Consider the following 115343-nt stretch of genomic DNA (forward strand, 5'->3'; position numbering starts at 1 on the left):
GCAATGGCGATGTGCAATGCCTGAAAAAATCGATGAACGATCGTCTGGAAACGCTGGCGCACAGCCTGGATGGGATCTGAGTCGTTTCGTGTAAAAGGGATGGCGAACGGCCATCCCTGCTAAAAATAAAACCGTGTATGTATTGAATGCGCGTTACTGGCCTGGATGAAAGGGAAAATATGACAGGAAGTATCATTCGATTTACCCCGGCGCGCGTGAAATGGGTCGCGCTAGCGGGAATGAAAGCGGTGCAGCGCGACTGGCTTAAAAAACGCAATCAGTGCCAGGCCGACACCGCCTACTTAACAAAATCGATGCACGATCGGACCTTTGAATTGGTCAGTAAAATCCAGTAAAACAAGAGACTTATCCGGTGGCTGCGCCGGGTTCGCGAACGTCAACCTTCTTTTCGCTTGTCTTCAAACGCAGCCGTTTTAGCTAAAGCGGCACCGTTTGAGTGCACATAACTCCAGCAGGAATACGCGATGCGATTCACTATTATTACCAGTAAACCCGGTCATCAGCCGCCACAAAATAGCTGCGACTTTTATCCCCCGGGCGGCACCATTGGCCGCGGCACGGACAACAATCTGGTGCTGCCGGACAACGACCGTTCCATTTCACGTTTGCAGGCGATTGTTCATATCGCCGGAAATGGCGAATGCCGCGTCACCAACCGTGGCAACGTAACCCGCGTCGTACTGAATGACATCCCCCTGGAACGTGGTCGTCAGGTTGAACTGCAAGATGGCGATATTCTTGGCATCGATGAATACCGTATTGAAGTCACCGATCTGATTCAGGATACCCGTCCTGTCACCCGCATGGCTGAAGAGATGTACCCGAAGCCAGCGCAGCCGCAGGTGGCAAAAACGGCACCTGCTCCGGCGCAGAAAAACGCGGCAGAAGGCGCGCCGGCGTCCGTGCCGACAGAAATCTGGGACAGCCTGATGCAGGAGTTTTCCATCTCCGACAGCATCTCCAGCAGCCGCACGAAACCGCAGGAAGTGCAAAATCTTAACCCGTTCGCTGCGCCAAAAGGGCCGGAACGTAACCCGGAAGATCCGCTGTCGCTGCTTAATAACAACGAACCGCTGGTGACGCCGAAAGCGCTGGCTTCCGATCAATTGTTCAACGATGAGCAGTTGTTTAAAAACGACAGCATTTTCAATGATGCCACGCCATCAGCGCTGGTGCCGCCGGTTGAACCGACACAAAAACCGCACACGCCGGATAGCGATGAACTCGATCCATTGGCGCTGTTTGGCGGCAGTGGTAGCACACAGCAAACCCGCAGCGACGATCCGCTTGGCCTGCTGAGTGGTGCGGTGCCGCTGGCGCATGCCGACGAACTGGCTGCGCAGAAACCCGCTGAGCCACAGTCGATCATTACCGATCTGAACACGCCGGAACCGCCGCCAACTGCCCAGCCGATTATTACCGAGCTGCGCCCGGAAGATTTAAGCGCGACGCCGCTGTTTGCCGACGACGCGCCAGTTTCCGCGCCGGAAGAGGCGCAAGAGCCACGGGATTATGCCGGGATCACTTTGCCAACGCCGCAGACGGTACAACGCAGCGCTGCGCAAACACCGAAAGGGCGTCTGCGTATCGACCCGGTGCAAAGCAATGAGGCAAAAAGCGTGCCGTCTGCCAGCAGTGGTGACGGCAGCGATGTGCTGAAAGGCGAACTGCTCGACGCGCTGCTGGAAGGTATGGGGCTTGGCGACATGCAGCCGGTGCCGCAGTTTGATAAAGAAAATATGCGCCAGTTTGGTCAGATGCTGAGCATGTTCTCACAGGGCACCGTCGCGCTGTTATCGTCGCGTTCTATTCTTAAGCGCGGCGTAAAAGCGGACATGACGATGGTGCTGGACGATGCCAACAACCCGTTCAAACTGCTGCCGTCCGGTAAAACTGTGCTGATGCAGATGTTCGGTACGCGTATGCCAGGCTTTATGCCGCCGAAAAAATCGGTGCGCGATGCGCTGATCGATTTACAGGCGCACCAACTGGGGATGATCTCCGGGATTCGCGCCATTATCGCCGCCATGCTGCAGCAGTTTAACCCGGAGCAACTGGAAGATGACGCCAAACGCGACGGTGCGACGGCGCGGCTTGGTGTGCTCTCCAACCGTAAAGCCGCCTTGTGGGATTACTACGTCCGCACCTACGCCCAAACGGCCGGTGAGATTGACGATGACTTCCATACCCTGTTTGGCGAAGCGTTTCTCCACGCTTACGACATGGAAGTCAACCAGTACAAAGACTCACAAAGCGGATCGGAAGAATGAATATCAGCACGGCCTCTATTTCGCGACAGGGCGAACGTGCCAGTAATCAGGATCAGACCGGGGAAACCATCGGCGAACGCGCCGCCTGCTTTGTGGTCTGCGACGGGATCGCCGGTTTACCCGGCGGTGACGTGGCGGCGCAACTGGCGCGAAACGCCATTATCACCCGGTTCGACGGTGATGAGCACCTTAATGCCCAGTACATTCGTCAGTACGTGAATGGCGCGAATCGCGCCATTCGCGAAGAGCAAAAAGCGGTGCGGGATTATCACCGTATGGGCACCACCATGGTGAGCCTGTTTATCGACCGCGATTACCAGCTCGCCTACTGGGCGCACGCGGGTGACAGCCGTTTGTACCTGTTTCGTCGCGGCTGGCTTTATCACGTCACCACCGATCACAGCCTTGTCCAGCAGATGAAAGACGCCGGGCACCAGACTGAAGGTATCAACGGTAACTTGCTCTATTTCGCGTTGGGGTTGGGCGAGGATGAGCGTGAACCGAGCTACAGTGATGTGGTGCCGATTGAAGATGGCGATGCTTTTTTACTGTGCACGGACGGTTTCTGGCACGGCGTCACCGAGGAACAGATGCAACAGTCGCTGCACATGGTCAATACGCCGGATGAGTGGCTGACATTGATGAATCAAATCCTGCTGAAAAACGGTGTCGGGGCGCAGACCCAGCAGGACAACTATAGCGCCGTAGCGGTGTGGATGGGCACGCCTCAGGAGACGACGCTTTTGCATACGCTCTCTGAAGCCGCACAGTTTTTCCCTCTTCGTGATTGATACAGCTTACAAGGACTTTTATGAAACTTTGGCTACCGGGTTTGGCCCTGCTGGCAGTGTGTGGCAGCGTGCAGGCAGAAAACTACCGCATCGTGCAATCGCCTTCGCAAAAACTGGATGTCTGGATCGACAACATCGCCGATAACACGCCAAAAAGCTGGTGTGCGAAGACGCTGCCGCTACGCATTGTCGCCAGCGGCGATAAAAAACCCTCGGTACTGAACACCTTTTTACCGCGTCTTGGCGCGCTGCTGGAAAACCAGTGCGGCACGCTGACGCAGGTGCGCTGGAAACTGACTGACCCACAAGGCGCGACACTGGCTGAAGGCACCGCCGATAAAGCCAAAGAGTGGGATCCGGTAGTCACCTCAACCGGTGCGACTATCGCGCCAGCCGCGACCCCAACCTCCGGATTAATTGCGCCTACCGGGCGTGCTGAAGATCTCTCGCCGCCCGCCAGCCGTGCGCCGTGGCAGGAGTTCACTTTGCAGGATGGCTGCCATCTGCGCACGTTCTGGCAGGGCGGCGCCAGTACGCCCGCGCTGTTTATTCCCGCCAAAGAAGATGGCAAGTGTGAGAAGGGCGGCTGGCTGAACGGGCGCAGCGTGGTGACGCAACTCAGCAACGGCGTGGAAAAGAAAATCACCATGACCTTTGTACACGGTTTCCCGGTCAGTGGCCTGAATGCCAATGTGGATGCGGATCGCCTGTTGATCACTACCGTCAACAACGAACGGATGGTGGTCAGCGAAGGCACTCTGGCGCAGAGCTGGATGATCCTGCCGTATGTTGACGCCCTTAATGGCTGGCAGGCCAACGGCACCGTGGCGGTGGAAATCTCCCGCGATGTGGCTAATGACGAAGCGCGTTTACAGGCACGTATTGAAGAAGTACGCAAAGCGTGGACGCCGTGGTTTGAACCGGGCACTCACCTGAACATTTTGCTGATTGACTCGCTGCACCCGCAGTTGCGCAACCCGGCGGTTGGCACCTACAAAACCGTTAACTAAGGAGCGGCGATGAATACGTTGTTTCAACAACTGGCGGGCGAATCGTTGCAGGAAAGCCTGGCGCAGCTCGAAAGCCGTATCCGCACCCAGCCGGGCGACGCCGATCTGCGCGCCGCTTTCGCCCAACTGTTGTGCCTGGATGGCAACTGGTCGCGTGCGCGGGCGCAGTTAAAAAGCTGGCAGGCATTAAAACCGCAGGCACAGCCGACGGTGACGCTGCTGGAACAAGCCATTGAAGGCGAGCGTCAGCGAGTGGAAGTGATGGCCGGTCGCGCGCGGCCGGTCACGCCGGATCAACAATGGCCGTGGCTGGCGGCAATGGTCAGCGCGCTTGACCCGGAAGCGACGAATGCCGGTGCCCATCGCGAAGCCGCGCTGGAAATGGCCGATGCCAACCCCGGCCAGTTGACGACGCAAGACGGTCAAACCCTGCGCTTTGACTGGCTGATGGATGGCGATTGCCGCTTTGGCCCGGTCTGCGAAGCTATCGTCAATGGCCGCTATTTTTGGCTGCCGTTCAGCGCGATTGCCGCGATGCAGTTTCAATCCCCGGCCAGCGTGACTGATTTAGTGTGGCGTCACACGCTGGTGCGCTTGCAGGATGGCAGTGAACAGGTGTGCCAGATCCCGGCGCGCTACCCGCTGGATGTCAATGCCGATGACCGCTTTAAGCTGTGTCGCGTTACCGAGTGGCAGCAACTGCCTGGTGATGCGCCGCACTATATCGGGCAGGGGCAAAAAGTGTGGCTCAACGACAGCGCTGAATATTCGCTGCTCGATCTCGCGACAGTAAGTTTTAACGTGGAAGCCGCAGATGAGTAGCTCTGCGCATGATGAAGAGGGCGACCTGCTGCGTAGCGGTTGGCGCTCACGGCGCGGTAAAGAAACCGTTGGCGCGCGCGATAAAATGCAGCCTTCGCTGCTCGATCGCCTGACGGATGACGCGCCGGATAAAGCGCAGGAGCCGGTGAATAACACTCTGGTTTCGCACTCAGCGCTGCGCCGCCATGTGCTGCGCGATTTGCAGTGGCTTTTCAACACCATTAATAACGAAGCGCAGCAGGATCTGTCGGCTTTCGACCAGGTGCGGCGTTCGGTGGTGAACTTTGGCGTATCGCCGCTGGCGGGCAAGCGCATGTCGGATATCGAATGGCAGGATATCCAGCGCAAACTGACTGACGCGATTTTGCATTTTGAACCGCGCATTCTTCCGCAAGGATTGCAGGTGCGCTGCATCTCCGATACCCAGTCGCTGGATCTGCATAATGTCCTGTCGATTGAGATCAAAGGCCGCCTGTGGTGCGTGCCTTATCCGCTGGAGTTCCTGTTTCGTACCGATGTGGATCTGGAAAACGGGCATTTCGAGCTGAAAGACGCGGGGTAACGATGGACAGCAAATTACTCGAATATTACAACCGCGAACTGGCCTGGCTGCGCGAAATGGGTCAGGAGTTCGCCGGGCGCTACCCGAAAGTTGCCGGGCGTCTGGGCATGCGCGGCATGGACGTCTCCGACCCGTATGTCGAACGCCTGATGGAAGGTTTTGCCTTTCTGACCTCGCGCGTACAGTTAAAAATGGACGCCGAGTTCCCGCGTTTCTCTCAGCGCTTGCTGGAAATGGTCGCGCCGAATTACCTTGCGCCCACGCCATCAATGGCGATTGCCGAACTGCAACCTGACAGCGCGAAAGGCGATTTGAGCAACGGTTTTGTGGTGCCGCGCGGCACCATGATGGACAGCCAGGTGATGAAAAAGAATGGCGTCACCTGTAGCTACACCACCGCGCATGATGTCACGCTGCTGCCGCTGAAAATTAGCCAGGTGGAGCTGGGCGGCGTACCCGCCGATCTGCCGCTGGCGCAGGTCGGTTTAAGCCAGCGCGGGGCGCAAAGCGCACTGCGTATTCGCCTGAGCTGCGACGGCCCGGTAAACCTTAGCCATCTTGATTTCGATCGTCTGGAGTTCTTCTTAAGCGGCCCGGATATGCAGGCGCTGAAATTACTGGAACTGGTGATGGGCCACCAGGTGGGGATGCTATGCCAGGCGAACGGACAGAAAACCGCGCCGCTGGTGCTGGCAGACGATGCGCTGCGCCAGGAAGGGTTCAGCGCAGACCAGGCGCTGCTGCCGGACGATCTGCGCAACTTTGACGGCTATCGCTTGTTGCAGGAGTACTTCGCCTTTCCGTCACGTTTCCTGTTTATCAGCCTGCAGGGCTTGCGCCCGATGCTGGCGCAAAGCGGCGAAGCAAAGTCTTTCGATATCATCATTCTGCTCGACAAAGCCGATGCCCAGCTTGAACGGGTGGTGGATAAAAGCCACCTCGCGCTGCACTGCACGCCGGTGATTAACCTGTTCCCAAAAGTGGCGGAACGCCAGAAGCTGAGTGACAGCCTGCATGAGTACCATCTGGTGGTTGATAACATCCGCCCGCTGGATTACGAGATCTACGCCGTTACCAAAATTCACGCCAGCATTGATGGCCAGCGTGATGAGCAGACCTTTCGCCCGTTCTGGAGCAGCTGGAGCCAGGACGAAGGCAACTACGGGGCTTACTTTTCGCTGCGCCGCGAACAGCGGGCGTTATCGGAACATGCACAGCGCTACGGCACGCGTACCGGTTACATCGGTTCTGAAGTGTTCGCCTCGCTGGTGGATGAACAGCATGCGCCGTGGCGTGAAGAGTTACGCTATATCACCGCCGAAGTGCTGTGCACCAGCCGCGATCTGCCGCTGATGTTGCAGCAGGATATCGGCCAGTTTGTACTGCCGGATTCGCTGCCGGTCAAAACCTTACAACTGCGTAAAGGCCCGACACCGCCACGCCCGGCGCTGGCAGAAGGGCTGAGCACCTGGCGGCTGATCAGCCAGTTGCAGATGAACTACTTAAGCCTGATGGATGGTGAAGACGGCGAAGGCGCTGCGGCGCTGCGCCAGTTGCTGGGGCTTTATACCCGGCTGGCGGAAGCGCCGGTCGCACGGCAGATTGAAGGCGTGCGCCACTGCGTGCTCGAACCGGTACATCGCCGCGTGCCGGAACCGGGGCCGATTGTTTTCGCGCGCGGTATTGGCATTACACTGACGGTGGATGAGCAGGCGTTTTCCGGCTTCAGCCCGTATCTGTTTGGCAGCGTACTGGAGCGTGTTTTTGCGCGTCTGGTGGGCATGAACAGCTTTACCGAATTCACGCTTAAGAGCCAGCAGCGCGGGGAAGTGGGTTACTGGCCGCCGCGCATGGGCAAGAGGGCGCTGATATGACTGAGACGCTGAGCAGCGCGCCGGTCATTACGCGCGCCAGTGCGCTGCCGGAAGCGTTCTGGCAAAACGTAATGGCGACGCCGTGGCGCTACGATCTGTTTACGTTGCTGCGCCGCGTTGATGCGCGTGGCGGCGAACGTTACCCGCTGGGACGCGCGCCGCTACCGCGTTTCGAACCGCTGCGCATTGGTCAAAAACCCTCTCTTGGCTTTGCGCCGTCGACGCTATCGAGCGTTCGCCAACGCGAAAACTCGCCGCTGTATGACGTATCAATTCTGAGTTTTGGCCTGTTTGGCCCCAACGGCCCGCTACCGGTTCACCTGACTGAATATGCCAGCGAGCGAATTGCGCACCACCAGGATGACAGCCTGAGCGCCTTCGCCGATCTCTTTCATCACCGCCTGGCATTACTGTTTTATCGCGCCTGGGCCGATGCGCAGCCGACCGTTTCGCTGGATCGCCAGGATAACAAACGTTTTGAGCAGTACATCGCTTCGCTGGTCGGCATGGGGCAACCAGGGCAACTGGAAAAAGGCAGTTTAAGCCCGCACGCCCGCTTTGCCCTTGCCGGGCATCTGACCCGCAACGGGCGCGACCCGGAAGGGCTGGAGAAGATCCTGCGCAGCTATTTCAATGTGCCGGTCACCATTGTCGAAAACGTGCCGCAGTGGATGCCGCTCAGCGAACGTGAACGCGCGCGCTTACAGGGTGGGCGACACGCGCCGCGCCTCGGACAATCGGCATTTCTTGGCGAAGCTGTGCGCGATGTGTGCCATAAGTTTCGCATCGAAATTGGTCCGCTTCCCGTTGATACCTATCGGCGCTTTATGCCGGGTGAAAAATATGTCGCCGCGCTACGCGACTGGGTGCGCCAGTATCTGGGTATTGAGTACGAGTGGGCGGTGAAAGTGATTTTGCGCAGCGAAGATGTCACCGGTGCCACGCTTGGCGGCGCCGGGCGTCTGGGGTACAGCGCCTGGCTTGGCGCGCAGCCGACGCCACAAGCGCGAGGAGATTTAGTTTTCAGCCCGGAGGGGTAACCTCCGTGGTTAGTTTCCTGGTCTGACGTACGCACACATCCTGCATGTCGTATCGCACGACGAGCTGGCTTGCAAGGATGACTGCACACTAATTATGAAAAATGGATGAACTCATGTCAGAAATCAGCCGCGCCGTTCTGTTCGGCAAACTCGATACGCTGTTATTTACCTCGCTGGAAAGTGCCACCGCTTTTTGTAAGCTGCGTGGCAACCCGTATGTGGAGCTGGTTCACTGGCTGCATCAACTGATGCAACAGACGGACGGCGATCTGCAACAGGTTATTCGCCACTTTTCGCTGGATGAAGAGGCGCTGACGCGCGATATCGTCGCGGCGCTGGACAAACTGCCGCGCGGCGCAAGTTCGGTTTCCGACCTGTCAGAACACATTGATACCGCCGTTGAGCGCGCATGGGTTTACGGCTCGCTAAAATATGGCGTGACGCGCATTCGCGGCGGCCATCTGCTGGCCGGGATCCTGAAAACCTGGAGCCTGGCGAACGTGCTGAAAGGCATTTCGCCGCAGTTTGAGCGTATCAGCGCCGATGCGTTGCTGGATGGCTTCGACGCTATTTTCGCCAACAGCAAAGAGAGCCAGCAAGTCACCGTGGCGCTGAACGATGATGCTGGTGCGGGTATTCCGCAGCAGCAGGGCACGCTGGCGCAGTATGGCCAGGATCTGACTGCCCGGGCGCGCGACGGTAAAATTGACCCGGTAGTGGGGCGCGATGAAGAGATCCGCCAGATGGTGGATATTCTGATGCGGCGCCGCCAGAACAACCCGCTGCTGACCGGTGAAGCGGGCGTTGGTAAAACGGCGGTGGTGGAAGGGCTGGCGCTGCGCATAGCTATTGGTGATGTGCCGGAACCGCTGAAAGATGTGCAACTGTGGCTGCTGGATATCGGTATGTTGCAGGCGGGCGCGGGGATGAAAGGCGAATTTGAAGCGCGTTTACAGTCGCTGATTAATGAAGTGCAATCGAGCCCGACGCCGATCATTCTGTTTATCGACGAAATCCACACGTTGATTGGCGCAGGCGGTCAGCAGGGCACGGGCGATGCCGCCAACCTGCTGAAACCGGCACTGGCGCGTGGCCAGCTTCGCACCATCGGCGCGACCACCTGGGCGGAATACAAAAAATACATTGAGAAAGATCCGGCGTTGACCCGCCGTTTCCAGACCGTACAAGTTGCGGAGCCAGACGAAGAAAAAGCGGTGCTGATGCTGCGCAGCACCGTTTCGGCACTGGAAAAACACCACCGTGTGCTGCTGCTGGATGAAGCGGTCGTCGCGGCGGTGAAACTCTCGCACCGCTACATTCCCGCGCGCCAGTTGCCGGATAAAGCCGTTGCGCTGCTCGACACCGCCTGTGCGCGCGTCGCGGTAAGCCAAAGTTCTCCGCCGCCGCAGCTGGAAGATTGCCTGCACCGCATCGCCGCGCTGGACGTAGAAATTGAGATTGCCAACCGTGAAGCGAAAATGGCGACCGGTGAAAGCGATCGTGTGGAGAAATTGCAGGTCGAGCTGGAAAAACTGGCGCAACAACGCGACGAACTGACGGCGCGCTGGGAGCAGGAGCAGGCGCTGGTTGACGCGATTATTGCGTTGCGAGCGCAACTGCACACCTCGCCGGAAGAGGCGCTTGACGATTTACGCGCCACGCTGACACAGCAGCAGGCAGAACTGCGTGCATTACAGGGCGACGCGCCGCTGCTGTTTACCTCGGTGGATGCCAACGTGGTCGCCGCGGTGGTTTCCGACTGGACCGGCATCCCGCTGGGCCGGATGGTTAAAAACGAAATCGACGCAGTGTTAAAACTGGCCGATACCCTCAACGAACGCGTGATTGGACAGCGCCATGGCCTGGAACTGATTGCCAAACGTGTGCAGACTTCTCGCGCGCGTCTGGATGATCCGAACAAACCGGTGGGCGTCTTTATGTTGTGCGGCCCGTCCGGCGTGGGGAAAACCGAAACCGCGCTGGCGCTGGCGGAGTCGCTGTACGGCGGCGAGCAGAACGTTATCACCATCAACATGAGTGAGTTCCAGGAAGCGCATACGGTTTCGACGCTGAAAGGCGCGCCTCCGGGCTATGTCGGTTACGGCGAAGGCGGGGTGTTAACCGAAGCGGTGCGCCGCCGTCCTTACAGCGTGGTGCTGCTTGATGAGATCGAAAAAGCCCACCCGGACGTACACGAAATCTTCTTCCAGGTGTTTGATAAAGGCTGGATGGAAGATGGCGAAGGCCGGCATATCGATTTCCGCAACACCATTATTATTCTCACCTCCAACGTCGGGACTGAGCTGATTACCGGCATGTGTGCCGATCCGGAACTGATGCCGGAACCGGACGCCCTGCGCGACGCGCTGCGCCCGCCTCTGTTGCAAGTTTTCCCGCCAGCGCTGCTGGGGCGTTTGCTGGTGGTGCCGTACTACCCGCTCAGCGACGAAATGCTGGCGATGATTGTGCGCTTGCAGCTTAAACGCATTCAGCGCCGCCTGGCGGATAACCACGGGATTGTGTCGGAAGTGGACGACAGCGTGGTGGCGCAAATTGTTGCCCGCTGCACGGAAGTCGAATCAGGCGGCCGTATGGTGGACGCCATCCTTACCAATACACTGCTGCCGCTGATGAGCCAGCTATTACTCGACGCCAGCGCGCGCGACGAGCAATATAAGCGCTTACGGGTCACGTTTGAGCAGGGTGAGTTTCACTGTCAGTTTGCGGCGTAAAGCCATTATCAAGAGAGTTTTCCAATATGACGGATCACGATAACAACCGGAGTGTACCGAATGCACTGCCACCGGGATATCGCTTCAACGAGTTCGAAATTTTAGAAGTGATCGGCGGCGGTGGTTTTGGCATCGTCTATCGCGCCAAGGATCACCAGCTTGAGCGAACCATCGCGATTAAAGAGTTTATGCCGTCGTCGCTGGCGGTACGTAATGACGACATGACGCTGGTGCTGCGCAGTGAGCGCTTCAGTAAAGCGTTTACCGCCGGGCTGAACAGTTTTATTCAGGAAGCGCGTCTGCTGGCGCGCTTCAATCACCCGAACTTGCTGCATGTACTGCGCTTCTGGGTGCAGAACGACACCGCCTACATGGGGACGGTGTTTTACAGCGGTACCACGCTTTCCCGACTGCGTGAAAAGAACCCGACGCTGATTAATGAAGCGTGGATCCGCCGCATGCTGCCGATGCTGCTGGGCGCTATCAAAACCATTCATGACGAAGGCTACCTGCACCGTGATATCTCGCTGGATAACATCCAGATTCAGGATAACGGCCTGCCGGTGTTGCTCGATTTCGGCTCTGCGCGTCGCAGTATTGGCTCGGTTTCCGATGAAACCGAAACCATGTTGCGTCCCGGTTATGCGCCGATTGAACAATACACCGACGACAACGAAAGCGAGCAGGGGCCGTGGACTGATATTTATGCTCTTGGTGCGGTGTTGCACACGCTGATTATTGGCTCACCGCCGCCGGTAAGTGTGGTGCGCAGCATCCAGGACACCTATGTGCCGCTGACGCAGCGCGGATTGCCGGGTTACTCGCACACGCTGTTGCAGGCGGTGGATCGCGCGCTGGCGCTGAAAATGGAAGATCGCCCGCAAACGATAGATGAATTTGCCGCGCTGATTGAAATGCCGGTCGCCGGGATCGACGACGTGATGAGCGTAAAACAGCCTGGCACCATGCTGGTGCCGGTCGAAGAAATACCGGAAAAAACCGATGCGCTGAGTAGCGTTAAACGTTACAAAGTGCCGGGGCTGGTGGCCGCTGGCGTTATTGTTGGGGTGATTGCGGGTGCGGCGCTGTTTGGCGGGAGTTCCTCGCCGGACAATGCGGCGACGCAGAATACCAGCAACGCCGAGCAGCAACAAACCACGCCGCAAGCGTCTGAGCCGCCGCGCCAGACGGTGCAGGGGACAACCACCGCCCCTGCGGCGACGCCTGCGCAAACCACGCAGACGCAGGCACAAAACCAGACTACCTCACCTGCGGCGCAGGAGCCGGTTGCGCAGATTTTCGTTCGCATGAACGAGGGCGAAAAACTGACGTTGAACGGCGAAGCGCAGTCTGTTTCTCCTGCAACTAACGGTTTTGCTTCGCTGAAACTGCAACCGGGGCGTTATAACCTGGTGTTGCAGGGCAATGGCCAGACCCGCAGCCAGACCATTACCATTGGGCAGCCAGGCACCTGGCTTATTAACCCGCAAGCACAATAGTGATGGTTCCTCCGGGCTGACGCCCGGCAGCGCGTGGGAAGCCTTTCCCACGCGCGTCATTTTTCACATTGCATGATGTTGCAATGTCTCCTTATTGCAATAACAACGCTCGTCTCGCTCGTTATATTAAAAAGACAGAACTATGAATTTATTAACACACAGCAATCAGGGTGGCGGTGAATTTACGTTTGTCGTATCGCGAAGTAATGCAAAAGCCGATGATAAGGTTCACGCCCTCGCTGCCCGAAAAACGCGTGAGCTGGAGATGACGCTCATTGATTTTCACCTTGAATCGTCGGAAATGCTGGAAGTGGACGGTTATCCCGCTGTGGAACTCTTCTACCAGTTCAAAAATGACAACCACGTTATCTTCCAACGCCAAACGTTAATTTTGCTCGACGATCTCGCCGGAAAAAAAATGGTGAGCTACGTGGGCACCTGCCCTGGCGAATTCAGTGAAGAAAATCAAAAGCAATATCAACAAATCATCCAGAGTATTAAATTTCATCGTGCAAAATAGCGTGCAGGTTTTACCGTGCGCAGATTGCCGCTGACAGACACTGAGTAGGGATCTCTCGTTATGCAGAACAGAATCACGGCGACGTTACCCGTTGAGGGCTTACTTTTCTGGAAACTTACCGGGCGCGAAGCGCTGTCGGAGTCATTTACGCTGGCGTTGACGGTGCTGGGCACCGATGCGCGCGCAGACCGCAGCAAGCTGCTGGGTCAATCCGTAACGGTTAATATTCCGACCCAGGGAATGGGAACGCGTCATATCAATGGCAAAATCACCCGCGTGGCGGTGAGCGCCGTGGAGCTTTCGGGTACCCGTTACGCGGTGTATCAGCTCACTGTGGAGCCGGATCTGTGGCCGATGAAACGCGACCGCAACCTGCGTATCTTCCAGGGCCAGACTGCGCCGCAGATTGTGAAAACGCTGCTCGGCGAATATCAGGTGAACGTGGAAGATAAGCTGACCGGTAGCTACCGCACGTGGGATTACTGCGTGCAGTACCAGGAATCGAGCCTCGATTTCATCAGCCGCCTGATGGAACTTGAAGGTATCGCCTACCATTTCCGCCACGAAGCCGACCGCCATGTGCTGGTGCTGACCGACGCGGCGACCGAACATCAGCCCTTCAGCGGGTATGAAACCATTCCGTACCACCAGACGCCGTCGGGCGGCAGCACCGATGAAGAAGGCATCAGCCAGTGGGCACTGGAGGACAGCGTGACGCCGGGCATTTACAGCCTGGATGATTACGATTTTCGCAAACCCAACGCCTGGCTGTTCCAGGCGCGGCAGAACCCCGCATCACCGCAGCCGGGCAGCATCGATGTTTACGACTGGCCGGGGCGTTTTGTCGAGCACGGTCACGGTGAGTATTACGCGCGTATCCGCCAGGAGCGCTGGCAGGTGGAGCATCAGCAGATTCAGGGCACCGCCACGGCGATTGGCGTTGCGCCGGGGAACACCTTTGCGCTGTATAACGCACCGTTTTTCAGTGATAACGGCGAGTACCTGACCACCGAAGCGAACTACTTTTTCGAGGAAAACCGCTACGCCAGCGGTTCCGATGGTGAAACTATTCATCGCATCGATTTCACCGTCATTCCGTCGTCGGTGGTGTTCCGCCCGGCAGCGGTGACGGCGTGGCCGAAAACCTACGGCCCGCAGACGGCAAAAGTGGTCGGCCCACAGGGCGAGAGTATCTGGACGGATAAATATGGCCGGGTGAAGGTGAAATTCCACTGGGACCGGCTGGCAAAAGGCGATGACACCAGCTCCTGCTGGGTGCGTGTGTCGAGTGCCTGGGCGGGGCAGGGCTTCGGCGGGGTGCAAATCCCGCGCGTGGGCGACGAAGTGGTGATCGACTTTATCAACGGCGACCCGGACAGACCAATCGTCACCGGGCGCGTCTATAACGAATCCAGCATGCCGCCGTGGTCACTGCCGGATGACTCAACGCGCATGGGCTTTATGACCCGCAGTAAAGACGGCAGTAAAGACAACGCCAGCTACCTGTTTTTTGAGGATCGCGCCGGGAGCGAAGCTGTCGAGTTACATTCCGAAAAAGATATGAAAGTCTCGGTGGAAAATGACAAGACGGTCAACATTGATGGCAATCGCACGACGACCATTCTGAAAGAGCAGAAAGACGATGTCACCGGCGACGCCTCGTTCCACTATCGTGCGAAACGCACGACCACGGTAGATGAAGCGGAAACCACCACCTTCAACAACAGCCAGACGGAAACTATCAAGAATGGGCGTACGCTGAATATCACCAGCGGCGGTGATATTGTTAATATTAAAGGTGATCGTATTATCGATATTGACGGCACGAATTTGCATCATGTTACTAAACTAGTTACGGAGAAATTTGATCAGGGACAGGAAACAACCATTGTTGCGGGGGGGAAGAGGGAAACGATCAGCGGTGATGTTAACGTTAATATTAAAGGCGACTGGACTCAAATAATTGAGTCAGGGAAAACGTTTATATCAAGTCCAAACGAAATAACTATAAAAAGTGACAAGAAAATTAGCATAGAGTCTCCATCCAATTGGGTGAAAACCTCTGTACATTCTTTTTCAATTACAGGATTTAATGAAAGCATAACAGGTAATAATGTATCTTTAACTGGTAATTCAATAGGCACGACAGGCATGGGGTCATCGCTGACGGCAGTTAGTTATGGTAGTACTGCATTAAGTATGAGTCGAACATTAGTTAGCTATTCAGTAAAGACAATAGATAATAAAAGGTCGCTTACGAAAATTGAAAACTCTGTCCAAAATTTAGTTATTAGTGCAATTCATTTATTTATATGAAGGTGAATATGAGTGCTTTTACAGAAACTCCCTTAATAATCGGCGTTATCGTATCTATCCTGGGGATTATACTGGCCTTTTCAACATTAAAGCCGAATAAAGATGAAGTTACCACTCTGCGTGACTGGTCATCCAGAGAAAAGTGGAGTGGTCAAATTATTGAGACGTCACTTGAATCATGGCATCAAACAGATACCAAGTACGGCAATGATTTTTTATACGATTTTACTTTTACGGCTACTATTAATGACACAAGGAAAAAATATGTCGCAAAAGGTCTGGTTAGACCTAATGAGATACATAAGATTCAGAAAGGTTTAACTCTAATAATAAAATATAATGCTGATAATCCACCACGTATAGCTGTGATGGCTATCGATTATAAATAAAACCTATGCCGCTTTTTTCAAACGATGAATAAAGATAGTTTTGAATTGGTATCATATGCATATAATTTCCTTTGTTATTACATTTTAGCTAGTTGAAATTATTCATTTAAAGCCATCTTATCGATAAATATAAATCTTAAGAGGTCATAATGTTCACTGGCGATAATGTTGGCCTGATATTAAGCATTGTAACGCCATGCTTCCTTATTTATTTGGTATTCCATACAGGGATGGCTCATGATGATTTTAAAAAGAACGGTATAAGGACAGTTGCTAAGATAAATAATATCAAGCAAATATCCACTTCAGGTACTGGTTCGCCAAAATGTGTCTTTACGCTTTCTTTTACTACGCAAGATGGTCAAGATATAAGTCTGGAAAAAACACAAGTTGTTACTGTGTTAGATATGATGCCTCTCGAGCGAGAGCGCAAAGTGGATATTTACTACAAGAAAGAAAATCCTAAAAAAATATGGCTGATACTTGAATCAGAAAGTCGGATAAAGTAATTAAATATATGGCTTAATCTAGACGTTGTCATCGGCAACGTCTTACTCTTTTATCGTGCTTAGTGCACAGCTATGGTAGTTGAGGCAGAAACCAACACCGTCAAAAACAGCCAGATGAAAATCATTAAAAATGGATGTGCGCTGAATATTACCTACTGTGGTGTAACTATTTCTAAATTAAGAATTTAAATCCATATATTACAGTTCTTATATAAGGTTAATCGATGTCAGATTCATCAATGTGGTCTATTGTGATCATTGTATTGGTTATAGCCTGGCTTATTTATGGGATTATGAAATCCGGTTATGATGATGACAGGTTTAGAGCTAAGGGCATTAAAGTAGAGGCAAGGATTATTGATAAGAAAAATATCGGTGTGTCCGGTACGGGTAATGTTAAATTTAAAGTAAAAGTGGAATTTGAAACAACAGATGGTATCGTCAGTGCACAGGCTAAAAGGTATTTTACACCTGAGGACTTGATCAAGGTAATGAGGAAAAACACTGTGCTGCTATTTTATCTGCCAGAAAATCCTCAACAGATTTATTTGGTCCCTCAAGATATGGAATAACTATTATTGTAAATGGTGAATCGAATTGGTTAGTTGCAAAGATAATCCTGGTTGGCTTTTTTTGAAGGTCGGAGGCTGTAAAAATAACGGTTTTTCAGTAAGTGCAATCGTTTTTGACTGTGAAAAATATAAATTATATTCTTTTAATTATTTAAATCATGGCAGCTATCGTGTTTGACTCTCCTGTTTTTACCATCTCAATTATTTTTATTGTCTGCATTGGCATCCTTTTATTCTGTTACCATACAGGTGTTGTTCACGATAAATTTAAAAAAGAAGGAGTTAGAACAGAAGCGAAAATTTTAAGTAAGGAGAAAATTGGCGCATCGGGCACGGGAAATACTCGATTTCGCATGGTTGTCGAGTTTACAACTAAAAATGAAACTGTAACCGTTACAACTAAAAGATTTTTTACGCCTGAGGATTTAATAAAAATCATGAGGAACAACACTGTTGTGCTTTACTATCTCCCTCAGGATCCTCAACAAGTACTTCTTATGCCGGGCGAAATGGAATAAGTTAACTGGCTTTTTTTGAGCGGTGCGTGACTGGTTATACTATCGGGTTGCATTTCAAAAAAAATTCAAAGCGTTAATAACAACTATACGGCATGATAAAAAGGTCCAAATGGCAATTTCTTATTTTGTTACTTATCCCTTGCTGGTTGTCTTTTTTGGTATGTTTGTTTTCTTCGTCTATAACATCATCATGGCTGGTAGAGGGTCGGTTAAAATTGACCCGACTGATGCGGGGCAGGCGCAGGGCGAGATTGTTAACATTCGTAGTTCCAGTGGCGAGAATTCCGCTTTTATCAATGTGAACATTCAGGTGCGGTTTATTACCGCTGATCATAAAATCGTTAACACTGAAGGGAAGGCGGTTATTGATGCGGTTAAGGTTACAGAATATCAAAAAGGAACAAAGGTGCCTCTGACTTACTCAAAGAAAGAACCTAAGAAAATAAAGATTAATATCCCATCCTCACTGGATAAATAATTCTCTATAAATAAAGATGACTATTTCTGATAAGCCTTGAATTTTAAGCAATTAACTTTTCATTACGCATTTTTAAAACCGCCAACAAAAAAATAATGAGCATCTCTTACTCTTCCGGTCCCATTAATGGTTTTCGATATGGATATTTTGCATAATGAGGTAATTCCCGTGGAGGCTCTTCTTGTTATCGCACTTGTTGGTGGGTTCGTTTTATATATAGGCAGGCAATGTTATTTAGCGTATCAGACAGATCAGCACGGCAGGCTGCTTAATGCGAAGATTTTGAGCATGCGCGCTACCGGTTCGAATAACGGCAGCAGCACCAACGTTGTCTATGAACTGGCGGTGGATTTCGACGGTGTCCAGCGAATAATCAAAGGTACGGATGCCGTTAATACTTTCTGCTCTTATCAGTTAGAGCCCGGCAAAGAAATACAAATAAAGTATCTCGACGATAAAAATATCTTATTTCAGTACCGAAAATAGTGCATCAGGAATACCGTAATGGAGCTTGAATATTACTCGAAATATTTTATGTATGGCGGTATTGCAGTGTCCGTCATAGCCACTCTGTTTTTTTATTTTCTGTCCAGAATGGAGAGTAAGAAAAAAGCAGATATTGGTATCTTTCTGACTTGCCATCTTTGGCCGGGAGATATTGCCGAAAGCAAAATTATTTCCTGCAAAATCACAGACGATCGGTTTGGTAATGACTTCTTTTATGATATTCGCTTTCACCTGCCGGGTGATAATAAACTCTACACTGCTAAAACACTGGTGAATATTTCTCAGATGCCATTGATTCGTCCAGGACTGCGGATGAAAGTGAAGAAAGGAAACGAGGGCCGTTTAGCGGTCATTAAAATCGAGTTCTAGCGAAATAAGGCACTGCCAGTAATGATGGAATTAATTGCTAAATACTCAACGCTCTTTTCATGGTGTGTATTGGCCCTTTTTCTTTATCTCACCGTTAAAGGCCTGCGCGAACCAACCGGCAACGCAAAACTCATTAAAGATTGTGCTACGCAGCGTGACTGGTATAGCCCGGAAAAAGAGGCCGTACTTGAATCATGGTCACCGCTGAAATCCACCCGCAAAGGGGAATATTTTGTTTTCCATTTCACCATAGTTATCGACCGGCAAACACAACATAAAAAAGCAGCGGCGCTGGTGAAAACAAAAGAGATTGATCGATTAAAACAAGGCCTCAAGCTGCGGGTGAAATATCAGGGGTTAGCGGCGAAAAGAATTGCAGTCGCTGACATGATTTTCGATGAAGTTATAAATCAATCACCAGATGTGTCTGGCGCTTCTGTCTAATATATTGTCAGTGTTTATTCCACACATAATTTTATTCATCGTAAGGCGGTCTTTCCTGACGTTAAAAAAACGCCGACGATACGCTTAATCTTCCAAAGGATGTTATATGAAGATTATTAAACCGCTGCGGCTGAGCGTGCTTAATCGCCCATTTCGCCTGCAGGGGCAAAATCACCTGGGTGTTTCTGTACTCGCGCTGCTGGATATGAGCGCACAACCAAAATTACGTCCTGAAGTCGAGTTGTGGCAACTGGCCGCCAGCGAGTTGCAAACCAGCGGCGGCGTGCTGGATATGGCAATGCCGAAAGCGCGCGCCGAATTCCTCGCTACCGGCTTCGCTTACTCGCACCATCATCAGGATAAAACCGCTTGTGCGGTACGCATTGAAATCGGCGAACTCAGTAAAACGCTGGCCGTCACTGGTGATCGCTACTGGGCCGGTTCACGCCCGACCGCCGCCAAACCTTTTGAACAGATGCGTCTCGACTGGAGCCGCGCTTTCGGTGGTGAAGGTTTTGAGGAAAACCCGCACGGTATCGGTGCGGTAGAAGAAAACCATAACGGCACCCGGTTCCGTCGCCTGCCAAATATTGAACTCTTAAATCAGCGTGTCACGTCTCCGCGCGCAAAACCTGAACCAGCCTGTTTCGGCCCGCTGGATCTTCTCTGGCCTCGCCGCTTTCGCCGGATGGGCAAAAACTACGATGCTCGCTGGTTACAGCATGATTTCCCCGGCTTCGCGCCCGATATCGACTGGCGGGTATTTAACGCCGCCAGTCCCGATCAGTGGTGGGAAGATCGAGATGCGCTACCGCCGCAGGCCGCATGGCGCATCTGGAATATGCACCCGGAGCAGCATTTGCAGGAAGGAACACTGCCGCCGTGGCAGGCGCGATGCTTTATGCAGCGCCAGCGCGGCGATGAGATCCTGTTTGAAGAGATAGCGCTGCGCGCCACCACGGTGTGGTTTTTTCCGCACCTTGAGCAGATGGTGCTTATCTGGCAGGGTAATCAGCGTATTAATGAAGACGATGCCGCAGACGTTTTGCAACTGATGCCCGCGCTGGAAAAAATCGGTGCTGCCCGCTCGGTCAACCACTATCGCAAAGTGCTCCATCAGCGGCTGGATAAAGAGAAAGGTGCGCTGTTTGCGTTCCGTGAAAAAGATCTGCTACCTGAAGATGTTATTGGCCCGTGGATCGACAGCGAGGTGCAGGAAAACCACAGCCCGATGCGCGATAACCAGCAAAACCGCGCCATGCAGCTGCGTGAGCAGCATCGCGCGCGGCTGGAAGCACAGGGCGCGGACACCGCCGATCTGCTCCAGGAGATGGAGGAACCCGCGCTTCCAAAACTGGAGGATTTGCCTGAGTTTATCGAAGAGATGGAGCGCAAAGCCCAACACATGCAGGCGCAGGCCGAAACACGCAAAGCAGAGATGGAGGCGCGTTTCCCGCAGATGAATGCGCAGGAAAATCAGCCGCGCGGGCCTGAGTCGATGATGCGCATCCAGGATTTACTGGAGCGCAACGCCGACAGCATGAGTGAGAAAAAGCTAAAGCAGAGCCGGGAAGCGCTGCACAAACTCTATCTGATGTCTGCCGCCGAACAACCGCCTGCCATCAAACTGACTGGCGATATCGCGCTGATTATTCGCCAGCGTGCCGAAAGGACGATGGCGCAGGGCGGGGATTTCAGCGGGCTGGATTTGACTGGCGCGGATTTCTCCGGCATGGATTTGCGCGGAGCCAATTTCCGTAATGCGCTACTTGAGTGTGCCAACCTCAGTCAGTGCCAGCTTGATGGCGCTGATTTCAGCCACGCGATGCTGGCACGTACGGATTTACAGGGCGCTTCGTTTCGTGAATGCAACTTCACCGAAGCAAGCCTCGCGCTGGCGCAATGCCGTCAGACGAATTTCACCGGCGCGCAGTTTAAAGAATCTGAAATGACCGATGCGTTGTTTGACGCGTGTGATTTCAGCTATGCGCGGCTGGAAAACCTGCTGCTGCGTAAAACCGGCTTTAGCCAGTGCATATTCCGTCACGCGACGCTGGATAATTGTGTGTTTATGGAACTTACGCTGCCGCAACCTGACTTCAGCGCGGCAAAAATGAATAAAAGCAGTTTTATCCAGTGTGAACTGCAAAGCGCCTCTTTTGCCGGAGCGTACCTGGACGGCTGTTCCTGGGTAGAGAGTCGGCTGGAGCGAGCCCTGTTTCGTGACGCCACGCTTATCACCTGTGCGGTGGCATCCGGAGGCACGTTGGGCGGTGCAGATTTCAGCGGCGCGCAGCTTAAGCAGAGTAATTTACGCCAGGCGGTACTGACGGACGCTCATTTCGTTCGTGCGAAGCTGGATAACAGTGATCTCAGCGAGGCGCAATGCGAAGGGGCGGATTTTAGCGGCGCGACGCTAACCGGCAGCCTGTTTATGCGTACCGATTTTCGGCGTGTGCGTTTTACCTACGCCAATTTAATGGGTGCGATGATGCAAAAATGCCGTCTCGAAGGCGCCGATCTCAGTTTCAGTAATCTATTCCGCGCCGATCTTTCCCAGTCGATAGCGGACAGCGCCACGAAATTTGAGGGTGCCTATAGCAAACGCGTGAAAACCCTGCCGAAGCGCGACGGGGAGGTGATATGAGTCAGTTAAGTGCCGCCGAGCTGCAACACAAAGTGAAAAGCGGCGAGGCCATTATGGAACTCAACCTTGATGGCTGCGATCTGCGCGGATGTGATTTATCCGGCGGGATTTTTCAGGAGGTCTCTTTCGAAGGGGCCAACCTGCAAGGTTGCAATCTGCAGGAGAGCGTCTTTACCGAATGTCAGCTCGCAGGCGCCGTACTTGCTGCGGCACACCTCGAAGAGACCGTGTTTAACCAGTGCGATTTAGCCACGGCGAACTTCAGCAATTCATCGCTGCTGCGTTGCGTATTCAACGAATGTACATTGACCGGCTGCGACTTCTCGCAGTCAGCTTTTGACAGCACACAGTTCATGCGCAGCCCACTGAATAAAAGTCTTTTTACCGGTGCGCGTTTAGAACGTTCGACCCTGTTTGAGTGCCCGCTTGAAGGGGCGAAACTCAACCATTGCCATAACCTGCTGACCACATACTTCGGTATTGATCTGCGCGAAGCGGATCTCGGCGGGAGCCAGTTTGAACGGGCGGTGTTTTTTAACTGCGACCAGCGCGGCAAAAACTATGCGCAACATCAGTTCACCGGCTGCCAGTTTACCGACAACCAGCTTGATGGCGCTGATTTCACCGGGGCGCAACTCACCCAATGTAATTTTAAAGGCGCATCGCTCAAACAAGCGCGACTGAACAACGTTAACGCCTCGCAGGCGCTATTTATGCAGGCCGATTTGAGCGGCGCGCATGCCCACGGCAGCCTGTTCGATCAGGCGATTTTTGTCGGCGCGACATTACAGGAGGCCAGTTTTAAACAGAGCCGCTTTTTTCAGAGCATCCTGCAACACGTTGCGGCCCGGCAGGCCGATTTCACCCTGTGTGATTTTACCTATGCCGATTTCAGCGGCGCAGAGGTGTGCGAAGCCGATTTTCGCGGCGCGACTTTCTCACGCAGCCGTTTTCATCGCGCGCGGCAAGAGGGCGCGTGTTTTGCCGATCGCAAAGGCATTCTTGAGTACGACGAAGAGTTACTGGCGGCGGAGGCCTGGACCGCCGAACGCCACAGCCGAATTTACGGAGACCTGCAATGAACAACCTCAATCAACCTTTGGCTCTCGCCACGCTGCCCGGCGGGCAGTTTTCCGCACGTGTCACCCACTGTTTTGACGATGGCAGCCTGATGGTCGAATGTGACGGGCGCGGCTGGCACTGTCGCCGGGCAGTAAGCTGTGTGATTGCGCCGCAGGCGGGCGATACGGTGCTGATAAGCGCGGTCGATAACCAGATGTGGCTACTCGCGGTGCTGGAACGCGGTAACGCGGACGCCACCGAACTTAGCGTGCCGGGCGATTTGCGTATCACAAGCCAGGGCGCGTTAACCCTGAGCAGCGATGCGCTCAACGTCAGTGCGGCGAAAGGCGATTGCCATATCAGCGAGATGAACTACAGCGGCGACAAGATTTCCGCGTGGGTTACGCTTTCGCGCATTGTTGGCAAACGTGCGGAATCCGTCTGGCAGACAGTCACGCAGATGAGCCAGCACCTGTTTCGCACCACCCGCCAGACCGAGCATGTGCGCGCCGGGCAACTGGATATGAAAGTGGATGATTATCTGCGCATGCACGCACAAAACACGGTGCTCACCTCGAAAGCGATCACCAAAGTCGATTCTGAACAGATCCACATGGGGTAATTCGATGTTTGCAAACTGCCAGTTAATGGGTGTTGATCTCGCATTTCCGGATGTCTGCCTGACGCCGATGCCCGCACCAACGCCGATTCCGTACCCGGATATCGCGCTTGGGCCAACTGCGATACCGAACGCACTCAATATTCTGTTTATGGGCATGCCCGCGCACAATATGGCGACCATCACGCCACTGACCAATGGCGATAACCCTGGCGTGGCGACCGGCGTGGCTTCCGGCACGGTGATGGGGCCATCGCGTCACCTGACCGGCGCATTCACTGTGCTGCTAAAAGGCACACCGGCAACGCGCTTAACCAGCGTCAGTCTGCAAAACTCCACCAATGCCATCGGCATGCGCATTGTGCCAAGCCAGTTCAAAGTGTTAATGCTGGCACCGTAACGCACGCTCAGCTTTGAAGACAACGTAGGGGAGGGGCCGGTGTGGGTCCTGGCGGAGCGCAGCCAAACCTGTCCACTGCCGTTGGCGGGGATAATGCTTTTAGTAACGAGAAGAGCAAAAAATTTATGCCGTTTAGTGAAGGCGTGGTGGGGAAAAAGAGTTCGCCAAATGAGAAAATGTACAATGCCTATATATAAGGTAAGACGCCTGATTAAAATGCTTGTCATTACCCTGGCTTTATTCCCCTCGGTTGACTCATTTGCAGAAGGAAATAATATTAACGTTGAATCGTTATGGCGCTTCGCAACACAGCTTAAAAACACTGTCGGACAGGATGTAAATACACTTGATGCAATAATTCCTGAGCCGCTTGTTCGTGAAGATCCACATATTGCTGAACGATTAAAAGTTGCACCTTTCACTATTGCAGGTGGAGTACAAATCAGGAATATGAGAGTTCGCCTTGATCTGAATAATCCGGGTAAGATTTCTATTATTTCTTACAATCTGGCGAATGCCAATATTTCGTTAGAAGACGTCAGGAAAACCTACCCGCAATTAAAGCTAATTGACGTTCCGCATGGGCATTCTGATGAGGAAACTTTTTCCTGGATCACACCCATTGATGAAAAAGGGAACGGTATTGGGTTTGGTTTCCCCTATGCGCAACCCTCTTATTTAAAAAATATGACCCTCCGGAATTTTCAGGATTAACCTGTGCAATACACCCCAGGAAGGTTTCTTTTCGTTTTTTTGCCCGCAGGCAGGACACCAGTATGACCATCGCTTCGCGATGATGTGCTTTAGCATGTGTACCTTTATTATTTTATAGAATTATCAGGGGGAACCATGTCTGATGTTAATGTTATTCATAAAGAAAAAGGCGATTTCTTTATTTTGCAAAGCGACGGTAAATACCTCATTTGCATGATTTGGCCTTATAATAGTATGTGGGATGTGCAGAAGTGTTTTGTTTTGGATAACGATGAGATGAGTAAGTACGCGAACTTTCATGAAATGGTCTCATTAGCAAAAAATATGAGAGACAATTATGATAAATACAAACATCGTGAAATACCTGTTCCTGAATTTAAAGTGCGTTAAACAGGATGTGAAGTAAATTTATGCGAAATATTTTTTCTGGCAATGTGCGTTTGTCGATCTTTTTTGTTTGCGTGTTCTCTTTTTTCTCCTTTGGCGCTTCTGCGGTTATTAATATTAACCGTTTTGACAAGCTCGAAACCGTCGAAAATATCACCATGGATAAGCAGGTGCAGGCGTCGTTAAAAAATGTATTGGGAGCAGATTATGATGCGTTTATGGGGAATTTCGATGTGTATGGCGAACCGCGACACACTGCGGATGGCGGGTTTTTCGTTGAAGGCTGGCTGAAAGATCTCTATCTGGAAAATGCGTCTGCATTTGTAATTTACCCGGATGGCAGGCTTTCTGCCGCATGGGTGGTGCCAGAGGCATCGGTTGCACATTCTAAAAGCAATACGGGGGAAAAACGCATTCCTGAGGTTCTGCAACAATGGGTTAGCCGTTTTCAGAACGTGTCGTTTAACACGCCAGCGGTTAGTCAAACGGCTGAGACATTCGTTGATTTTTTTGAAACCGATAAATTCAAGATAAAGCTTGTTACGGCGTGTGGTAATGGCGTGAATTGTAACGAAGCGACGTATTACGGCGTGCGTAAAAAAGATCGTGCCGAAGTCACTCTGAAAGGTAGTGTGGTGCGTCAATACTGCGAGCAGGCAATCTGTCCGATTATCACCTACACCTTTAAAAATGACACCACGACGTATAGGTTGAGTAAAATTAATAACAGCTTAACCGTGATACAAAACAGTAAAATTCTCCTCGATGAAAAAGGTATCTGGAAAGAGCATCAGTAGATTCGCATTTCAGTGCCATCGTGCATTTCAAAGGTGTAAGTGATATTGCTGCGAAACAGAGAAGCATTGATGGCGTTATTTAGCGGAAGAAATGCAACCATCACGTTTTCGCTGTTGAATTAATACAATGAGACAATGCTCATGAATCTCTTAACCCGTGAAGAGGGCGAAGCGCTACTGTTTAAATTCCTTAGCAGAGCGCTCAAAAATCCGTCGGATATTGAAATGCTAATGGCAATGGCAAGGGAACATCCGACGACGATTCCCATGAAAGGAATTATCTACCAGTACGACATGATGGAAAAAAATGTGTTATCGAAAGCGGATCTCGACGACCTCTCGATACTGATGTTCTTTTACGGGCCTTAAGAATCAACTGATTTTCTGTAATGCTGATAAGGAACAGACGCACGTTATGCACAGTATTAATCCAACTCACCAGGGGCTTTATTTTGTCGTCGCGAGCTTTTTGTTCTCTTGTTGCGCCAGCGCTGCTTCGGCAACTGATTTTTCCGGGCAGTGGCACGGCAGTGAACGCAACGAATCCACATTAACGCTGAAATTATCCCAACTGAATAACAAGCTTACTGGATCGTATTGCTTTATTACTCAGCGCGGCAATCGCATCGATTGCCCGGATGAACAGCAGGATAACCTGCGCGGCGACGTTAAAAATAATACCGCCACCATTACGTTTGACTCGAGCTTTGGCGGTAAAAACGGCAAAGCCACACTGGTTGTTAATGGCGACAAACTGGCGTGGCATTTAACGCAGCCGCCTGAACACGGTGACTATTACGCCCCGGAAAATTACGCGCTGGTTAAAGAGGTTATTCACAATGGCGCGACCACGAAAATTATCCGCACTGATAGCTTTATGATTGCGATCCGCAATAATTGCGGCGCGTTCACCACACCTTGCGATGACCTGCTTTATACCGGTGCGCGAAACCGTGACCGCCAGCAGATTAGCCTGCGCGGAAAAACGCGCGTGGATGCTGCAAACTGCGTGGTTGGCGCAGAATTCCATAATGGCGATGTGCTTTACTTGGTCGATTACAACCCGCCGAAACTGGTGGTGACTCAGGCGGGTAAAACGCTTGTCAATCAGGCGGGTAGCTGGCTTAAATAACGGTTCTTTTGATGGGCTATGGAAAGGTTAATGCGACGAATATTCCCTCTTTTTGCGCTGCTGTTTGGTTTTTCTGCCCAGGCCGCGCAAGCGCCGCTGACGGAAAACGACTTCACCGTGAAAATCAATAAACAGGCTATCACCCTGGGGCAGGACTGGGATCGCAATCTGATGACGGCGCTGGGGAAACAAGCCAGTGAAGATTTTGTCGGAGAAGTGCCGTTTGGCGATGAAAACTATAAATTTTACCGCCACATTTTTGCGGGCTTTGATATCTACAGCGCCAATATCGACTGGCAGCAACGCGGCAAAAGTGTCGACAGTTACGTCATCGGGCAGATAACGCTGCATTCTTCCACATTGCATACCGCGCGTGGTGTAGCGCCCGGCGATGCGAAACAGCGTGTGATTGAACAGTATGGCGCGGGTGAAACCGATAACAGCGATGGCGAAGAGTGGATTATGTATTCACTGGCGCACAAAAATATCGCTTTCGATGTCACCGGCGGCAAAGTGCAGGTCATTAATATCAGCGTTGGGAATGACTGAACAGTCGATCTGAATGATCAACTTTCCGGCCAGGGTGACGACAATGAAAATCGACAAGCTCATTAAGAAACGCGTGATGCTGCACGATGGCGTGGAAACGCGATTTTTTAATCAACCTGTCGAGTTGCTTTGTCCGCGATGCCAGCAGCCAATTGTGCCGGATCTCTACCAGAGCGGGGATTTTGCCCGGCTGCCTGAGCACATTCAGGCCGCTGTGGCGGCAAGAATCAAAGCCATTACGTTCAATCCTGAGGCTTATACGCGTTACTCTGCGCCAGAGGGTTCGCTTCTTTGCTCTGCACATAGCTGTGAAGACGGGCAGGGGAAAACGCTGGTTGTCTTCAGTTATAAAGAGCAGCAGCCTGCCCGCTACATCGCCACACTTTATGCGCTGCTGGTGGTTAGCGACTTTCAATAAAGCGTGGCGCGAGGAGTTGCAGGAACTGAAGCGCGATAGTTCTGCCTTTCAGTTTCATGACGTCGAGTGGGGCATTATTCGCCTTAAGTTGCTTTACCGGGGCGAGTTTCTTTTCTTTCAGCTTAATGAACAGGCACTGATTTGCGAGGTTTCTGCGCGCTACGCCACGCTGGATAAAAAGAGCCTTAAACGCTGGGATGACGGCAGTGTCATTGGGGCTTGCGAACGTGAAGCGCTCGCGAAGATTATTGCGCGCTATTATCAGCTCTGCTGGAAAGATGATTTACGCATCAACTAACCAGGCGCTGATTTTTGGACAATAAAAAACCCCCGGTCGGACACTCCGCCGGGGGTTTTTCACATCTTACTTAACGCTGGTTACAACCGGCGCACTGTTTGTTCTGGATCTGCTGGAAGAAGTCGTTACCTTTGTCATCCACCAGAATGAACGCCGGGAAGTTCTCCACTTCAATTTTCCAGATCGCTTCCATACCCAGTTCCGGGTAAGCCACGCATTCGAGGCTCTTAATGCTCTGCTGCGCCAGGACGGCAGCCGGGCCACCGATACTCCCCAGATAGAAACCGCCGTGTTTGGCACAGGCATCGGTCACTTGCTGGCTGCGGTTGCCTTTTGCCAGCATGATCATGCTCGCGCCGTGCGATTGCAGCAGGTCAACGTAGGAGTCCATACGCCCTGCGGTGGTTGGGCCAAGCGAACCGGAAGCATAACCTTCAGGTGTTTTTGCCGGGCCGGCGTAGTAGATCGGGTGATCTTTCACGTACTGCGGCAACGCTTCGCCGTTATCAATCAGCTCTTTCAGCTTCGCGTGGGCAATATCGCGCGCCACAATAATCGTGCCGTTCAGCGAAACGCGGGTCGATACCGGGAACGCGGAAAGCTGCGCGAGGATCGCTTTCATCGGCTGGTTGAGGTCGATTTTCGCCACATCGCCTTCACCCTGCTGGCGCAGTTCTTCCGGAATATACTGCCCCGGATTGTGCTCCATTTTCTCGATCCAGATCCCTTCGCGGTTGATCTTCGCTTTGATGTTACGGTCGGCAGAGCAGGAGACGCCCATGCCGATAGGGCAGGAGGCACCGTGGCGCGGCAGGCGGATCACGCGGATATCGTGAGCAAAATATTTACCACCGAACTGTGCGCCGAGGCCGAGATCCTGCGCTTCCTGCATCAGTTCCTGTTCCAGTTGTACATCACGGAACGCCTGGCCATGCTCGTTACCTTCGGTCGGCAGACCATCGTAGTAGCGGGTTGATGCCAGTTTCACCGTTTTAAGCGTTGATTCAGCGGACGTACCGCCAATCACAAATGCGATATGGTATGGCGGGCAGGCTGCCGTGCCGAGGGTACGCATTTTCTCAACCAGATAGTTTTTCAACTTCGCTGGTGTAATCAGCGCTTTGGTTTCCTGATAGAGATAGGTTTTGTTGGCTGAACCGCCGCCTTTGGCGATGCACAGGAATTTATACTCGTCGCCGTCCACGCTATAGAGGTCGATCTGCGCGGGCAGGTTAGTACCGGTGTTGACCTCTTTATACATATCCAGCGGTGCATTCTGCGAATAACGCAGGTTGTCTTCGATGTAGGTGTTGTACACACCACGCGCCAGCGCGGCTTCGTCGCCACCGCCGGTCCACACGCGCTGACCTTTTTTACCCATAATGATTGCCGTGCCAGTGTCCTGACAGGTCGGTAACACGCCTTTGGCGGCGATTTCGGAGTTACGCAGGAATTGCAGAGCAACGTATTTGTCGTTTTCGCTCGCTTGCGGGTCATGCAGAATGGCGGCAACTTGCTGCTGGTGGGAAGGGCGCAGCATAAATGAGGCGTCATGGAACGCGCGTTGCGCCAGCAGCGTGAGTGCTTCCGGCTCGACTTTCAGTACTTGCTGGCCGTCGAAGTCGGCAACAGAGACATATTCACGGCTCAGTAGGTAATATTCCGTATTGTCTTTCGCCAGCGGGAACGGGTCCTGATAAACAAAGGGTTTGTTCGACATAGCTCTTTACTCCATAAAAATAAAACCGCCGGGAAAACCCGGCGGTTACGAATCAGAACATCATGGTGATCCACGGATAACCAATCAACAGCAGGGCGGCCAGGAAGATAGCACCGAAGATGGTGCCCAGACGCCAGTAATCTTTGGTCGGCAGGTAGCCGCTACCGTAGTAAATCGGGCTTGGGCCAGTACCGTACGGGGTGATGATGCCCATCACGCCGAGCGAGGTACACAGAACCAGAACCACCACTTCCATATTGATGCCAGGAATTGTCGCGGCGATGGTCAGCATCGCAGGCAGCAGCGCCGTGGTGTGCGCGGTGGTGCTGGCGAACAAATAGTGCAGCAGGTAGAACGCCAGCAGCAGGGCGATGGTCGCCATCCCCGGAGAGATACCGCTCATCAGCAGGCCGCCTTCTTTACCCAACCAGGCAATAAAGCCAGTGGTGGAGAGACCATCTGCGAGGGCAACTAACGTGGCGAACCAGACGAAGGTGTTCCAGGCCGGTTTGTTGCTGGTAATGTCGTTCCAGGTTAACACGCCGGTCCACAGCATCAGCACGACCACCAGCAGAGCAGCAAGTGCAGGCTCAATAAAGTCGGCGGCGAAGATCCACATCAGCAGCGCACAGCAGACAAACACCAGCAGCAGGATTTCATTGCGCGACATTCTGCCCAGTTTTTCCAGCTCACGGCTTGCCCACAGCGGCACTTCGTCATTGATTTTGACTTCTGGCGGGTAGAACCAGTAAGCCAGCAGCGGCATGGTCAGAATCAACAGCACGCCGAGCGGCAGGAAGGCGATAAACCAACTGCCCCACGAGATGTTAATGCCAACGGTGCTTTTCACCAGCGCCAGCGCCAGCAGGTTCGGTGCCAGTGCGGAAAGGAACATTGAACTGGTGATACAGGCTGCGGTAATCGCCACCCACATCAGGTAAGAACCGATGCGGCGCGCGCTGGGATCGTTCGGTTTAGAACCGTACAGCGGCGGCAGGTTAGCGATAATCGGGTAGATTGTCCCGCCGCTGCGCGCGGTGTTTGACGGTGTAAACGGTGCCAGCAACAGATCGGCGAAGGTAATGGCGTAGCCGAGCGTCAGGCTGCGGCGGCCAAGATATTTCACCAGAATCAGCGCCAGGCGGCGACCAAATTGTGTTTTATCGTAACCGGCGGCAAACATAAACGCGCCGAAGATAAGCCACACTGTCGAGTTACCGAAACCGCTCACCGCCCATTTAAAGGACTGGCCAGCCAGCTTGAATTTCGGGTCGGCGAGTTGTTCAGGGCTGAACAGCAGCCACTGGCTACACAGCGCGATAACCACCACGCCAGTCAGACCGATAACCGCACCCGGTAGGGGTTCGAAGATCAGTCCGACAATCACGCCAACGAAAATGGCGAAGTAGTGCCAGGCAAACGGCGGTAAACCTTCCGGCACTGGGACAAACAGCAGAAGCACTGCCACGATAATCGGCAACGCCATCATTAACAGGCGGTTTTTCTTTCCGGCTTTTGCACTGGCTGCAGGAGCAGACGGTGGGGTTGTTGTTTTCTCTGTCATAGTGAGCATCTACAAGTAGTTAAAAATTCGGTCATGCGCGGAAAGTGAATCTCTGATTATTTTAGTTTCAAAAGTTACTTTAATTTTTTATTGAGACTTTTCACATTCAGGCATGTGCTGTTTAACGCAAATTTAATCGCATTAAATAAAAATCTGAGCGTGTTTATATATTGCTCCTCCATTGGCAAATACACTTGATTGAGATCAAGAAAACGAAACGAACGACACTTTTTTTAATAAAATGAATACCCACAGAGTATTATGTGGTTAATTTCACAAAATTGCCGTAAATGTTAATAAATGGTGCTGATAATTACTCTCATTAAGAGGTGTTTTTCTTTCAACTATATGAAATTTATGATTTTTAATATTTACATAAAGCTGGAAAGGAAAAGTGTGAAGTAATCGCAATGTTACCGGTAATTAATGTCATGTGAACGCGATATATAAAAAATATAATACGCTGGAGGTAGCTCTGTTATTAGGGTGGTTAAATAGTTTTATAACTAACGTAATTAATTTGGTAATTAAAATTCACGGTATATTAAATACACGACAGCAGGATTAAAAAACATAACGAAAAATAAATCCGTCACCGAATTCAAAGTTTTTAATTTTTAGATTTGGAGTTTAATTATGACCAGCAACGAACGCATCCTCAGCCCGTTTACCTTGCCAAATGGCGCAGAACTGAAAAACCGTTTGTTAATGGCGCCAATGACCACCTGCACAGGTTATTTTGACGGCACTGTCAGCAGTGAACTGGTGGAATATTATCGCGCCCGCGCCGGAAGTATCGGCACTATTATTGTTGAATGCTGTTTTGTCGATGATCTTGGCCTGGCATTCCCTGGTGCTATTGGTATTGATAACGATGAGAAAATCGCTGGCCTGGCGAAAATTGCCGCAGCGATTAAAGCCGAAGGCTCAAAAGCGATTTTGCAGATTTACCACGGCGGCCGCATGGTCGAACCGAAGTTGATTGGCGGCCGTACTCCGGTTGGCCCGAGTGCTATTGCCGCACCGCGTGATGGTGCGGCAACCCCGGTTGCCCTGACCACGGCAGAAGTGGAAGGGATGATTGGTAAATTTGGTGAAGCTGTGCGCCGCGCGATTCAGGCCGGGTTTGACGGTGTCGAAATTCACGGGGCCAATACCTATCTTATTCAGCAATTTTTCTCGCCAAACTCCAACCAGCGCGATGATGAGTGGGGCGGCAGCCGCGACAACCGCGCGAAGTTCCCGCTGGCCGTACTGGACATCACCCATAAAATGGCGCGTCAGTACGCCGACGATGCCTTTATTATCGGCTACCGTTTCTCGCCGGAAGAGCTGGAAGTGCCCGGCATCCGTTTCGACGACACCATGTTCCTGCTGGAAAAACTGGCGGCACGCGGTGTTGATTATCTGCACTTCTCTGTCGGTGCGGCACTGCGTTCTTCCATTAATGACACCAGCGACCCGACGCCGCTGATTGATAAATATTGCGCCATGCGTTCTGCAACGCTGGCGCAGATCCCGGTGATGGGTGTTGGCGGTATCGTTAACGCCGCCGACGCGGAGCAGGGCCTGGATCACGGTTATGATCTGATGGCAGTAGGCCGCGCGTGCATCGCGTATCCGGACTGGACAGCGCGTATTGCTAACGGCGAAAACCTGGAGCTGTTTATCGACAGCACCCAGCGTGAAGCGCTGAATATCCCGGAACCGCTGTGGCGTTTCTCGCTGGTCGAGGCGATGATCCGCGACATGAGCATGGGCGCATCGAAATTTAAGCCAGGTCTTTTTGCTGAAACGGTTCAGGACGATGCAAACGAACTGGTTATCAACGTCAGCCTCGACACCGATCGCATCGTCGATATTGAACTCGCCTCAAGTGCCGTTGATAGCGTTGAATTCACCAGCAGCTTTGAAGAGATCCGTGGCCGCATCCTGACGGCGAACAGCCCGCACGTTGACGCGATTTCTGGCGCAACCAGCCAGAGCGAAGCGGTGAAAAAAGCGGTATCGAAGGCGCTGGTGAAATCCAGCAAAGCGCTGGCGGCAGAAGAGGGCAATGATGCCCAGGAGCCAAAACGCTATGACGTGGTGGTTGTCGGTAGCGGCGGCGCAGGTCTGGCGGCGGCAATTCAGGCGCACGACGAAGGCGCGAGCGTACTGATTGTCGAAAAAATGCCGACTCTCGGCGGTAACACCATTAAAGCCTCTGCGGGCATGAACGCGGCAGAAACCCGCTTCCAGCGCGTGAAAGGCATTCAGGACAGCAAAGAGCTGTTCTACGCAGAAACCCTGAAAGGCGGCGGTAACAAAAACAACCCGGCGCTGCTGCGCCGCTTTGTGGAAAATGCGCCAGAAGCCATCGAATGGCTGGCACGTCGCGGCATTATGCTTAACGACATCACCACTACAGGCGGGATGAGCATTGACCGTACGCACCGTCCGCGCGACGGATCGGCAGTCGGTGGCTACCTGATTAGCGGCCTGGTGCGTAACGTTACCAAACGCGGCATTGATGTGATGCTGGATACTTCAGTCGACGACATTCTGTTCGAGCAAGGTGAAGTGCGCGGTGTGCGCCTGCTGACCGAAGAGCAGGAGAGCGTGATGGTTGAAGCGAAAAGCGTGATTGTGGCGACCGGTGGTTTCAGCGCCAACAGTGCCATGGTAGTGAAATACCGCCCGGATCTGGACGGTTTTGTCACCACCAACCATAAAGGCGCGACCGGCGGCGGTATTGCACTGCTGGAACGTATTGGCGCAGGCACTGTGGATATGGGTGAAATTCAGATTCACCCGACCGTTGAGCAGAATACGTCGTACCTGATTTCAGAATCGATTCGCGGCGGCGGTGCTATTCTCGTCAGCCAGCAGGGGAAACGCTTCTTTAACGAAATGTCGACCCGCGATAAAGTCTCGGCGGCAATCATCGCCCTGCCGGAACATTACGCTTACATCGTGTTTGATGAGCATGTCAGAGCGAAAAACAAAGCGGCAGACGAGTATATCGCGCGTGGTCTGGTCACCAGCGCCAGCTCGCCGCGCGAACTGGCGGATAAACTGGGTATCGATTACCACGCTTTCCTGGCGACACTTGAGCGCTACAACGGCTTTGTGGAAAAACAGCACGATGAAGACTTTGGTCGCACCACCGCGCTGCGTGCGCCGATCAACGAAGGTCCGTTCCACGCGATTCAGATTGCGCCGGGCGTGCACCACACCATGGGCGGGGTGACTATTAACACCGAAACCGAAGTGTTGAACACGGAAAACCAGGTGATTGCGGGTGCCTACGCTGCCGGTGAAGTGGTTGGCGGCCTGCATGGCGGCAACCGTATCGGCGGGAACGCCGTTGCCGATATCATTATCTTCGGCTCACTGGCGGGACACCAGGCGGCGATGCGCGCCAAACGCGGCTAACCGCGTGCTACACTTCAGGCCTGCCTCTGTGCAGGCCTGTTCAATTCAGCCCATAAGGAGAGTGCGATGTCCGATAACCGTGTCTGGAGCTACTCTGCAACCCTTATGGGCTCTCCCATTCTGCTGAAACTCTTTGCTAATAACGAAGCGCTCGCCGCCCGCGTTTTTGGCCTTATCAAACGTTACGAAGACCTTTTGACGGTCAACCGCGCCCATTCACAAGTGATGGATATTAATCATGCGGCGGGGCAGCATCCGGTGGCGGTCAGCCGCCCGGTGTATGAACTGATTAAATGCGCGAAAGCCGCCAGCATGGTGCAGGATAGCGCCTTTAACCTGGCGATTGGCCCGCTGGTGAAACTGTGGCGTATCGGTTTTAAAGGCGACCGCGTACCGCCAGCCGACGAGATAACCGCGCGGCTGCGCATTACCCATCCGCAGGATGTGGTGCTGAATGATACCGACGGCAGCGTGTTTCTCACCCAACCGGGGATGGAGATCGATCTTGGCGCGATTGCCAAAGGTTTTATCGCCGATCGGGTGCGCGATTACCTGCATCAGCAGGATGTACGCGACGGGTTGATTAACCTGGGGGGGAATGTTCAAACCCTGGGCACACCGCAAGGTAGCTGGTCAATCGGGCTGAAAAAGCCTTTCTCGTCCAGCGATGCGCTGGTGGGTTCGATTGACGTGGTGAACAAATCGGTGGTGACATCCGGCACCTACGAGCGCTATTTCGAACAGGATGGTAAACGCTGGCACCATATCCTTGATCCGCGCAGCGGTTACCCGCTGGATAACGAACTCGACAGCGTGACCATTATTTCCCGCGATTCACTCGATGGCGATATCTGGACCACGCTTATCTTCGGTCTCGGTGTGGAGAAAGGCTGTGCATTACTGAAACAGCGCGAGGATATTGAAGCGATTTTCGTCACCAAAAACCGCGACATTATCCTCTCATCACAGCGTCAATTCCGTTTTACGCCGTGCGATGACAGTTACCGGATTACTGACTGTACTGCTTAAGTAAGCTGTATTGATCGGCAATCAACTGGTAGCGATACACCGGGCGACCGGTTGCACCGTAGTGAATGGTGGTGTAGAGAATATTGATTTGGGCAAGCCAAATCAGATACTTACGGCACGACACGCGCGAAATATTCACGGCATTTGCCAGCTCATCGGTGGAAAACTCAATGCCCGGATGGGCGTCAATCCACTGGCAAATGGTGCGCAATGTCTGCGCGGTTAACCCTTTTGGCAGACGGCGCGTGTCTGCGGCTTCCGGCGCGCCACCGTGTAACAGGCGATCGACATCAGACTGCTCATAATAAGGGTGCGCACTCATCAGCTTGCGTTTTTCGCGCCACGACGTCAGGGCCTCTTCAAAGCGCGGGAACTGGAAAGGCTTGATCAGATAATCCACCACCCCATAGTGCAGCGAGGTCTGAATGGTCGCCGCATCGGCGGAGGAGGTGATCATAATGACATCAATCGCCCGACCGCTGGCGCGAATGGTCGGCAGCAGATCCAGCCCGCTGTCCTGCTGCATATAGACATCCAGCAGCACCAGATCGATATCCCGCTGCGGATCGTTAATCATCTCCTCGGCCTGGCGCAGCGTCGACGCCGTGCCGCAGCACTGAAAGCCGGCGATCTGCGCCACATACATGCGGTTCAGCTCGGCGACCATGGCATCATCGTCAACAATTAATACATTTATCACGCGTTCTTCCTTTCACTATCCCAGGGGAGATGGACAAAAAATTGGGTAAAGACACCGGGTTCAGACTCGACCGTGATCGTGCCGCCAAGTTCGGTGAGCTGCTGGCTGGCAAGAAACAGCCCAACGCCCCGGTTATCACCTTTCGTTGAGAATCCTTTACGGAAAATGGCATCGATATTGTCCGGCGCAATGCCCGGACCATCGTCGCTCACTTCACCTGTCAGCCAGCCATCCTGATAATGCAGCAGGATACCCACTTCGCCTTCCGGCTGACTACTCATGGCATCAAGCGCGTTTTCGATGAGATTCCCCAGCACCGTCACCAGCACGGTCACTTGCTTCTCATTGGGGTTATCCGGCACCAGGCTCTCATCCGCCAGCGTCAGCGTAAAACCGCGCTCTTTCGCCCGATTGATTTTGCCTAACAGAAAACCCGCCACCACCGGGGATTTAACCCGGTGCTGAATCGCGCCAATGTCGGTCTGATAATTCTGCGCGGTTTGCAGCACATACTCTTCAAGCTTGTCATAACTTTTCATGTTTAACAGGCCGAGAATAACATGCAACTTGTTCATAAATTCGTGGGAGGTGGTGCGCAACGCATCAACATAATTCACCATCCCGTCCAGCCGCTGAAGCAACTGGCTCACTTCGGTTTTATCGCGAAAGGTGCTAATTGCACCAATCACCACACCCTGGCTGCGTACCGGCACCGTGTTGCTGAGCAGCAGCAGACCGTTGCAACCAAGTTCACGGTCATGGGTTGGTTCCCCTGTTTCCAGCACTTCGAGCAGGTCGGCGAGCAGTGGTCCGTGCCCGGCTGAACCGTCCGGCGCATTGGTCAGCAACATCTGCCGTGCGGCATGGTTAAGCAACGTTACGCGCCCGTCAGCATCAACGGCAATTACGCCCTCTTTGAGCGACTGCAACATCGCCTGGCGCTGCTTGAATTGCGCTGAAATCTCGTGCGGTTCAAGGCCAAGTAAAATGCGTTTCAGCACACGCACCAGTTGCCAGGTGCCGAGCGAACCGACCAGCGCGCTAAACAGCAATGTCCACATCACCGCCCAGCGGCTGCGGCTGACTTGCTGATCGACTTTGCTCAGCGAGATACCAACGACAACCACACCAATTTGCTGGTTGTCTTCGTCATAGACCGGCGTAAAAACGCGTAATGCCGGCGCCAGCACGCCGCGGTTCACCGCGACATTCTCTTTGCCTTTCAGCGCCGGGTTAAGATCTTCGCCAATAAAGTGCTGCCCGATGATCCCGGCGTTCGGGTGCGAATAACGGATGCCCTGCATATTGGTGACAATGGCATACAGCAGATCGTTGCGTGCAGCGACCGCCTCCGTCAGCGGCTGGATCAGGTTGCTATCGGGCGGCAACAATAAGCCGTGCTTGATCTCCGGTGAATCAGCCAGCGTGCGCGCAACGGCTAACGCCGTCTCTTTTACGCCATCGCGCGTGGCATTACTGATTTGCCAGAACCACAGGGCAAAGGCCAGCAGCAGGACCGAACCGATGACGCTGCAGATCATTAGCGTGACGGTAGTACTGAGTTTCATAGGGCGTTTGCGTGGTTTTACCCGCTGCGCTAACTCTTTCATGCCAAACCCAATTATTCACAACCAGATATTTATTATCACCGAAGGCGTAAAAATCTTAAAGCGCCGTTAAGCGCACATAATGTGTTGCGTAGCCGGGAAGCGTGACCCCATTCGCAGGTAAGACGGACAAATAACCTTATAGTGAGTGTGGAACCATTCAGAAGGAGCAGGGTATGAGCAGTAAGCCAAACGGTTCAATAGTGGAACGTCGCAACCGCCGTACGACCGACATCGACCGGCTCGCCACGCTGGATATGCTGACACTCATCAATGAGGAAGATAAACATGTTGCTGAGGCGGTAAGTGCCTGTTTGCCAGATATCGCCCGGCTGGTGGATAACGCCAGTGCGACGCTGAATCGCGCTGGCAGAGTGGTAATAATTGGTGCGGGCGCTTCCGGGGTGGCGGCGGTGAACACCGCGCAAGATTTTGCCCCGGATTCGCGTCACGGCGTTATCGGCTTGATGGCGGGTGGCGTCCAGGCCAATGCGCAAGCGAGTGACGCGGCGGCGGCAAATTATGAACGCGGTGTCGCCGATTTACAGGCCATCAACTTCAGCCATGACGATATGCTGGTGGCACTGTCGGTGAGTGGGAAAACGCCGTGGACATGGGGCGCGCTGCGCCATGCCTGGTCGCTCGGCGCACGTATCGCACTGGTTTGTCGGGGCCACGATAGCGAAGCCGCGCAGTTAGCGGATATTGTGCTGGCACCGGACAGCGGCGCGGAAGTGGTGAGTGGCTTCAGCGAACCGAAAGCGCGCCTTGCCCAGCAGCAAATCCTCAATATGCTGGCAACCAGTCTTGCTATTCGCACCGGACGTGTTTACAGCAACCTGCGGGTGGATGTGCAGGCCAGCAATGTTCACTGGGCAGAGCGGCAAATCACATTAGTGATGGCGGCCACACAGTGCTCACGCGAGCAAGCGAAAAGTGCGCTGGAAAGCTGCGACCACCATTGCCGCACGGCGATTTTAATGTTGCTGACCGGCCTGGATGCCTGGCGTGCGCGCGATCTGTTGGCAGACAATCATGACCATTTGCGAATCGCCTTACAGGAGGCGAAAACGCATCTTGCTGATGTCTGAATAACAAAAAAAGCCCGTCAGCACTCGCTTGATGGGCTTTTTACTTTTTTTTATTAGTTTCCCAGGAGGCGTTTGATATTTCTCTGCTTTAAAATAAATTCCGCTGGGATTAATTCCACACAAAATATGTCACTGCTTTTTTTAATTTAAAAAAGCAGGTAAATAATATTTCCGCCGTTTAGCTAATTTGTGAATGATATTTTAAATTAACGTAAAAGTGCGTTAATATCTGTTTTCACAAATCACACCTGCTATGTAACCTTATAATTATGCCTGCAATGAAAAAGACAATTATCTCACTCAGCGCCGTTGCGTTGCTCGTGGGTTCAGTGACCAGCGCGTATGCACAAGAGACGCAAAAAACGGACTTCCTGTTGATTGGCGGCGGTATCATGAGCGCCTCTCTGGGCACCTGGCTGCAAGAGCTGCAGCCGGAGTGGAAACAAGTGATGGTGGAAAAACTCGATGGTGTGGCGCTTGAGTCTTCTAACGGCTGGAATAATGCCGGCACCGGTCACTCGGCAAATATGGAGCTGAACTACACACCGCAACGTCCGGACGGTTCTATTGATGTCAGCAAAGCGCTGGAAATTAATGAGCAGTTTATGATTTCCCGCCAGTTCTGGTCGGCACAGGTGAAGCGCGGTATTTTGAATAACCCGCACGCCTTTATTAATTCCACGCCGCACATGAGTTTCGTCTGGGGCGATAATGTTGATTATCTGGCAAAACGTTATGCCGCATTGCAGCAAACGACCTTATTCCAGGGAATGAAATTCTCTACCGACCATCAGCAAATTAAGCAGTGGGCGCCGCTGGTCATGGAAGGGCGCGACCCGAACCAAAAAGTCGCCGCCACCTGGACGCCGGTCGGTACCGATGTTAACTACGGTGAAATTACCCGTCAGTTGGTTGGTAGCCTGAAAAAAAGCAGTAACTTCTCCCTGCAAACGTCTTCAGAAGTGACCGATTTCAAACGCAATGCTGATAACTCCTGGCATGTCACCATCAAAGACGTGAACAGCGGTAATGAGCACGCCATTGATGCGAAATATGTCTTTATCGGTGCCGGTGGCGGCGCGCTCAAGTTGCTGCAAAAAACCGGCATCCCGGAAGCAGACAATTATGCGGGCTTCCCGGTCGGCGGTTCCTTCCTGATGACGGAAAACCCGGCGATCACCAGCCAGCATCAGCAAAAAGTGTATGGCCAGGCTTCCGTTGGCGCGCCGCCGATGTCGGTGCCGCATATTGATGCCCGTTTCATTGATGGCAAACGCGTAGTGCTGTTTGGACCGTTCGCGACCTTCTCTACTAAGTTCCTGAAAAACGGCTCCTTCTTCGACCTGCTGAGTACCACCACCACCAGCAACTTTATGCCGATGACCCACGTAGGGCTCGACAACTTCGACCTGGTGAAATACCTGATTGGCCAGGTCATGCTGAGCGATGAAGACCGCTTTGACGCGCTGAAAGAGTACTACCCGCAGGCGCGTAAAGAGGACTGGAAACTGATCCAGGCCGGCCAGCGCGTGCAGATCATCAAAAAAGATGAAGACAAAGGTGGCGTGCTGAAACTCGGCACCGAAGTGGTGGTCGATCAGCAGAAAACCATCTCTGCACTGCTTGGCGCATCGCCGGGCGCGTCTACCGCCGCACCAATCACCCTGAATGTACTGAAGAAGATGTTCCCGGAGCAGTTCAATTCGCCGCAGTGGCAGAGCAAAATCCGTGACATCGTGCCGAGCTACGGCCAGGAGATGAACGGTAATGTGGCGCTGACCCAGAAAGTGTGGGACGACACAGCCGCCACACTGCAACTGACGAAACCGCCAGTGATTCAGATGAACGATCAGAGTAACGCGCCTGCCGACAAACCGGCAGAGGCGAAAAGTGAAACTTCCCCGCAGCACGATATGGCGCTGTAAGAAAAAAGGGCGCACTGCGGTGCGCCTTTATTTTTCCTGTTCTTACTGCGCTTTCTTCAGTTCGATACGTTTGATCGGGCCAACAATCACCACAAAGCTGAAAATGGCAAGCAGCGCATGCAGCGCGACGAACACTAGCGCCCACTCAAAATGGCCGGTGGTTTTGACGATATAACCAATCACTACCGGTGAGATAATGCCGGCAACGTTGCCGCACAGGTTGAAGAACCCCCCGGCGACACCCGCCATCTCTTTCGGCGCGGTATCGGACATGACCGCCCAGCCCAGTGCGCCAATGCCTTTGCCAAGAAATGCCAGCGACATAAATAAAACGACCAGGTAAATCGAATCGACGTAGTTGCAGAACACCATCACCATCGACAGCAACATACCGAGCACGATCGGGGTTTTACGGGCAATCGACAGCGATTGGCTGATGCGCAAAATGCGATCGGAAATCACGCCGCCCAGTAACCCGCCGACAAATCCACAAATCGCCGGGATAGCGGCAATAAAACCGACGGTTTTAATATCCAGCCCTTTTTCCATCGCCAGATACAGCGGAAACCAGGTAATGAAAAAGAAGGTTAAAACGTTGATGCAATACTGACCAAGATAAACACCGAGTAGCATACGATTGGTGATTAACTGCTTAAATGCGGCAAAATCAAATGCCGGACCCGTGCGCACTTTACGTTGATCCATATCCACCAGCGCGCCACCGTTGCGAATATACTCAATTTCTTCGCTGTTAACGTGCGGATGATTTAACGGGTTGTGTACAATTCTTGCCGCAACAAAGGTAATAATGACTCCCAGCGTTCCCATAAAAATAAAAATGGATTGCCAGCCGTAATTAAGCGTTAACCAACCCATTATTGGCGCGAAAATAGCCGTGGCAAAATATTGCGCTGAATTAAAAATCGCGGCGGCGGTCGCGCGCTCTTTTGACGGAAACCACGCGGCGACAAAACGGCTATTGCCGGGCATCACCGGTGCTTCAAACAGACCTACCAGAAACAACAAAATGGTAAAGCAAATAATTGCGCCGAAACCGTGGAAGATCTCCACGCAGCCTTGCAGCAGTGTAAAGACTGACCACATGCACAAGCCGCACAGGTAGACTTTTTTCGACCCGAAACGGTCAAGTAACCAGCCGCCGGGAATTTGCGCCAGGCAGTAGGCCCAGGCGAAGGCGGAGAACACCCAACCCATTTGCCCAGGGTTGATACCGAGCGCGGTCGACATGTCTTTACCGGCAATCGCCAGTGTCGATCGATCGCCGACGCTCACCGCCGTAATTACAAAGAGGATAATAACGATATGCCATCTGACATTTGTTTTTTTCGCCTGCGCGGCGCCCTCAAGACTATTCACTTGACTCATGCGAAACCACCTTAAATTTGCAATAAAATCGAAATGTAAATAATGAATACATTCCTGTTCGGTGCTTCCGGAGTGAATTGATTATTAACATGAACGCCGCGTATTTATTTGCCTTTAGGAATCTGTATGTCGATGCATTAATTTCCCTGCTCATTATTCAATAAGCAAAAGATAGGATTATCCCCATAGCCAGGCAATGTGCATTTGCATAACAAAACGGACTTATTTTTCCGCGCTTTAGGTTGTCGTGGTTTTTGTTTGAAGCCGATCACAAAATTCAACAACACCGACGTCAATATTTCTGCGGAAAGGGCTTTTAATTTTTGCCAGGGAGAGGAATAACGAGGCGAGAGCGTGACGAGTCAGGGCAACTCGTCACGGATGTCGATTAAAGGTAGGTAGTAAACCACGCTATTTCAGCATGGCTGACGCGCGCAAAATGTTCGCCAGTGTAAACATCATAGTGGCGCGCGTTGCTTTCTTCGTATAACGCTTTGTTCTCAGCCGCGACGGCGGCGAACAGCGCCCGGCCATGCTCCGGCGGGTTGACGTTGTCCTGCCCGGCGACGACCACCAGCGAAGGGCAGGTGACCTCGCGCGCAAAGTGCGCCGGTTTGTAATTCAGCGTTTCCCGTACGGTAAGGAAGGGGATTTTGATATCCATTTCCGGGAATCGTGCGCGGTTTTCCTCAAAAAAGGCTTTCGACTCGCTGTCGCTGACCACGCGAGTAATGGCGACAAACATCTCTTTCCCGGTGGTGCGCTGTTTTTCCGCCATTTTATCCAGTGTGGCAATAAATGCGCTTTTCTCATCCGCGTCCATCTTGCCGGTAACCATCGCTTCTCCATCGGCAAACGCCAGTTGGCTGACGAGGCATTTAATGCCGCTATCCTGCGCCGCGGCGGCAAAAACATGACACCCGCCGAATGAGGTGCCCCAAAGTCCGACTCTGTTAGGATCAAGCCTTGGTTGCTGGCGCGCCCAGTCGACGACCGAGAGAATATCGGCAACTTGCATCGCGGGAACCAGCCGGCCACGTTCGCCGCCGCTGGCACCAAAGCCCCGATAATCGAAAGTGATCGTTGCAAAGCCCGCCTGGTTAAACGCGTCGGCGAAAACGGGCAGTAGGATTTTTTGGATGCCGCAGAAGCCGTGACACAAAATGACCACCGGCTGGTCTTTATTCGCTGCCTGCATGTGCAGCGTAACGGCGATGCCATTGGCGAGTTTATGCGTTGAAATATCCATATTATGTATATATCCCTTTGTGTTATTTGTTTGTAAAATCAATTCGTTAAGAATGGCGAGTTATCTTACTCGCTGGCTTGCCGTTTCTCCAGCCGCCGGTAAAGCGTGCTACGCGATATTCCCAGTTTTTTCGCGGCCAGGCTCATATTGCCTTGCGCTTCTTTAATCGCGCTCTGCTCATCCTTCGGCATTACCACAGTCACAGGCTGGCGCGGGGTTACTATCTCTGCCGGTAAATCCGCAAGCGTAATGCAATCGCCGTCTTCCGCCAGCGCCATCAATACCCGCAGTTGACTCAGTAACTGGCGCACATTTCCCGGCCACGGGCGACCCGCCAGCGTGGCGACCACCTCGTCACTCAGGGTGAGTCCACGGCTTGCCGCGCCCAGCTCCTGCCACAGTTTCTGGATAAACCCATCAACATTCTGCCATTCGCGCAACGGGGGAATGCGCAGATGAAACTCCTGAATTCGGTACAGCAGATCTTCGCGGAAGGTCCCGGCCTGCACTCGCATAGCCAGATCCTGATGGGTGGCACAAATCAGCGTGAAATTGACGTCATACACGCTGTTTGCGCCAAGCGGTGTCACTTTTTTCTCCTGCAACACGCGCAGCAGGCGGGTTTGCAGCGCCAGTGGCATATCACCAATTTCATCGAGAAATAACACACCGCCGTGGGCTTCCCGGCACTTACCGATATAGCCTTTCGGGCTTGCGCCCGTAAACGCGCCGGGGACATAGCCAAACAGTTCGGACTCAATCAAATGCTCCGGGAGCGCCGCACAGTTAATGGCGACGAAATTTCCCGTACGCCACTGGCTGCGGGCATATAACTCGCGTGCCAGATACTCTTTCCCGCTGCCGGTTTCGCCCGTCACACACAAGGCAATCCCGGCATTAACGATGCGCAGTGCTTTCTCTTTTTCCGCCGCCAGTTGATCCCGCGCAAATGCTGCACCGCGCCCGATATAGCGCCGTGCAGGCAGTGTCTGACGCGCGTAATAGCGCCGTGTATTGCTGGAGGCGAGGGTGGTTTCGCCCACTTGTAAACTGGCCTCGGGGAAGAGCGCTTGCAAAGAGAGCTCACCAAAGTGATGCGGGGTCAGCGAGAACTCGTCCATTGCCAGTTTGTTTGCGCCCAGCAGGGTTTGATCGGCGAAAATTAGCAACAATTCTTGTGCGCTGCCGAGCACCGACGGGTCATGATGCAGACTTAGCAGCCAGCGGTCGGCACCGAGCGCGCTGGTGGCCCATTCATGTTCTATTTGGCACACCGCGCGACGGATCAGCGCAGCGGCATCACGGCGCGGCGCCTGGGCGGGTGTCGAGAGATCTAACACGCCGGCAATTTGTCCGTCCGGTCGAAACACGGGAGCGGCGGAGCAAAATAATCCGGCATTACGGCTTAAGTAATGTTCGCCGCCGGAGACTTCACAATGGCGCTGCAGTGCCAGCGCGGTACCAATCGCGTTGGTGCCGCGCGCATGTTCGCCCCACAGGTTGCCGGGAGCCAGCGCATAGCGCTGCGCTTTTTGCAGAAAGTCACGGTTGCCGTGCGTTTCCAGCACCAGACCGGTGGCATCGGAAAGCACCATTATCGACGGATGACTGGCAAGCTCCGGGCGCAGCCGCGCCAGTAGCGGGGCGGCCAGATGATTGACCCAACCATTTTCCGCGCGGGCGTCTTTCAGCATGGATGTCGCAACCCAGGGCTGGGCATCATCATCTCGGGTCAACCCGTAGCTGAGGCTACGCTGCCAGGAATTTTCAAGCTGGCAGGGTAATCCGTCAGGAGCATGGGACAAAGCACGTGGCGGCATGTGACTCTCCGTTAAATGAGATGTTACAGTTGTGTAGCATAACGGTGTCCCGCATGTAGCGATGTGCGACACACTTCCCATACCGTACATGGCGCTTTTTTGTTTCATTTCATTCCAGTAAGCGTCTGCTTTTTAATTACCTCTTTGTTTTATCAGCATAAACATATCTGTACCGGGAAACCGTCCTCAATCTGGCATAAGAACTGCTTATGTCCTTATGTCCGCCACGGTGCGCGACGCCTCACCTGTACCGATAATAAAAGAGGAACATCTTATGAAATATGTCCACCCTGGCCTTGCTGGCGCGAAAGTCTCTTTTAAACAGCGTTATGGCAACTATATTGGCGGTGAATTTGTTGACCCGGTGGAAGGCCGTTGGTTTACCAACACCTCGCCGGTCACCGGACAGGTGATTGCCGAATTCCCGCGCTCAGACGCGGCGGATATTGAGAAGGCGCTGGACGCCGCGCATGCTGCGGCCGACGCCTGGGGAAAAACCAGCGTACAGGATCGCGCCAATGTGCTGCTGGCGATTGCCGACCGCATTGAAGCCAATCTGGAAGTGCTGGCATTAACAGAAACTTGGGATAACGGAAAACCGATCCGCGAAACGATGGGCGCGGACTTGCCGCTGGCCGTTGATCACTTCCGCTATTTCGCCGGCTGTATCCGCGCGCAGGAGGGCACTGCGGCAGAGATCGACAGCAATACGGTTGCCTACCATATCTATGAACCGTTGGGTGTGGTCGGGCAGATCATCCCGTGGAACTTCCCACTTCTGATGGCGGCATGGAAACTGGCACCGGCGCTGGCGGCGGGCAATTGCGTGGTGCTGAAACCGGCTGAACAGACGCCGCTTGGCATCTGTGTGTTGATGGAACTGATTGGCGATTTGCTGCCAAAAGGCGTGCTGAATGTGGTGCACGGTTTCGGCACTGAAGCCGGTGAACCGCTGGCGCGCAGCAAACGCATCGAAAAAATCGCCTTTACCGGCTCCACGCCGATTGGCCGCCACATCCTTTCCTGCGCAGCGGAAAACATCATTCCCAGCACCGTCGAACTGGGCGGGAAATCACCGAATATCTACTTTGAAGATGTGATGAACGGTGATGAAGGCTTTATTGATAAAGCGATAGAAGGCGTGGTGCTTGGGTTCTTCAACCAGGGCGAAGTCTGTACCTGCCCGTCGCGCGTGCTGGTGCAGGAGTCAATCTATCCGCAGTTCGTCGAAAAGGTCATTGCCCGCATGGAAAACATCCGTAAAGGCGACCCGTTTGACACCGACACCATGATCGGCGCGCAGGCCTCACAAGAGCAGTACGACAAAATCCTTTCATACATCTCGATTGCCCGCGACGAAGGCGGCGAAATCATTACCGGTGGTGCCCATGTTGAGCACGGCGACGGGTTGCAAAACGGTTTCTATATCCAGCCGACGTTGATTAAAGGCCATAACGGCATGCGCTGCTTCCAGGAAGAGATTTTTGGGCCGGTGCTGGGTATTACCACGTTTAAAGATGAAGCCGAAGCGCTGCGTATCGCCAACGACACCGAATTTGGCCTTGGCGCCGGGGTGTGGACACTGGATATCAACCGCGCATGGCGCATGGGGCGCGCCATTAAAGCGGGCCGCGTGTGGACAAACTGTTACCACCTCTATCCGGCACACGCGGCGTTTGGTGGTTACAAAAACTCGGGCGTCGGGCGTGAAACCCACAAACTGGCGCTGAGCCACTATCAGCAGATCAAAAACCTGCTGGTGAGTTACAGCGGTTCACCGCTGGGGCTGTATTAATTATCTACATCAGGATGAGGCGATAAGATGCAACTGAAAACCATGAAAGCCGCAGTGGTGAAGGCCTTTGGTCAACCGCTGGTGATTGAAGAGGTGATGGTGCCCGCCGTTGAACCGGGCAAAATCCTCGTCAAAATTGAAGCGACCGGCGTGTGCCACACAGATTTACACGCCGCCGATGGCGACTGGCCGATTAAACCGAACCCGCCGTTTATTCCTGGTCATGAAGGTGTCGGCCATGTGGTGGCGGTCGGACCGGGCGTGAAACACGTGAAAGAGGGCGATCGCGTCGGTGTGCCGTGGCTCTACTCGACGTGTGGTCACTGTGAACACTGCCTTGGCGGCTGGGAAACGCTGTGCCATTCGCAGCAAAACTCCGGTTATTCGGTGAATGGTACGTTTGCCGAATATTGCCTGGCCGATGCCAGCTATGTCGGGATTTTGCCGGACAACGTCGATTTTCACAGTATCGCGCCGATTCTCTGCGCCGGGGTGACAGTCTATAAAGGGCTGAAGATGACCGAAGCGCGCGCCGGAGAGTGGGTGGTGGTGTCGGGTATCGGCGGTCTGGGACACCTGGCGATTCAGTATGCGGTGGCGATGGGCATGAACGTGGCGGCGGTCGATATTGATGATGATAAGCTGGCGTTCGCCCGCCGCCTCGGGGCTTCGGTGGTGGTCAATGCGCGACAGGAAGATCCGGGTACGCGTTTCCATACCGAGTTTGGCGGTGCGCACGGTGTGCTGGTGACAGCGGTATCGCCAAAAGCATTCGAGCAGGCAACAACCATGATGCGCCGCGGCGGCACGATGGTGCTCAACGGCTTGCCGCCGGGGAAATTCGATCTGTCGATTTTTGACATGGTATTGGATGGCACCACGGTGCGCGGTTCGATTGTCGGTACGCGTAAAGATCTGCAGGAAGCGCTCGATTTCGCCGGGCGCAACAAAGTGCATGCGGAAATTGCTGTGGAGCCACTGGAGAACATCAACAGTATCTTTGAGCGGATGCGCGCCGGGAAAATTACCGGCAGGATCGTCGTCGATATGTCGAAGTAACGCAGTAAAACGGGGCAGCGATGCCCCGTTTTGTGTTTCAGGGCAGAGAATCCGCAAAATCTGCCAGTTGCTGGTTAAAACGGGCGGGCTCTTCAAGGAACGGGGCATGCCCCGAATGGTCAAACCATACCGCGCTAATCCGGGGATTCACGCTTCTGGCACGCGCCAGCGACGCCTGCGGATTCACCAGTTGGTCATGCTTGCCGTAGATAAAGCGTACCGGGATTGTCGCTTTTCCCAGCCCTTGCTCAAGCGCAACCTGCATTGACGGCACGGCGCGTTGCATCTCCCAGGAGGCCATCGCCGCATTGGCTTGCAGGCGCGCGAAGGTTACCTCGTCAGGCTGCTGGTAAAAACAGAGCCGCAGAAACTCGCGCTCGCCATCCAGGTGGGTGGTTAAATCCGCCGAGGTCATCGCCTTATACACGTGTGGATGCGCCGGAATCTGATCTGGCGTTAACTCCACCACGGCATCGACATACAGCGCGCCGGAAAGGGCCTTATCACCGATGTTTGCCAGATAATGACTGATCACCGCACCGCCGAGCGACCAGCCGACCAGCAGCGGTTTTTTTGCATGGCTTGCGTCAATGACGGCGGCGACATCCTCCGCCCAGCGGCTTCCCTCGCGGTAGGCCTCTGCCTGCGTCGGTTTTGCCGACAGACCATGGCCGCGCAAATCAAAACTGATTAACCGAAAACGTTGTAAGGCCGGGTCCTGACGCTGTTTTTCCCAATTAAGGTGACTGCCTAATAACCCGTGAATAAAGATAATTGGTTTACCTTGCGGCGAGCCGGACTCTTGCACCGCCAGTACCACTCCGTCCGCCGAGGTCACGGTGTACTGCTTGTCGCTGGCAAACAGCGAGGCGGAAAAGCTGAACAACAAAATGGCCAGGTAACGGCCAGGGGATAACAGCATAAAATGTTCCTCCAGATGAATGTACACAGCTATCCTCAACCCTGACACTGGTGTCAGAGTCAAGCCATTTACCGGGAGGAAGAGGATGTTGACAATTGGCGAGCTTGCCCGACAGACGGGCATCAGCGTGCGTTCAATCCGCCATTATGATCGCCACGGTCTGCTGTGCAGCACGCGTGCCTGCAACGGTTATCGCTACTTTCCCCCGCAGGCGCTCGGGCAGGTGAGGCAAATCCAACAGTTAATCGCGACGGGTTTTAGCATTGCTGAAATTGCCGCCTTTCCTGCCTGTATGCGCAATGAAGAAGGGGCGACAATGTGCCCGCAAACGCGCGCGTTGCAGCGTAAACGGCTGGCGACGATTGAGGCGCAAATCGCTACCCTTGAACACCGCCGCGCACAACTGGTTACCGCTTTGGCTAATACAGAACAAAAAACGACGCCTTAGGCGTCGTCGTATTGCGAAGGGTGGCGCGGCAGCTGTTACAAACCGCGTTTGGCCATCAGGCTCGCCAGTTCAACCTCAAAACCTCAACCGCACATGGCGTATGGAGCGCGGCATTAAAGCGGGTCGTGCGTGTGCGGACACACTGTTAATATAATACCTCAACCGGGCACATGCGCATTTGGCTGTTACCAAAACTCGGGCTTCTGGCGTGAAACCTAAAAACTGGCCCTGAGACACTATCAGCAGTTCAAAAACCGGCAGGTGAGTTATAGCGTTTCGTCGCAGGGTCTGTATTAATTATCAACACCAGGAAGAGGCCATATCGGTATTCTGATATGGCCTTATTACCGCTTTATATATGTTGAATAAGGCTTGCTACAAAAGGTTCCAGAGTGAAATTTTTCGCCGGAATCTTCCAGTTAATTCGACCACGAATGATCAAAACCAGTTACGACAAATTGCCCCATTCGTTGGATGGAAACGCGTTTTTCATTTAACAATTGTAACTCATTGATGGTTAATCGTTGTTTTTTATTCTTAAATATATTCTGTTTGATTTTATCCCAGTTATTCATAAATCCAGGCAACAATAAGGGAATATGCTCATAGAGGGCTTTGGTAAAGACATCAGGTCCAGCAAGTTTTAATACATTCGTTTCTCCGCTTTGGTAATTTTCAACAGCAAGTTCAAGCGTCTTATTTATAACAGGATGCATTGCTGTTACTGCTATTGGGGTATTCGGCACGGCACTCTCTTTTGAACCATTTTTGGACGCAATATACTCATGTTTAGTACCGATCCCTGCCGGAAAAGAAAGTTTTCCATAAGGATCCCGTTGTGTATCATCAATATCCTTATAAATGCCTCCTTCATGTTTAAGCAAGAATAGACGTAACAGATCGCTCGCCTGCGCATATTTTTTTTGCGAGACCGTATTCTCATAATGTTTGAATGCTGGATGTTCGCTTATTTTTTGAAATGACGGGAGAGAGTGTAAATCGGTTATTGTAATGTTGCTGCCAGAGAGTGCGTTAATTAAATGGTCTCTTGCCGATTCATATCCTTTAATTCCACTATCATAAATCACCCTTGTTTCATAATCCGGATTTTTACTGGCAGTTTCGCGGGTTAAATTAATATTTTCATCGGAGATGTTTTTTGTTCCAATCCATATCATATGAATAATTTGTGGTATATCGGCGGATTTTAATCCTGCAAGGTGCTCCTGGAGCATATTTTCAAAACGTTGTTTGGCGGAGGGGCCAAAACAGGAAAGCGTGGGGAGCTTACCGCTCTCATCATGATACGATGTCGGGTTATTCCGGTTCATCCTGAACAGGTTGAGTCCATCCACCGCACCTGCCGGGTCAGCACTCAACCACCGCCCCGCCCACGGCTGGTAATAGCGATATCCATAATAATAAAGCCCCGTCGCGTCCTGTTCTTTTCCGGAATAACGGAGGATTTTGTAATCCGCTTCCAGCTGGCTGCGCGCGGCAAACAGCGCTGTGCCACCATACGGGTAATACTCCTCCTGGCTGATAAGTTCGCCACTACCGTCCACTTCCAGCGCGCTGCTGCCGGTGAGGTTGTCGTAGCTGTAACGAATCGGGTCATTAGCAATTCCGGCAGGCTGACCGCTTTCCCAGTGCAGGACCCGCACCTGCGCGCGACCGGCTTCTCCGACGGTTATCACCTGGAGAGTTTCCGCGCTGCTGCTGCGCAGTTCCAGACCCGGCAGGTAAATCACCCGTTTTGTCTGCGTGCTGTTGCCGGTCAGTTGTGAGGTGATTTTCAGTATGCGCTGGCTGGTGGCATCGTAGCGGTAGCGTTCGCTGTCGTCGGGTTCGCCATCGCGCATCACTGGAGTGACTTTCTGCAGTTCCTGGCGCGCCGTCCATACCAGTGACTGCCCCGGCAGCAGCTGTTTCTGCTGACCGCCGGCGGTGAACAGCGCCTCCACATCCACCGGGTTTTCGGTGAGCGTACTGAGCACCGCGCGGTTGCTGCGGTCGGAGACGGTGATGCTGGTGGTGTAGTTATTACCGGACGCGGGTGCGCTGTGCTGAATTTTCGTCAGATTACCGGCGTTGTCGTAGGTATAAGTGCGGGAGTAGTTCGTGTAAGTGGCGTTATCGAAGGAGGTGAAATCAGGCCGGCTGCTGTTCTGCTGCACCGCATTGGCCATTTCGCGCCCGGTGGCGCTGACCAGCTGGTACAGGCTGTCGTAGGCGTAGGTGTTTTCGGGAACCACTTGCTGATTGCGCCAGAAACGCGTCTCCTCGGCATCGTTGGTGATAACCAGCACGTTGCCCACCGGGTCGTACTCGTAGCGCAAATCCTGCAGCACTTTTGTCGTTGTCGCGCGTTCGGTTTTAATACCCACCAGCCGCTGGGTTTCGGCTTCATATGAATACGTGGTCACCACGCCGTTACCGTGCTCCTCGCGCAGTTTCTGCCCGGCGGCGGAATACGTCAGGGATTTGACTATGACCTGCTCTGAACCGCCCTTCACCGTAAGCCAACTACCCTTCAGCAGACCCGCCACGTCATACGCGACGCGCTGGGTATTGCCTTTCGCATCAAGCGTGATCAGGACATTTCCGGCAGCGTCCACTGTGCTCAGCGTGGTGTAAGTTTCACCCGCCAGCAGGTCATTCCACGCCGAGGCGTCCGCGCCCTGCCAGTCGGCCAGTACATCATCCGGCAGCAACTGGCGGGTGACAGAAAGTGGTACGCCGCTCAGCGAAACGCTGCCCGTCGAAAGCAGTCCTGCCGGGTCGTAATGGCTGACCAGTTGACCGGCGAGATTGTGGCTCTGTTCATCCGCCGACGCGCTGCCCCAGATAAACCGCTCGGTGATGCGCGCGCTGTCGCCGGCAACCTGTTCGGTAATACCGAGCAGCCGCCCCGGCAGCCCTGCCTCTTCATACTGAAAAGTGCGGGTGACTGTGGCGCTGCGGTCATTACCGGTGCCGATATTGCTGACCTGCAAAAAAGCCCGCCCTGACGCGTCATTCAGGGCAACGGATGTGCCGGCATCGGCACTCTGTGTGCGCAGCGGCGTACCGTTCAGGTCGTGGAGGTAACTGAAATTTGCCAGCCCGGCGGCATACAGACGCGGGTCGGCGCTTTGAGACGGCAAACCACGCGCGTCGAACCGATGGCGAGTGATGCGCTCGTCGGTGGTGTCCGGGAAGTCGGGGTGGCGGTGCCAGGCGATATTGCGTATAACGCGTCCCCGGTTGTCAAAAGCGGTGACCGAAGGGGTCTTGCTGAACAACGATGTGCCCATGATGATCTCCTGTAAAGGTAATTGGCTATACCAACCAATAGATCATATAGCCTGCATGAGAAAGCTGCCTGGCAGGAGAATAAACACAGCGTTGTTCAGTCGTGAAATGTGGAAGGTTGAGAACGAAGCTCTCCATCTCGCCGCGCAAAGCGCAATAAAAAGGCACCGCATTGCGATGCCTTTCGGTAATGGAATGAGGTAATTACAAACCGCGTTTGGCCATCAGGCTCGCCAGTTCAACCAGGCGATTAGAGAACCCCCACTCGTTGTCATACCAGGCGAGGATTTTTACCAGATTGCCGCCAATTACCAGTGTTGATAATCCATCGATAATGGATGAGCGCGGGTCGCCCTGATAATCACTGGAAACCAGCGGTTCGTCACTGTACCCGAGAATGCCTTTCAGCGGGCCTGCTGTTGCGGCTTCACGGAACGCGGCATTCACCTCTTCAACCGTCACATCACGTTTCAGCGTGACCGTCAGGTCAACAATCGACACCACCGGAACCGGTACGCGCAGAGAGTAACCTGTCAGCCGCCCGTCGAGTTCCGGGATCACTTTGCCGAGTGCTTTCGCTGCGCCACTGGAGTACGGCACAATCGACAACGCCGCGGCACGCGCGCCGCGCAGATCTTTTTCCGGCTGATCGTGCAGCGCCTGGCTATTGGTATAGGCGTGGGTCGTGTTCATCAGGCCATGTTCGATCCCGAAGCGTTGATGCAACACCTGTGCGGCGGGTGCCAGGCCGTTGGTGGTGCAACTGCCATTGCTGACCACAAAATGGCGCTGCGGATCGTATTGTTGGTCATTGACGCCGAGTACGATGGTTAAATCATCATTTTTACCCGGAGCGGAGATGATCACGCGTTTCGCACCGCCACGGCTGATATGCACTTCGGCTTTGTCGCGTTCGGTGAAGAAACCGGTGGCCTCAATCACCACTTCCACGCCAACATCGCGCCACGGAATGTTGCCCGGATCGCGTTCGCTGAAGACACGCACCGCTTTGCCATCAACGAACAACTGGCCTTCACCCGCTTCTACCGGGACGGGCAGGGTGCCGAGCAGAGAATCATGTTTCAGCAGGTGGGCGAGCGTTTTGCTGTCCGTTAGATCGTTAATTGCCACAATCTGAATCTCTGTGTTGCCCAGCGCCGCGCGTAACACGTTGCGTCCAATTCTGCCAAAACCATTAATGCCGACCTTAACCATAATTGACTCCTTCCTGTACGGTAACTCACTGCAGTCACTGTAGGCCGGTCACGGTTTGGCGTAAACGACAAATAAGGATCACTTTACGCCAATTTACGGCAGTGGAAGCGCTGGCGGTAATCACCTGGGGTGAGGTGTAACTGGCGTTCGAAAATGCGCCGCAGATTGATGCTGCTACCAAAGCCGGTCGCCGCGGCGATCTGTTCCAGGGTTTCACTGGTTTGTTCCAGCCGGCTGCGTGCGGCGGCGAGGCGCGCTTCGGCCACATAGCGCGCGGGAGGAACGCCACTTTCGCGGGTAAAGACGCGGGTGAAGTTGCGCGGGCTCATCGCCACCTGTTCCGCCAGCCGCTCAACGGATAAATCCTTAGCCAGGTTGGCCAGGATCCAGTTTTGCAGCTCGCTAATCGGCCCGACGCCGCTGGCCTGCTGTAATTGATAGCGGCTGAACTGCAACTGCCCGCCGGGGCGGCGCAGGTACATCACCATGTTCTGCGCGATATCCAGCGCGAGAGAGAAGCCGTAATCATCTTCGACCAGCGCCAGCGTGAGATCGAAGCCGGAACTGACGCCACCGGATGTCCAGACGGGGCCGTCCTGAATATAGAGCGGGCCGCCTTCAACGGTCACATTGGGGTATTCTTTCTGCATGGTTTCCAGTAGCCGCCAGTGGGTGGTTGCGCGCCGCCCGTTGAGCAACCCGCTTTGTGCCAGCAGCATCGCGCCACCGCAAATAGAAACGACCCGGCGCGCGTGCGGCGCGGCAAGGCGAAGCCAGTCCACCACGGCCGTGCCTTCCTCGGCATCAGTACCGCGACCGGTTATCATGATGGTGTCCCACGGCTGGCGCGGATCGATTTCCGGCAGGCGGTGATCTGCCAGCAGGTTCAGCCCGGACTGGCCGTGGATCACCTGGTGAGGTTGGGTGGTGGCAACGGCGACGCGATAGCGCGGCTGCGCACTGTCATTCGGGTGCAGTTGGTTAGCCTGCATCAGAATGTCGGCAATACCGGCGGCTTCGAACAGCATGCCGCCATCAGGCACAATAATCAGGAATGTTTTCATGTCCTGAAACGTACGCCAATTACATTTTAAGTCAAGGGCGGGCTGAAGATAGCGGATGAAGAGAAATAAAAAACCCGAAGCTTGCGCTCCGGGCAAATTTAACAAGACACAAAGGGTTATGACGTAACGCAGTCTGCCTGCGTTATTCGCTGGCCTGCTTACGGTTGGCCATCGTTGTCACCAGGTACTCTTGCAGTGGTTCGAGAGAAAGATCGGGCTCCGGCAGTTCAGCCTCGTCATGATTGCTGGCAGGTTGCCCGGCAACAAACGGTTTTTGTTGGCGCGCGCGTTCGAACTCACTTAACACCTGCCAGCCGAGATCGTCGCTGGCACGGTTGTTCATTAACACATTCCTTACGCGTTTCAGCTTTGGCAGCATCGTCGTCTCTCCATTAACGTGGGTTATTTTTTCGCCTCAACGCCAGGCGCGCTGGAACGGGCAAGGAACTCAGTCGTAACTTCCGGAACGTGCTGGAGCATCCACTCCGCCATTTCAATTTCTTGCGCCAGAATTTTTTGCAGCACCTGCACGCCGTTTACGTCACCTAATTCTTCAGCCGTTCTAATCAATGAGGTGTAGCAAGCAATTTCAAATTGCTCAAAGACATAGCCACCTATCGCGCCTTTAACCACCTCGTCGGAATTAAAGACACCACCGACGGCCTGACCCATCGCCGCCATTTTACCCATGGTATCTTTAAGGACCGATCGCGATATTCCGCATTGATCAATAAGCCCTTCAAGTAACACTATTTGTTCGCGGGTTTCGGCTAAATGACTTTCAATTTTATTTTGCAGCACAGGATAATTATCGATGCGTTTAGCCATCGCTTCCAGCATCGACTCTGCCTGTTTTTCCATCCCATGTGCGTCACGTAGCCAGTCGTGATAATTCTCTTCGCGTGTCATACGTTTACCTCAGGTGGAATTAACTCAAGGACGTTTATTCTACTTCCGCTTTGGAATTAATTTTGCTGGTCGCAATTTTAGTCAGCAGATTGTCGGTGGTTTTTTCTTCTTCCAGCGTTTGCGCGAGAAGCGTTTTGGCCTTTTTATAACCTAATTGATCGGCGAGGGTGCAGAGAGTACCGTAAGAGGCAATTTCATAATGTTCAACTTTTTGCGCCGCGGCAATTAATGCAGCGTCACGAACGCTGCCTTTTTCGGTGCTTTCAATCACTTCGTTGGCTTCGTCTACCAGACCTTCCATCGCATGGCACTTCATGCGTTTTAGCTTCAGGTTGCTTTCGGCTTCAAGCAGCTGATCAATACGTTCTATCTGGCCTTGCGTCTCTTCCATGTGTTGTTTGAACGCTTGTACCAGCTCGGGTGTAGAGGCTTCGCGTGCCAGTTTGGCTAACGCACGGGCAAGTTGTTTTTCCGCACTGTAAATGTCCGACAAACCATGGATAAATAAATCGTTGAGCGTCGTAATCTGCATAATTAAAAGCCTTAAATTCCTGGGTTAAAAATAGCGAGCCGTTGCCGACTCGCCAGTGATGATAAAATATATTGGTGAGGTAAAAAAATTAAATAAGAAATTATTCCCCTGATTTACGGCCGCCGCTGTGGCTATTCTGGCCGCCTTTTTTACCTGCTTCAGAAGCGCGCTGTGGATCATTTTTGAAATTACCACCGCTATGTTGACTGCCTTTGCGGCCCGCTTCGGACGCTTTATCACGATCTTCGGCGAAATTACCTGAGCCGCCACGATGTTCAGCCATAATATTTCTCCTGTTTCGTTGTCAAATATATGAACATGATATTCAAAACCATGTTCACCGCGTTCAGGGATTAAAGTTAGTCGCTGTGGTGAAATAGTCAAACGTGAAAATTCCTACGTTAATAAATACCCCGTTAGATGTAGTTGCTTGTTATTTAAACAAAGCGGCATTGAGGATGTATCTTTAAAATAAGTCACTTAGCAAAAAGTAGATAGAAAAGTAATATTACCGTCCGTTATTACATGCTTCTTTTAACGCGTTTATTGGCATAAAAATGGCATTTGCTGACATAAATTTACATTTCACCTTCGTAAATCATCACGGCTGCTAATGGTTTTAAGAGAAGTCTTAAACAAGGATGCAGAATGCCCCTTGCCGTTTGGCTCGTCGCTAACACGGCAACTACTTTTAAACTTCATAACCGATACGTCACCCTGAACAGGAACGACTTTTTGCCTGTCTGCTGAACTGTCGAACCGGGGAGTGCGCGTACAGCGTTTTTTGGTGAGGAAGCAAGATGAGCCTGCAAAAATGTACCGTCCTGTACGACGGTAGGGCGCTGGTTGGCCCGGAAAATGTCCCGCTGATCGATTTTCTTGAAAGCTGCAATATCACGCTACCCCATGTTTGCTACCATCCGGCGCTCGATCCGTTACAGACTTGCGATGTGTGCTGGGTCGAACAAGACGGGAAGCTGGTGCGCGGTTGTACGCTGCGAAGCCGTGAAGGGTTGGTGATTAACGCGCTGGATACACAAGCGCGCGCAGCGCGCGAAGAGGGCATGGATCGCCTGCTGGCTAAACATGAACTTTATTGTACCGTGTGCGAACACAACACCGGCGACTGTACATTGCATAACACCATGGTGGATATGCATATTCCCATCCAGCGCTACCCGTACACGCGCAAGCCTTATGTTAAAGATCACTCTAACCCGTTTTACACCTACGATCCGGATCAATGCATTCTGTGCGGGCGCTGCGTGGACGCCTGCCAGAACGTGGAAGTCAACGAAACGCTGAGTATTGATTACACCATGGAGCACCCGCGTGTGTTGTGGGACGGCGGGAATCAGATTGCCGGTTCGAGCTGCGTCAGTTGTGGCCATTGCGTGACGGTCTGCCCGTGTAATGCGCTGCTGGAAAAAAGCATGCAGCCGGATGCCGGGCCATTTACCGCTATGCGCCAGTCATTAAAACGCCCGCTGATTGATGTGATTAAAACGTTGGAAAACGCCACCGGCGCTGAGATTATCTCCGGTATTTCTGTGATAGATACTGCGTTACGCCAGCAGGAGATCAAGCGTACCAAAACTGTCTGCACCTATTGCGGCGTGGGGTGCAGCTTTGAAATGTGGACCCGCGATCGCCAGCTTCTGAAAGTGCAGCCAGTGGTTGATGCGCCGGTGAATGGCATCTCCACGTGTGTAAAGGGCAAGTTCGCGTGGGATTTTATTAATAGCCCGCAGCGCCTGACCACGCCATTGATTCGCGAAAATGATCGTTTTCGCCCGGCAAGCTGGGAGGAAGCGCTAACACTTGTTGCCAGCCGCTTATTACAGACCCGTGATCAGTATGGCCCGGACAGTATTGGCTTTATTGGTTCCAGCAAAGGCAGTAATGAAGAAGCTTATCTGACGCAGAAAATAGCTCGCGCGATTATTGGCACCAACAGTGTGGATAACTCATCGCGCTATTGTCAGAACCCCGCCACGGAAGGGCTGTTTCGCACGGTAGGCTATGGCGGCGATGCCGGGACAATTGCCGATCTACAACAGGCCGAACTGGTGATCATCGTCGGCAGCAACACGGCGGAAAACCATCCGGTGATCGCCTCCCGTCTGAAAGCGGCAAAAAAACACCACCGGCAAAAATGGCTGGTGGTCGATCCCAGACGGCATGAAATGGCGGAGCGCGCCGACCTGCATTTACGCATTCATCCCGGCACCGATCTGGTGTGGGCGTCGGCCATGGCGCGCTACATGTTTGACCACGGTTATGACGATGCGGCATTCCTGAGCGATCGTGTTAACCAGGTTGAAGCCTATCGCCAGTCGCTTACCCCTTTTACGCTCGATTACGCCGCGCAAATCACCGGTATACAGGAAGAGACACTGCGCGAAGCGGCAGAGTTGATCGGCAAGGCGGGCAGCGTGTGCATTATGTGGGCGATGGGCATCACGCAGCACAGCCACGGCGCAGACACCAGCACCGCGTTATCCAACCTGTTGCTGGTGACCGGCAACTATGGCAGACCCGGCACCGGCGGTTACCCGATGCGCGGGCATAACAATGTACAGGGTGCCAGTGACTTCGGCTGTCTGAAAAACTTCTATCCTGGCTACGAATCTGTCAGCGATCCGCACATCCGCGAAAAATGGGCCAAAGCCTGGGGCGTACCGGCTGAGCGCCTGTCGCTTAAGGTCGGGCAGGATAACTCTATGATGGTCGAACTGGCGCGCAGTGATGTGATCCGCGCGATGTACGTCATTGGTGAAGAAACCGCTTTTTCCGATGCGGATGCGGAAAATGTTCATCAGGGTTTTACCAATCTCGATTTTCTGGTAGTGCAGGATCTGTTTCTTAGCCGTACGGCGCAGTTTGCCGATGTGGTGTTGCCCGGCTGCCCGAGCGTGGAAAAAGAGGGTTCGTTCGTGAACACTGAGCGGCGAATTCAACGCTTCTACCCGGTTATGGAGCCACTTGGCGACAGCCGTCCGGACTGGTGGATCCTTACGCAACTGGCGGCCCGCATGGGCCATGACTGGGGCTATCAACATCCGCAAGAGATCATGGCGGAAGTGGCGGGCATCGCCGAAAGTTTTGCCGGGGTCAGTTATTCACGTCTGGAGGGCTGGAAATCACAAGTCTGGCCGGTCAACGCCGATGGCAGCAGCACGCCGCTGCTGTATACCGAACGCTTTAAATCCCCCGATGGGCGCGCCACGCTTTATCCGCTTAGCTGGCAATCGCCTGCCGAAGAGGCGGATGCGCAATACGATTTGCTGCTCAACAATGGCCGGATGCTGGAGCATTTCCAGTCCACCAATCAAACCGGGCAGGGCGGGCGCACAACCAGCCTTTCGCCTGACTGGTTTGTGGAAATCAGCCCGCAACTGGCGAATGCGCGCAGCTTGCAGGAAGGCGACTGGGTAAAACTTATCTCCCGGCGCGGTGAAGTTGAAGTGCCAGTGGTGGTGACCGATCGTGTCGAGGGTAAGGTGCTATTTATCTCCATTCACCAGGGCAAAGAGGGCATTAACAAACTCACTGGCGAACACCATGATCCTGCGGTTAATACACCGGCCTATAAAGAGCTGGCTGTACGCCTGGAAAGGTTGGATCGCCCGCCGTTGCCCGACCCGCTACCGAAACACAATTTCCGCCACGGTAAACGCACCCCGATTGACAAGGTGCCAGTAGACGAGAAATGGCAGCGCGCCGATTATCGCGAACCGCCAGCAACCGAACCCCACCCGGAGAAATTCTGATGGCAAAAGCAATTGATTATCAGCCGGAACCGGCAAAAATTGGCCCGGATGCCCATGAAGAACTGGCGCGACTGCTGGAATCGTTGCATCAACACGGCGTGCTGCGGCTGGCAAACGATTTGGTCGGCGCTAATCAGGATATCGCGCAGGTGCTGGTTAAAGGCTTGCAGCGCGAAGGCACGCTTAATGCGATGCAGAATATCTCGGTGTTGCTGCTCGCGCTCTCCAGCATTCCGCCGGAGAAAATGTACAAGCTGGCCTTTGGTCTGCGCGATATGGCCGATGCGCTAAGCCAGCCTGCCGGGGCGGGCGAGCATAATGCCCCTGGTCTGCAGGGGGCGTGGAAGATGCTGCAGGATGAGGATCTGTGGCATGCCCTGCAACCTCTGCTCGGTGGGATGAAAGCCTTTGCGCGGCGCATGGAGGAACCGGTTGATAAGCCGATCGCCGCGTGGACCGGTAAACCCAGCGACGCATGATGAACGAGGAAACCGCGCTGTTGCTGGCTCGCAGCCAGTTCGCCTTTACCATCGGCTTTCATATTGTGCTGGCGGCCTTTTCTATTGGCCTCGCGCATTTTCTGATGTTCCTTGAGGCGATGTGGCTTTGGTGCAAGCAGCCGCTCTGGCTGTCGCTGTGGCGCTACTGGAGCAAAATTTTTGCCCTCAATGTCGCGGTGGGCGTAGTCACTGGCGTGGTGATGGAGTTTGCTTTCGGCACTAACTGGAGCGGGCTTGCCAGCCGCGCGGGGGCGGTGCTCGGCCCGATGATGTACATGGAAGTGCTGGTCGCTTTCTTTCTTGAAGCGGGTTTTATGGGCGTGGTGCTTTTCGGCATGGGCAAAGTCCGACCATGGGTGCATTTTATGGCGACCTGCATTGTGGCGCTTGGCTCGCTGTTCAGCGCGTTTTGGATCCTTGCGGCTAATTCATGGATGCAAACACCGGATGGTTTCGCCGTGGCGGCCGATGGGCGTTTTGTACCGGTCGACTGGTGGGCGGCGATTATTAATCCGTCATTTCCCTGGCGGATGGCGCATATGGTGGTGGCAGCAATGTTAGGTACGGCGTGTCTGGTGGCGGCTTGCGGGGCGTGGCATCTGCTGCGCGAGGCGCGACACCCGGCGGCACGCCAGATGTTTTCGTTAGGCCTGTGGATGCTAGTGGTGATGGCACCACTACAGATCGTGCTTGGCGATTTGCATGGCGAAAACACGCGCGACCATCAGCCAATAAAACTGGCGGCGATGGAAGGCGCGTGGGAGCCACCACCGCCGGGTGAAGGCGAGCCGCTGCGGGTGTTTGCGCTGCCGGACATGCAGCAGCGCCGTAATCTGTATGAAGTCGCCATTCCCACTATCGGTTCACTCTATTTACGCCACAATCTTGAAGGGCGCATTCATACGCTCAATCAGTACCCGGCGGAAGATTTGCCGTGGGTGCCGGTGGTGTTCTGGTCATTTCGTGTGATGGTCGGGCTTGGCATCGCGATGGCGGTCGCGGGCATTGCCGGGCTGGTAGTGCGCCTGCGCGGTAGATTGTGGCAGGCGCGTTGGTTGCAGAAAGTGATGGTATTGCTGGCACCGGCCGGGTTTTGCGCCATGCTCGCGGGCTGGCTGGTGACGGAAGCGGGGCGTCAGCCCTGGACGGTCTACGGCTTGCTGCGCACATCACACAGCGTTGCACCGGTTTCACCCGGGCTGGTGCTGGGCTCGTTGTTGGTGACGGTGGTGGTTTATATCGCGCTCTTTGCTCTGGGGCTGTGGTTTTTGCTTAAGCTGATGTCGCGCCTACCCAATAAGCATGAAGAGGGGGCGATGCCCGATGTCGCCGAACGCACCGGGAAGGGGACGTGATATGCCAGATATTTTAGGCTTGCCGTGGCTTGATGCGCTTTCTGCCGCTGCACTGGCGGTCAGTTTGCTGGTCTATGTTCTGCTTGATGGGACGGATTTGGGTACCGGCATTCTGTGTGCATTTCAGCGCAGCCCGGAGTCGCGGCACGTTATCAATCTCTCTTTGCTGCCGGTCTGGGATGGCAACGAAACCTGGCTGGTGCTCACCGCGGGCGGCCTGTTGGGGCTTTTCCCGCTGGCATACAGCATTATCCTCAGCGCGCTCTATATCCCGGTGTTTATGATGTTGCTGGCGCTGGTGGTGCGCGGCATGGCAATTGAGTATCGCCACTATGCGCCACGGCTGTTTGACCTGATGCTGGTGGTTGGTTCGCTACTGGCAGCGCTTGCGCAAGGGATTATTGTGGGTTCGCTGTTGCAGGGGATTTCCACCGATGGGCGGCAATTTACCGGCGGCGGTTTCGAGTGGCTGCGTCCTTTTCCGCTCTATTGCGGCCTTGCGCTGGTGTGCGGATATAGCCTGATGGGCGCCGGGTGGATAATCTGGCGCTGCACTGGCGAGCTGGAAACGTGGGGGCGGCGAGTGATGTCGTGGCTCGCCATCGTCACCGGGTTGCTGCTGGCGGGATTGCTGGCGTGGACCACGCAACTGCATGAAACCTGGCGTCAGCATCTGTTCAATATTTGGCTTTGGTTGCCGCTGTTACTGGTGGGCGTACTGGCGGTGGCGTTGTCTGAGGTTGGTCTGATTTTGCGTCGACCTTTTTTACCCCTTGCCGGCGTGTTAGTGATGGTCAGTTGTGCTTTTTGTGCGCTGGTGTTTACGCTCTTCCCGTGGATTGTGCCGCCTGTTCTCAGCATTACGCAGACCGCCGCGCCACCAGCCACGCAACAATTTCTGCTGCTGACGTTTGCCTTGCTGGTGCCCGTAACGCTGCTTTATAACAGCTGGGTTTTTCGCATCTTCAGTGGAAAAATTGCAGGTTAGTTCGGCAAAACAGGCTATAAAGTAAAGGCGAGATTTACAGTAAGCAACAGCATGCGCGGAGACTTATCCATGGCTATAGCAAAAGCTTATAATTTAAAGCAGGCATATCAAATGATTAGCTCAGGAAAACACCAGGAAGTTGAGTTGGCATTTGATGTCGATGCGGATACATTTTTTATGCTCTCGGCAAACTACGGCAACAGCGGGGCGAAGATTGCCCGTCACGATAATCATTTTGTGCTCAGACTGGAGAAAGAAGCCGCTTCAGGTTGAACATACTCGGGTAGCATTCTTCACCAGTGGCACGGGAGTGCATGCGACGGGCGTATTTTTCGCAACCGAAGCAGTGTCATCTCTGCGTTATATTTATCCCTTTTAATAGCCGCGAGCCCTGCCACTGACTCTGCTCCATCCGGCTTGCGGCTTCATTTGTTGTTACCCTGATTTCGCGGCGGCGCACTTTGCCGCCACGCTAAAACTCGTTATCTACCAAATTATTCCCGGCATTACGCCGGGTTTTTTTTCTCTGCGCGCAGCCCATTTGCCAGCAAGATAAACGCGTCAATCACTTTGGGTAAGGTCTGTTGCGGGTTATCACTGGCGGCAACCCATAACGCGGCATTCAACGCTGCGCCGTTGAGCAAGCGCGCGGCGGATTCCACATCCACCGCTTTCATCTCGCCGTTTGCCACCATGTTGGCCACAGCAACACGAGTGGCTTGCAGGCAAGCATTCTGACTTTGCCAGCGCGAAGGATCCCCAAGAAACGCCGGACCATCGAGCAACACAATGCGCTGAATTTCCGGATCGAGCGCCATTTCGATATAGGCGACACCTTCAGCCAACAGCGCATCCCAGGCAGTGCTGGTGGCTTGCGCCTGCATTTTTGCGCGCTGCGCCATTTCGCTATCGACCTGCGCCACCACGGCGGCGAGCAAGCCCTGTTTGTCGCCAAAGTTGTGGTACAGCGCACCGCGCGTTAAGCCCACACTTGCGGTCAATTCATCCATTGATGCCGCTGCAAACCCTTTTTCGGCAAATGCCTTGCGTGCAGCAGCGATAAGTTTGGCGCGGTTCTCTTCCATGGTTTGCGCGCGACGCTTTACGGCCATAGTGGCTCCATTTGAAATACATCGCGTATGTGAATTGACATACGCAGTGTATGTGGATTAACTTCATATACGAAGTGTATCTTAAATTAACCGGCAAAAGGTAACCCTATGATCCCTCGCGAACCCGTTTTTCCTGCTCATCGCCATGCGTTGTATGAACAACATGGTTATTCCGCCGCGATACGTTCCGGCGATTTGCTGTTTGTTTCCGGCCAGGTTGGCAGCCGTGCCGATGGTAGCCCGGAGCCCGATTTCGCTGCGCAAGTTCGCGTCGCGTTCGATAATTTACAGGCCACGCTCGCGGCGGCGGGGTGTGGCTTCGATGACCTGATTGATGTCACCACATTTCATACGGACCCGGAAAACCAATTTGCCACCATTATGGAAGTCAAACAGGCAATTTTCCCGCAACCGCCATATCCGAACTGGACAGCCGTGGGCGTCAACTGGCTGGCGGGTTTTGATTTCGAAATTAAGGTGATTGCGCGCATTCCTGAACGCGCGGCATAAAAAAGCCTGCGACAGGTCGCAGGCTTGAGGATAAAGAGTGAGATTACAGCAGGTCGAAGCGGTCGAGATTCATCACTTTTGTCCAGGCAGCAACAAAGTCGGTGACGAATTTCTGTTTGCCGTCGGCGCTGGCGTAAACCTCAGCCAGCGCACGCAGCACCGAGTTGGAGCCAAACACCAGGTCGGCGCGCGTGGCGGTGTATTTCACTTCACCGCTTTTGCGATCGCGACCTTCAAACAGCTCTGATTTCTCATCGGCGGCTTTCCATGCAGTGCGCATATCCAGCAAATTGACGAAGAAATCGGTGCTCAGCACGCCAGGCTGGTCGGTAAAGACGCCGTGCTTGCTGCCGTCATAGTTCGCGCCCAGTACACGCAGACCGCCAACCAGCGCGGTCATTTCCGGGGCGGTGAGCGTCAGTTGCTGCGCTTTATCAATTAACAGCGTTTCCGTGCTGATCCCATCCCACACGCGGCGATAGTTACGGAAACCATCGGCCAGCGGCTCCATCAGTGCAAAGGAGTCCACATCCGTTTGATCCTGACGCGCATCAACACGTCCCGGCGTAAACGGCACGTTCACTTGCACACCGGCCGCTGCCGCAGCTTTCTCGACGCCAATCACGCCCGCCAGCACAATCACATCCGCCAGCGAGGCTTTCGCCAGCGTTTTCTGAATGCTTTGCAACGCGGGCAGTGCTTTCGCGGCGATGGCGTTCACTTCCCAGCCGTTCTGCGGCGCTAACGCCAGACGCGCGCCGTTCGCACCGCCACGTTTATCGCCGCCACGGAAGGTGGAGGCAGAAGCCCAGGCGACCGAAATCAGTTCGCTCACCGACAAGCCGGATTCAGCAATGGCGGCTTTCAGGTTAGCGATGTCCGCACCGTTTGGCTGATGAACCGCCGCTGGCAGCGGATCCTGCCAAATCAGATCTTCTTGTGGTACTTCCGGACCGATGTAACGAGATTTTGGCCCCATATCGCGGTGAGTCAGTTTGAACCATGCGCGGGCGAAGGCTTCATTAAATGCTTGCGGGTCATTGAGGAAACGGCGCGAAATCTTCTCAAATTCCGGGTCGAAACGCAGCGTCAGGTCGGTCACCAGCATGGTGGGTTTGCGTTTTTTCTCCGGGTCGAACGGATCCGGGATAATTTCCGGAGCGTCTTTCGCTTCAAACTGGATAGCACCCGCCGGGCTACGGGTTTGCACCCACTCATATTTGAACAAGTTTTCGAAGAAGTAGTTGCTCCACTGGGTTGGCGTTTGTGTCCATGCCACTTCCAGACCGGAAGTGATGGCATCTGCGCCTGCGCCGCTGCCGTAACTGCTCATCCAGCCCAGACCCTGCGCTTCCAGCGGAGCGGCTTCTGGCTCTGGTCCAACATGGTTATCCGGCGTGGATGCACCGTGGGTTTTGCCCAGTGTATGACCACCGGCGATCAGCGCGACGGTTTCTTCGTCGTTCATGCCCATGTTGCCGAAGGTGGCTCGAATGGCAGAGGCGGCGGAAACCGGCTCGCCGCTGGCGTTCGGGCCTTCCGGGTTAACGTAAATCAGCCCCATTTCGGTTGCGCCGATGGCAGCCTGCGCCAGGCTTTCCGGGTGACGATGGCTTAACCACTCTTTTTCATTACCCCAGTCGACATCCATATCCGGTTCCCAGATATCTTCACGCCCGGCACCAAAACCGAACGTACGGAAGCCGGCATTTTCCAGCGCCACATTGCCCGCCAGAATAATCAGGTCGCCCCAGGAGATTTGTTGACCATATTTTTGTTTCACCGGCCACAACAGACGTCGCGCTTTATCAAGGCTGACGTTATCCGGCCACGAGTTGAGCGGCGCGAAGCGCTGCTGGCCACGACCAGAACCTCCACGGCCATCGACGGTGCGATACGTGCCCGCGCTGTGCCAGGCCATGCGAATAAACAGGCCGATATAGCTGCCCCAGTCTGCTGGCCACCACTCCTGGGAGTCGGTCAGCACACCGCGAATGTCGGCTTTGAGCGCGGAGTAATCCAGCTTTTTGAACTCTTCACGGTAGTTAAAGTGTTCACCCAGCGGGTTGGAACGGTTGGAGTGTTGGTTTAGCAAATCTACGCGCAACTGGTTAGGCCACCAGTCGCGGTTACCGGTTACAGGGCCTGCACTTTTTTCGCTGCTTTTGTTATGAAAGGGGCATTTCTCGACGGATGACGAGAGGGATTGATCGTCTGACGTGCTCATATCGGGCTCCATTTGCTTGTGTTCTGTCGTTACGATATACACTGCTTCCTGATAAAGGTATTTGAATGAATCTACAGATTTGATAGCTAATACCTTTCTATAAAATGGTAAAAACTTGACGCAAATCGCTTAACTGCGCTACCCACTCCTAAACCTTAGCAATTCCACCACTACCGTTACGGTTTTTTTCAGGGCGTAGCGCATTTTTTGTGACGACGTAACCCCGGTACAGCAGGCGCTGCCTGTAACGGCATACAACAAAGGTGTGTATTTCTTGCGTTGAAATTAAACGCTGAGGTTTTATTGAAATATATCCATAACTTCACCAGGAATAATTCGCTGATGTTTTATCTGCGCAGTGGTAATTTAAACGACCGAAACGGAGTGGCTGATAAAATGCTATATCGCAAAAACATTTTGCTGGATATCTTCAAAAAGAAATGGATTAAGGTAACACTATTTTTACCATTATCGGGCCGGACTTGCGGATAATCTTATCCACAATATGATATTTTTTACCGTTTCGCTAATAACGACGTGGACAGACATCATTACGATATAACTGGCTGAATACGTAGCATGCGCTACCCTGATTATTCCCCCTGACTTTAAGGAAAAAGATCAATGCGTCTGGCTTTACATCTTCTTATTCCCCTGATGCTTGTTGGCTGCGGTGCCAATAATAGCGCGCCGCAAACGGCTATACCTGGAGAGAAAACCTCCGGGAAAATGAAAACCCTCGAAACAGGCGCCGCGCTAATACAATCTCGCCCGCCGATTGAGGCAATAAGTACGTACCTGGATGGCTTTCATTTTTATAACGGCGATCGGAAAGGGCAAATGGAAGCCCACCACTATGTCACTGTGCTAAATAATGATGTTATGCAGGCGGTGATCTATGACGGTAATACCACGAATGCACGACTAATGGGCGTGGAATACATCATCAGTGAACGGCTTTTCAAAACGCTCCCGCCCGAGGAGAAAAAACTCTGGCATAGCCACCGCTATGAAGTGAAATCCGGCTCGCTTATTGCGCCGGGTTTGCCTGCTGTTGCCGAAAAAGCGCTGATGGGCAATATCGTGAATACCTACGGCAAGACCTGGCATACCTGGCACACGGAGCGTGACCAGACGCTGCCGCTGGGCGTGCCCGCGTTAATGATGGGATTTACACAAGATGGGCAACTCAATCCGGCGCTGCTTGCCGATCGCGACCGTCGTTTCGGCGTGAACACGTCGGCTATCAAGCAACAGCGCACAGATCTTCCTGCGCATCCTGTCGCACAGGGTGCGGATGCCTGTGAACAGGGGCAGGTGATTCAAATCAGGCCCGTTAATCTTTCCGAAGACACTCAACATTCACATTGATAATGCACGACGCGGCCAAATGCGAATGTTCATCGCAGGCGCAGGGCTGGCTATTGCGCGGCGGTAAGCATGGTTTTAGCAGTGAAATTGGGCTGCCGGAGCGACAGTGCATGGCGGGGCTGCGTTTTTATCAATGGATGATAGAGATGGAGAACTCTGCCAGAAGGGTTAACCAGCAATGTCTGCGTGAACTGGCGCTAATGCAGGTAAGGACGTCCGGCTGTTTTGCAGCCACGATGCGCAGGCGTTGCGCGCCTTACAAAATAGATAAAAAAGCATCTGCGAGGCAGATGCTTTTGGGGAGAGCTTATTTTGGTTGGGGTTCACCGTTGCCAAGTTCGGCACCGGTAAGCGGATCAACACGCGGATCGGATTTAGTGCGTTCCGCCATCGCTTTTACCAGCGCCAGTTGTTGCGGGCTGAGCGTGGTGGTAGCGGAGCCGTCACCACCGTCGACAGCCGGTTGTGGATCGGCGACATACTCAAAGTTCTCATCGCTGTTCCAACTGCCGCGCGGATCGTCACCTTCCGACATGTTGTAATAGACGTTGGTGTACTGTTCGATTGGCGGTAATTTTCCTGGCGGGAAATTATTGCGAATCGAGTAGAGCGCCTTTTCAAAAGAGAGCATATGCGCGGCTTCACGCGTCATCAGGAAACCTAACGCGTCTTTTACCCCCGGATCGTCGGTCACATTGATTAAGCGCTCATGAATAATTTTCGCGCGCGCTTCCGCGGCGATATTCGAACGCAAATCGGCGGTCACTTCACCAATGGTATCAACATAGGCTGCCGTCCACGGGACGCCTGCGGAGTTGGTCAGCGCGGGGCCACCGCCGTACAGCAGCGACGTAATATGGCTGTCATTACCGTTTTCGGTTAACGAGCGGTAGAGTTCTGCTTCATTTTCGGTGCCTTCCGCCAGCTCACCTTTTGCGCCTTTATTGAGCATGCCCACCAGCGAACCGATAATTTCCAGATGGCTGAGTTCTTCTGTCGCGATGTCCATCAACATCTCTTTGCGACCGGCGTCTTCATCTCCCAACCCCTGGGTGAAATAGCGGCATGCCGCAGCCAGTTCGCCTTGCGGGCCGCCAAACTGTTCGAGCAGCAGGTTGGCCAGCCCTGGGTTCGGTTCACTGACGCGCACGGTGTATTGCAGTTGCTTAACATGACGAAACATTGCTTGCCTCCTGAAATGTAAAAATAATTATTTTTTAGCTTCCACGCCTTCCGCTGCACTTCGCAGCAAAAATTGTTCTGTCACATCCGGAATATGATTTAGCGCCCATTCGGCCATCGCTTTTTCTTCTGCCAGGATCTGTTTGAATATATCAATGTTGGCGCTATCACCGGCTTTTTCAGCCGCGGAAATAAGCGAGGTATAACAGGCGATTTCAAATTGCTCGAAGACATAGCTACTGATTGCACCTTTTACAATTTCATCCGGTGCAAACATGCCGCCAAATGATTGACCCATCGCCGCCATTTTGCTGGTGGCATCTTTCATTAATGAACGGTTAATATCATTACGATCCATCACCGCTTCCAGTAATTTTATTTGCCCTTGCGTTTCCGTTAAGTGTTGCTCAATTCTCGCACGCAAATCGGGGTAATTATCGATGCGACTGCTCATGGCATTTAGCATGGATTCAGCTTGTTTTTCCATTGCGTGTGCGTCGCGTAACCAGTCGTGATAATTTTCTTGAGGCGTCATATTTAATCCTTTCATGGTTGAGTGGATAAGAAAAAGAGGGTGCTATTACTGTAATTAATAGCTATACGATAAATACAGAATATCAGGGGAAATTGTGCGGCGTTTATTAACGCGGGGTAGATGAAAATATGTGAATATTAATCCTGATATCCTCTTTCTTTATATTTTCATGCTTGCGTATGTCGTTTGATATTAAATTTAGACACTCGCCTCATTTAGTCAAATCGAGGCGCAAATAGGTGTGGTTGAATATATTTTCACTACACCGCTTCGCTTGCGATTATTATTTTAAAAATAAATTTTGCTAAAAATTAATAAGTTAGCGAAATGCGCTTTCGTTTTCATTAATCACACGCGTCACTATCACTTATTTTTGGCAGGGGATGCTGACTTTTAAGTGGTCTTTTTTGACATTTCTTTACGTTTAGCAAGCGGCTAATAGCGTTATATCCAGCCAGTTTAAGAACTATCTCAGCCCTGTAACACGCCCGGCAAGGGCATTGCCACCAGATTGCGCAGTTGAGCCACTCTATTTCCCGCGTTATAAAAGCAGGGTGTTGCTATTCCATATGAGAATTATTGCTAACCAGAATGATGTTCAGGGCGCGGATGGCTCGTTACCCTGATAGCCCACGAGGAGAACATCATGAAACAACTGGAAAATGCCCATGCCGCGACTTTCCGCTCAGTGCGTTTTGTCCTGACGGACATGGACGAAACCCTGACATACAAAGGAAAACTGGCTGCTGCCACATACCTGGCGCTGGAGCAATTACAACGCGCGGGGATCCACGTTATGCCTGTTACCGCTGCACCCGCTGGATGGTGCGATCAAATGGCGCGAATGTGGCCGGTAGCGGGGGTTATTGGCGAAAATGGCGGGCTTTTTTATCACCGTTCACAGGAGAGGATTGCACGTCATTACTGGCACGACGTGCAGGCGAAACTGACCCAACAATTAGCGCATATTATTGATGACGTAAAACACCAGATACCCACGGCCACGCTGGCAGATGACCAGCCCTTCAGATTGACCAGTATTGCCTTTTCCCGCACGGCGGATAACGAACAAAACGCCGCCATCATCAACTGTATGCGCAATGCCGGAGCCAGTGTCACGGTCAATAATCTCTGGTTACTCGGCTGGCTGGGCGGTTACGACAAACTGGTCATGGCGCGAAAAGTGCTGCGTGAACACTACAATCTCGACATTGATACCAATCCTGACTCGGTGCTTTATACCGGTGATTCACTTAATGATGCACCGATGTTTGCTTTTTTCCGCCATTCGGTGGGGGTCAGTACCGTGCGGGAGTGTCTTGACTCGCTGCCTCAGGCACCCGCCTGGATCACCCGTGGGCCAGGTGGCGTGGGGTTTGTCGAAGCAGCGAATGCGGTACTGGCCTCACGCATTTAAGACTTTACATTACAGCAGGTTAGATCATCTTTTTCTTTGTGCGATGTAGCCGCGTACTGACAAAATGTGCGCTTATCTTGACAATTCATTGACAGTTAACTGCCTGGTCAGTAATTTCAATTGTAATTATTGACCAGGCAAATATCATGACGAACGCTGCGGATATTCCCAACCCTAAACTCCATCTCGGTTTGTTGATTCATCTGGCAAACCAGTTTAAAGACCAGCTTATTAGCCAGTACTTTTCCTCTGCGGATATCACTGCCGCACAGTTCAAGGTATTGATAAGTATCTACAAAGGCTTCAATAGCCCGGTTGAAGTGAGCAAAAACCTGCTGATGGACGCCGGCGCGATGAGTCGCATGCTTGAGCGTATGGTCAAGCGCGATCTCATTGTGCGCACCACTAACCCGGAAGATAAACGGCAGGTCATTCTCGAACTGACCGACAAAGGGCGAGTGATTTGCGACCGATTTCAGAATGAGGCGCTGGCCTCGATTCTCAGTACGCTGACTAACCGCCTGACCCCCGATGAGTCGCGGTTGTTGGTTGAACTCCTAATAAAAATGTTGCCGGACGAGGCAACTCGTCCACATCGCTAAGTTGTCCCGAAAAGGTATCAAGATGCAAACTTCATCTGCACAACCCGAACGTGCGCCGAGCAAACGTAATCGCAACTTTGCTATCCTGTTCGTTGCTTTGCTGCTTATCGCCGCAGGCTGTCTGGCCTGGTATCTGTTATATGCCCGTTATTACGAAACCACCGACGATGCGTATGTCAACGCAAACCTGGTGACCTTAACGCCGCAAATCGGCGGGACGGTGACGCAGGTTTCCGTTGATGAAGGCGATTACGTCGAAAAAGGGCAGCCGTTGGTGTTGCTGGATCCGAGTGACACCGAAATCGCCCTGCAGCAGGCAGAAGCGAACCTGGCCAGCACCGTGCGCCAGGTGCGCGGCTTGTACAGCACGGTCGATAATTACCGTGCGCAGGTTGCGGCGAAACAAACCGCGCTGCAAACCGCGCAGAATGACTATGCACGTCGGCAAAAAATCGCCACCAGCGGCGCGATTTCCGTTGAGGATTTAGCGCACTACCGTGACGCGGTTGCCACCGCGAAAAGCGATTTGGCCGCGGCGCAACAAGCGTTAAGCACCAACCTTGCGATGACCGATGACACGGTTATCGACAGCCACCCGGAAATCAAAAGCGCCATTGCCACCTTGCGCCAGCGTTACCTCGACAACGCGCGCAGCACCATTGTTGCGCCGGTAAGCGGGTTTGTCGCGAAACGTGCGGTGCAGTTGGGTATGCGCGTTGATTCTGGCACCACGTTGATGTCAATTGTGCCGCTGGATCAGGTGTGGGTGGATGCCAACTTTAAAGAGAGTCAGATGAACACCATGCGTCTGGGGCAGAAAGTGACGCTGACCGCCGATCTCTACGGTGATGATGTTGAATACCACGGCACCATTGAGAGCCTGGGCATCGGCACCGGCAGTGCGTTTTCGCTGCTGCCGGCGCAAAACGCCAGCGGGAACTGGATCAAGATCATCCAGCGTTTGCCGGTGCGCATCACACTTGACCCGCATGACATGCAAAAGCATCCGTTGCGCGTGGGGCTGTCGATGTTCGCTCGCGTGGATATTCGTAACGTTGATGGCGATCTGCTGCCGCCCAAAACGGTTGCCGCACCGCGCTTCACCACCGACGTTTACCAGAACGCACTGGAAAACGCCGATCAGATGGTGGCGAAAATTCTTCATGACAACAGCCAGGCGGTAGCGTCCAACGCCCGCTAAGAGAGACGTTATGCAAGATAAGTCGGCGTTTACGCCACCCAGCCTGTTGCTGGCGACGATTGCGCTGTCGCTGGCGACGTTTATGCAGGTGCTGGATACCACCATCGCGAACGTTGCGCTGCCGACCATCGCCGGTAACCTTGGCGTTAGTTCAGACCAGGGCACTTGGGTTATTACTTCGTTCGCGGTGTGTAATGCCATCGCGCTGCCGCTGACCGGCTGGTTTACGCGTCGGTTTGGTCAGCTTAAGCTGTTTGTCGGTTCGGTGGCGCTGTTTACCCTGACATCGTTTCTGTGTGGGTTTGCCCACAGCATGACGGAGCTGATTATTTTTCGTGCGTTGCAGGGCTTTTTCGCCGGGCCGATGTTCCCGATGTGTCAGACACTGTTGTTGGTGATTTTCCCGACCAGCAAACGCAGCATGGCGCTGGCATTACTGTCGATGGTGACCGTGGTCGCGCCGATTGTCGGGCCGATTACCGGCGGCTGGATCACCGACAATTACTCGTGGCCGTGGATCTTCTATATCAACGTACCGATCGGGATTTTCGCCGCCATCGTGGTCTGGACGCAGTTGCGCGAGCGCGAAGAAACCACGTCCCACTCGCCGATTGATTACATCGGCATTGCGCTGCTGGTGCTCGGGGTGGGCTTGTTGCAGGTGGTGCTGGATAAAGGCAACGACATGGACTGGTTCAACGCCACAGAAATCATTGTGATGTCGGTGCTTTCCGCCATTGCGCTGGTGTCGTTTGTCATCTGGGAACTGGGGGAGCAACACCCGATTGTCAATTTGCGGCTGTTTAAAGAGCGCAATTTCGCCATCGGCACGGCGGCGCTGACGCTTGGCTATGCGGCCTTTTTCGCCATCAACATTATTCTGCCGCAGTGGTTGCAAACTCAGATGGGGTATACCGCCATCTGGGCCGGGCTTGCCGCCGCGCCGATGGGCTTTTTGCCACTGTTGTTAACGCCGTTTATCGGTCGTTATGCTCATAAAGTGGATCTGCGCTTGCTGGCGTCGTTATCGTTTCTGACGATGGGCGCATCTTGCCTGATTCGCGCGCAGTTTAATACCAGTGTCGATTTCCGCACCGTGGCGGAAGTGCAGATGTTTATGGGGATCGGCGTGGCGTTTTTCTTTATGCCAATAACCACCATTGTGCTGTCGAATCTGCACGGTGCTGAAGTGGCAGAAGGCTCCGGGCTGGCGACCTTTTTCCGTGTATTGGGCGGCTCGTTTGCTTCGTCGCTCACTACCTGGATTTGGTCGCGCCGCGAGGTTTACCACCACGCTAACCTGACGGAAAGCGTCTCGGTTTATAACCCGGCCGCTACCGACTATCTGCATAAAATGGGCGGCGTGACGCAGCAGCATCTGGCGGCGGTGGATAAAACCATTGAACAACAGGCATATATGCTGTCGACCATCGACTATTTCTGGCTGTTGGGCTGGGGTTTTATGGCGCTAATTGTGGTGATTTGGTTTGCCCGCCCGCCGTTTGTGCGTTCCGGTGCGCCGGGCGCGCCATCGGCAGGACACTAATAACAGAGATGGAATAACGTATGGCTCCGGTGTTACCAGGCAGTGATGGTCGTTTATTGCAACATCGTTCGTTTGTCGCCTTCTGGCTGGCGCGAACCAGCTCCAGCTTCGGTTTTCAGATGTTATCCATCATCGTCGGCTGGCAGATTTACTCCCAGACACAGAGCGCGTTCTGGCTGGGGATGATTGGTTTGGTGCAGTTTGTTCCCTCGGTGACGCTGGCGCTGCCTGCCGGGCATATCGCCGACCAGTTTGACCGCCGTCGCGTGGTGCTGCTGGCGCAGGTTTTCGAGTGGCTGGCTATCGCCGCGCTGGCGTGGCTAACGTGGCACGGCGATGCCAGTGTGTGGGTGATTTTGTCGCTTATCTTTGTGATTTCTTGCGCCAAAACCATTGAGTCGCCGTCGATGATTTCGATGTTACCGGCGCTGGTGCCGCTCTCCATTTTACCGCGCGCGACCGCTGCGAATGCGGTTTCCGGCCAGGCCGCGCAGATTGTCGGCCCGGCGCTGGGCGGTTTTCTCTATGCGGCGGGGGCCGATGTGGTGTACAGCGTTACCGCCGGGCTTTATCTGGTATCGCTGCTGCTGGTGATGACGCTGCGTTATGAACAGGCGCAGCCGCCGCGCGCACCGGCGACGTTATCCTCGCTGTTTGCGGGCGTTGGGTTTATCCGCAATCGCCCGGATGTGCTGGGGGTGATTTCGCTCGACCTGTTTGCTGTGCTGCTCGGCGGCGCGACCGCGCTACTGCCCATTTTCGCCCATGATGTGTTGCATACCGGGCCGCTTGGTCTGGGCTTGCTGCGCAGTGCTCCAGCCGTAGGCGCGCTGCTGGTGGGTTTCTGGTTAAGCCACCGCGCGCTGACGCGCAATGTCGGCATGATCATGTTTATGTGTGTGGCGGGTTTTGGCGTGGCGACCCTGGTGTTCGCCTTTTCAAGCTGGATGTGGCTGTCGTTGCTGGCGCTGTTCGCGCTCGGCGGTTTCGACATGGTGAGCATGGTGATTCGCGGTTCACTGGTGCAACTCGATACGCCAGACGAGATGCGCGGGCGTGTGAACGCGGTTAACTCCATTTTTATCAATACCTCTAACCAGCTCGGTGAGTTTGAATCCGGCATGCTGGCGGCGTGGCTCGGCGCGGTGCCTGCGGCGGCGATTGGCGGCGTCGGTACATTGATTGTGGTAGCCCTTTGGATGAAATGGTTCCCCGGCTTACGTCACCGTCAGAGGCTGGAAAGTGATATGGGGTAGCTAATCAGCCCGGTTTACGCCGGGCTCAGTTCAAGGAAAATATTGCCGGGCAAAATTGTTAACCCTGAGCAGCAGCGGGTTCGCTCCCTTCGACAGTGGCGGACGGAAGATTCAGAAACGCCATTATCTTAGCGATTTCATCTTCAGTCAGTGAGTGCGTTGCGCGTGACAACGCCCCTATAAATTCTGCGGAACCATTTGAAATATATATTTTCTCCGCCAGTGCACGCGCTGAATTATATTCCTCAAAATCGAAAAACTTATGAATGGTGTCCAGAACTTTATCAGGGGCATTTAATTCTGCCAGGTTAGTGCTTATATTCCCGGAAATGACAGCCAGCCGTGCGGCAAGCGAAATAATTTCCTGGCGAACAGATGAGGAGAGTTGTCGTGTGTTGCTGAGTGATTTTTGGACGTTATCAAGTTGAAATTGGGCTTTTGCAAGATTAACTTCAAGCGCCTGTGTTTTTCTGAACGTCTTTGCTCTACCTGCGTTGATACGATCCAGAATCCATTGCCATGCGGTATTTGCGATACGATCTGACCAGTTGACACCAATGCGTACAAACGAGGAGAGTAAATTAACAATAAAATCCAGAACCGGCATGGCTATCGACATTCCAAAACCCACCACCAGTGGCCAGTAAAAATAGTTATGTGAAAAATGGTAAGTGCTGGTGATATTTTTAAGCAGGATTTCAATTTTCTCATCCGACATGGCGATGAGTAATATGTGCTTCCAGTTAAACGCGACCAATGAGCACAATAAATAGATATACACTGGCCCTTTTAATCGGCTTGAAATAACGTGACTGGCAAAATCCGTTATCTGTTCTTTCAAACCTGAATCTGATGCTTTATCCGTCACAACGCTTCCCCTCATTAACATTATTTTCCTGCGCTCACTGGCGAGGCGATTATAACCAGTGCTGATGATCCGCGCGATCATCAGGAGTAGTGGGGGGCAAAACGATTTTCAGCAAACTGTCAGCGCCAGAGAAACAGGACTGAATTGAATGCCAGTCTTAGACGCTTTCTGCGTTGCTGCTATGGTGAGCGATAGCAAAACCCTGTTCGCGCCAGTGGGCGAGCTGCTGCGACTGGCTGCGCGTGAGCGGTTTGCCGGTCCAGACAAACAGATGCTGGCCAGGAAAAAATTCCGGGTGAGGGGAGTCGAGCGGTTCGGCGAGGACATCAATGCGCCAGCCCTGCTGTGCAAGGCGCCATGCTTCGAGCCATAAATGGGTGCGGTCGTCATTTTCCCATGCGATCAGCAGCGCCATTTTTGCTGCTTGTTCACGTGCGGCAGCAATACCTGAAGTGGCAAACTCCACTAACACGCCATCCAGCAAGCTTAATACCACGCGCGCGGTGTTTTTATCGCGGCTGAGCCGCTGGCGTACCGGCACCAGAATATCGTCAATTAGTACATCCGCCGCATGTGTTTGACTCAACGCGTGAATGGTTGCGCGAAGCCGGGAGGGATTCACTTGTCGCAGCATGGACATCAACTCTTCCTGGAGTGGTGCCCAGCTTGTTTGGCCGGCGAATTTGTTGTCGTCGAGCAAGGCCTTAACTTTGCTTACGGCAATGCCCTTATCGATCCAGCGCTTTATTTCCACAATGCGCTGAATGTCAGACTCATCGAATTGACGATGGCCGCCTTCACTGCGCTGCGGTTTTAACAGCCCATAGCGACGCTGCCATGCGCGAAGTGTGACCGGATTGATTCCGCAGCGTTCGGCAACCTCGCCGATACTATAAAAAGCCATAGCTCCCTCATACTCTTTAACGCCAGTGTGCTCATTTCATAGACTAAGTTAACTTCGCAAAGTTGTACAAATCCTTTTTTGTACAACTCATGTTGCATAGCTTATACCATCTCATCTCTCTTTTCTGGCCAGGCCACGGCCGGAATGCCGTTTAAATCCGGGCGCGCAAAAAGGTGTCCCTGAAACTGAGATATACCCGCCGATTCAAGCCACATCCACTCTTCCGCTTTCTCGACGCCGACGGCGGAAATGGCAATTTCCAGCGAGGTACAGCATTTGATAATCGCCTGAATAATGGCCTGGCGGGAACCACTTTTATGCACATCCGCAATCAGGGCGCGGTTAATTTTGATTCTGTCCGGCTGGAATTGCGTCAGCAAAACCAGACCACCAAACCCGGCACCGAAGTGATCAATCGCCACGCGAATACCGGCGCCTTTTAGCATTTTCACCGCCTGCGTAAACGCATCAATGCATGAAAACACGGCACTTTCGTTAAATTCAACGATGACCTGTTCAGGAACCAGACCGTTCTCTTTAATCGCCTGCACAATAAATTCAGCAGCATCTGGAACTTTTACCAGCGTCATGGGAAGCAGATTAACGGAGAGGGTTTGCGCGCCCAGCTTTAATGCGGCGGCCATCGCAAAAGCGACGCGCTTGCTCTGTAAATCGGCGGTGTAAATATCATCTCCGGCCATATCGTCGAACCAGTCCTGCGGCGAGCCACCTACGCGGGTGCGCAGCAGGGCTTCGACAGAGACAATCTGGCGGGCAAAGGGGTCGACAATGGGCTGGAAAGCAAAATGGCAGTCGGCACGGCTATCCGGGACGCCTGGCGGCAGGGTTATGGCGTTGCCATCGGCAATAAACTCCCATACATCACCGGGGGGAATTTCGTAGTAAAACTCTTTCTCGCTGTCTTCAACAAAGGTCTGAAAGAACTGCAACGCGCGATCGCCATATGTCAGCTGATATCGCGTTGTGCCTTTATCGAATACCGTCTGCAACACCGCCTCACGGTCATGACCGCGCAAGTCGAACAGCTCCATCCCCGTCTTCCCGAAGCGCCTTGACGGTGCGTAGTCCCTGAGTAATTCAACCAGATTGTAATGCCGGTCATCGGCACAGATGTCCTGATAAATAGCCGTCACACTTTCTTCAGGCCCTTCAAGCAGTTGAAAAAAATGTGTGCCATTGAACAGGAGGATCCCCGTCACGCTGGCCTGACCGTTTTTGATATTGGCGGCTGCAACCATCTCTTCAAGCAGCGTAAACGAGACATGGTCATGCAGATGGCTGCGATAAATGATGGTGGTGAGCATACGCGTTCCGGCGGGAGATTTAGGAATATTTACCTTAGCAGAGGATACCCAAGCCGTCTTGCCGTTATCCCATTTGTTTTCAATTAGTTCGCGCACAGCAGCAGACAATTATGCAGATATGTTAAGGAAAAAACTGGCGTCGATACTGATAATTTGTACAAAATCGGCGCGGTTAAAGGATTCGTTTTTTTATTTAATTTGTTGATTAATAATGATTAATATACTGTTTCTATAGGCGACTAATTATTTTGTACAATTTTTATGTACATATTAGCAATATTTGTATAACTTTAGTTATACTTTACTGACTCATGGACTTTAGAGGAGTGACAGATGCAACAGAACGGTTTCCTTCCGAACACAGCGAACGGCGTTACTCGCTATTTTGAGAAAGCCACGCTGCCGACACAACAAGAAACATTAGGACGCATCGCTGTCGAGATCCTTACCGAAGGCCGAAATCTGAACCGTAAGGCTATTTGTAGCAAGTTATTGTCACGGCTCGAAAAAGCATCTGGCCCGGAAGAGGAGAGCCACTATCACACGCTGATTGGTTTGTTGTTTGATCGTTAAGATGGAAAGACCAATCGCGATAAATCACCTGGTAATTTAAGTCAATTCTCACGGCGCGCCAGGCACTTTGGCAGAACGTTACCACGTGAGAATGGGCTTCATGCCGCAATTGCACTTCGGCAACGGGCGGCAACCCGAGATGCAGTTATGAACAGTAGTGAAATAGAGCAACTGACAGATGAACTTATCGGAGTGGCCGTGTTGTCCCTCCTGAAAGACAACTCTCCTATCAGCACGCCGGCTCTGATAGCACGGCTACGGTCGATGGAGAGCAGTGAGCCAGACAGCCAACGGCGCAAGATGCTGGGGCGCATTATTGTCGAAATTGGCAATAACACGCTGGGCGAAATGCGGCGTGGCGCAGATGCAGTAGGCATGGAATGGAATGAGGATCGCAGGGATAACATTTATCCACTGTTTGGCAACAAGCAGCCGGGCAGTAGTAAAAAACACTGAATTAAGTGCTGATAAGAATGAACTCAACACGGGGTAATGAAATGAGCCAGGCGATGCTTGAAAGTTCTGATGGGTACGACAATCTTTCTGATCTTTCTCTCATGGAATATTTTCGCAGCGGCGGTGAAAAACTTGCAGAGGAATCCGCCATTCTTGGTATCGCCATCAGACGCATAGTCGCAGCCGATGAACGTATAACCCATAAAGCGTTGATTCTTGAGCTAATCCGAATGATCGAAAGCACGGATGATGTGGTACGAAGCGACATTATCCGCAATACGCTGGAAATTGTTGTACACCATACGACGGATGATATCTGACCTCAGGAACGAGGGATTATGGCCACCGTCCGTGAAACCAGACGGTGGCCATAATCTGCCAATATCGGTTTTTTGCCTTCCCTTTATTGGCTTCTACTGGCTCCATTTGTTGTAACCATCTTTTTGCCAACACCTGCCACACCAGGGTTTTTTTATGCTTGCCTGCTGAGGTCGGGATTTGCCGCGACCTGAGAAGTGGCACTATCCTCTGTGCACTGTTTCGTAACGGCATCGCCGCACTTTGTGGCGATAAAGGGCACTAATGTTAGGTTTTAAGCTCATCCCACTTGCCAAAAAGTTTGCCGTTGGGCTGCTTGTCCTCGGCATCGTTTTTTTTATTGGCCGTGTGTATCAGTCGGAAAAAGGCCCTTCTTTGCAGCCATGGCACCGCTGGTCTGCTGATGAAATGCGTGCTGAAGAGATTGACCGCGCCAGTTTCGCCGACTATCTGGCGCGCGAAGACAGCATTTTCCGCGACATGAAAACGCAGCTTACGGATGCGCTCAGCGACGATGAGAAAACGCCGCTCAACCGCTTTTACGCGCAAAGCCGGGTTTACCCCGCACGTTTTCAACCCGACTGGAACCGCTCGCAGGTGTTGATGCCGCAAGGCAACATTCGCGGCGCGGCGGTATTGCTGCATGGGCTGACGGATTCACCCTATAGCATGCGCTATCTGGCGCAGGCCTGGCAGCAGCAGGGGTTTGTGGTGGTGGTACCGCGCTTGCCGGGTCACGGCACGGCACCAGGCGCGCTGGCGAAAGTGAATCGCGAACAATGGCTGGCGACAACGCGCCTGGCTGTGCGGGAAGCCACGAGGATCACGGGATCATCTGTACCTCTCCATCTCGTCGGCTATTCGAACGGTGGCGCGCTGGCCATGCAGTATGCGCTGGAGAGCCTCAGCAACACCGCGCTGCGCCGCCCGCAACAAATCATTCTGTTATCGCCGATGATCGGCGTCCCGTCCTATGCACGTTTTGCCGGGCTCGCTGGTTGGCCGGCGGCGTTTCCGGCGTTTGCTAAAGCGGCGTGGCTTAATGTGGTGCCCGAATTCAACCCGTATAAATATAATTCGTTTCCGGTTAACGCCGCCCGGCAATCATGGTTGTTAACGCAGGCGTTGCAGCTCCAGCTCCAGCAGGCCGCGCGCAGCGGGCTGATAAAGGGTTTGCCGCCGGTGCTGACGTTCCAGTCGGTGATGGATTCCACGGTCGGTGCCCGCGCGGTGGTCGACGCGCTGTACCGTTACTTGCCGCAAAACGGCAGCGAGTTGGTGTTGTTTGATATTAACCAGGCGGCCAATGCCGGTGCGCTGTTTCGTCCCTCATCCTGGCAGGCGGTGAACACACTGCTACCCGCGCCGCCACGTCATTACACGACAACCGTCATTGCCAATGTCGCCGCCGACAGTTTTGACACGGTTGCCCGCACGACGCCCGCGCAATCGGTGCAGGAGAAGCAAGACGCCTTGCACATTGCCTGGCCGCCGGGGATGTTCTCACTGTCACACATTGCGCTGCCGTTTCCACTGAATGACCCCCTATACGGCCTTTATCCGGCGCAGAACAACCAATACGGAATAAGCCTGGGCACCATTTCGCTACGCGGTGAAACCAATACGCTGACGGTGAGTCTTGATACGCTGATGCGCGCCACCGCCAACCCGTTTTTCCCGTGGATGATGGCGCAGATAAATCAGCGCATTGCGTGTAGCGATAAGCGTGATATCGCGGCGTGCATGAATGCTTTTCGTCACCCGCCAACTGTCAGGGGCGCAGAATAATGCGGCCCAATACGCGGTTTTCCTCTGCGTAGCCGTGGGCTTGTACCACCTCTTGCAAGGGAAATTCTCTGTCAATGATCACGCTGAATTTTTTATCTCTTGCATCCACCAACAGCGTGTCGATGGAATCTCTTGCCTGCTGGTGGGCAAGTTCGCGTCCCCAGAAAAGCCCGCTAATCGTTTGATTGGCTTGCTGTAATGCCGCCAGATCGGCGCGGGCATGTCCCCCGGCGTTACCGGCCAGCACCACGGTTCCCCATTCACGCAGACAGGCGATCGATTGCTCCAGTGTCGAACCGACCAGATCAAGTACGCCGTCCACGCCGGCTGCGTTTGTTAGCCGTTTTACCTCAGCGACAATATCCTGCTGGCGATAGTCCAGCGCGACATCAAGCCCGAGTTTTGTCAGTTGGCTCACGCGGGCATCGCCGGAAAGCGTGGCGAGTACGCGCGCGCCCTGCATCTTTGCAAGCTGAATGGCGGCAACCCCAACGCCGCCAGCGCCACCCTGAATAAGCACGCTATCGCCTGCTTTGATCTTTAAGCGTGAAAAGAGCGCCCAGGCAGCCGTGCCAAAACTTACCGGGATAACGGATGCCGAAACAACATCCAGCCCTTCGGGAATGACCCATGACCATTGCGCGGGTGTAACGCGGTACTGCGCATGAGAACCCTCCAGCGCGAGCGTGGCTACGCGTTGCCCAGGGTGGCGATCTTTTACCCGCGCACCGACTTCAATAATCGTGCCCGCTGCGGAATAACCGGGAATGCTACCTTGCGCGCCGGGGAAGGCCGTGGCGCGATTAATCACATCGCCGCCCTCAAGAGCAATGGCTTCTACGCGGATCAGCACATCGTCAGGACCACAGACCGGTAACGGGACATCGGTATAACGTAAAACCTCGGGTTTCCCCGGCTGAAAATAGATTGCGGCTTTCATGGTGGCCTCCTTCTGTTCCAACAAGGCACTCATTACTACACCAGCGAGGTCAACAACGCCATGCGAAATCGGCCTGTTAGGGGGGATGGTTCGCGCGTTTGCAGCGACGTTTCAGCGCTGTTCCTGCTTTCGCCGCAGGGTGAGTAACGGCGTGACCGAAATACCATGTACCAGCACGCTTAGCGTCACGATGGTGATGGCGATGTCGGTTATCGCCCCCGCGTTCTGGAGGCCATGCGTCCAGGCGTAAGCGATATAGTTAAGACTGCCAATCCCGCGAATACCCAACCAGCCAAGACTTAACCGATGCAGCAATGATTCACCCGAACGCATGTCAGTAGCCAAACAGCGAGGGGACGAATAATGACAAACACGGTGAAAGCCAGCAGCAGAGCGTGTACATCCCAGTGTTGTGACAGAGTCACACCAAGTACAATCACCAGCCCGGCGGCCAGCAACCGCTCAACGGTATCGCCAAAGGAGAGCGCATCGCCCACCACCAGACCGACGGATTTGATCGGATTATGCTCTTCGAGCCCGTGCCGGGTATGCGGGTTAACCTGCATCTCGGCTGGCAGATCATGATCTTCCTCGTTGGTATGGCGTTTTTGTACGCTCATCTCCGCGCTGCGCAGGCCGATCCCGGCGGCGAATGCCGCGAGGAAACCGGAAGCACTGAGCATCATTGCCAGCGAAAAGCTCAGGCAAATCAGCGCTAACGCAATAAAATCGCTGGGTGCTACTTCTCCTTGCGCGTGGCGTGAGCGCGTGGCGACCAGACCAATTAGTCGCCCGAGAATAAAACCGATACCCAACCCACCGGCCAGTGCCCAGAGCAGATCGACACTCAGCCAGCGAAACCACTCATCGGCGCTGATTGTGCCTCCGGCCTTTTGCCAGACCAGCGCCAGCATTAAAAAAGGCAGGGCGGTGCCATCATTCATACCGGCTTCGCTGGATAAGGCGATTCTGAGGCGGTCATCATCCTGCGCATCGTTGATAGCCACCAGGCTTGCCAGTACCGGGTCGGTAGGCGCGAGAATGGCCGCCAGCGCCAGCGATAATGGCCACGAAAGATCGGCCATAAAATGGGCGGCGAGCATAATCCCGGCAATGGTCAGCAGCATAGCGGGCAGTGCCAGCATGATGCCCATCCGCCAGTAAGGCGAGGTGAGCGGCAGGCGGATTTTGAGCCCGGTGATAAAAAGCGACGCTGCCATCGCCATTTCGGTTATCCGACTGGTGAGCGGGGCGTGGCGAACAATATCGATGCCAATTAGCCCCAACATCCACGGCCCGCAGGCGATGCCCACCAGCAAATAGAGGCCAAAAATGGGGATCGGGACACGACTTATCCAGCCGTAAGAGAGAGACATAAACAGCAACAAACACCCCGCCGCAGCGGTCCAGGCCAGATATTCCATACACCTCCCGAGCAAAATCATCTTCTTAACAGGTATAGCTGCTACCCAAAGATGTGCCAGCAAAGCGCCTCCCAACGCAAACACGCCGCTCTTGGTGAACGGCGTGTCTACTGGTTAACACATGGGTAATTGCGCGTGCGGGCTGCGCACTGGTTTACTCCGGTACGTTGCCTTCCCCTTGTTGTGACGGCCATTTCCAACTCTGCACTTCAGGCAAATCTTCACCATATTCGCGGACATACTGATGGTGCGCGGCAATTTTTTGCGCCAGATCCTCCAGAATGTCATCCGCTTTACCCTGCAACGACGGCACGCGCAAAATCGCCTCTTGCGCCAGGTGAAAGCGATCCAGCTCGTTGAGCACGGTCATATCAAATGGCGTGGTGGTGGTGCCTTCTTCCATAAAGCCGTGAACGTGAAAATGACGGTGATTGTTACGCTGATAAGTGAGGCGGTGAATCAGACTCGGGTAGCCGTGGAAGGCAAAAATCACCGGCTTATCAGCAGTAAAAATCGCTTCGAAGGCCTCTTCGCTCAGGCCATGTGGATGCTGATCCTGGGTTTGCAGCGCCATTACATCCACGACGTTCACCACCTGAATACGCAACTCAGGCAGGTAATGACGCAGCAGATCGACCGCTGCGAGGGTTTCCATGGTCGGCACATCGCCCGCACACGCCATCACCACATCCGGGGTTTCGTCCTGCTGCACGTTTCCGGCCCAGGACCAGATCCCCATCCCAGTGGCGCAGTGTTTTGCCGCGTCGTCGAGATTGAGCCACTGAGGCGCAGGCTGTTTCCCCGCCACAATGACATTAATGCGATCCCAGGTTTTCAGGCAGTGGTCGGCAACACATAACAGCGTGTTGGCGTCGGGCGGCAGGTAAATGCGCACAATATCCGCTTTTTTATTAGCGACATGATCGATAAAACCGGGGTCCTGATGGCTGTAACCATTGTGATCCTGGCGCCAGACATGCGAAGAGAGCAGGTAATTGAGCGACGATATCGGCGCGCGCCAGGGCAGGCTGCGCGACACTTTTAGCCATTTTGCGTGCTGGTTAAACATCGAGTCGACAATATGAATAAACGCCTCATAACAGTTGAACAGGCCATGCCGTCCGGTCAGTAAATAGCCCTCAAGCCAGCCCTGGCATTGATGTTCGCTCAGGATCTCCATCACCCGGCCATCGCGTGCCAGTTGCTCATCATAGGGTTTAAGCGGCTCCTGCCAGGTGCGATTCGTTACGTCGAACACTTTGCTCAACCGGTTTGAAGCCGTTTCGTCGGGGCCAAACAGCCGGAAATTGTCGCGGTTGTGCTCAAAAATATCGGCCAGATACGCGCCCAGCGCGGCGGTGGATTCGGCCTGCGTCTCGCCCGCTGACGCCACGTCGACGGCGTAATGGTACAATTCTGGCGTCACCAGTTCCCGGCGTAAGCGACCACCGTTGGCCCACGGCGACGCGCCCATGCGTTTGTCGCCTACCGGTGCCAGTGCTTGTAGTTCTGTTTTGAGTTGCCCCGATGCATCGAAAAGATCGTCTGGCTGGTAGCTGCGCATCCAGTCTTCCAGCAGTTGCCGGTGTTCATCGTTTTCACGGCATGACGAGACCGGAACCTGGTGCGCGCGCCAGAAATCCTCCACTTTTTTACCGTCGACAGTTTGTGGGCCGGTCCAGCCTTTGGGACTGCGCAAAATGATCATCGGCCAGCGCGGCACGGTGGTCTGCGCGTTGCCGCTTCGCGCCTGTTGCTGATAGTCACGGATGCTGTTCAGCGCCCGTTCCAGCGTTTCCGCCATCTGGCGGTGCATTCTGGCCGGTTCATGGCCGCTGACAAACAGCGGTTCGTAGCCGTAGCCGCGAAAGAGCTGTTGTAAATCATCATCGCTGGTGCGCCCGAGGAGCGTGGGGTTGGCAATTTTGTACCCGTTCAGGTGCAGGATCGGCAGCACCGCGCCGTCGCGGGCGGCATTGAGAAATTTTATGCCGTGCCAGCTGGAGGCCAGCGGGCCGGTTTCCGCCTCGCCATCACCAATCACACAGGTGGCAATAAGTGACGGGTTATCGAACACCGCGCCAAACGCATGTGAGAGTGAGTAACCCAGCTCGCCGCCTTCATTAATCGAGCCCGGCGTTTCGGGCGCGGCATGGCTGGGGATACCGCCGGGGAAGGAAAATTGCCGGAACAGCTTTTTCATGCCCTCAGCGTTCTGGCTTATCTGCGGGTAGATTTCGCTGTAGCTCCCCTCAAGCCAGGTGTTTGCCACCATACCGGGCCCGCCATGACCGGGGCCGCAGATATAAATCATATCGAGATCGCGCTGGCGAATGGCGCGGTTGAGATGAACATAGATAAAATTCAACCCCGGCGTGGTTCCCCAGTGGCCCAGCAGGCGCGGTTTGATGTGTTCCGGCCTGAGCGGCTCGCGCAGTAGCGGGTTATCCATCAAGTAGATTTGCCCGACAGAGAGGTAATTGGCCGCGTGCCAGTAGCGATCAAGCAGGTGAACTTCGTGGTCAGAGAGAGACGATATCTGTGTCATGCTTTCCTCGCGTCATCAGAAGGTAAACCAGGCGTTGCCTTTGCAGGCACACGAATTTCCCTTTAAGCCTGGCACACCGCGTTTTCTGATGACGAAACGAACAGTATCAAGGTGCTTCGTGCCACGGAGGTGATGGCGCAAAACAGGGCAATCAACCGGGGCCTTCACTGCCTGCGGCCAACAGCGGAACCACCACATCGCTGATGGGCGTGGGAATGCCATGCGTGCGCCCATAGCGCTGCACCACGCCGTTGCGGATATCCCACTCCAGCGGGCGGTTCGCCTGGCGGTCGGCAAGAATTGACGTCCCTAAATCCGCAGGCGCACGATGAAAACCGTCGACAATTTCCTGGGCAACATTATCACTGAGCACCGCACCTTCCGCGCGCGCCACGGCTAGGCATTCGCCTAGGTACGCCAGCGCCAGCGCAGTGATATCCCCGCGCGAGAACATGCCGGCGCGGCGATTGGCGAGCACCATCAGACCGGCGACCGCATTCTGCAACAGCTTACGCCAGGCGATCGACGTAAAATCGGCTGACAATTCCACCGCGCAGCGCGTATTGCTGAGCGCTTCCACCACCCGTTTTGCCTGCGGTACATCCGGTAGCGTCAGGCGCGGTTTGGCGCGCAACCAGACAGAGGCATCCGGCTCTCGCTGCGCCGGAAACCACACGACGGATGGCAGCACGCTTGCGCCGTTGACCTGCGGTTCTAGCTGGCTTTTTTGCTCGACGCCGTTTTGCAGCGCGCACACCACTGTGTTTTCATCGCATAACGCAGCCAGCCAACTGGCGCTGTCCGCGACCTGGGTGGTTTTCACCGCCACAAAGACCAAATCGAACCTCTGGCTGAGCGCTGCCGGATCGCTCAATACCGGGCCGGGCACCACTATTTCCCCCTCATCGTGACGCAGAATTAATTGCGGGTGGGCGGTACGCCCGCACAAAACGGGCGCGCGGCCCACTTCATGCAGCGCCGCAGCAATCGTCGTGCCGATAGCGCCCGGGCCAAGCAGCGCAATTGTCGGAAAATCAGACATGGTGAGTTCTCCTGATGTGGTTAACCAATCATTACCGTGCCGGTCGCAATCACCGTACACGCCAGCATTTTTTTTAGCGTTAAGGTTTCGCCGAGAAACAGATAACCCAGTAGCGCGGCAAACAGTACGCTGGTTTCGCGCAGCGCGGAGACAGCCCCCATTGGCGCGGTCGCCATCGCATAAATAATGATGCCGTAAGCCAGCAGAGAAACCAGCCCGCCTGCGGCAGCACTGAGTACATCGGGCCGCCAGCGCAGTAAACTTTTTGCGCCGCGAAGCCCGATATAGAGCGCTGGCATCAGCACGCCCCATAACGCACTCATCCACACGGTATAGGCGATGGCATCACCGGCGATGCGTACACCGATACCATCCACCACGCTGTACGCGGCGATAAACGCGCCAGTGGCCAGTGAATATTTCAGATCCGGCAGCGCCAGACGGCGGCGTTGCAGGGCAAGCAGCAGAATACCGCCGGAAATCAACCCAATGCCAGCCAGTGCGTTAATGGCCACCTTTTCCCCGGCAAACAGCGCCGCCCCCGACGTCACCATCAGCGGTGAAGAACCCCGCGCAATCGGGTAGGTTTGCCCGAGATCCCCGCTCTGATAACTCCGTACCAGACACAGGTTATAGCCGACATGCAGCAGCGCTGACAGCAGCGCATATTTCCAGCTGGCATAAGCTGGCAATGGTAAAAACGGTGCAGCGACAACGCAGGTGAAGGCTATCGCCATGCACATGATGGTCATCGTCCACAACCGATCCGTGCCGCCGCGTAAGAGCGTATTCCAGCTGGCATGCAGCAGCGCGGCGAATAACGTCAGCAAAACAAGGTAAGTGGGCATGTATCGATGCTAATCAGCACATGCCCGGATGAAAAGTGAAGTGTCGTCATTCAACCATGAGTAAATACTCATGCTTAGCGATAGTTAAGCTGTGCCTGTTGTGATTCTGCCAATAGCCAGCTGCGGAAAGTCACAATGTGCGGCTGCGTTTCGATCCCCTGTGGGCAGACAAAGTAATAGGCGGCCGGTGAAGGAAAGGGCACGTCAAAAAGCCGTACCAGCGTGCCGTCGCCGATCTCTTTCTCAACGTGACCACTGCGCGCCAGCGCAATTCCCTGGCCCAGTAACGCCGCTTCAATGGTCATATTGGTGTCGGCAAAACGCACGTTCTCGTGCAGCACGTCGGTATTGACGCCAACCTGCTTAAACCAGGCGTCCCATTTGGGAACCAGATCGGCTCCGTCGCGCGTCAGCAGCGGATAGCGCAGTAATTCGGCAGGCTCATCCGGCGTGCCAAAACGCTGCAAAAGCGCCGGGCTGGCGACCGGGAAAAGCTGCTCGCGGAACATAAATTCCGTGTGCAGCGCCGGATAATTCCCGTGACCGAAACGGATCGCCACATCGGCGTCTGTGCTGGCGAAGTTAATGGCTTGATCGGTGCTTTCCAGCGTCACCAGAATTTCCGGATGCAGCCGTGCCAGACCCGGCAAGCGCGGGAGCAACCATTTCAGGGCGAAAGAGTAGGTCGTGTTGACACGCAGTCGCACCCGGCCTTTTTGCTCACGCAAATCGGCAAGAGTGGTTTCCAGTTTGCTAAAAAATTCACGCACCAGCGGCGCGAGCGCAGCACCGGCTGGCGTCAGGCTGAGGGTCTTTCCGCGCTGAAAAAGCGGTAATCCCCAGATTTCCTCAAGGTTTTTTAGCTGATGGCTGACGGCACTTTGCGTAATACACAGCTCTTCTGCCGCTGCGGTAAAGGTGGTGTGGCGGGTCGCAACTTCGAATGCGCGCAGCGTCGCAGTGGGGGGAAGATCACGCATCATACGGTTCCTGTTAATGAGCTAATGCTCATAACACCCTATGCTGAAACCGTGGTGAAAGCTACGCGAACCGAACAATAAACTACCGCGATCGGAGCAGGGTAACGGTGCTGTCTAACCAGCCAGGCAGATTTTCCCGATACCAGTCGAGATAGCGTGGCAGATCGGTTTTCTGCCGTTCAGCAAGCAGGATAACCACTTCGGTAACAATCCATGCTTTGGCAATGGCAATCTCCCGGCCGAGATCGTGCGGTGTTGCATGACCCGAAATACGACAATAGCGCTCGGCAAGCGCGTAAAAAGCGTGTGTTGTGCCCATCCCTTTTATCAGGGGCGCAAGGTCAATCGCCGGGCTGCCCACGGAAAATCGTTCCCAGTCGAAAAGCACCAGCTCGCCGTTCTCCCTTCGTCCCCAGTTGCCCGCATTGCTGTCGCCGGAAATTAACCCCGGATGGCGAAATAGCACCGCGCTACATTGCTGAAAACAGCGCAGTTGTTGCGAGGCCTGTTCCGGCAATGCCAGCAGCGCCAGCGATTTTTCCAGCGCGGAAACAGACCATGTGTGAGTGTGATAGTACCATGCCGCGTCTGGCGCAAAGCGATGCAAGCGAGCCAGCATCGCTAACGCTTCATCGCTTGCCACGGCATCCTGAGAAACCGGGTGGGGAATATATTCCAGTCGTAACAAGTGTTGTGCAGGATCGGCGAATAACAGCGTTGGCGAGGCAATTTTTGCCGCGTTGAGCCGATAAGCCGCATGTTGATAGAAAGCATACTCGACGTCACTGACGGGATATTTCTCAATAAAGCGTTGGCCTTGTTCATCTACAACAAGCGCCACCTTTGCGGCGCCCATTTTTGATAAATCCTGAGCTGACATTCCATATCCCTTGCGTGCCGGTCGAGCGTTTCAGTGTAGCCTGGATGGATGGCAACGCGGAGACCGGTTTACTCCTGCGCCGCCTGCTCCTGAGCATAAAGGCGATATTGCCTTGGCGTTAATTGATACTGTTCGCGAAACGCGCGGCAGAATGTTGACTGCTGCTGATAACCCAGGTGCAGGGCAATGTCGGTAATAGAACGATGGGTTTCGCTCAGTAACGCTTTTGCGATCACCATGCGGCGATATCGAATGTACACCCCAGGCGACATGCCGGCGATTTGTTTAAAACCGCGCTGGAAATGCCACGCAGAATAACCGGATTTTTTAGCTAATACGCCCAGCGGCAAAGGTTCGGCAATATTGCTCTCTATCCACTGGAGAATATCCTGGATGGTTAAGCTCATCAGATATAACGAGGACTTTTTCTCATATCAATACCTGCTGTTAATGCGCAGCGTTTGGGGAAGCCATCAATACTTCCTCCCCAAACGCAAAAGAGTAATCACGGCACTGTATTAGCGGGCGGATGATATATTTCTGCCCGTCAGATTATCCGCATCAGCAATCTTCAATCATTAAGTAGACGGCATTCAGTGGTCCATGGACGCCCACGACTTTAATCAGTTCAATATCGGCCGTCGAACTTGGCCCGGCGATAAGATTGATACACGAAGGAAGAGATTCGCCTTCCTGCACCCGCTGGCGCAAAACGTGCGCCAGTTGCGTGACGCCGTACAGCAATCTGCTCTTATAGATAACGAATACCGTAGTGGTGGGCAGCAGACTGATAGCCCGCCCCTGTAACTCAGAGGAAAAGAGCACCACACCGCCGGTTTCACACAAACCATATTCGGCGTAGACCACGCCAATATTGGCTTCTGCGGCGCGGCGAAGATTCTCTTCCCCGCCCGATGAGTCCCAGCAATGTGTTGGAAACGTGTGCTGCAAATGCGCGGTAATCCCTACGTTTGCCAGCCGGGCGTCGCCGCTAATCAGCACCGGGCCGCCGCCGTACTGGTTACAGATTCGTTCGGCAAGCTGGGGGATTTTCGCCAGCGGGGCCACTTCGCAGTGTGCCTGCATAACCGTTGTCGCGTATTCAATAAAACTGTCGCACGGATGCTGCTGGATCTGACCGGCATAGCGGCTTGTCAGCGGAGCATGTCCGGAAAATGCTAGCGGCTGCAGTATCTGACGCGGTTCGCGACCAAGCCGTCCGGCAATTTTTTGCATAAATGCATCGCGGTTTTCCATTATGCTTGCTCCCCGTTTTTACGCTGCTTTTGGTGTTTTTTAAACCAGCTACGGAAACTCTCGCCATCGGCATCGGGCAGATCGCGGGCCTCCGTCCACTTGCTGATTGCCGCAATAGTAAACGGCATCTTGCCGTTGTGGATCATCAGTTGGGCGGCGCGTGCGCCAGCCACCATGCCGACTTTCCACAGCCGGGGGTGACGGTTGGCGTAATTGAACAGATGAACGGTATGCCTTTCCATCGCCGGCGTTTTTCCGCTTTCTGCCAGCGTGCGCCGGTGCTGAAGGATCAGTGACGACAACGGAATACGTACCGGGCAGACATCATCGCAGGCAGTGCATAATGAGCAGGCATAGGGCAGGTTTTTGAAATCGTCATAGCCGCCGAGCAACGGCGTGAGCACCGCACCAACCGGGCCGGGATAGATCGAGCCGTAACCGTGCCCGCCGATGTGGCGGTAGGCCGGGCAGGTATTCATGCAGGCCCCGCAGCGGATGCAGCGCAGGATGTCCTGGAAAGGCGAGCCCAGCACCTGCGAGCGGCCATTGTCGACGATAACCAAATGGAACTCTTCCGGCCCGTCGCTTTCCATGCTCCCTTTCGCACCGGTAAGCCAGGTGTTGTATCCCGTGAGACGGGCACCAACCGCGTTGCGTGCCAGCATTGTCAGGATGATATCCAGTTCAGCGAATGTTGGCACCACGCGCTCCATGCCCATAACGGCAATATGCGTTTTCGGCACGGTGGTGCAGAGTCGGGCATTGCCTTCATTGCTCACCAGGCTGAGTGTGCCGGTTTCTGCGACCGCAAAATTGCACCCGGTGATGCCGATATCGGCGCTAAGGAAATCCTCGCGGATCTTCTGGCGAATAAAGCGCGTCATGGCTTCCGGGGTTTCGGGGCCGTTATAACCCAGCTTTTCGCGCAAAACCTGCTGAATTTGATGGCGATCTTTATGAATGGCAGGGACTACCACGTGCGAAGGGGCGTCTTTGGCGAGTTGCAGAATATACTCGCCCAGATCCGTTTCCACGATCTCAATGCCTGCCGCTTCAAGCGCGGCGTTCATGCCGATCTCTTCGGTCACCATCGACTTCGATTTAACGATTTTGCGCGCCTGTTTCTGCCCGGCAATCTGCAAAATATAGCGGGTGGCATCTTCACGCGTGTCGGCAAAAAAGACGTGACCGCCGGTAGCGCTGACCTTTTCGCTTAACTGGTAAAGATAGGCATCCAGATTGTCGAGAACATGGGCGCGGATTTCAGCGGCGCGTGAGCGCCAGTCCGGCCAGTTTTCCAGTTCATCAACCATTTTCTGCCGATTGATACCAATCCGATCCTGCGCGTTGGCAACGGCGTGGCGCATCACCGGATCGTCGATTTGCTGCTGAACCCGTTCATAAAAGGGGACATTGCTGGTTTTTAAAGACATGGTGTTTCCTTAGCGGCTCATCAGCACATCAGCGATATGCAACACACGCACGTTCTGGCCTTCACGTTGTAAACGCCCGCCAATATTCAAAAGGCAACTGGCATCCGCGCCGATCAGATAATCCGGTTTGGCTTGCATGATATGCGCGACCTTTTCCTTCACCATCTCGCCGGAAATTTCAGCCATTTTGACCGAAAAAGTGCCGCCAAAACCGCAGCAGGTTTCCTGCGCGCCAAACGGCACAATTTCCAGCTCACGCACCTCGCGCAGCAGCGCCAGTGGCTCATCGCGAACGCCGAGCTTACGAAACAGACTGCACGAGGGATGATAGACCGCCCGCCCTGGCAGTCGCGCGCCGACATCGGTTACGCCAAGCTGGTTAACAATAAAGGAGGTCAGATCGACCATTCGGCTGGCAATCTTCGCCGCGCGCGTCGCCCACTCCGGCTCATCGACTAGCCAGTCCGGATAGTGACGAATCGCGTTCATGCAGGAACCGGCAGGCGAGATAATCGGGTAGTCGTTGATTTCCAGCGCCGCAATCTGCGCTTTCATGCCCGGCAGCGCATCACGGATGTAGCCGCTATTAATTGCCGGTTGACCGCAGCAGCCCTGTTTTTCAGGAAACTGAACATGGCAGCCTAACTGCTCAAGTAGCAGGACACTGTTTCGCGACATGCGTGATTTCAGCGCGTCCCCAATGCAGGTAACAAAGAAATTTACGTTCATATTATTTAGCTTCCAGCGCAGATAACGGCATCGCGTCATTTTTAATTTCGGGCAGGCGGTGAGGGCGTTTGTGCTTGCCGGTTTAATCGTCTCTTTAGCGCGCCACGCGCAGCCCGCCGGCGACGCCACGGCTTAATACGATTTGCCAAAGCTGGATATTTCTGGCGCGAAATGCACCCGCGCAGGCGGTGAGGTAATAATTAAACATACGGTGAAATTCCGTCGAATAATTGCCTGCTATTTGTGGCCAGGCCTGATTAAAGCGGCGATACCATGCCATTAAGGTCTTGTCGTAATCTGCGCCGAAATTATGCACATCTTCGATAACAAAATAGGGTTCGCTGGCATCAGCAATCTGTTTTATGGAGGGCAGGCAGCCATTAGGAAATATATATTTATTGATCCAGGCATCAACATTATGCAGGGTTTTATTCGAACCAATCGAGTGCAGCAAAAATAAGCCATCGGGCTTCAGGCAGCGATCCACAGCGTTAAAATAGGTCGCATAGTTTTTCGGGCCAACATGTTCGAACATGCCGACAGAGACGATGCGGTCATAGCGTTTATCCAGATCGCGGTAATCCTGCAGCAGGATTCGAATATCCAGCCCCTCGCTGTGGCTTTCGGCGTAGGCTTTTTGCTCTGCCGAAATGGTAATCCCTTCGACGCTCACACCATAATGGCGCGCCGCATATTCCGCTAAACCGCCCCAGCCGCAGCCAATATCCAGCAGCGTCATGCCGGGTTTAAGTTGCAGTTTTTCGCAGATCAGCGCGAGTTTATTTTCCTGCGCCGCACACAGTTCATCGGCGTTTTTCCAGTAACCGCAGGAGTACTGCATATGGGGATCCAGCATGCGGCTAAACAGATCGTTGCCAAGATCGTAATGCACTTCGCCCACTTGCCAGGCGCGTCGACGGGACTGAGGGTTGACGATGCGCGCAGCGGCGATGCGCATCAGGTCGGCGAAACGGGCCGGGCGCTGCTCATCGAGCCTGGCGCGCAGCAGCTTGTCAAAAAACACATCAAGCTGTTTGCAATCCCACCAGCCCGCCATATAACTTTCACCGAGCCCGAGTGAACCCTGCTGTAACACGCGTTTGAAAAAACGCGTGTCATGCACGCGGATATCCCAGGGTTCGGGGCCATTAATCATAATGCCTGCCTGTGACAGCAGTTCCTGGACGATCCGCAGCCAATGGCCGGGTTTACTGATCACATCGACGGTACATTCGTTAGCCATCATCTTTCCTTCAACGTAGCGTGCGCTCAGCCGGTAATTTCCCCGTCATTCACTGCCCGTCAGCGCGAAAAAGGCTTATCGCTCAGGCAGGTGGCTGGTAAATTGTTCACAACGGGTGAAATATATCTATGACCCGTTCATTATTCAGGAAACCCGTTCTGCCTGCGCTGTGCTATCAAGACAAACTTCATCGAATAGAGGTCAGGTTGTTATGTGCTCTAAGCTTGTGTTACCGCCTCGTCAGCCCATTAGCGGCCAGCCCGCGCCGGTGCTGATGGCCTTGCCTCGCCCGGTGTACTTTCGCAGTTACCCTTTACGGGGCGACACGGGTGTCGACATGCACGAGCATCCTTTCGCGGAGTTTCTCTATGCGCGCGAGGGAAGTATGCGGGTGGAAATCGAAGGGAAAACGCTGGTGGTGCCGGTGCTCTATGGTGTCTGGATCCCGGCTCGTGTGCCTCACCGTCTTCTTGCCGGCAGCGACGTATTGCTGGAAAGCCTGTATGTGGAGGCCGATTTTGCCACTATCCCCTTTAGCGGCAGCAAGGTGGTGGTGGTGAGTGATTTTGTGCGTGAGTATATTCACTACGCCACGCAAAACGTGCCGGAAAAGTATGATGATGCAGGCGATGACGCCCAACTGGTGCAGGTGCTGATTTCCCTGCTCAGACGCTTGCCCGACGCCGGCTTATCGGTCTCCTGGCCAGTATCACCGTTGCTGATAAAAGTATGCAGCCAGATCCAGAAAACGCCCGGCGACGCGCACAGCATTGAACAGTGGGCCTCCTGTAGCGGTATGTCGGTGCGCACGTTTTCACGCCGTTTCAAAAAGGAGACTGGCGTGGCGTTTAGCGAATGGAAAAAACGGGTGCGTTTGCTGGAATCGGTGGTGATGTTAAAAAACAAGCGCAGCGTGACGCAGGTGGCACTTGAGCTTGGCTATTCAAGCCCGGCGTCATTTACCTTTGCGTTTCGCGCCATGTTCGGCGTGCCGCCAACGCGCTATTAATTTGAAATCGGCGTGCCGCGCTTTTTCAGCCGCGCCCGGGCGCGGCGTCAATCATACTGCCGCGCTGTGCGATCGGCAGAAAAAAGACGGCGTAGCCACCAGGTAAGAAGCGCCAGCAGGGCTATTGCGCCAAGCACGGCAAACGCCACGCCGTAGGAGTATTTTGCCGCAATTGTTCCCGCCATCGCCGGGCTGAATGCGGCCCCGACACCTTGTAACAGCATAATAAAGCTCTGCCCGGCATTGGTGTGCCCGCTGCCTTCCAGCAATTTGACGATATAACCGGGTACCGCGACGCCCAGCAGCCCTGCGGCTACGCCATCTAATATCTGAACCGGGATCATAAAAAGCGGTCCGGCCGAGACGCAAGCAAGCGCCGCGCGCAGCGGCAAAACCATTAACGCTGCCGTAATCAACAGCGGGTAACCATATTTTCCCGCCCTGGCAGCGGCGAATAAGGCGACGGGAATCATCACCAGCTGTGAAATAATGACAGTCGCCGCCGCATAAACACTGGCGCTCATTTCCCCGCCTGGCGCGGCGGCCACCCGCATACTGAGCATCGGCAATAGCGCAGCGTTAGCCAGATGAAACAGCATCAGCGTCACGCCGGTGGCGATGAGGGCGGGATGAGTAATAATCGCGGAGAGGCGAGGGACTGCCGCCGGATCTTCGTCGCGACTGAGACCTCGCGCGGCGCGGTTATCAATATCGTTATTGCGGATAGCAAAAACCGCTAGCGTTGCGCAGATTGCCATACCGGTCATCAGAATAAAGACGGCATCGGTGCCCAGGTACAACACCAGAATGGCTGCCAATATTGCGGCGCTCATATTTCCGCCATGGTTAAACGCCTCGTTCCTGCCCATTTGATGGTTAAACCCTGACGAGCCGGTTAAGCCAAGCGTAATGCCCATTAACAGGGGCGCAATAAAGGCGGCGGATACACCGGTGACAAATTGCGAGAAACCGACAACAAAAAGAGTCGGATATGCCCAGAGCAACAGCGTGGCGGTGGTGATCAGCAAGCAGCAAACGACGAGTAATCCTCGTTTATGGCGTGATGCATCAGCAACCAACCCGGAAGGCATTGTCGCCACCAGGCCCGCCAGACCACCGGCTGTCATCATCCAGCCAATGTTGTCGGCTTTCCACTGCTGTTCAGTGAGAAATATCCCCAAAAAAGGGCCAAGCCCGTCCCTTACATCCGCCATGAAAAAGTTCACTAAGCAGAGTGCCTGCAGCGATCGTAACGGCATTGAGCCCCTTCTTATGAGCATGGTTGAGTGTTCCTGAATAATGGGTTGTTGCGCATCCTGAACGTGTTTTGTTATCTGTTTCAGCGAGTGGGAGACAAAAAAATATGCCTTATTGAAGGCCCGTGAGAAGGGATAATAATCGGGTTTTACGTCAATCGTGTGATACATAAATGTAACATTCTGTCGTGCTGACGCGGGCTGGTGAAAGGCTGTCTTACTTAAAAGCGTAGAGAGTCTGCATCATCATCCGGGCGGCTGATGATGCAGACGGTGTTTAACATCTATCCCAACAAAATCGCGCCCCACACGACAGCTACCATCAGCAGCGCCGTGGTTTGGGCTGCACTGCCCATATCTTTGGCGTTTTTAGAAAGCGGGTGGCGCTCCAGTGAGATGCGATCGACCACCGCTTCGATGGCAGAATTTAGCAGCTCCACTAACAGGCTGATAAAGCAGACGGCCAGCAGCAGTGCGCGCTCAACCCCGCTGACGTTAACAACGAAAGCCGTCACCATCAGTACACTATGTAAAACAAGAAGTTGGCGGAAGGCCGCCTCGCCATGCACGGCGGTAAGAAAACCGTCGCGTGAATAAATCAGCGTACTGAAGATCCGCGAGATTCCGGTCTTGCCATGGGAATATTTGCCTGTTTCGCTGGGGCCTGACGATTGCATTTGCATCTCCTGAAGAAAGATTTGAGCGCGCAGTATGCGAAAAGAGTTGTCAGGAAATTGTCAAAACCGTATCGAAAACAGAAACGTATTGGTAAACAGCCGTGACGGGTTAGCGCGTGCGCTGCATATCCAGCGTAAAGCGGCAGCCTTGATCTGAGCTTTCGACCGTCATGCGCCAGCCAAGATGCTCCACAATGCGTTGCACAATCGATAAGCCAAGCCCCTCGCCATGTTGCTGCGTGCCGGACTGAAAGCGCTGAAAATGGTGCGGATCGATACTCGACGGCAGGCCTGGGCCGGTATCAGAAAGGGTCAGGGTTGCGCCATGCAACGCCAAACGTATCTCTCCCGCCGTGGTGTACTGGCAAGCATTGCGCAGCAGGTTCCAGAAAACGCTGCGCGCCAGCTCAGCATTGGTCTGTAAGTGGATTTGCTCCGCGGCGTCCAGTATCAGCGCGACGGGCTTTTTTGCCAGCCAGGGCTGGCAGCGCGCAATGCACTCTCCAAGCAAAGGACGAAGCGCGACCTCGCTGCGCGGCAGGGTTTGCGGATCGCGCGAAAGCAGCAACAGACAGGTCAACTGGCGTTGCATTTCCTGAGTGGTGCGCACGATCCGCTCCGCACCAGGCACCAGATGGCTGTCGGCAGGTAACTGGTGCACGATGGTTTCCGCCGCTCCGCTAATGATCGCCAGCGGTGTGCGCAATTCATGACTGGCATCGCCGACAAAGCAGCGCTCACGCTGGAGAAAGCGCTCCAGTTCATCGCTGTGTTGGGCAAACGCGCGCGCCAGCACGCCGATTTCATCACTCGCGTCCTGGAAAGGTAACGGTTTTTGATTGTGCTCGACGGCATTAGCCAGCTGTGTGATGGGAACCGTAACGCGAGCCGATGTTAAACGGCCAATCCAGAAGGCGCCAAGCACACACAACAGAATGATAAGCGGCGCGAAGCCGTCAATTATCCACTCCAGCCAGGCGTAATGTTGGCCATCCTGTAGCAGGTAGTAGCGTTGTTGGTGCTGCTCAAATACCAGCAAGTGTCGGTCGGCAGGTTCCTCCAGACGGTGGTAGCCCGGTGTGTACTGGCGTAACACATCAGGCGCGGTTTGTGCGTTATAGAGCTGGCTGTCTTCAGGCAGGGTGGGGAGGATGCCGTTGGCAATCTCCTCTTCCAGCCGGGGCGCTTCATCGTGCAGGCTTTCTGACATCACCCAGGCGCGGAGTTCGTCGTAGTCGAGTTGCTCAGCCACGACCACAAACGCCATAACTGCCACCATCAGCAGTACAAACGAAATGGTAATGCGCGTATTGAGCGTCATCTGCTGGTAAAGGGATTTCATGGTGGATGTTCTGCCCCTGGTGATTATTCTGCGCAAGCCTCTCCGGGCTTATGCAGGCGTAAACCGATGCCATGTACCGTTTCTATCAGCGCAGATGTGAAGTTTTTGTCAATTCGCTGGCGCAAGTCATGAATATGTGTGCGCAATGCGCCGCTTTCCGGTGGCTCGTCGCCCCAGAGCAGGTACTCCATCTCCTGCTTTTTGACGACAGCGGGTGCTGCGCGCATCAAACTCAGCAGCAATTTATGGGTGGTGGGCGTCAGGTTAATGGTCTGGCCTTGCCGCCATGCTTGCGGTGCGCGGGTATCTACCAGCAGATCTTCCCAACTTAATGTGCCTTGCACCTGCCGCCCCTGGGCGCGGCGCACCAGCGCCTGGATACGTGCATCCAGCTCTTTGAGTGAAAAGGGTTTTACCAGGTAATCGTCCGCGCCCAGCGCAAAGCCCTGTACGCGGTCATCAACCGGATCGCGCGCGGTCAGCATCAGCACCGGTACCGGGTTTTGATATTCACGGCGAAGTTTGCTGCATAGCGTCATACCGTCCAGGCGCGGCAGCATCAGATCCAACAGGATGGCATCGTAGTCATTCTGCGTGGCCATACGCAGACCGGTGGCACCATCACGCGCGTCATCCAGCACGTAGCCCAGCGGCTCAAAGAATTCGTACAGGTTGGCCACCAACTCAGGGTTATCTTCGATAATGAGCAGGCGAGTCATAGAAAACCGGCATTGGGAAAAAGGAGCCGGCTACCTTAACAACTTCCTGACACTGGGGCGTTGATACTGCGCACATTTCTAACCCATTGAGAATTGCGCATGTTTCAACGTCTGTCCTCGTTTCGGTTCAACCCGGTGCAACTGACCTGGGTCGCCGCTCTGTTCTTTACCACCTTTGGCAATATTGCGCTGTGGCAAACGCTGTGGTCCAAAGTTGAGATCACTAGTCTGCACAATTTGCTATTTTTCATCAGCTTGCCGGTTTTCCTGTTCAGCTTTCTTAACGTGCTGCTGACACCGATAATGATTTTGCCGTACTTGCGCAAGCCCCTGCTGGTGGCGTTGGTCGTTATTAGCGCCAGTTGCAGTTATTTTATGCTTCGCTACAACGTGCTGATCGATCGCAGCATGGTACAGAATTTCTTTGAAACCAATCAGGCTGAACTCACCTCGTACCTTTCTGTTCCGCTGGTGCTTACCCTGCTTTTTCTCGGGGTGCTGCCTGCGGCGGTGATGGTGTTGCTGCCCGGCAAAAAAATCGGCCGTCCCTTACAAAACCTGTTCTGGTGGCTATGCCATATTGTGGTGACGTTAACCCTTTTTGCCGCTGTGATCCTCGCCTTCTACAAGGATTACGCTTCACTACTGCGCAACAATATGCAGTTAAAAGACCAGGTGCTGCCGTTTAACGTTGTCCGCAATACCAACGGCTACCTGAAACGTAAATACAGCGTGAAGTCGCAGCCGTTACGAACTGTGGCTGAAGATGCAACGCGTACGGCGACGGGCGAGCGGTCAAAGCTGGTGATTGTTGTGGTCGGGGAAACCGCGCGGGCGCAGAACTTCCAGCTTAATGGTTATGCTCGCCCGACCAACCCAACGCTGTCACAGCGCGAGGACATCATCAGTTTCAAACATGTCTCATCCTGTGGCACGGCGACGGCCATTTCGCTGCCGTGCATGTTTTCGCGCATGACCCGTTCGCAATACAACGACGTGCGTGCCGCGACGGAAGAGAACCTGCTCGACATTCTGCAACGCACCGGCATCCATATCCTGTGGCGTAACAATAATAATGGCGGCTGCAAAGGTATCTGCGAGCGCGTGCCGACGGATGATATGCCCGCGCAGAACATTGCCGATCTCTGCGTTAATAAAGATGGCACCTGTTATGACGAGGTGCTGTTGCATCAGCTTACTGCGCGCATTGATGCAATGGCGGGGGACGCATTAATTGTGCTGCACCAAATTGGCAGCCATGGGCCAACGTACTTTGAACGTTACCCGATAGAGGCCAAAATCTTCAGTCCTACTTGTGATAGCAATCAGATTGAGAAGTGCAGTAACGAGGCGCTAACCAATACTTACGACAATACGCTGGTCTACACCGATCGGATGCTGAGTAAAACCATTGCGGTATTGCAGGGCTATTCCGCACAGCGCGACGTGGCGATGATTTACGTTTCCGACCACGGCGAGTCTTTGGGCGAGCGGGGGATGTACCTGCACGGTACGCCGTACATTATTGCACCTGAGCAGCAAACACATGTCCCGCTGGTGATGTGGCTTTCGCCCGCGTTGGCACAGCATTCAGGACTCAGTCTTTCCTGTCTGCGCAGCAATGCGGATAGCAACAGCTATAGCCATGACAATCTCTATCACTCGATTCTCGGGCTGTTCACTGTGCAAAGCAGTGTTTATCAACCCGGACTGGATATGTTTGCCGGGTGTCGAACCGCCATGCAGTCGAAATAGAGCGGTTGCCAGCGCGCATTCGCCTAAGCGACGTAAAACTGCCTGCGTAATGCGTGCGCGTGTATCTGTTTGAAAATCAGGCTCTCTGCGGTGCTTTGCCAGCAACGTCACCGCAGCGGGTTACGCCAGTGCGTCTCTTTCTGCTCTATTTTGGGATATAGTAGAAAATTATCTTTTTATATCAGGTGGCACTGGCAATGGCTTTGATCCCAAAAAACTACGCGCGGCTGGAAAGCGGTTATCGTGAGAAAGCACTTAAAATTTATCCGTGGGTGTGTGGACGCTGTTCACGGGAGTTTGTTTATTCGAATTTACGTGAATTAACGGTTCACCATATCGATCACGACCATACCAATAACCCGGAAGATGGCAGCAACTGGGAGTTGTTATGTCTGTTTTGTCATGACCACGAACACTCGAAGTACACGGAAGCCGATCAGTACGGGACTACCGTGGTGGCGGGGGAAGACGCGCAAAAAGATGTCGGAGCAGCAACCTATAACCCGTTTGCCGATTTAAAATCGATGCTGAATAAGAAGAAGTAACGCCAGCAACGTTTGCTTCAGCCCGCAAAAATCAGTGCTGTGCCGGTAAATAACATGTCGTCAGGCGTTGCTGCAAGTAAGACGGCTAAACAGGCTTTGCCCGCAAGCTGGCAGGTAAGTACAGACAAGGATCCCAATGATTAACTTCATAAAGCCTCTTCTGGCACCGCCTCTTCAGGTCGGAGACACCATTGGTTTTTTCTCATCATCAGCGCCGGTAACAACCACGGCGCCAAATCGTTTTAACCGTGGAAAACGATTCCTCGAGGAGAAAGGGTTTCGTCTTAAAGCCGGTCAACTGACCGGGAAGTCTGATTTCTATCGCTCCGGCACGATTGCTGAGCGAGCGCATGAGTTCAATGCGCTTATCCGCGATCCGCAAGTCCGCTGTGTGATGTCGACAATAGGGGGGAATAATAGTAACGCCTTGCTACCTTTTGTTGATTATGATGCCCTGAGAGCAGACCCTAAAATAATTATTGGTTATTCAGATACCACCGCTTTGCTTGCCGGAATTTATGCGCAAACAGGATTAATTACCTTTTATGGCCCGGCATTGGTTGCTTCATTCGGTGAATTTCCGCCTCTGGTTAACGCTACATATCACGCTTTTATTGAAATACTTTGCGGACAGAATAACGGTCACCACGACTATGTTTTGCCGGAAAAATGGACTGATGAACGGCTTAACTGGGATGATATAGAACCAGTACGTTCTAAAACACTTTATGCTAATAACTGTCGGTTTATCGGGCAGGGATTACAAAAAGGGCGAGTTATTGGCGGCAATCTTAATACGTTATCAGGTATCTGGGGCAGCGAATGGATGCCTGAAATACGATCCGGTGACATTCTGTTTATTGAAGATAGCTTAAAAGACATTGCAACTGTTGAACGTTCATTTGCCATGCTGAAACTTAATGGTGTGTTTAAAAAAGTTTGTGCGATTCTGCTTGGCAAACATGAGTTGTTTGATAACGCGGGAAGCGGGCGGACGCCTTACGATGTATTACGTGAAGTATTAGATGATGAAATCGTTCCGATCGTTGATGGTTTCGATTGTTGTCACACGCATCCGATGCTGACATTGCCCCTTGGTGCAACACTCGCCATTGATTTTGACAATCAAAAGGTCTCCATCGTCGAACCCTATCTGTCAGACATGAAATAGGCAGCCACTGTAAGCCGCCACCTGTTTATGATAAACGCCCTGTGCCGCTATCCGTGCCCTCTTCATCAGGAGGGCACGTTGGATAGGGTTAATGTCAGAACGATTCCCAGTCAGCACTGTGACCTGTCGAGGTTGCTGGTTTCAGATCCGCCTTGCGGTGATTCGCCGCTAATGTGTGTTTTGGCTTAGCAGTGCCAGATTGCAGTTTGAACACGGAAACCAGTTGCGTAAGCTGTTCAGCCTGCTGTTCCAGTGATAAGGAAGCCGCAGACGACTCCTGAACCAGCGCGGCGTTCTGTTGTGTCGTTGAATCCAGCTCGGTGACTGCTTTACCAATTTGATCGATACCTCTGCTTTGCTCTTCCGAAGCGCTTGAGATTTCATTCATGATGCCACTCACATTCGTGACAGATGAGACAATCTGCTCCATGGTCGTCCCGGCTTTATTGGCCATTTCTGAACCCGTCACCACACGCTGCACGGACTCTTTTATCAGACCTTCGATCTCTTTAGCGGCCTGGGCACTGCGCTGCGCCAGGCTTCTCACTTCTCCGGCTACTACGGCGAAACCGCGACCCTGTTCACCTGCACGTGCCGCCTCAACGGCCGCGTTAAGCGCAAGGATATTGGTCTGGAAAGAGATACCATTTATTACGCTGATAATATCCGTGATCTTATTTGAGCTTTCGGTGATCGTTTCCATTGTGCTGACGACATCCCAGACAATTTTCCCACCCGAGCGCGCATGTTCTGCCGCCATCCCGGCGAGCTGGCTGGCTTCGCGCGCATTATCGGCATTGCGCTTAACCGTCGAGGTCAACTCTTCCATACTGGCTGCCGTTTCAACTACCGCGGCAGACTGCTCTTCTGTGCGGGAAGCCAGATCAATATTGCCAGCTGAAATGTCTGAGGAGGCATTGGCAACATGCACGACCGACTCTTTTATTTGGGTGATCATTTCACGAAGTTTATCGTTCATCACGCCCATCGCCAGCGTCAGACGGCCCAGTTCATCTTTCGATTGAGGCTCAATGGTTGCGGTCAGGTCGCCTTCGGCAATACGTTCTGCCAGTGTCAGATTGTGTTTGATCTGGCGAGTCATCTGCCGCGTAAGCAGCCAGGCGACCAGTAATCCTGTCAGCACAGCACAGAGGGCGACCACGCCCATAATTATCATTACCCTCTGAATGATATCGATATTTTTCTGTGTCTGGCTGACAACCAAATCCGAGGTAACGGTATTAATTTTCTCTGCCACAGCGGTCAATTCTGTCGCCGCCTTCTGAGATTCTTTCAATGCAGCCGCATACGCCACGACATTTCCCTGCATTGCGTTGAGGAATGCCTGCGCCATCTCTTTGTCTTCAGCAGTAAATGTCACGTTTTCTGAATGGAGGGTTTTTGTGGCGTCATCAAATTGGCGGGCAAAAATATCCATGCCCCGCTTACCGGCGGATGACTGGATTTCATACGCCGTTACCCAAATGTTATGCAGGAGATTAAGGAGTGATATCTCACTCTTTGATGTGTTTTCCTGCTGTTCGAGGCGAGTATTGAACTGATCAAGCAGGGTTTTCAGATCGGAGGAGGTCAGTTGCTGTGACTGCTCAAGGGTCACTTTTTCCAGCTTAACGAAAGTGTCACGCTGGTTTGCATAATCAGGAATCGTGCTGCGTAGTTCATCAAACAACACGCGGGCATCGTTGTCCCAGGTGAAGTCCAGGCCAGTAATCGCTTTCTGGTCCATTTTTTCAATGGCGGCTTTGTTCGCCTCAAGGGATTTTTCATCGTGGTTTAATTGGTACGTCAAACGGTTACGTCGTGCGGTATTCAGTTCGGTACTGATTTCATTGATTAATTTTCCTTTTAGTGCGTGGTCGCGGATATTGCTTGATTGCTGAATGCTGATAAGTGAGGACAGAACAATAATAATTATCAAAACTGCAAATCCACCAAACAGCTTGGCAGCGACAGGCAGGTTTTTTATTGACGGTAACAGCTTTGGCATAGAGGTATCCTCAATAATAATTCTTAATATTCAAAAGACGGTTTCATTTTCACTTCTTATCAGGTTGCAGGTGTCTTCACTTCTTAAGAGGACGCTGGAGAGATGGCTTATCAAATTACTTATCGACAATTGCCGCATTTTTTTTAATGAAAAAAGAAAAAAATTACAGATGGGGGATATATTTTAAATAAATGAAGAACATTGCGTTATGGATGTGAGGGGATAAGTGCGTGCTTATTCTATTACCGTGGTAATCATGATCCGGCAAATATTTTTGATCTCCACTTGCCCGCATGATGGAATATATTATATGCGTTGCCATTCTCACAGTAGGGATTGTGAAATTGCCGATCAGCCAGGCATCTAATTAGTGCACTATGCTCTTTGGCGATAGCAAAAAATTATAGTCGGTGGGGTTTCAATACATATTGCCCTGATGGGATATTTCTTAATGCCGCTTTTCTGGTGCCCCTGGCCTGCCAAAACTGGAGTGGGCTACCCGTGTTTTCCAGCAATGTTGTCAATGGAGCCGAAACGAAGGCAATAAAAAACCCGCACCAGGCGGGTTTATTTTATTATCAGTCGCGCTTAACTGCTCAGGCGGGTGCCTTCATCGCGTTTGTAAGCATCGCTGATAATTAGCGCGGCTTACAGCGCTGTAACGTTGCCAGCTGCAGGGCCTTTAGCGCCACTTTCGATGGTGAAGGAAACTTTCTGACCTTCATCCAGTGTTTTGTAGTTGTCGCTCTGGATTGCAGAGAAGTGTACAAACACATCTTTGCTGCCGTCGTCCGGAGTGATAAAGCCAAAACCTTTATCAGAGTTGAACCATTTTACTAAACCAGTCATTTTATTAGACATAGATATTTCCTTAATTAACGAGCCACTAAGCGCGGCGATAATGGCCTGTAATGATAGAGTGACTTATTTGGCACTTAGGAGGAGGCTCATGAAGAAGGGTATCTTTGGATAACTCTTGAACTGAGGACTGCTTTACTAAAACTGCTTTCATAAGGTCTGTATTCCAAACCGATGACGCTATTAAGACATAGCAAAATGGGTTTGGCAACCTTTATGTTTTTTTATTTTAACCAGTTACACACCCGGATGGCTGAATGTCTGTCAGTTTGGCTTGTCTGTAGGTACTTTCTTAAGCCTGTTATTTCGCAGAGTTTGAGCAAAACTGCGTTCCCCATTGCGCTTAGCGAAGTACAACAAAAAGGCCACCTCAAGGTGGCCCTGCTCGTCATTTCCTCGGTTTACCGGCGTCCGAGCGTTTCTCACGAACCCTTCCGTCATTGTTGCGATCGCGAGGTTGTTTGCCACCACCAGGTTTAGGTACGACTACGTCTGGATTAAGTGGTCTTCTGTCAGCCATGTTTCCGTCCCCAAAGAATGGCAAAAGTGCCACCAACCGTGATACGCCTCGCTTGTTTGCCTGGCAACGCGGATCAGACTACATATTGAGCAGCATCAAGTTTATCCTTTGCGCAGGAAGAGGCGTGCTGTACGCAGGCCAAATTTGACGCCATGCACATCCCGGTCATTCTGGCCGGGACTCACAAGAAGAGTATGGTCGTGGTCAGCTACTGTAGGATATTCAAGTCCGCAGAAACGATTTTAGGGGTTTTATGGATCTGACCAATTATCTCACAGATGTCGATGGGGTTTTCTACCGGGCAATTGACCCGGCTTACCGGAACGTTGCTTTATCCGGCTCCAGGGGGCCAGGCCGCTATTCAAACAGCAATCAACCGACGCTCTATCTGAGCTCATCGCCTGCAGGCGTAGAGGCAGCTATGCGTTCCCATCGTGGCAACAGGCGCGTTAGCCTTGAAATTGTTGAAGTCAGGGTCATTGCGAATAAAATTTTTGATCTCAGGAATGCAGATGCCGTGCTGGCTGCGGGCATTAACCTTCACGATGCGATTGCGCCATGGCAGGAAATGGTAAAGGAGGGCGGTGTTCCTCCCTCATGGGCTGTGCGTAATCGTCTGGAATCACTTGGGGTAAACGGTTTAATTGACCCGTCTCGTAAAGCGCCTGGGCTCTGGCACTTGGTGCTTTTTTCCTGGAATAACAACAGCCAATCTCATGTGAAGATGATTGAATAAAAACCGACATGATGGCAGAGCAACAGGTACTGCTGCCGGGTAAAGTGCGTGACGACCAGACTAAACGCCCGTCACGAAGCCGCTTTTGGCAATTACGTCGCGGTGTTGTCTGGCAATTTTCCTTTCGTGCGAAACTCGTTCACATTCCCTTCTTGTTGGTGGGCTATCTTCCCTCTGGTGACGTTTTTTAACCACAAACGCGGAGAACAGCATGAGAAGATTAACGAAGACATTCATTGCCACTGCCTTTATGGTCTGTACCTTTCCTGTTATTGCTGCAACAGACGGGGATGTAAAACCACCGCCTTTACAAAGAGATAGCCCGCCCATGATGGGGCCTGCACCTCTTGTGTATGGCGTCGTTCAGCAAACCACCACGCCGGTCGATGCGTTAAACACTGTGGTTAAAAATCTTCCGGCGCTGGAAACTGGGAAGCGTTATGAAGTCCGGCTGGAGGTGAGGGAACTGGCACCCGCGCCGCCTGTTCCCCCGGCACCATAACCCACGCGTGTTTAGCCCCTTACTGGGGCTTTTAAACAAGCACTTACTGGATTCTGTTTATACGTTACTCTTTCGTCCCTTTAACAAGCTCAAACGCCTGTCAAAAAATGCTGTTACCGCGATAAAAAATACCGGCACGAAGAACACCGCGAACAACGTGCCGCTGATCATGCCCCCGAAAACCCCTATGCCAATCGCATTCTGCGTGCTGGCGCTGGCTCCGCTGGCGAGTATCAGAGGAACAACGCCCAGCGTGAATGCAAGCGAGGTCATCAAAATCGGACGAAGCCGTTGTCTGGCCGCCAGTAACGTTGCTTCCAGCGTGCTCATGCCCTGGCCGCGTAGCTGACGGGCAAATTCGACAATCAAAATGGCGTTTTTGGCTGAAAGACCAATCAGAGTAATCAACCCAACTTTGAAAAATACATCGTTAGTCATATTCGCGGCGCTAACGGCAATAAGCGCGCCGATAAGCCCCAACGGTACGGCCAGTATCACAGAAAATGGAATTGACCAGCTTTCATAAAGCGCCGCCAGCACCAAAAATACCACCAGCACAGAAAGCATGATTAACCCCGGCAACTGGGAAGCTGAGGCCTTTTCCTGCAATGAACTGCCAGCCCACTCACCGGTAAACCCTGGCGGTAATGCCTTTGCCAACTGCTCCATGGTTTTCATCGCATCACCACTGGCGTGGCCCTGAGCGGCGCTACCGGTGATGCGGATAGCCGGATATCCTTGATAACGATTGAGTTGCTGGGGTGCCTGCCGCCATGACGAGGTAACAACAGCAGAAAGCGGCACCATTTCCCCCTGTCTGTTTTTTACGGATATTTTTAACAGTGTTTCAGGCTGCATTCTGTAGGCCGCATCGGCCTGCACAATCACCTGCTGGACACGGCCAGCATTGGTGTAGTCATTGACATAGTTTGAACCCGAGGTTACAGAAATGGCCTGATTGATCTCTTCAAACGATACACCTAACGCTTCCGCTTTTTCCCGGTCAATATTCAGGGAAATAGAAGCGCCCTCGGGTAATCCGTCGATGTACACGTCCGAAAGGTTTGCACTCTTGTTTGCCTGTAAAACCAGCTTGTCTGCGACCTGTTTCAGCGCCTGATACCCTTTACCCGCACGGTCTTCAACATAAAATGTGAACCCGGAAGAGGTGCCCATATCGGAGATGGCTGGTGGTAGCAGACTCATGGTTACCGCGTCGGGTACGGATTGCATTTTCGACTGGATGAGATCGGCTTCATCCTGGGCTGCAATGCCCTTGCGAGATGGCCAGTCTTTTAATGTCGTAAAGGCCAGCGCGGAGTTTTGTCCCGAGCCAGAAAAACCGAAACCTAAGATCATAATATTGCTTTCAATGGCTTGCCGGGCTGCGACCTCATCTTCATAGCGTTTCACCACCGCGAGAGTGCGCTGCATGGTGGCTTCGGAAGGGAGCTGAATGGAGGACATAAAATATCCCTGATCCTCTTCGGGTAAAAAAGAGGACGGCAGCGTGATTAACCCCATCAGCAGGGCCGCACACAGCGCGGTATAGAGCAGCATCATTCGCCCGGTTCGCTTTACGACATACCCCAAACCCGACGCATAACGTGAAGACAACGTATGAAAATGACGGTTAAACCCGGCGGCGAATTTGCCCGGTGAAGACTTTTTATGCGGTTTCAACAAAGAGGCGCAGAGCGCGGGCGTGAGCGTTAAGGCTAAAAAAGCGGAGAGCAGGATGGATACCGCCATGGAAACCGTGAACTGGCGGTAAATCACCCCGACCGAACCACTGGCAAAGGCCATCGGGATAAACACGGCGGTGAGCACCAGCGTGATGCCAATAATCGCCGGTGTGATTTCCTGCATCGCTTCACGGGTCGCATCGCGTGAAGAAAGGCCTTTTTCTGCCATCAGCCGCTCAACATTCTCGACGACGACGATCGCGTCATCGACGATGATGCCAATCGCTAACACCATGCCAAACATGGTCAGAATGTTGATTGAATACCCGCTTAATAGCATCACGGTAAATGTCCCGAGAAGCGCCACCGGAACAACAATGGTCGGGATAAGCGTGCACCGAATGTTGTGCAGAAAAATCAGCATTACCAGAAAAACCAGCACCATTGCTTCGGCTAACGTTTGTACCACTTTCATGATCGACACTTTGACAAAAGGGGCGGTGTCGAACGGAACGGTAAACCCCATTCCCTGTGGAAGCGCTGTGCTCAGTTCGTCCAGCCGCTGGTGAATTCCGGCGGCGGTGCTAATCGCATTCGCGCCTGGCGAAAGCTGAATCGCTGCTGCCGTCGCCGGAACGCCATTTTCCCGGATGCCGTAGGTGTAACTCTGTAACCCTGATTCCACGCGCGCAATATCGCCGAGCGTCAGACGCGCGCCGTCCGTGGTCGCTTTGAGCGTGATATTTTTAAATTCCTCAACCGAGGTGAGTTGCCCTTTAACGGTTAATGGATAAGTGACGTCCTGCCCTGGCAGCGCCGGTTCGTCTCCCGATCTTCCGGGTGATACCAGCACATTCTGTTGGCTAATCGCGCTGGTTACGTCACTGGCTGAAAGCTGGTAATGGTGCATTTTTACCGGGTCAAGCCAGATGCGCATGGCTTTTTCACCCCCGAATAACTGAACCTTACCCACACCCGGCACGCGGCGAAGCTCATCGCTAACATTTCGGGCGAAATAATCACTCAGATCCGCTTCCTGATAGGCTCCCGTGATGGATTTCAGACCGACCATCATCAGAAAACCAGACTCGGCCGCTTCAACGCTGACACCGTTTTGTCTCACCGCTTGTGGCAGGCGCGGTTCCACCGTTTTGATTTTATTTTGCAAATCCATCTGGGCGAGTTTGCTGTCCGTTCCGGGTTTAAAGGTCACCGTGATAGACGCCATCCCTGTCGTGTCGCTGGTGGACTCGAAATAGAGCAAATTGTCCACACCCGAGATTTCTCGCTCGAGGAGTGAAACCACGGACGTATTCATCATGTCTGGCGTCGCGCCAGGAAAAGTGACCGAAATAATAATACTCGGTGGGGCGACCGCCGGGTATTGCGCGACCGGAAGATGCGGTATGGATAAACCTCCACTTAATATAATGAACAGTGCAACAACCCAGGCAAATATAGGCCGGTCAATAAAAAACTGTGGCATGAATTAATTTCCGAACATTAAGGCGAGATAATTAAAATCAAGATTTCTGTTGCGGTGATAATGTCCCGCTATCGACATCATCGGTCTTGACGCGTTTACCAATGTCTTTAAGTTGTGAAAACTTCTCAAGAAGCTGCGGTGCATCATCAAGGCTGGTGGCAAACATCCACATGTACGTCATTACCGAATAAATATGCCCGGCATTCACACCCTGGGTTGTTGTCATCAAGATAATGGTCAAGGTAAATAGCAGGGCGATCAGGGCACCGATTGCAAGGTATCCCAGTGCTTCACGATCGGAAAGGCAGATACGCAAACGGGCGAGGGATGAATAATGACGATTAAGCGAAAGCGTGGAGGCTTTGTGAACATAGTCCACTTCCTTCTCCAGCCGGTTATTCAGTCGGTTAAACAGCAACTCATTTTTGCGCGTGTAACCCTTGAGAAAGCACGACAGAATAATGACGATAACCACACACATCACCCCGGCGTGAAACTCAATAATGAGCAGCATAATGGCGGCGCCGAAAAGGGAAATAATCGAGGTCATCAGCATCGGCAGATGCATCTCAAAAAAATCAACGAATTCACGGGATAACACTACTCGTGCGGCGATGGTTGAATGATTAAGCTGATATTTACGCTGAGCAATAATAACCGATACGGCCAGACCAGCATAAATGCGCGCAAACGTACGCGTATCGATACTGCGCCGGGTTGCGCCGAGGACCCAGATAAAAAGAATCATTAATCCATAAAGTGCTGCCGTGAGGGCATCTCCCGCCAGAATCGAGTTGATAGCGATGCCCGCCAGCACGGGATACAATAAATAAGTCACATTTTCCGCAATAACCAGGAAAAACGTAATAGAGAGTTTTTTCCAGTTTTTTACGGCCAGGTGTTTTAATGTCCTTTTCACATTTTCAGTAGAGGACGGTGGGTTTTTATTTATCGACGTCATTATAAAAAATTATCTGCCCGGTATGGATGAAGAATCCTGGCTTACCTTTATGCTTAATCATCGATGTGCTTTCATTACGAGCCGATTAAGATATGCGCCTGGATTACACTGCGTTTATGCAGTCTATCGTTTTGATGTTTACGTAGAATGAATGTTTTATGGAGGCAATATGGAGTCGGTTAATTTCCCTGAGATGTAAATTGGCCGGTTTTTCTGGCGGCCTGTCACTATTCCCATCGCCAAAGCTCACCGCTTCATATTCAACGAGATTCAGAGGATCCTCAATAACAGATACATAGGTGTGACACCGAGGAAAATAATCAAAAAACACTCATAGTAAAAGCTGAAGTCATAAATGTCCGGAAGCCTAAGTAAGAGAATGTTAAAAATCAGAATAAGATGAAAAAAAATGATCACCAAAAAGAGTGTTACGATAGCCAGTTCTTTCAGTACGCCGGCTTTTTCTTGTATCAAAAACAATAAAAAAGAAGCGATTAACATGGCATAGATAAACGGCGATGAAAGTAGCGTCGCGCCTACTTTTTCCTCAACGTTGTGCATCAAAATAAGCCATAGATAGAACATTCCCCATAACCATAAAGAAAATATCATCAATGAACTGATTTTTTCAACGGTGAGTTTCCGTAAGTGTTTCATTGCTACTTCTACTCCGAGAGAGGGCTTTGCCGGTAATACAATGACACCACACGATCTATTTTACCGTGTTAGTGAATGTCATCTTTTTTCCGGTAGCGCGTTATTTTATATGGCTTACTTTCTATTGTTATCCAGGACTGTGGAAAATTGATTACCCGAGTGTGGAGCGAGTGTGTATGTCTGCCTGGTAAATATTCGCTTGCGGATGTTGCTGTCAGACATTGAGGAAAAATGAGACGCCAACGATTTTAAGTGGATGCAACTTTCGCTGCACAAGCAGGTCTCATGTTCGCTGATGACTTGCGCGTCTGCTGGCAGGCTTCAGAAACAGCTTAGAAAAACGGCATTTGCATGAGTACATTAACCGAACCGGATGTGAATACGACAGCACCGGTGTTTGCTTCAGCGCAAGCCAGGTCACACAATGCCTGCAATATCAGTAGTGAGTGGAGAAATCATGAACGATAACTATCTTATTCTTGTTGCTGAAGACGATGATGAAATAGCGGATATTCTGACCAGTTATATTCAGCGTTCAGGAATGCGCACCCTGCGCGCGGCGGACGGTGAGCAGGCAATAGATACCTGCCGGCTGAAAAAGCCCGATTTGGTGTTATTGGATATACAACTGCCCGTGTTCGATGGCTGGGCTGTCCTTTCCACACTGAGAAAAGAGAGCAATATTCCGGTCATCATGGTCACGGCACTGGACCAGGACATCGACAAACTGATGGGGCTGCGGCTTGGTGCGGATGATTATGTCGTTAAACCTTTTAACCCTACAGAGGTTGTTGCGCGTATCGAAGCCGTGCTGCGCAGGGCAAAAGCCAGTCACGAACAACTCTACAATAAGCCTATCCGGACATCCTGTTTAACGGTTTATCCAGAAGACTTTTATGTGGAGATCAATGGTTGTGGCGACGTTATCTCTCCCTTGCTCACAACGACAGAATTCAAACTGCTGGCCTACCTGGCGCGTAACCCGCGCAAAGTCTGCTCGCGTGAAGAGTTGCTCAATGCCTGCCTGCCAGAAGGCGATACGCTTGACCGCACGGTTGACAGTCATATGAGTAAGCTGCGCAAAAAGCTGGAAAACTGCGGGTTAAAAGGAGTTCCGGAAAGTATTCGTGGCATGGGTTACCGATTAGGTGAAAACAAATGAACAGAGGTCATCCGTTAAGCCGCCAGGTACTGGCGTTTATGATCTTGCTGACGCTGACGGTTATTGCTGTCTCTGTTATTGGCTCCTATCTGTTTTATACCTTCGTCATTTATTACATTCCCGGCGGGGCAATGGCCGGGAATGAGGATCA

The 115343-nt window shown here is 53.2% G+C and carries 106 protein-coding genes and 1 pseudogene (2 of these 107 running past the window's edge); 65 read left to right on the forward strand and 42 right to left on the reverse strand.

Going from position 1 to position 115343, the window contains the following annotated elements; all coding sequences use genetic code 11:
- The 33 genes from ACFX4O_RS10945 to ACFX4O_RS11105 all read left to right on the forward strand — a co-directional run.
- Positions 1-80, forward strand: partial view of a lysozyme inhibitor LprI family protein gene (locus ACFX4O_RS10945; RefSeq protein WP_380208674.1) — the 3' portion only. The gene continues 715 nt to the left of window position 1, outside the view; the window shows 80 of its 795 coding nt (coding positions 716-795); its start codon lies beyond the left edge, outside the window; its stop codon occupies positions 78-80.
- Positions 81-179: 99 nt separating this feature from the next.
- Entirely contained in the window at positions 180-356 is a 177-nt protein-coding gene (locus ACFX4O_RS10950) for a hypothetical protein (RefSeq protein WP_380208676.1), read from the forward strand.
- A gap of 129 nt (positions 357-485) precedes the next feature.
- Entirely contained in the window at positions 486-2291 is a 1806-nt protein-coding gene (gene tagH, locus ACFX4O_RS10955) for a type VI secretion system-associated FHA domain protein TagH (RefSeq protein ID WP_380208677.1), read from the forward strand.
- Complete coding sequence (locus tag ACFX4O_RS10960; protein ID WP_131409707.1) at positions 2288-3082, forward strand: PP2C family serine/threonine-protein phosphatase; 795 nt, start codon at positions 2288-2290, stop codon at positions 3080-3082. The genes tagH and ACFX4O_RS10960 overlap by 4 nt, the downstream gene beginning before the upstream one ends.
- A gap of 20 nt (positions 3083-3102) precedes the next feature.
- Entirely contained in the window at positions 3103-4092 is a 990-nt protein-coding gene (locus ACFX4O_RS10965; RefSeq protein ID WP_380208679.1) for a hypothetical protein, read from the forward strand.
- A 9-nt stretch (positions 4093-4101) separates the two neighbouring features.
- The gene (locus ACFX4O_RS10970; protein ID WP_131409711.1) at positions 4102-4914 is read left to right on the forward strand and encodes a type VI secretion system accessory protein TagJ; all 813 of its coding nucleotides are present in this window, start codon (positions 4102-4104) and stop codon (positions 4912-4914) included.
- Positions 4907-5476 (forward strand): type VI secretion system baseplate subunit TssE, encoded by a 570-nt coding sequence (gene tssE / locus ACFX4O_RS10975; RefSeq protein WP_131409713.1) that lies wholly within the window; start codon positions 4907-4909, stop codon positions 5474-5476. Before ACFX4O_RS10970 ends, tssE begins: the two co-directional genes overlap by 8 nt.
- Positions 5477-5478: 2 nt before the next feature.
- Positions 5479-7350 (forward strand): type VI secretion system baseplate subunit TssF, encoded by a 1872-nt coding sequence (gene tssF / locus ACFX4O_RS10980; RefSeq protein ID WP_131409716.1) that lies wholly within the window; start codon positions 5479-5481, stop codon positions 7348-7350.
- On the forward strand, positions 7347-8390 hold the full coding sequence (gene tssG / locus ACFX4O_RS10985) for a type VI secretion system baseplate subunit TssG (protein WP_380208683.1): 1044 nt from the start codon (positions 7347-7349) through the stop codon (positions 8388-8390). Before tssF ends, tssG begins: the two co-directional genes overlap by 4 nt.
- A gap of 113 nt (positions 8391-8503) precedes the next feature.
- The gene (gene tssH / locus ACFX4O_RS10990; protein ID WP_380208684.1) at positions 8504-11122 is read left to right on the forward strand and encodes a type VI secretion system ATPase TssH; all 2619 of its coding nucleotides are present in this window, start codon (positions 8504-8506) and stop codon (positions 11120-11122) included.
- Positions 11123-11148: 26 nt separating this feature from the next.
- Positions 11149-12621: a serine/threonine-protein kinase gene (locus tag ACFX4O_RS10995; protein WP_131409722.1), complete on the forward strand. Its 1473-nt coding sequence runs from the start codon at positions 11149-11151 to the stop codon at positions 12619-12621.
- Positions 12622-12763: 142 nt separating this feature from the next.
- Complete coding sequence (locus tag ACFX4O_RS11000) at positions 12764-13141, forward strand: DcrB-related protein (protein WP_131409724.1); 378 nt, start codon at positions 12764-12766, stop codon at positions 13139-13141.
- A 60-nt stretch (positions 13142-13201) separates the two neighbouring features.
- A complete protein-coding gene (locus ACFX4O_RS11005) occupies positions 13202-15457 on the forward strand; it encodes a type VI secretion system Vgr family protein (protein ID WP_380208687.1) in 2256 nt (751 codons plus the stop codon).
- 8 nt (positions 15458-15465) lie between these two features.
- Positions 15466-15846 carry a hypothetical protein gene (locus ACFX4O_RS11010; protein WP_131409728.1) on the forward strand — a complete coding sequence of 127 codons (381 nt, stop codon included), beginning with the start codon at positions 15466-15468 and terminating at the stop codon, positions 15844-15846.
- Between the two features lie 149 nt (positions 15847-15995).
- Entirely contained in the window at positions 15996-16355 is a 360-nt protein-coding gene (locus ACFX4O_RS11015) for a hypothetical protein (RefSeq protein ID WP_131409730.1), read from the forward strand.
- A 224-nt stretch (positions 16356-16579) separates the two neighbouring features.
- Positions 16580-16927, forward strand: a complete 348-nt coding sequence (locus ACFX4O_RS11020; protein WP_131409732.1) for a DUF3592 domain-containing protein — start codon at positions 16580-16582, stop codon at positions 16925-16927.
- Positions 16928-17085: 158 nt separating this feature from the next.
- Positions 17086-17445 carry a DUF3592 domain-containing protein gene (locus ACFX4O_RS11025; RefSeq protein ID WP_235855229.1) on the forward strand — a complete coding sequence of 120 codons (360 nt, stop codon included), beginning with the start codon at positions 17086-17088 and terminating at the stop codon, positions 17443-17445.
- A 109-nt stretch (positions 17446-17554) separates the two neighbouring features.
- Positions 17555-17923: a DUF3592 domain-containing protein gene (locus tag ACFX4O_RS11030; RefSeq protein ID WP_131409734.1), complete on the forward strand. Its 369-nt coding sequence runs from the start codon at positions 17555-17557 to the stop codon at positions 17921-17923.
- Positions 17924-18061: 138 nt separating this feature from the next.
- A complete protein-coding gene (locus ACFX4O_RS11035) occupies positions 18062-18409 on the forward strand; it encodes a hypothetical protein (RefSeq protein ID WP_380208690.1) in 348 nt (115 codons plus the stop codon).
- Positions 18410-18427: 18 nt separating this feature from the next.
- Positions 18428-18799, forward strand: coding sequence for a hypothetical protein (locus ACFX4O_RS11040; protein WP_380208692.1), 372 nt, complete (start codon positions 18428-18430; stop codon positions 18797-18799).
- 21 nt (positions 18800-18820) lie between these two features.
- The gene (locus tag ACFX4O_RS11045; protein ID WP_380208693.1) at positions 18821-19243 is read left to right on the forward strand and encodes a hypothetical protein; all 423 of its coding nucleotides are present in this window, start codon (positions 18821-18823) and stop codon (positions 19241-19243) included.
- A 106-nt stretch (positions 19244-19349) separates the two neighbouring features.
- Complete coding sequence (locus ACFX4O_RS11050; RefSeq protein ID WP_380208694.1) at positions 19350-21890, forward strand: DUF2169 domain-containing protein; 2541 nt, start codon at positions 19350-19352, stop codon at positions 21888-21890.
- Complete coding sequence (locus ACFX4O_RS11055) at positions 21887-22972, forward strand: pentapeptide repeat-containing protein (protein ID WP_380208696.1); 1086 nt, start codon at positions 21887-21889, stop codon at positions 22970-22972. Before ACFX4O_RS11050 ends, ACFX4O_RS11055 begins: the two co-directional genes overlap by 4 nt.
- Positions 22969-23574: a DUF3540 domain-containing protein gene (locus ACFX4O_RS11060; RefSeq protein WP_380208698.1), complete on the forward strand. Its 606-nt coding sequence runs from the start codon at positions 22969-22971 to the stop codon at positions 23572-23574. The genes ACFX4O_RS11055 and ACFX4O_RS11060 overlap by 4 nt, the downstream gene beginning before the upstream one ends.
- A gap of 4 nt (positions 23575-23578) precedes the next feature.
- Positions 23579-23971 (forward strand): DUF4150 domain-containing protein, encoded by a 393-nt coding sequence (locus ACFX4O_RS11065; RefSeq protein WP_016495682.1) that lies wholly within the window; start codon positions 23579-23581, stop codon positions 23969-23971.
- 39 nt (positions 23972-24010) lie between these two features.
- The gene (locus ACFX4O_RS11070; protein WP_380208700.1) at positions 24011-24685 is read left to right on the forward strand and encodes a hypothetical protein; all 675 of its coding nucleotides are present in this window, start codon (positions 24011-24013) and stop codon (positions 24683-24685) included.
- Between the two features lie 135 nt (positions 24686-24820).
- Positions 24821-25075 (forward strand): hypothetical protein, encoded by a 255-nt coding sequence (locus tag ACFX4O_RS11075; protein ID WP_131409748.1) that lies wholly within the window; start codon positions 24821-24823, stop codon positions 25073-25075.
- 71 nt (positions 25076-25146) lie between these two features.
- Positions 25147-25869: a hypothetical protein gene (locus tag ACFX4O_RS11080; RefSeq protein ID WP_380221803.1), complete on the forward strand. Its 723-nt coding sequence runs from the start codon at positions 25147-25149 to the stop codon at positions 25867-25869.
- 141 nt (positions 25870-26010) lie between these two features.
- Positions 26011-26238 (forward strand): hypothetical protein, encoded by a 228-nt coding sequence (locus ACFX4O_RS11085; protein WP_380208705.1) that lies wholly within the window; start codon positions 26011-26013, stop codon positions 26236-26238.
- A gap of 46 nt (positions 26239-26284) precedes the next feature.
- Positions 26285-27001: a hypothetical protein gene (locus ACFX4O_RS11090; protein WP_380208707.1), complete on the forward strand. Its 717-nt coding sequence runs from the start codon at positions 26285-26287 to the stop codon at positions 26999-27001.
- A 30-nt stretch (positions 27002-27031) separates the two neighbouring features.
- Entirely contained in the window at positions 27032-27550 is a 519-nt protein-coding gene (locus ACFX4O_RS11095; RefSeq protein WP_380208709.1) for a hypothetical protein, read from the forward strand.
- A gap of 43 nt (positions 27551-27593) precedes the next feature.
- Positions 27594-27968, forward strand: coding sequence for a hypothetical protein (locus ACFX4O_RS11100; RefSeq protein WP_380208711.1), 375 nt, complete (start codon positions 27594-27596; stop codon positions 27966-27968).
- A 16-nt stretch (positions 27969-27984) separates the two neighbouring features.
- Positions 27985-28266, forward strand: coding sequence for a hypothetical protein (locus tag ACFX4O_RS11105; RefSeq protein WP_380208713.1), 282 nt, complete (start codon positions 27985-27987; stop codon positions 28264-28266).
- Positions 28267-28336: 70 nt separating this feature from the next.
- Here ACFX4O_RS11105 and fumA read toward each other — a convergent pair whose 3' ends face one another.
- Complete coding sequence (fumA, locus tag ACFX4O_RS11110) at positions 28337-29986, reverse strand: class I fumarate hydratase FumA (protein WP_131409762.1); 1650 nt, start codon at positions 29984-29986, stop codon at positions 28337-28339.
- Between the two features lie 52 nt (positions 29987-30038).
- Positions 30039-31550: an anion permease gene (locus tag ACFX4O_RS11115; protein WP_380208715.1), complete on the reverse strand. Its 1512-nt coding sequence runs from the start codon at positions 31548-31550 to the stop codon at positions 30039-30041.
- A gap of 636 nt (positions 31551-32186) precedes the next feature.
- Here ACFX4O_RS11115 and ACFX4O_RS11120 point away from each other — a divergent pair.
- Entirely contained in the window at positions 32187-34967 is a 2781-nt protein-coding gene (locus tag ACFX4O_RS11120; protein WP_380208717.1) for a flavocytochrome c, read from the forward strand.
- 66 nt (positions 34968-35033) lie between these two features.
- On the forward strand, positions 35034-35996 hold the full coding sequence (locus tag ACFX4O_RS11125; protein ID WP_131409770.1) for an FAD:protein FMN transferase: 963 nt from the start codon (positions 35034-35036) through the stop codon (positions 35994-35996).
- On the opposite strand, the gene dcuR is transcribed toward ACFX4O_RS11125, so the two are convergent.
- Together dcuR and ACFX4O_RS11135 are read right to left on the reverse strand one after the other, a co-directional pair.
- Positions 35977-36696: a two-component system response regulator DcuR gene (dcuR, locus tag ACFX4O_RS11130; RefSeq protein ID WP_065368317.1), complete on the reverse strand. Its 720-nt coding sequence runs from the start codon at positions 36694-36696 to the stop codon at positions 35977-35979. The two genes, ACFX4O_RS11125 and dcuR, sit on opposite strands and share 20 nt — an antisense overlap.
- Positions 36693-38306: a sensor histidine kinase gene (locus tag ACFX4O_RS11135; RefSeq protein ID WP_380208720.1), complete on the reverse strand. Its 1614-nt coding sequence runs from the start codon at positions 38304-38306 to the stop codon at positions 36693-36695. Before ACFX4O_RS11135 ends, dcuR begins: the two co-directional genes overlap by 4 nt.
- 173 nt (positions 38307-38479) lie before the next feature.
- Here ACFX4O_RS11135 and ACFX4O_RS11140 point away from each other — a divergent pair, with 173 nt between their 5' ends.
- Both ACFX4O_RS11140 and mqo read left to right on the forward strand, forming a co-directional pair.
- Positions 38480-39394 carry an N-acetylmuramic acid 6-phosphate etherase gene (locus tag ACFX4O_RS11140; RefSeq protein WP_380208722.1) on the forward strand — a complete coding sequence of 305 codons (915 nt, stop codon included), beginning with the start codon at positions 38480-38482 and terminating at the stop codon, positions 39392-39394.
- Between the two features lie 269 nt (positions 39395-39663).
- Positions 39664-41319: a malate dehydrogenase (quinone) gene (mqo, locus tag ACFX4O_RS11145; protein ID WP_131409778.1), complete on the forward strand. Its 1656-nt coding sequence runs from the start codon at positions 39664-39666 to the stop codon at positions 41317-41319.
- 42 nt (positions 41320-41361) lie between these two features.
- On the opposite strand, the gene ACFX4O_RS11150 is transcribed toward mqo, so the two are convergent.
- From ACFX4O_RS11150 to ACFX4O_RS11160, 3 genes are all read right to left on the reverse strand, one after another.
- Positions 41362-42696 carry an MFS transporter gene (locus ACFX4O_RS11150; protein ID WP_380208870.1) on the reverse strand — a complete coding sequence of 445 codons (1335 nt, stop codon included), beginning with the start codon at positions 42694-42696 and terminating at the stop codon, positions 41362-41364.
- Positions 42697-43093: 397 nt separating this feature from the next.
- On the reverse strand, positions 43094-43993 hold the full coding sequence (locus ACFX4O_RS11155; RefSeq protein ID WP_380208872.1) for an alpha/beta hydrolase: 900 nt from the start codon (positions 43991-43993) through the stop codon (positions 43094-43096).
- Positions 43994-44019: 26 nt separating this feature from the next.
- Positions 44020-45774: a sigma-54-dependent Fis family transcriptional regulator gene (locus ACFX4O_RS11160; RefSeq protein WP_380208724.1), complete on the reverse strand. Its 1755-nt coding sequence runs from the start codon at positions 45772-45774 to the stop codon at positions 44020-44022.
- A 274-nt stretch (positions 45775-46048) separates the two neighbouring features.
- Between ACFX4O_RS11160 and ACFX4O_RS11165 the strand changes: the two genes are divergently transcribed.
- Together ACFX4O_RS11165 and adhP are read left to right on the forward strand one after the other, a co-directional pair.
- Positions 46049-47569, forward strand: coding sequence for an aldehyde dehydrogenase family protein (locus tag ACFX4O_RS11165; protein WP_380208726.1), 1521 nt, complete (start codon positions 46049-46051; stop codon positions 47567-47569).
- A 27-nt stretch (positions 47570-47596) separates the two neighbouring features.
- Positions 47597-48628, forward strand: coding sequence for an alcohol dehydrogenase AdhP (gene adhP, locus ACFX4O_RS11170; protein ID WP_380208728.1), 1032 nt, complete (start codon positions 47597-47599; stop codon positions 48626-48628).
- A 37-nt stretch (positions 48629-48665) separates the two neighbouring features.
- Here adhP and ACFX4O_RS11175 read toward each other — a convergent pair whose 3' ends face one another.
- The gene (locus ACFX4O_RS11175; RefSeq protein WP_380208730.1) at positions 48666-49550 is read right to left on the reverse strand and encodes an alpha/beta fold hydrolase; all 885 of its coding nucleotides are present in this window, start codon (positions 49548-49550) and stop codon (positions 48666-48668) included.
- Positions 49551-49635: 85 nt separating this feature from the next.
- Here ACFX4O_RS11175 and ACFX4O_RS11180 point away from each other — a divergent pair, with 85 nt between their 5' ends.
- Positions 49636-49998, forward strand: coding sequence for a MerR family transcriptional regulator (locus tag ACFX4O_RS11180; protein ID WP_380208732.1), 363 nt, complete (start codon positions 49636-49638; stop codon positions 49996-49998).
- 419 nt (positions 49999-50417) lie between these two features.
- On the opposite strand, the gene ACFX4O_RS11185 is transcribed toward ACFX4O_RS11180, so the two are convergent.
- The 7 genes from ACFX4O_RS11185 to ACFX4O_RS11215 form a co-directional block, all read right to left on the reverse strand.
- Positions 50418-53294 carry an RHS repeat-associated core domain-containing protein gene (locus ACFX4O_RS11185; RefSeq protein ID WP_380208734.1) on the reverse strand — a complete coding sequence of 959 codons (2877 nt, stop codon included), beginning with the start codon at positions 53292-53294 and terminating at the stop codon, positions 50418-50420.
- A gap of 202 nt (positions 53295-53496) precedes the next feature.
- Positions 53497-54507 (reverse strand): type I glyceraldehyde-3-phosphate dehydrogenase, encoded by a 1011-nt coding sequence (gap, locus tag ACFX4O_RS11190; protein ID WP_380208736.1) that lies wholly within the window; start codon positions 54505-54507, stop codon positions 53497-53499.
- A gap of 83 nt (positions 54508-54590) precedes the next feature.
- A complete protein-coding gene (locus ACFX4O_RS11195) occupies positions 54591-55571 on the reverse strand; it encodes a GlxA family transcriptional regulator (RefSeq protein WP_380208738.1) in 981 nt (326 codons plus the stop codon).
- A gap of 142 nt (positions 55572-55713) precedes the next feature.
- Positions 55714-55914 carry a hypothetical protein gene (locus ACFX4O_RS11200; RefSeq protein WP_131409080.1) on the reverse strand — a complete coding sequence of 67 codons (201 nt, stop codon included), beginning with the start codon at positions 55912-55914 and terminating at the stop codon, positions 55714-55716.
- Positions 55915-55973: 59 nt separating this feature from the next.
- Positions 55974-56480: a ferritin-like domain-containing protein gene (locus ACFX4O_RS11205; RefSeq protein ID WP_131409082.1), complete on the reverse strand. Its 507-nt coding sequence runs from the start codon at positions 56478-56480 to the stop codon at positions 55974-55976.
- Positions 56481-56514: 34 nt separating this feature from the next.
- Entirely contained in the window at positions 56515-57012 is a 498-nt protein-coding gene (locus ACFX4O_RS11210; RefSeq protein ID WP_380208741.1) for a ferritin-like domain-containing protein, read from the reverse strand.
- A 100-nt stretch (positions 57013-57112) separates the two neighbouring features.
- Complete coding sequence (locus ACFX4O_RS11215) at positions 57113-57295, reverse strand: general stress protein (protein ID WP_380208743.1); 183 nt, start codon at positions 57293-57295, stop codon at positions 57113-57115.
- A gap of 517 nt (positions 57296-57812) precedes the next feature.
- Between ACFX4O_RS11215 and fdhF the strand changes: the two genes are divergently transcribed.
- The 5 genes from fdhF (at position 57813) to ACFX4O_RS11240 (ending at position 63901) form a co-directional block, all read left to right on the forward strand.
- A complete protein-coding gene (fdhF, locus tag ACFX4O_RS11220) occupies positions 57813-60785 on the forward strand; it encodes a formate dehydrogenase subunit alpha (RefSeq protein ID WP_380208745.1) in 2973 nt (990 codons plus the stop codon).
- Positions 60785-61264 carry a DUF1641 domain-containing protein gene (locus ACFX4O_RS11225; protein ID WP_380208747.1) on the forward strand — a complete coding sequence of 160 codons (480 nt, stop codon included), beginning with the start codon at positions 60785-60787 and terminating at the stop codon, positions 61262-61264. The genes fdhF and ACFX4O_RS11225 overlap by 1 nt, the downstream gene beginning before the upstream one ends.
- Positions 61261-62640 (forward strand): cytochrome ubiquinol oxidase subunit I, encoded by a 1380-nt coding sequence (locus ACFX4O_RS11230; protein WP_380208749.1) that lies wholly within the window; start codon positions 61261-61263, stop codon positions 62638-62640. The genes ACFX4O_RS11225 and ACFX4O_RS11230 overlap by 4 nt, the downstream gene beginning before the upstream one ends.
- A 1-nt stretch (position 62641) precedes the next feature.
- Positions 62642-63628 carry a cytochrome d ubiquinol oxidase subunit II gene (locus tag ACFX4O_RS11235; protein WP_380208751.1) on the forward strand — a complete coding sequence of 329 codons (987 nt, stop codon included), beginning with the start codon at positions 62642-62644 and terminating at the stop codon, positions 63626-63628.
- A 69-nt stretch (positions 63629-63697) separates the two neighbouring features.
- Complete coding sequence (locus ACFX4O_RS11240) at positions 63698-63901, forward strand: hypothetical protein (protein ID WP_131409091.1); 204 nt, start codon at positions 63698-63700, stop codon at positions 63899-63901.
- A 233-nt stretch (positions 63902-64134) separates the two neighbouring features.
- Here ACFX4O_RS11240 and ACFX4O_RS11245 read toward each other — a convergent pair whose 3' ends face one another.
- Positions 64135-64740: a TetR/AcrR family transcriptional regulator gene (locus ACFX4O_RS11245; RefSeq protein WP_380208753.1), complete on the reverse strand. Its 606-nt coding sequence runs from the start codon at positions 64738-64740 to the stop codon at positions 64135-64137.
- Positions 64741-64848: 108 nt separating this feature from the next.
- Here ACFX4O_RS11245 and ACFX4O_RS11250 point away from each other — a divergent pair, with 108 nt between their 5' ends.
- Complete coding sequence (locus ACFX4O_RS11250) at positions 64849-65250, forward strand: RidA family protein (protein WP_380208755.1); 402 nt, start codon at positions 64849-64851, stop codon at positions 65248-65250.
- A gap of 43 nt (positions 65251-65293) precedes the next feature.
- Here ACFX4O_RS11250 and katG read toward each other — a convergent pair whose 3' ends face one another.
- On the reverse strand, positions 65294-67477 hold the full coding sequence (katG, locus tag ACFX4O_RS11255) for a catalase/peroxidase HPI (protein ID WP_380208757.1): 2184 nt from the start codon (positions 67475-67477) through the stop codon (positions 65294-65296).
- A 624-nt stretch (positions 67478-68101) separates the two neighbouring features.
- On the opposite strand from katG, the gene ACFX4O_RS11260 reads away from it, so the two are divergent.
- Entirely contained in the window at positions 68102-68848 is a 747-nt protein-coding gene (locus tag ACFX4O_RS11260; RefSeq protein ID WP_380208759.1) for an OBAP family protein, read from the forward strand.
- 307 nt (positions 68849-69155) lie between these two features.
- Here ACFX4O_RS11260 and ACFX4O_RS11265 read toward each other — a convergent pair whose 3' ends face one another.
- Positions 69156-70031, reverse strand: a complete 876-nt coding sequence (locus tag ACFX4O_RS11265) for a manganese catalase family protein (RefSeq protein WP_380208761.1) — start codon at positions 70029-70031, stop codon at positions 69156-69158.
- 27 nt (positions 70032-70058) lie between these two features.
- Positions 70059-70565 (reverse strand): ferritin-like domain-containing protein, encoded by a 507-nt coding sequence (locus tag ACFX4O_RS11270; protein WP_380208763.1) that lies wholly within the window; start codon positions 70563-70565, stop codon positions 70059-70061.
- A 646-nt stretch (positions 70566-71211) separates the two neighbouring features.
- On the opposite strand from ACFX4O_RS11270, the gene ACFX4O_RS11275 reads away from it, so the two are divergent.
- The 5 genes from ACFX4O_RS11275 (at position 71212) to ACFX4O_RS11295 (ending at position 76587) form a co-directional block, all read left to right on the forward strand.
- Positions 71212-71982: an HAD family hydrolase gene (locus tag ACFX4O_RS11275; RefSeq protein WP_380208765.1), complete on the forward strand. Its 771-nt coding sequence runs from the start codon at positions 71212-71214 to the stop codon at positions 71980-71982.
- A gap of 146 nt (positions 71983-72128) precedes the next feature.
- On the forward strand, positions 72129-72584 hold the full coding sequence (locus ACFX4O_RS11280; RefSeq protein WP_131409107.1) for a MarR family transcriptional regulator: 456 nt from the start codon (positions 72129-72131) through the stop codon (positions 72582-72584).
- Positions 72585-72606: 22 nt separating this feature from the next.
- The gene (locus tag ACFX4O_RS11285) at positions 72607-73785 is read left to right on the forward strand and encodes an efflux RND transporter periplasmic adaptor subunit (RefSeq protein WP_131409109.1); all 1179 of its coding nucleotides are present in this window, start codon (positions 72607-72609) and stop codon (positions 73783-73785) included.
- Between the two features lie 10 nt (positions 73786-73795).
- The gene (locus ACFX4O_RS11290; protein WP_131409111.1) at positions 73796-75331 is read left to right on the forward strand and encodes a DHA2 family efflux MFS transporter permease subunit; all 1536 of its coding nucleotides are present in this window, start codon (positions 73796-73798) and stop codon (positions 75329-75331) included.
- 20 nt (positions 75332-75351) lie between these two features.
- Positions 75352-76587 carry an MFS transporter gene (locus tag ACFX4O_RS11295; protein ID WP_131409113.1) on the forward strand — a complete coding sequence of 412 codons (1236 nt, stop codon included), beginning with the start codon at positions 75352-75354 and terminating at the stop codon, positions 76585-76587.
- 58 nt (positions 76588-76645) lie between these two features.
- Here the strand turns inward: ACFX4O_RS11295 and ACFX4O_RS11300 are convergent, their stop codons facing one another.
- The 3 genes from ACFX4O_RS11300 to ACFX4O_RS11310 form a co-directional block, all read right to left on the reverse strand.
- The gene (locus ACFX4O_RS11300) at positions 76646-77455 is read right to left on the reverse strand and encodes a hypothetical protein (protein ID WP_380208769.1); all 810 of its coding nucleotides are present in this window, start codon (positions 77453-77455) and stop codon (positions 76646-76648) included.
- A 157-nt stretch (positions 77456-77612) separates the two neighbouring features.
- On the reverse strand, positions 77613-78359 hold the full coding sequence (locus tag ACFX4O_RS11305; protein ID WP_380208771.1) for a MerR family transcriptional regulator: 747 nt from the start codon (positions 78357-78359) through the stop codon (positions 77613-77615).
- Between the two features lie 101 nt (positions 78360-78460).
- A complete protein-coding gene (locus ACFX4O_RS11310; RefSeq protein WP_380208773.1) occupies positions 78461-79684 on the reverse strand; it encodes a diguanylate phosphodiesterase in 1224 nt (407 codons plus the stop codon).
- 333 nt (positions 79685-80017) lie between these two features.
- Between ACFX4O_RS11310 and ycgZ the strand changes: the two genes are divergently transcribed.
- The 4 genes from ycgZ to ACFX4O_RS11330 all read left to right on the forward strand — a co-directional run bounded on the left by ycgZ (position 80018) and on the right by ACFX4O_RS11330 (position 82819).
- Complete coding sequence (ycgZ, locus tag ACFX4O_RS11315) at positions 80018-80257, forward strand: regulatory protein YcgZ (RefSeq protein WP_131409120.1); 240 nt, start codon at positions 80018-80020, stop codon at positions 80255-80257.
- Between the two features lie 147 nt (positions 80258-80404).
- Positions 80405-80713 (forward strand): hypothetical protein, encoded by a 309-nt coding sequence (locus ACFX4O_RS11320; RefSeq protein WP_380208775.1) that lies wholly within the window; start codon positions 80405-80407, stop codon positions 80711-80713.
- Positions 80714-80754: 41 nt separating this feature from the next.
- Entirely contained in the window at positions 80755-81033 is a 279-nt protein-coding gene (locus ACFX4O_RS11325) for a biofilm development regulator YmgB/AriR family protein (protein WP_170312059.1), read from the forward strand.
- Positions 81034-81295: 262 nt separating this feature from the next.
- Complete coding sequence (locus ACFX4O_RS11330) at positions 81296-82819, forward strand: alpha/beta hydrolase (protein WP_380208777.1); 1524 nt, start codon at positions 81296-81298, stop codon at positions 82817-82819.
- Here the strand turns inward: ACFX4O_RS11330 and ACFX4O_RS11335 are convergent.
- From ACFX4O_RS11335 to cfa, 12 genes and pseudogenes are all read right to left on the reverse strand, one after another.
- Positions 82803-83759 carry a zinc-binding alcohol dehydrogenase family protein gene (locus ACFX4O_RS11335; RefSeq protein WP_380208779.1) on the reverse strand — a complete coding sequence of 319 codons (957 nt, stop codon included), beginning with the start codon at positions 83757-83759 and terminating at the stop codon, positions 82803-82805. The genes ACFX4O_RS11330 and ACFX4O_RS11335 overlap by 17 nt on opposite strands.
- 111 nt (positions 83760-83870) lie before the next feature.
- A pseudogene (locus tag ACFX4O_RS11340) lies at positions 83871-85183 on the reverse strand (cation:proton antiporter).
- 154 nt (positions 85184-85337) lie between these two features.
- The gene (locus ACFX4O_RS11345) at positions 85338-87731 is read right to left on the reverse strand and encodes a phosphoketolase (protein WP_380208781.1); all 2394 of its coding nucleotides are present in this window, start codon (positions 87729-87731) and stop codon (positions 85338-85340) included.
- Positions 87732-87882: 151 nt separating this feature from the next.
- Entirely contained in the window at positions 87883-88773 is an 891-nt protein-coding gene (locus tag ACFX4O_RS11350; protein WP_380208783.1) for an oxidoreductase, read from the reverse strand.
- 20 nt (positions 88774-88793) lie between these two features.
- The gene (locus tag ACFX4O_RS11355) at positions 88794-89621 is read right to left on the reverse strand and encodes an EamA family transporter (protein ID WP_380208785.1); all 828 of its coding nucleotides are present in this window, start codon (positions 89619-89621) and stop codon (positions 88794-88796) included.
- A 74-nt stretch (positions 89622-89695) separates the two neighbouring features.
- Positions 89696-90601 (reverse strand): transcriptional regulator GcvA, encoded by a 906-nt coding sequence (gene gcvA, locus ACFX4O_RS11360; RefSeq protein ID WP_131409434.1) that lies wholly within the window; start codon positions 90599-90601, stop codon positions 89696-89698.
- A gap of 82 nt (positions 90602-90683) precedes the next feature.
- Positions 90684-91481, reverse strand: coding sequence for a phosphotransferase (locus ACFX4O_RS11365; RefSeq protein ID WP_380208787.1), 798 nt, complete (start codon positions 91479-91481; stop codon positions 90684-90686).
- A gap of 68 nt (positions 91482-91549) precedes the next feature.
- Entirely contained in the window at positions 91550-91888 is a 339-nt protein-coding gene (locus ACFX4O_RS11370) for a helix-turn-helix transcriptional regulator (RefSeq protein ID WP_380208789.1), read from the reverse strand.
- Positions 91889-92042: 154 nt separating this feature from the next.
- Positions 92043-92738: a lactate utilization protein C gene (locus ACFX4O_RS11375; protein ID WP_380208791.1), complete on the reverse strand. Its 696-nt coding sequence runs from the start codon at positions 92736-92738 to the stop codon at positions 92043-92045.
- Positions 92738-94171, reverse strand: coding sequence for a LutB/LldF family L-lactate oxidation iron-sulfur protein (locus ACFX4O_RS11380; RefSeq protein ID WP_380208793.1), 1434 nt, complete (start codon positions 94169-94171; stop codon positions 92738-92740). Before ACFX4O_RS11380 ends, ACFX4O_RS11375 begins: the two co-directional genes overlap by 1 nt.
- Positions 94172-94180: 9 nt before the next feature.
- Positions 94181-94900, reverse strand: coding sequence for a (Fe-S)-binding protein (locus ACFX4O_RS11385; RefSeq protein WP_380208795.1), 720 nt, complete (start codon positions 94898-94900; stop codon positions 94181-94183).
- Positions 94901-94994: 94 nt separating this feature from the next.
- On the reverse strand, positions 94995-96143 hold the full coding sequence (gene cfa, locus ACFX4O_RS11390) for a cyclopropane fatty acyl phospholipid synthase (protein ID WP_380208797.1): 1149 nt from the start codon (positions 96141-96143) through the stop codon (positions 94995-94997).
- Between the two features lie 211 nt (positions 96144-96354).
- On the opposite strand from cfa, the gene ACFX4O_RS11395 reads away from it, so the two are divergent.
- On the forward strand, positions 96355-97152 hold the full coding sequence (locus tag ACFX4O_RS11395; RefSeq protein WP_131409147.1) for an AraC family transcriptional regulator: 798 nt from the start codon (positions 96355-96357) through the stop codon (positions 97150-97152).
- Between the two features lie 47 nt (positions 97153-97199).
- Here the strand turns inward: ACFX4O_RS11395 and ACFX4O_RS11400 are convergent, their stop codons facing one another.
- From ACFX4O_RS11400 to ACFX4O_RS11415, 4 genes are all read right to left on the reverse strand, one after another.
- Positions 97200-98411 (reverse strand): MFS transporter, encoded by a 1212-nt coding sequence (locus tag ACFX4O_RS11400; protein WP_380208799.1) that lies wholly within the window; start codon positions 98409-98411, stop codon positions 97200-97202.
- Between the two features lie 281 nt (positions 98412-98692).
- Entirely contained in the window at positions 98693-99085 is a 393-nt protein-coding gene (locus ACFX4O_RS11405; RefSeq protein ID WP_131409151.1) for a diacylglycerol kinase, read from the reverse strand.
- A 109-nt stretch (positions 99086-99194) separates the two neighbouring features.
- Positions 99195-100427, reverse strand: a complete 1233-nt coding sequence (locus ACFX4O_RS11410; protein WP_380208802.1) for a sensor histidine kinase — start codon at positions 100425-100427, stop codon at positions 99195-99197.
- Between the two features lie 23 nt (positions 100428-100450).
- A complete protein-coding gene (locus tag ACFX4O_RS11415; protein ID WP_131409155.1) occupies positions 100451-101146 on the reverse strand; it encodes a response regulator transcription factor in 696 nt (231 codons plus the stop codon).
- Between the two features lie 99 nt (positions 101147-101245).
- Here ACFX4O_RS11415 and ACFX4O_RS11420 point away from each other — a divergent pair, with 99 nt between their 5' ends.
- The 3 genes from ACFX4O_RS11420 (at position 101246) to ACFX4O_RS11430 (ending at position 104617) form a co-directional block, all read left to right on the forward strand.
- Entirely contained in the window at positions 101246-102901 is a 1656-nt protein-coding gene (locus ACFX4O_RS11420) for a phosphoethanolamine transferase (RefSeq protein WP_380208804.1), read from the forward strand.
- Positions 102902-103098: 197 nt separating this feature from the next.
- Positions 103099-103446: an HNH nuclease YajD gene (yajD, locus tag ACFX4O_RS11425; protein ID WP_013365700.1), complete on the forward strand. Its 348-nt coding sequence runs from the start codon at positions 103099-103101 to the stop codon at positions 103444-103446.
- Positions 103447-103582: 136 nt separating this feature from the next.
- Positions 103583-104617, forward strand: a complete 1035-nt coding sequence (locus ACFX4O_RS11430) for a S66 peptidase family protein (protein WP_380208807.1) — start codon at positions 103583-103585, stop codon at positions 104615-104617.
- Positions 104618-104711: 94 nt separating this feature from the next.
- Here the strand turns inward: ACFX4O_RS11430 and ACFX4O_RS11435 are convergent, their stop codons facing one another.
- Together ACFX4O_RS11435 and cspA are read right to left on the reverse strand one after the other, a co-directional pair.
- On the reverse strand, positions 104712-106625 hold the full coding sequence (locus ACFX4O_RS11435; RefSeq protein WP_380208809.1) for a methyl-accepting chemotaxis protein: 1914 nt from the start codon (positions 106623-106625) through the stop codon (positions 104712-104714).
- Positions 106626-107273: 648 nt separating this feature from the next.
- Positions 107274-107486 carry an RNA chaperone/antiterminator CspA gene (gene cspA / locus ACFX4O_RS11440; RefSeq protein ID WP_086874224.1) on the reverse strand — a complete coding sequence of 71 codons (213 nt, stop codon included), beginning with the start codon at positions 107484-107486 and terminating at the stop codon, positions 107274-107276.
- A 770-nt stretch (positions 107487-108256) separates the two neighbouring features.
- Between cspA and ACFX4O_RS11445 the strand changes: the two genes are divergently transcribed.
- The 3 genes from ACFX4O_RS11445 to ACFX4O_RS11455 are packed head-to-tail and all read left to right on the forward strand — an operon-like array spanning position 108257 to position 109241.
- Entirely contained in the window at positions 108257-108739 is a 483-nt protein-coding gene (locus ACFX4O_RS11445) for an RES family NAD+ phosphorylase (RefSeq protein ID WP_380208811.1), read from the forward strand.
- 8 nt (positions 108740-108747) lie between these two features.
- Entirely contained in the window at positions 108748-108930 is a 183-nt protein-coding gene (locus ACFX4O_RS11450; RefSeq protein WP_380208813.1) for a hypothetical protein, read from the forward strand.
- Between the two features lie 20 nt (positions 108931-108950).
- Positions 108951-109241: a hypothetical protein gene (locus tag ACFX4O_RS11455; protein WP_380208815.1), complete on the forward strand. Its 291-nt coding sequence runs from the start codon at positions 108951-108953 to the stop codon at positions 109239-109241.
- A 57-nt stretch (positions 109242-109298) separates the two neighbouring features.
- Here ACFX4O_RS11455 and ACFX4O_RS11460 read toward each other — a convergent pair whose 3' ends face one another.
- Together ACFX4O_RS11460 and ACFX4O_RS11465 are read right to left on the reverse strand one after the other, a co-directional pair.
- Positions 109299-112412 (reverse strand): multidrug efflux RND transporter permease subunit, encoded by a 3114-nt coding sequence (locus ACFX4O_RS11460; protein WP_380208817.1) that lies wholly within the window; start codon positions 112410-112412, stop codon positions 109299-109301.
- A gap of 37 nt (positions 112413-112449) precedes the next feature.
- Positions 112450-113373 carry an ABC transporter six-transmembrane domain-containing protein gene (locus ACFX4O_RS11465; RefSeq protein ID WP_380208819.1) on the reverse strand — a complete coding sequence of 308 codons (924 nt, stop codon included), beginning with the start codon at positions 113371-113373 and terminating at the stop codon, positions 112450-112452.
- Between the two features lie 1114 nt (positions 113374-114487).
- Between ACFX4O_RS11465 and ACFX4O_RS11470 the strand changes: the two genes are divergently transcribed.
- Complete coding sequence (locus ACFX4O_RS11470; protein ID WP_380208821.1) at positions 114488-115192, forward strand: response regulator; 705 nt, start codon at positions 114488-114490, stop codon at positions 115190-115192.
- Positions 115189-115343, forward strand: partial view of an ATP-binding protein gene (locus ACFX4O_RS11475; RefSeq protein WP_380208823.1) — the 5' end (the start) only. Its footprint extends 919 nt past the window's final position; the window shows 155 of its 1074 coding nt (coding positions 1-155); it begins with the start codon at positions 115189-115191; its stop codon lies off the right edge, out of view. Before ACFX4O_RS11470 ends, ACFX4O_RS11475 begins: the two co-directional genes overlap by 4 nt.

This window comes from Kosakonia sp. YIM B13571, from assembly GCF_042788095.1.
Lineage (GTDB): Bacteria > Pseudomonadota > Gammaproteobacteria > Enterobacterales > Enterobacteriaceae > Kosakonia > Kosakonia quasisacchari.

Coding starts and splice junctions, on each gene's coding strand:
- ACFX4O_RS11370 (WP_380208789.1), bottom strand. CDS start 91,888: ATGAGCTTAACCATCCAGGATATTCTCCAGTGGATAGAGAGCAATATT.
- ACFX4O_RS10960 (WP_131409707.1), top strand. CDS start 2,288: ATGAATATCAGCACGGCCTCTATTTCGCGACAGGGCGAACGTGCCAGT.
- ACFX4O_RS11100 (WP_380208711.1), top strand. CDS start 27,594: ATGAAAATCGACAAGCTCATTAAGAAACGCGTGATGCTGCACGATGGC.
- ACFX4O_RS11260 (WP_380208759.1), top strand. CDS start 68,102: ATGCGTCTGGCTTTACATCTTCTTATTCCCCTGATGCTTGTTGGCTGC.
- tssG (WP_380208683.1), top strand. CDS start 7,347: ATGACTGAGACGCTGAGCAGCGCGCCGGTCATTACGCGCGCCAGTGCG.
- ACFX4O_RS11065 (WP_016495682.1), top strand. CDS start 23,579: ATGTTTGCAAACTGCCAGTTAATGGGTGTTGATCTCGCATTTCCGGAT.
- adhP (WP_380208728.1), top strand. CDS start 47,597: ATGCAACTGAAAACCATGAAAGCCGCAGTGGTGAAGGCCTTTGGTCAA.
- ACFX4O_RS11290 (WP_131409111.1), top strand. CDS start 73,796: ATGCAAGATAAGTCGGCGTTTACGCCACCCAGCCTGTTGCTGGCGACG.
- ACFX4O_RS10970 (WP_131409711.1), top strand. CDS start 4,102: ATGAATACGTTGTTTCAACAACTGGCGGGCGAATCGTTGCAGGAAAGC.
- ACFX4O_RS11075 (WP_131409748.1), top strand. CDS start 24,821: ATGTCTGATGTTAATGTTATTCATAAAGAAAAAGGCGATTTCTTTATT.
- ACFX4O_RS11040 (WP_380208692.1), top strand. CDS start 18,428: ATGGAGCTTGAATATTACTCGAAATATTTTATGTATGGCGGTATTGCA.
- ACFX4O_RS11420 (WP_380208804.1), top strand. CDS start 101,246: ATGTTTCAACGTCTGTCCTCGTTTCGGTTCAACCCGGTGCAACTGACC.
- ACFX4O_RS11210 (WP_380208741.1), bottom strand. CDS start 57,012: ATGCAGATTACGACGCTCAACGATTTATTTATCCATGGTTTGTCGGAC.
- ACFX4O_RS11245 (WP_380208753.1), bottom strand. CDS start 64,740: ATGGCCGTAAAGCGTCGCGCGCAAACCATGGAAGAGAACCGCGCCAAA.
- ACFX4O_RS11275 (WP_380208765.1), top strand. CDS start 71,212: ATGAAACAACTGGAAAATGCCCATGCCGCGACTTTCCGCTCAGTGCGT.
- ACFX4O_RS11310 (WP_380208773.1), bottom strand. CDS start 79,684: ATGCTCACCACCATCATTTATCGCAGCCATCTGCATGACCATGTCTCG.
- tssE (WP_131409713.1), top strand. CDS start 4,907: ATGAGTAGCTCTGCGCATGATGAAGAGGGCGACCTGCTGCGTAGCGGT.
- ACFX4O_RS11020 (WP_131409732.1), top strand. CDS start 16,580: ATGTCAGATTCATCAATGTGGTCTATTGTGATCATTGTATTGGTTATA.
- ACFX4O_RS11345 (WP_380208781.1), bottom strand. CDS start 87,731: ATGACACAGATATCGTCTCTCTCTGACCACGAAGTTCACCTGCTTGAT.
- ACFX4O_RS11180 (WP_380208732.1), top strand. CDS start 49,636: ATGTTGACAATTGGCGAGCTTGCCCGACAGACGGGCATCAGCGTGCGT.
- mqo (WP_131409778.1), top strand. CDS start 39,664: ATGCCTGCAATGAAAAAGACAATTATCTCACTCAGCGCCGTTGCGTTG.
- ACFX4O_RS11055 (WP_380208696.1), top strand. CDS start 21,887: ATGAGTCAGTTAAGTGCCGCCGAGCTGCAACACAAAGTGAAAAGCGGC.
- ACFX4O_RS11270 (WP_380208763.1), bottom strand. CDS start 70,565: ATGACGCCTCAAGAAAATTATCACGACTGGTTACGCGACGCACACGCA.
- ACFX4O_RS11460 (WP_380208817.1), bottom strand. CDS start 112,412: ATGCCACAGTTTTTTATTGACCGGCCTATATTTGCCTGGGTTGTTGCA.
- ACFX4O_RS11165 (WP_380208726.1), top strand. CDS start 46,049: ATGAAATATGTCCACCCTGGCCTTGCTGGCGCGAAAGTCTCTTTTAAA.
- ACFX4O_RS11175 (WP_380208730.1), bottom strand. CDS start 49,550: ATGCTGTTATCCCCTGGCCGTTACCTGGCCATTTTGTTGTTCAGCTTT.
- ACFX4O_RS11450 (WP_380208813.1), top strand. CDS start 108,748: ATGATGGCAGAGCAACAGGTACTGCTGCCGGGTAAAGTGCGTGACGAC.
- ACFX4O_RS11455 (WP_380208815.1), top strand. CDS start 108,951: ATGAGAAGATTAACGAAGACATTCATTGCCACTGCCTTTATGGTCTGT.
- ACFX4O_RS11325 (WP_170312059.1), top strand. CDS start 80,755: ATGAGCCAGGCGATGCTTGAAAGTTCTGATGGGTACGACAATCTTTCT.
- ACFX4O_RS11095 (WP_380208709.1), top strand. CDS start 27,032: ATGCGACGAATATTCCCTCTTTTTGCGCTGCTGTTTGGTTTTTCTGCC.
- ACFX4O_RS11205 (WP_131409082.1), bottom strand. CDS start 56,480: ATGACACGCGAAGAGAATTATCACGACTGGCTACGTGACGCACATGGG.
- ACFX4O_RS11295 (WP_131409113.1), top strand. CDS start 75,352: ATGGCTCCGGTGTTACCAGGCAGTGATGGTCGTTTATTGCAACATCGT.
- ACFX4O_RS11385 (WP_380208795.1), bottom strand. CDS start 94,900: ATGAACGTAAATTTCTTTGTTACCTGCATTGGGGACGCGCTGAAATCA.
- ACFX4O_RS11305 (WP_380208771.1), bottom strand. CDS start 78,359: ATGGCTTTTTATAGTATCGGCGAGGTTGCCGAACGCTGCGGAATCAAT.
- ACFX4O_RS11405 (WP_131409151.1), bottom strand. CDS start 99,085: ATGCAATCGTCAGGCCCCAGCGAAACAGGCAAATATTCCCATGGCAAG.
- ACFX4O_RS11335 (WP_380208779.1), bottom strand. CDS start 83,759: ATGAAAGCCGCAATCTATTTTCAGCCGGGGAAACCCGAGGTTTTACGT.
- ACFX4O_RS11330 (WP_380208777.1), top strand. CDS start 81,296: ATGTTAGGTTTTAAGCTCATCCCACTTGCCAAAAAGTTTGCCGTTGGG.
- ACFX4O_RS11250 (WP_380208755.1), top strand. CDS start 64,849: ATGATCCCTCGCGAACCCGTTTTTCCTGCTCATCGCCATGCGTTGTAT.
- ACFX4O_RS11240 (WP_131409091.1), top strand. CDS start 63,698: ATGGCTATAGCAAAAGCTTATAATTTAAAGCAGGCATATCAAATGATT.
- ACFX4O_RS11085 (WP_380208705.1), top strand. CDS start 26,011: ATGAATCTCTTAACCCGTGAAGAGGGCGAAGCGCTACTGTTTAAATTC.
- ACFX4O_RS11320 (WP_380208775.1), top strand. CDS start 80,405: ATGAACAGTAGTGAAATAGAGCAACTGACAGATGAACTTATCGGAGTG.
- gap (WP_380208736.1), bottom strand. CDS start 54,507: ATGGTTAAGGTCGGCATTAATGGTTTTGGCAGAATTGGACGCAACGTG.
- ACFX4O_RS11285 (WP_131409109.1), top strand. CDS start 72,607: ATGCAAACTTCATCTGCACAACCCGAACGTGCGCCGAGCAAACGTAAT.
- ACFX4O_RS11395 (WP_131409147.1), top strand. CDS start 96,355: ATGTGCTCTAAGCTTGTGTTACCGCCTCGTCAGCCCATTAGCGGCCAG.
- ACFX4O_RS11135 (WP_380208720.1), bottom strand. CDS start 38,306: ATGAAAGAGTTAGCGCAGCGGGTAAAACCACGCAAACGCCCTATGAAA.
- ACFX4O_RS11045 (WP_380208693.1), top strand. CDS start 18,821: ATGATGGAATTAATTGCTAAATACTCAACGCTCTTTTCATGGTGTGTA.
- ACFX4O_RS11375 (WP_380208791.1), bottom strand. CDS start 92,738: ATGGAAAACCGCGATGCATTTATGCAAAAAATTGCCGGACGGCTTGGT.
- ACFX4O_RS11415 (WP_131409155.1), bottom strand. CDS start 101,146: ATGACTCGCCTGCTCATTATCGAAGATAACCCTGAGTTGGTGGCCAAC.
- ACFX4O_RS11365 (WP_380208787.1), bottom strand. CDS start 91,481: ATGTCAGCTCAGGATTTATCAAAAATGGGCGCCGCAAAGGTGGCGCTT.
- ACFX4O_RS11195 (WP_380208738.1), bottom strand. CDS start 55,571: ATGAAAACATTCCTGATTATTGTGCCTGATGGCGGCATGCTGTTCGAA.
- ACFX4O_RS11010 (WP_131409728.1), top strand. CDS start 15,466: ATGAGTGCTTTTACAGAAACTCCCTTAATAATCGGCGTTATCGTATCT.
- cspA (WP_086874224.1), bottom strand. CDS start 107,486: ATGTCTAATAAAATGACTGGTTTAGTAAAATGGTTCAACTCTGATAAA.
- ACFX4O_RS11225 (WP_380208747.1), top strand. CDS start 60,785: ATGGCAAAAGCAATTGATTATCAGCCGGAACCGGCAAAAATTGGCCCG.
- tssF (WP_131409716.1), top strand. CDS start 5,479: ATGGACAGCAAATTACTCGAATATTACAACCGCGAACTGGCCTGGCTG.
- tagH (WP_380208677.1), top strand. CDS start 486: ATGCGATTCACTATTATTACCAGTAAACCCGGTCATCAGCCGCCACAA.
- ACFX4O_RS11035 (WP_380208690.1), top strand. CDS start 18,062: ATGGATATTTTGCATAATGAGGTAATTCCCGTGGAGGCTCTTCTTGTT.
- fumA (WP_131409762.1), bottom strand. CDS start 29,986: ATGTCGAACAAACCCTTTGTTTATCAGGACCCGTTCCCGCTGGCGAAA.
- ACFX4O_RS11185 (WP_380208734.1), bottom strand. CDS start 53,294: ATGGGCACATCGTTGTTCAGCAAGACCCCTTCGGTCACCGCTTTTGAC.
- ACFX4O_RS11025 (WP_235855229.1), top strand. CDS start 17,086: ATGGCAGCTATCGTGTTTGACTCTCCTGTTTTTACCATCTCAATTATT.
- ACFX4O_RS11090 (WP_380208707.1), top strand. CDS start 26,285: ATGCACAGTATTAATCCAACTCACCAGGGGCTTTATTTTGTCGTCGCG.
- ACFX4O_RS11015 (WP_131409730.1), top strand. CDS start 15,996: ATGTTCACTGGCGATAATGTTGGCCTGATATTAAGCATTGTAACGCCA.
- ACFX4O_RS11470 (WP_380208821.1), top strand. CDS start 114,488: ATGAACGATAACTATCTTATTCTTGTTGCTGAAGACGATGATGAAATA.
- katG (WP_380208757.1), bottom strand. CDS start 67,477: ATGAGCACGTCAGACGATCAATCCCTCTCGTCATCCGTCGAGAAATGC.
- ACFX4O_RS11005 (WP_380208687.1), top strand. CDS start 13,202: ATGCAGAACAGAATCACGGCGACGTTACCCGTTGAGGGCTTACTTTTC.
- ACFX4O_RS11030 (WP_131409734.1), top strand. CDS start 17,555: ATGGCAATTTCTTATTTTGTTACTTATCCCTTGCTGGTTGTCTTTTTT.
- ACFX4O_RS11380 (WP_380208793.1), bottom strand. CDS start 94,171: ATGTCTTTAAAAACCAGCAATGTCCCCTTTTATGAACGGGTTCAGCAG.
- ACFX4O_RS11215 (WP_380208743.1), bottom strand. CDS start 57,295: ATGGCTGAACATCGTGGCGGCTCAGGTAATTTCGCCGAAGATCGTGAT.
- fdhF (WP_380208745.1), top strand. CDS start 57,813: ATGAGCCTGCAAAAATGTACCGTCCTGTACGACGGTAGGGCGCTGGTT.
- ACFX4O_RS11125 (WP_131409770.1), top strand. CDS start 35,034: ATGTCCGATAACCGTGTCTGGAGCTACTCTGCAACCCTTATGGGCTCT.
- cfa (WP_380208797.1), bottom strand. CDS start 96,143: ATGGCTAACGAATGTACCGTCGATGTGATCAGTAAACCCGGCCATTGG.
- ACFX4O_RS11355 (WP_380208785.1), bottom strand. CDS start 89,621: ATGCCCACTTACCTTGTTTTGCTGACGTTATTCGCCGCGCTGCTGCAT.
- ACFX4O_RS11050 (WP_380208694.1), top strand. CDS start 19,350: ATGAAGATTATTAAACCGCTGCGGCTGAGCGTGCTTAATCGCCCATTT.
- ACFX4O_RS11230 (WP_380208749.1), top strand. CDS start 61,261: ATGATGAACGAGGAAACCGCGCTGTTGCTGGCTCGCAGCCAGTTCGCC.
- ACFX4O_RS11350 (WP_380208783.1), bottom strand. CDS start 88,773: ATGTCTGATTTTCCGACAATTGCGCTGCTTGGCCCGGGCGCTATCGGC.
- ACFX4O_RS11410 (WP_380208802.1), bottom strand. CDS start 100,427: ATGAAATCCCTTTACCAGCAGATGACGCTCAATACGCGCATTACCATT.
- ycgZ (WP_131409120.1), top strand. CDS start 80,018: ATGCAACAGAACGGTTTCCTTCCGAACACAGCGAACGGCGTTACTCGC.
- ACFX4O_RS10965 (WP_380208679.1), top strand. CDS start 3,103: ATGAAACTTTGGCTACCGGGTTTGGCCCTGCTGGCAGTGTGTGGCAGC.
- ACFX4O_RS10950 (WP_380208676.1), top strand. CDS start 180: ATGACAGGAAGTATCATTCGATTTACCCCGGCGCGCGTGAAATGGGTC.
- ACFX4O_RS11445 (WP_380208811.1), top strand. CDS start 108,257: ATGGATCTGACCAATTATCTCACAGATGTCGATGGGGTTTTCTACCGG.
- ACFX4O_RS11435 (WP_380208809.1), bottom strand. CDS start 106,625: ATGCCAAAGCTGTTACCGTCAATAAAAAACCTGCCTGTCGCTGCCAAG.
- ACFX4O_RS11430 (WP_380208807.1), top strand. CDS start 103,583: ATGATTAACTTCATAAAGCCTCTTCTGGCACCGCCTCTTCAGGTCGGA.
- ACFX4O_RS11280 (WP_131409107.1), top strand. CDS start 72,129: ATGACGAACGCTGCGGATATTCCCAACCCTAAACTCCATCTCGGTTTG.
- ACFX4O_RS10995 (WP_131409722.1), top strand. CDS start 11,149: ATGACGGATCACGATAACAACCGGAGTGTACCGAATGCACTGCCACCG.
- ACFX4O_RS11120 (WP_380208717.1), top strand. CDS start 32,187: ATGACCAGCAACGAACGCATCCTCAGCCCGTTTACCTTGCCAAATGGC.
- ACFX4O_RS11060 (WP_380208698.1), top strand. CDS start 22,969: ATGAACAACCTCAATCAACCTTTGGCTCTCGCCACGCTGCCCGGCGGG.
- ACFX4O_RS11200 (WP_131409080.1), bottom strand. CDS start 55,914: ATGAACAACCGTGCCAGCGACGATCTCGGCTGGCAGGTGTTAAGTGAG.
- ACFX4O_RS11140 (WP_380208722.1), top strand. CDS start 38,480: ATGAGCAGTAAGCCAAACGGTTCAATAGTGGAACGTCGCAACCGCCGT.
- ACFX4O_RS11400 (WP_380208799.1), bottom strand. CDS start 98,411: ATGCCGTTACGATCGCTGCAGGCACTCTGCTTAGTGAACTTTTTCATG.
- ACFX4O_RS11465 (WP_380208819.1), bottom strand. CDS start 113,373: ATGACGTCGATAAATAAAAACCCACCGTCCTCTACTGAAAATGTGAAA.
- ACFX4O_RS11000 (WP_131409724.1), top strand. CDS start 12,764: ATGAATTTATTAACACACAGCAATCAGGGTGGCGGTGAATTTACGTTT.
- ACFX4O_RS11265 (WP_380208761.1), bottom strand. CDS start 70,031: ATGTTTCGTCATGTTAAGCAACTGCAATACACCGTGCGCGTCAGTGAA.
- yajD (WP_013365700.1), top strand. CDS start 103,099: ATGGCTTTGATCCCAAAAAACTACGCGCGGCTGGAAAGCGGTTATCGT.
- ACFX4O_RS11235 (WP_380208751.1), top strand. CDS start 62,642: ATGCCAGATATTTTAGGCTTGCCGTGGCTTGATGCGCTTTCTGCCGCT.
- ACFX4O_RS11160 (WP_380208724.1), bottom strand. CDS start 45,774: ATGCCGCCACGTGCTTTGTCCCATGCTCCTGACGGATTACCCTGCCAG.
- gcvA (WP_131409434.1), bottom strand. CDS start 90,601: ATGCGTGATCTTCCCCCCACTGCGACGCTGCGCGCATTCGAAGTTGCG.
- ACFX4O_RS11115 (WP_380208715.1), bottom strand. CDS start 31,550: ATGACAGAGAAAACAACAACCCCACCGTCTGCTCCTGCAGCCAGTGCA.
- tssH (WP_380208684.1), top strand. CDS start 8,504: ATGTCAGAAATCAGCCGCGCCGTTCTGTTCGGCAAACTCGATACGCTG.